A 115,343-nucleotide genomic window follows, 5' to 3' on the forward strand; every position below is an offset into this window, starting at 1 on the left:
CCGCTAATGCCCTACATCCGGAACAACGGTATCGAGTGCGTTCCCCAAAATCGGTCGTGAACGAGATCCGAGAATTGGTCGAACGCTTTGGTGTTGATGAATACTTTATTGCTGATGACGCTTTTACTTCTCAACCGCAGCGTGCAGCCGAAATCTGCGATTTGATTGTCGCAAATGGGATAAAGGCGCGCTGGACTTGTGAAGCACGCGTCAATTCAATGACTTCAGAACTAGTTGGCAAGATGCGTCAGGCAGGTTGTTATTTGGTGCAATACGGCGTCGAGACTGGCAACCCCGAAATTATGAAATTGATCCGCAAAGGTATTTCTCTCGAGATGGTCGAACACGTGGTGGACTTGACTCAAGCTGCCGGTATGGATGTGATCTGCTCATTCATCATTGGATTTCCATGGGATACGGCGGAAACTGTCAAGCAGAGTATTGCATTCGCTAACAAGTTGCGGAGAATGGGCGCAAGAGAACCCAATATGGGAGGGTCAGGACGTGGGTTGGTTAATGCGATGTTTGCCTATCTGACACCTCTACCCGGGACATATCTGTATGAGCATTCGGACGAACTAGGCATACGCTTTCTCTCTCGCGACTGGGATCGATTTACGATGAGCTCTCCAATTATCTCAACAGGGTATCTAAGTTCCGAGGAGATGCGAAGTCTCTATGTGGAAGCCACTCGATCAGCAATTGCGCATTCTAGGTAAGTGGAGACAATGTGACTGAGAAATGCGACGTGTTGCTGCTCGTCCCACCAAATGCCTCGTTGGTGCGTAATGTTTCGAGTATCAGGGGAACCGGTTTTATACCCCCACTCGGCCTAGGTTATCTTGGGGCTGTCCTGGAAAGGGCGGGATACCAAGTGAAACTCGTCGATATGGATGCATTTGGGTGGGGTGGGGTGGACCTAATACAACACGTTCTTCAGTGCCAGCCACGGATAGTGGGTATTGGCGCCATGGTTGGAAGCTATAACAACGGTCTGAGAGTGGCACAGCTGATCCGTCAGACGGTTCCTCATATCAAGATAGTTATGGGTGGACCTCATGTAACCTTTTTGCCTGAGGATACGTTGGATTGTGAAGCTATTGATGTTGTGGTGCGCCATGAAGGAGAAGAAACTCTTCTTGAGCTTATGCGCTACTTCGATGGCGAAGGGCCTGGGCTAGATAAGATTTCAGGAATAGCCTTCCGTGATGGTACACGTATCTATCAGACGAAACCTCGCCGACCGATTAAGGATTTGGATCAACTGCCTTTACCTGCTCGTCATTTATTCAAGATGGAGTGCTATAGCAAACCTGGAGTGCTAATTACTGCACGTGGTTGTTCTGGACAATGTGTTTTTTGTGCCGCAAGGGCATTGTATCCCGAGCAGGTCTATCGAGCTCGTTCTCCGCAAGCCGTCGTTGAAGAGATCTGCAATCTTGTCGAACATTTTGGTATCCGGGAGTTCTTCATCGCTGATGATGCGTTTACGCTGCAGGCAAAGAGAGCGCTGAAGATTTGTGATCTCTTGATTGCCAGCGGGATAAGGGCTCGTTGGACATGTGAGGCGCGGGTGAATTCCATGAGTCCTGAACTCGTTGAACAGATGCGGGCGGCTGGCTGCTGCCAGGTGTTCTATGGAGTTGAGAGTGGCCATCCTGAGATCCTGAGGCGGATCCGCAAGGGAATTACGTTGGAGCAGGTGGAGGAAGTAGTGAACTTTAGCCAAGCGGCTGGTTTAAATGTAATGTGCTCCTTCATCCTGGGCTTTCCTTGGGATACCAGGCAAACCATCCAGCAGTCGATTGAGTTTGCAAATAAGCTTCGACATCTAGGTGCAAGTGGCCCGAATTGCAAGCCAATTGGAGGTCGAGGATGGGTTACTGCTGCTTACTATCATCTCACGCCACTTCCGGGAACCTTTGTCTATGAGCACGCATCTGAGCTTGGAATACGGTTTGTCTCAAAGAATTGGGACCATTACTCAATGGCAGCCCCGATCATAGAAACAGAACATCTAAGCGTCGCAGAGTTGCGCGATTTACGGCTATGCGCTACCTGCGCGGATAATGGCACTCCAAGAGCTGTGCGTTCTGGAAAATCGGAAGCATGTTAGTACGCGGTATGCTGGGAAAGATGAGAGTCATACCAGAAGATAGGAGTTGCATGGCTATTCCTCCGCTGTCCGAGTACATTTCTCCCCCTATGCCAAAGGCGCGAAAGGGGGTGTTTGGATTCCAAGAGATTCTGGCATTATGGGGTACAACGCTCTGTCCGCTGCATTGTCCACATTGTATGTTTGGATATCAATTGGATCGCCATGATCTTCCTGATCAAGAGTGCCTTCTGGATTGGATCTCGCAGGCAGCGCGCTTGGGTCATATTCAGCTGATTAGCCTTACCGGAGGAGAGGTTTTTTGTAGTTTCGAAAAATTACGGTCCGCTGTTGCCCAGGCGGCGATGTTCGGTTTACAAGTCAATATCGTAACAAATGCATACTGGGCCAGTCGTCGAGAAGATGCTCGGAAGCTCTTGGAAAAACTACCAGGCCTAACAGATCTGGCTGTCAGCGTTGACGAGTTCCATTCTGCGCAAATCCCGGTGAGCTACGCTCTCAATGCTGTACAGGAGGCTTATGCTCTGGGAATTCGAGCTGTTCTCGTTGTTGCTCATTGTCGTACAGAGGATTTTTCAAATTTTAAGCTTGGGGTGGAATCTCAACTGGATGTTCCAGTACCGATCGTTCCGACTCAAATAGTTCGACAAGGCTTTGCCGAACACTTGAATGCGCAGCGGTTCGATTGGGAGAATCGTATACCGCACGGCTCATGTTATCGAGCAAATGTGCCTTTGGTTGACAAGAACGGCACGGTATACGCTTGCTGCGCACCTCCGCTCGACTGTGCTCGCGGCAAGCACCCATTGCGGTTGGGTAATCTGAAGGAGGAAACTCTGGCGGAGATCTTAGCTAGGGCGGAAAAAAGCGCATATGTTCAGGCCCTACGCCTCTGGGGGCCAAGTTACTTGGCTCAACTTGCTATTGAAAGAGGGTTTAGTCAAAAGTTACAGCTACACTATCCTCGAAACGGGTTATGTGAGCTTTGTTGTGACTTGCTGAGGGAATCAGAAGTTGTTATGGCAATAACCAAGGCTTTGGAGGAACCGCACCTCCTCCATGAAATTGCCGTACGTCGGGCCTGCTTTTTCAAGGAGATAGCGGCAGTGGCCGAGTGGCGGGAGTATCACTAAAAGGGAATCAAAATGGAAGTAGATGTTATGTTGCTCAATCCTCCTTTGAGCACGAGCGTGTTGAAATTTGGGAAAGGTACATTCCTGGCGCCGTTGGGACTAGGCTACTTGGCAGCGGTGCTTGAGCGAGCTGGTTACCGAGTACAGGTAACGGACATGCAAGCCGAGATGCTACGAGAAACCGATTTGAGGCGATTGATTCTGGAATGTCGCCCGAGGGTAGTAGGTATCGGCGCAATGGTTAACACCTACAAAAATGGCCTCCGCGCAGCACGAATTATCAAAGAGGTATCGCCTAAAACGCCAATTGTAATGGGGGGCCCCCAAACCACATTTTTGGTGGAAGAGACGCTTGCTTGTTCGGCAATTGATGTAGTCGTACGCTACGAAGGCGAAGAAACCCTAGTTGAATTGATGCGACATTATGACGGCCAAGGACCGACGATTGACTCGATACGGGGATTGGCTTTTCGCGATGGCGACCAGATTGTGCAGACCGAACCACGACCCCTCATCGAAAATCTGGACAGTTTACCTTTTCCTGCACGCCATCTATTCAAAATGGATCATTATGCGTTAGCGGTTCTGATTACCGCTCGCGGCTGTCCGTCCCATTGTGTGTTTTGCGCTGCCAGGTCTCTCTACTCGAATCCGCCTTACCGAGCACGTTCTCCGCAGCTAGTGGTCGATGAAATCGAAGAAATGGTGAAAGAATATCACTTGAATTCTTTCGTCGTTGCTGATGATACTTTCACACTCCACCCACATCGTGCACTGGAGATCTGTGAGCACATTATTGACAGGGGTTTGAATAATACTAGGTGGATTTGCGAAGCAAGGGTGGACAGCATGACACCCGAATTGGCATGCAGATTGCTTGAGGCAGGTTGCGTCGAAGTGCAGTTTGGAGTTGAAACAGGAAATTCCGAAATCATGAAACTCATACGCAAGGGAATAAAATTGGAACAAGTTGAAGAGGTTGTCAATTATTCTCAAGCGATCGGATTGAACGTAGTATGTTCATTCATCCTCGGCTTCCCTTGGGATAGACCAGAGACAATCCAAGAGACGATTGAATTCGGGCATAGATTGTCAAAACTAGGTAGCGTAAACGCATCCGCCGGTCGCCCCGTGCGTGGTCGGGTGGGCGTGGGTTTCGCACCTCTAACGCCACTGCCTGGAACTTATCTCTACGAACACGCCGCGGAACTCGGGATCTGTTTTTTGCATAGAGATTGGGATCGGTATACTTTTGCGGAACCGGTTATAGAAACACCCTACTTAAGTGCCGCTGAGATCCGAAATTTTCACATGTCGGGTTTCCGATAAGGGTAGGTATGGTCTGTATATGTAGATCGTTTCCGAGCAGAGTGGAGGGGACATGGCTTTGGATGTGCTGCTAATCGCCCCCCCTAGCATCGCTTTCCGTTCACAGGAAGGTGAAAGGGGGTTGAGTCCCCCTCTGGGTCTAGGGTATTTGGCGGCGGTTTTGGAGCATGCCGGCTATACCGTTGACATAGTGGACATGCAGGTCGATGGTTTGCGCGGCCTCGAATTGGGACAACTAGTGAGAGAACGACAACCTCGTGTTGTGGGCCTCAGTGCTATGGTTGTTACCTACAAGAATGCATTGCGGTCGGCACAAATTATCAAAAGAGTTTCGCCTACAACAAAAATAGTCATAGGTGGCCCTCAAGCTACTTTTCTAGTTGAAGAAACACTGGCGTGCCCGATGGTGGATGTTGTAGTTCGACAGGAAGGGGAGGAAACCCTGATCGACTTGATGCGCTATTTTGACGGGGACGTTTTATCTCTTGAGGCCGTACGTGGCATCGCTTTCCGGGATGGCTCAGGCATCAGTCAGACTGAACCGCGTCCGTTGATCGCAAATCTAGATAGTTTGCCCTTTCCGGCACGACACCTATTCAAATTGGATCGATATGCAAAGCCTGGGGTTTTGATCACAGCTCGTGGTTGTCCATCTAGCTGTGTGTTCTGCGCGGCTCGGACGTTGTATCCCAATCCTCCTTATCGTGCGCGTTCTCCAAGGACAGTGGTAAGCGAAATTGAAGAAATGGTTACGCAGTACGGACTGGATTCATTTTTCATTGCAGATGATACTTTCACGTTATGGCCCAAGCGAGCTATCGAGATTTGTGACCTGATTATTGGCCGAGGTCTACGGGTCCAATGGGTATGTGAAGCGCGAGTCAACACCATGACCCCAGAGCTGGCACGGAAGCTCTTTGAAGCCGGTTGCGTAGAGGTGCAGTATGGAGTTGAAACAGGCAATTCTGAAATAATGAAACTGATCCGCAAGGGAATTAGCCTCGACCAAGTTGAACGGGTAGTTGAATTCTCGCAGGCTGCTGGCCTTGACATCATTTGTTCTTTCATAATCGGCTATCCATGGGACACATGGGAGACTGTGAGCCAAACCATGGCCTTTGGCCGACGGCTATCTCAGTTGGGTAGTTCCATTCCAAATCGTGGCGGAAGCAAACGTGGGAGGGTAATCAGCAACTATGCTCCGCTTACACCATTACCAGGGACCAGCATCTACCAGGATGCCGAGTCCTTGGGGATCCGGTTTCTAACTCGGGATTGGGATCAATACTCGTTCAACGCGCCTGTTACCGAAACTGCGCACCTGTCAGCTGCTGAAGTGAGGAAGGCACTCTATGGTGCAATGGGCAAGCTCTAGAGGACTCGACCATCGATGAAGATGAATTGCCTTTTCTCAAAGTAGCCGCACATGCAGAATACAAGCCTAGGCCGATGGCACTTACGCTGGTTTCGGAGTTTGCATCCACGCTTGCACCAGTGGACGGAAATCCTGAGGCAAGTAGATGGAGATGGCGCTAGATTCCATGATTCCATAATGGCTACGAATCTGCGTCTGAATTCCACGGCCCTCGCCATTGTTGAGCGAATGAAGATAGGTCAACAGACCTTGGGTGAAATTGCTGCTGAGCTTTCCTTGCTCTATAGCGTTCCGGAGGAGCAAATGATATTCGACGTAGTTCGCGTTTACAAGCGGCTGGAAAGCTGTGATGCAACGGTTCATCCCTGGTGGCGGTATGGTCCCCTTTATGTTCAGCATCTTGAACGGCTCATTGAGCTTAGCCGTACTGTCTTTATCAATGCATTTGCGCGTGGAATGGGATGGTGAGACTCTTATGCAATTATCTGATGTATTGAGTGTGTCTTCCAATGTTACTTGGAAGCAACGATCTTTCGGATCTGTTTTCTTTAGAGCAGGTTACAAGCAGAAGGTACTGCTGAATTTGACTGCTACCAAATTCGTTGCGGAGCTGAATGGATTCCGCACCATAGGACAAGTCGCCTCAATCCAGGCAGCACGCTATTCCATCTCAGCGGAAAGGGCTCAATATGATGTGGCAAAGTTATTCGAACGTCTGCTAGAGGGTGGCTGACTCACGGCGAGTCCGATTTGCGGAAAACCCGCCGATATGGACGAAGTCTCTCCACCTGTAGATTACTTTTCCTTCGCGCTAACTCATCGCTGCAACTTACGCTGCAAACACTGCTACATTCCATTGACCGATAGCCCTGAGGAGGAAATGAGTAGGACTCAATGGCTAGAGACGATTCGGCAATTGAAGCCTCTAAAGTTGGTAAGTGTGATCATAACTGGTGGCGAGCCCTTGCTGCGAAGGGATTTGTGGGATCTGGTCACGGAAATCAATTCAATCAACGTTGGCGTAATTCTTTGCACTAATGGCGCGCTCATTGATCAGTCCTTTGTTGAACAAGCCCAAAATGCCAAACTCTCCAAGATTCAGATTAGTTTCGATGGCTCGGGACCGGAGACTCATGATGGGTTGCGTGGCGAGGGCGCTTTTGTTTCTACCTTGCGTGGTGTTGAGCTAGCCCAGGCATCCGGCTTGCCTCTTGAGCTGACGTGTACGGTTACTCGCCCGACGGCTACCGAATATCTGAACGTCATAAAGTTTGCGCGTCAGCGCAAACTGCCGGTGTCAATTAGCGAGTTTTTACCTCTTGGCGCAGCACGCGCAAAGCGCGCTGAGATGGAACTCGACATTAAGCAATTGTTCCAGTTACGGTCTATGATTGCTACGCTCTCCTTGGCTGGTGTACTTCACCAGAAGGCGCATGAGGGAGAAACCTTTAGGAAGGTAACCTCACATAACTCGGATGGAGCCAGGACCAAATGGAACAAGGTTCAGAGTTGCTTGGGACGCGACTCAGGCGGGCATATCTTGCCAAATGGTGATGTTTTGATCTGCCCGCTGCTTAACGGGTCCGATTGGGTTGGCGGTAATGTGCGATACAAGGAATTACGCGACATATGGGAACATTCCCCGGTTTTCCAGCAGGCTCGACAGTGTACCAATGGATGCTTTGTGAGGTGCCGCGAATGTGCGAATAGAAGTCTGTGTGGTGGTACTTGTCGCGCTTTAGCTCTGGCTGAAACTGGCAGCTTCGTGGGTAGTCCCAACATCGCCAGATGTTTCTGGGAGCAGCTCTACTATCAACGTATGTCGCGTGTAATGTTCAATAGCACTGACCCGTTACAGACTTTGCTGGAAAGAGAGGATCTATTGCATTGAATGAGGGAGAGATATGCCTACTAGATGCAAATGTCACATGGAAAGGTCGTGCGTTTGGTTCGGTTTTGTGGGTACCTAGGGCTCACAAGAAAATATATCTCAATCCGTCAGCTACGGCTGCAGTAAAGAGCCTGGATGGACGCATGACTGTCGCGCAGATCATCACTGCTCAATCTCAGAATTACAGAATTCCACGAGAACGGGCTGCACATGACACACTGACCCTATTCGACAAACTCGCTAGGAGTGAGATCATAACAACTAACCCCTCAGAGGGCTCACCGATTCGGCCAGACGAAATCTCACCCGCACTTGATTATGTCACTTTGGCTCTAAGTAGTCGCTGCAATTTACGTTGCAAACATTGCTTCGTCTCTGCGGGTGATGCTTTGAAAGACGAACTTCAGATTGATGATTGGTTGAATTTAGTGAAGCAGCTACCAGTATTCAAATTATTCGACGTGATCCTTACCGGAGGGGAGCCGCTCCTTCATCCTCATTTATGGACTCTCATCGATGCCCTGAATGCTGCACAGATTGCGGTCTCTATATTCACCAATGGTCTGCTCGTTGACGAAGCATTTGTTGAGCGCGCAAAGCATGCGTTGATCAACAGCCTTCAGATCAGTTTGGATGGTGTCACTGCAGAAACACATGAACTGCTGCGTAGGGCACCGGGTTCGTTTGCTCACGCCGCGCGTGCGATTGAGTTACTTAGTAGTGCCGGGATTCCTGTGCATGTGGCGGTAACCGTGACACGGATCAACTATGCAGAGCATCATCGGTTTTTTGAGCTGTGTAAAAAATTGGGCGCCCGCTCGGTAAACTTCTCGGAGATCGTTCTTAACGGGAGAGCACGAACCTTTTCACACGAACTTGCGCTTACTCCTGCACAGATCGCATGTATGAGACTCTACCACGCGTGCAAGCGTGTAACTGAGCGAGGCATCCAGGTGGGGGAGGGTCTTCGTCCGCCTGATTATGCCTGGGATCCCTTTCACTCCCAGGAAAATGGATTCAAGCGGAAGATGTGCAGCGCCGCGAAAGATAGCTGTGATATCAATTCGCAAGGCGAGGTGCTAGCCTGTCAAGCGCTATGGTGGGATGAATTCATTGCAGGAAATATTCGCCAGAAACCGCTAAAAGAGATTTGGGAACACTCCCCCACGATGAGTATGTTTCGCGAAATGACAGTGGATCAATTTCGAGAATGCAACACGTGTAGGTTCAAATACGATTGCGGCGGCGGGTGTCGTTCGCTTGCGTATTCGGCATATCACGATATTTATGCCCCATCCGACGAAGTGTCGTGCGCTTGGAAGAAGATCTTCTTCCAGCGATTCTATGACGAAGTACGCCCGTGCACCACTGTCGAAGCGCTGCTAGATTGTGAGCATAATCTGGAGTCCGAATCGCGTGAACTCGAAGGTTAGGTTTCTTAGCAAGTGTGCAGCGTGGAAATCGGCTCCAGACGGTTCGCGTCTTTATCTTCCTGTCGAGCGTCGTTCAATCTCGCTAAACAAAACCGAGACTCAGCAACTGCAGGAGATGGTTCTAGCACCAAATGCTGGGAATTGGCCGGACTCGTTGGCTTGGTTACTCCAGGAACACGTGTTAACGTCCCAAGGCGAGGGGGAACGATCTCTGGCGTTCAATTCTATTGAGCCACGCCTAGACTATGTCGTTCTACGTATCACCAACGCGTGTAACTTGCGTTGCCGCCACTGTTTTGTGACGAGTGGTCAGGCTGAACGTGATGAGTTGTCATATGCGGAATTGGCTCAACTGTTCGCGTCGTTGGAAACGTTCAACCCTCTAGTAGTGGTGCTCACAGGCGGTGAACCACATCTACGTCCAGATCTATTTGAGATTGCCACTATGGCGGCAGACCATAACATTGCTGTTGATATTTCCACCAATGGTGTTTCATGGCAGGAATCCGATTGGGATAACCTTACTCGCTTATCCAACTTGCGCTACGTTATTGTTAGCTTGGAGGGCCCCTCTGCAGAGATTCATGACTACATCCGCGGCCCAGGAAATTTCGAGGTGATTCAGGCTTTCGTGTCTTCTTTGGTGAATCGAAAGCTGGCTGTTTCGGTGAATCATTGTGTGACGGCTTTCAATCTACCTTACTTGTCCCAAACAATTGATCTAGCTTTGGGTTGGGGTGCAGAAAGTGTCCATCTAGCAGTCGTATCCGAATCCGGTCGGGCAAAGAATCACTGGACAGAGCTGTCGTTGTCCTCGAAACAACGACAAGAGGTTAGCCTAGTGGGATTGCGTAAATATCTGAAAACCGGAGGCCGAGTGTTGGCCGGTGAAGCTGAACGTGAGGTGGGTGGTTTTAGTAACATAATTTCTGAGGCTCATAATTGCGGAGTCGGGCAGAAATGGTGCATGATCTATGCCAATGGCGATGTGACCCCCTGCCGGCCAGTTTATTCCGCAATAGGTGCAGCGGGCAATTTGCACCAACAATCCTTCGAGACTATTTGGAGGGATTCGCCGCTCTTGAATAGGCTTCGGGCTATTCGCGATGACGAGCTTTCTAGTTGTTGCACCTGTCGATGGAGACCCCGATGTCATGGCGGTTGCCGAGCTCGTGCGTACTTGATTACCGGCAGCTGGAGCGGTCCTGACGCCGAGGAGTATTGTGCTGCATATGGACAACTGAATGCTCAAGTCGATCAGTTAATGAGGTTGGAGACTCTAGCCTTACGCGGGAATGGAAGATAAGATTTCGAACAGCGATGGGTGAATGATGCCACTCAGGCTTCAGGTTGGTAAGCCTGATCGTGGTATGTCCTACTGGACCTGGAATTCTTTACGTTGCGCTGGATTAGGGATTTTGTCAGCGAGGATACGATAAAACGTCCATCTGTGTAGAAACATTCCGCCAACTTCAATGTGTGGCGCTTTAGCGCAGATGGCTTCGTCCTTGCTGGAGATGAACAGCAGATTAACCTTGGGACTTGGCCGGCGGAAGAGAAGTACGTCCTCAAAACACATCTGGTCGCTGTTTGAATTGTAGCCTCTAATTCTGCGGAGAGGCAGGAAGACGGAAGGTTACATCGATATCATGGATATAATCATCTCGTCTGTGGGAGGAGGTCTTTGGGGGAAATATCTACAATCCGTCAAATCCTAACTTGAGGTGCGAAATGAAATTGAGCGTGGCTACTATCTGGGATAATGCATATTTAGACTGGTTACACGAGCTGAATAAAAGAACCCACAACATAGGAGAGCTGTTTGGTGCGGGCGCATCGTTCTTGGTCGGGCAAGGACGCCCGTCAATTGCCTTACCGAAGGTTACGTCAACCCAGCAGAAAGAACATATTGCCCGAGCACATGAGTACGGGTTTGCTTTCACCTACACGGCCAATGCGCCCTGCATGGGCAATGCTGAATACACTCCTGCTGGACAGAAAGGTATACTACGATTCTTCGAAGAACTGTGCAATCTCGGCGTGGATCAAGTAGTCGTTACTAACCCCTATTTGATTGAAGTGGTGAAGCGTAATTTCCCTCAGTTGAAGGTAAAGATCTCAGTGATGAGCCACGTCAATTCAATGCCAGGTTTGCGGTATTTCGCTGATATGGGTGCGGACGTTGTCACACTAGACTTTAATGCTAATCGTGATTTTCGTTTTCTGAAGAAAGCCGTGGCCTACGGCCGGGTGGAATTGGAATTATTGGCCACCGAGTATTGTCTTTATAAATGTCCTTATCGTTCGTATCACCACAGCATGGTTGGTCATGCCTCGCAGCCGATCAGCCCGGCAAGCGGTCTGTATGTCGATTTTCCCGTAGTTCGTTGCAGCCTATTGAAATATACACAACCTGTCGAATTGATTCGCAGTCGCTGGATTCGCCCGGAGGATATAGTCTCTTATGAAGCATTGGGCATTCATCGCTTCAAGGTTGGTTATCGTACCGGCAGTAAGGAGTGGAATATGGCAGTTGCGCTCGCATACTCGAACCGTCAATTTGACGGCAATTTACTAGAGTTGCTTTTTCCGCCATCGAACAAAATGCCCTTTATGATCGATAACAACAAGCTCGGCGGTTTTCTGGATTTCTTTCACGAGCAGAATTGCGAATTAAATTGTGATGTTTGTGATTATTGTCAAAAGGTGGCAGACAAGGCGCTGGCCGTAGCTAACTCTGAAGCCTTAGCGGAGGAAATCATTCAGTATAGAGAGCTGTCTAGTAGGATGTTGAGCTGCAAGTTATTTGAGGAGTGATCTTTCGGGTACAGGCTCGAAAGGGGGCGCAATGAGTTCGACCAGCACTGATGTTGCGATTCGGGTTGAGGGACTGTCCCGAATGTTTAATAGTACGAATGCCGTATCAAATGTATCCTTTACCGTGGGGCGAGGCGAGATTTTCGGTTTCCTAGGGCCGAACGGGACGGGCAAAACAACTACTATTCGAATGCTGACAGGTCAACTAACACCTACGAGCGGCACTGCTCATGTAGCTGGATGTGATGTCATTTCACAGCGCCAAATGCTGAGATCTCGAGTCGGCGTCGTATTTGAATCCCAAAACCTTTATGATCGAATGTCTGCATATAATAACCTCTCCTTTTTCGCGAGTTTGTACAGAGTGCCGCGCGCACGAGTGGTGACAATATTAGCTCAACTGCAATTGCAGGATCGTCAACACGAGATCGTGAGTCATTTTTCGAATGGGATGAGGCAACGGCTGCTCATTGCACGAGCATTGCTCCATGAACCCCAGGTACTTTTTCTTGATGAACCGACGCGTGGTCTAGATCCAGCGGTTGCTCGTGGTTTGCGTGCGCTAATCGCCGACCTTGCTCAACGCGGGATCACGGTGTTTTTGACAACACACTATATGGAAGAAGCCGATCAACTTTGCGATAGAGTGGCAATCATAGATCAAGGAAGGGTTGTTGCATTGGATACGCCGGCTCATCTCAAGCAACAGTGTTCGCCTAAGCAAAAGCAAGTCAGGGTGACATTGCAAAATGAGCAGGAAATCACATTGTACTTGGACATTTCGGCTGAAAGGCAGCATCTCGCTGAGCTGGTTCAAAGCGGTAAGGTGTTTAGTATTCATTCTCAAGAAGCAACCTTGGAAGAGGTGTTTCTTCAACTTACCGGAAGGCAACTGACGCAATGAACTGGTACATTATTGCTGCAATAGCTGCGAAGGATATCCGCGATGCTATCAAAAACCTCTATGTCCTATTTGCAATTGTATTGCCTATCGGCCTTTCATTTCTGCTGGGAATCATTTTCTCCCCTGCTTCAAGTCGAATGAGTGTGACCATTTGTGTTTACGATTCTGGTCAATCCAAATTGACTACTCTATTGAAGGAGCAAAAGAATCTTCGCATACTCAAAGCTGAGACGCCTGAACAGGTTCCTCTGCAAGTGGCGAAAGAAGCCGTAGGCGGTATTGTTGTTCCAGACAATTTTGACTACCAACTTGAAAGAGGCGAGCGGCCGCAGGTTAAGGTATTTGTCAATGGCAGCAGCGGAGGAGGCGGTGTTGCGAGCTTTCATCAGCTTGTGCAGGAGCAATCATGGAAACTTGTTGAGCGGAGCATGCCGGTTCGGCTCATGTTCATCAATGTCTCGCAACTAGGTGGTTGGTCGGCTGGCGATTATGATCCGCGAGCTAACTTTCTTGTGTTTCTATTGGTAATGTCTCTCGCCATGGTGGGAACGTTTGTGGTGCCCACATTACTGGTCGAGGAGAGAGAAAGAGGAACGCTACTAGCCTTGCAGTGTTCTCCTGCTACTACTGCAGATCTGGTCATCGGAAAGGTTCTGGTGGGCCTCTTTTATGCATTATTGTTGACGTTGATCTTGCTTACTCTCAACAACGGGTGGCACGGTAATTGGATTTTAGATCTGTTCGGCATCATTCTTGGCGCTTTGTTTTTTATTCTTGTTGGATTGCTCTTGGGTGGAATTCTATCTACAACCAATCAAGTCAACACTTGGAGCAGCATTGTCATGCTCGCACTCATGTTGCCAAGCTGGACCGTGATGATGCCATTTCCGCGGAAAGTCGAGATGATCCTGCATGTTGTTCCTACCTACAGCATTGGACAACTCATTGACTTGGCATCCCGAGGGAAAACAACTATCGACCAGTGGTTGGCTCCACTAAGCGTAACGTTAGGTGGGATTGCTGCTATGTTTGTGATTGTAGTGTGGAGATTGCAACATGAGAGATCGCGTTAATCGTGAAAACTCCCGGATGGCAGAGATAGAGCTATGTTAGATATTCTCCTCATCCTTCCGCCCCCAATCTGCGTCAGCCCGATCGATCCACCCGGTGGAATTTCGCCACCCTTGGGCCTAGCTTATCTAGCTGCTGTTCTAGAACGGGCGGGCTACAGCGTTGAGATATTGGACATGCAGATCGAGCATATGCGTGGTGCCGAGTTGGCATGCTATCTGAGAGAACATAAGCCGCGCGTTGTCGGCTTGAGTACTGTAGTTAAGACCTACAAAAATGCTCTGCGCGTCGCCGGGTCGATCAAGGCAGTTGCCCCAGATACCTATGTGATCATCGGTGGCCCACAGGCAACCTTCCTGCTGGAAGAAACTCTTGCTTGTACTGCGGTCGATGTCGTTGTGCGTCACGAAGGTGAAGAGACCATTCTGGAGTTAATGCAATATTTCAATAGCCCTAAATTATCGCTCGATCAGATTCGAGGAATAGCCTTTCGTAGTCAAGACGGCACTGGAAACATTTGTCTAACTCCGTTGAGGCCTTTGATTGCTGATCTAGATCGTCTGCCCCTACCAGCCCGGCATCTTCTAAGACTTGAGCGATATGCGAAACCAGGCGTGTTGATCACGGCACGAGGTTGTCCCTCCCACTGCATCTTTTGCGCAGCCAACTCGCTGTATCGTCATCCTCAATATCGAGCGCGAGCGGCGAGGTATGTTGTCGATGAGATCGAAGAACTGGTCGATCGCTATGGGTTAAAGTCGTTGTTCATTGCCGATGACACGTTCACTCTGTGGCCCAATCGAGCTATGGAAATCTGCGATCTCATTGTGGATCGTAGGCTTAAGCTCGAATGGACATGTGAGGCGCGAATCAATACGATGAGCTTGGATTTGGCGACTAAGCTAGTCGAAGCGGGGTGTGTCGGCGTCAACTATGGGGTGGAAACAGGCAATCCAGATATCATGCGTCAGATTCACAAAGGGATTCACCTGGAGTACGTCGAAGAAGTTGTCGATCTGAGCCAATCCGTGGGCCTAGATGTGGTCTGTTCGTTTATCATCGGGTTTCCTCAAGATACATTCAGCACGGTGTCCGAGACAATTGCCTACGCAAATCGGCTCAAGCGCTTGGGTGCTGGAACGGAACAAGAGCGCCATAAGGGTCGCGGGCGTGTCACTTACGCATTTACTCTACTGACGCCTCTGCCAGGTACATATATTTATGATCATGCCGCTGAACTGGGCATCCGCTTTGTAACACAAGATTGGGATCACTACACATTTACTGAGCCTGTAATCGAAACGAATTATTTGAGCGCCGGCGACATGCGACAGCTATATTTCGAGGCAAATCTGGGGAGATGGACGTCGTTGTTTGATGCTCAAGGACTGAGGCCCAGACCAGGGGGCTACCAAACGCCCCACTGTTAGGGTAAAAGGACAAATATGGTCCGAAAGAGGAACCGATTCTTTGGGAGAGCTAATGAAGTGGCGTACGTGTCAAGGCCAACTGCTCTAGCAAATCGGCTGTGTACTCAGGAGCATGAAGCCGCCGGTTCTCCTCCGCTATTGCCAAAGTGCTGGTTCGATAACTAGGCTGATTGAGCACGTCCTGTAAAGAATGGCGCACACGTTCAGCTGTAAGGTCCTCAAAAGGTATAGAGATTCCAATCCCTGCATTCTGACACCGCTGAGCCTGCATGGGCTGATCACGACACATGGGCACCGCTACAACTGGAACGCCATTTGAAATGGCACAGGTTAGGGTTCCAAGTCCTGCATTGGTGATAACAGCCGATACTTGTGGCATTAACGAGGCGTACGCAATGAAGTTAGTGAAGTGTGCATTATCAGGCCAGGGTGCATGTTCCGCCGGATCACTGCCATCCGAAAGCGCGACTATCACCGTTACGTCTTCTTGAGCCAACCCATCCAATACTGCACGCAAATAGCGTTTGTGAGGTGTTGGACCTTTGTGCGGGTCTCTTAGACTCGTTACACCTACGAGAACAAGAGGACGCTCAGATGATTGTTTTTGTATCCACGAAGGAAGCGATCCGAAGCTTCCTTGCCACACAGACATCCCGACGTAGCGTACTTGCGGTCGAGCTTTTACATTGGGCATCTCAAAGGATTTCGGGATTGGTACTACATGTAAAAATCGAGAAATCAGCGGGGTATCCGCCATTCCGGCAGTAGAAAAAGAGGCCCATGGAACATTGACTCGATGCATGATGGTTAATGCTCCCACGGCCAGACAATCCACTACCAAAACGTCAGGTTTGGACTTACGGAGGAAGAGCCCTAAGTCTTCTGCGATGTGGGAACCTGAATTCTGAAAGTGAGTACGGAGTGTGGCGTCATCTATGTGATTGTCAGAAGACGTAAAAGGTAAGAACCGCGCACCTTTTTGTGCTGGGCACACGGAGAATCCTAGTGCTGCCAAGAGTGCATGAATGTCTGGGCCTGGATACCCTTCATGATCGCCGACGTAAAAATTAATTTGGTGGCCTCGCTTCTGAAGCGCAAGGGCCGAAGGTAACGATATATATAGATGACTAACAAGTGGAGGCGAGCAGTATAGAAAGTGGGACATGAGATCCTTCTTGTGGCCAGCGGTTGAGGTAAAGATACCACTAAATAGGCGTTTGACATAATAGTTTCATCAGCCAGAAGTATATTATGAAGAAATAGACTGTATAGTCAGAGTGGTTTTCTGTCAAAGGCGAAGAAGAAGCAGGTTAATGGAATGGATAGGTCCATGCTCGAACATGTGATGCTTGTGGCCACTCGTAGCGAGATTCAGGGTACCATAAATGCTACTCACATTCTCTCGCGTGACGTACGCTGTACATCCTGGACTTCCATTTGTTGGAGAAGAAAGTGATCAACATGAAAGCTAAAAACTGCGTTGTTGTAAGCTTCAACAACCTAGAGCTATTGAAAGAATCAGTAGAACTGCTTCTTGCAGATAATGTGAGAGTTGTCGTTGTCGATAACGGAAGTAATGACGGTACGGTTGACTATCTTAATAGTCAACCGAAGATTCGTTCCATTCTAAATGCCGGTAATATGGGTGCCGCTGTGGCAAGAAACCAAGGGATCCAGGTCTGCCAGGGGGACGTGCTTTTGCTAGATGGCGACATAATATATATCCCTGGAAGTTACGAATATCTCTCAAGTGTAATGTGCGATCTGAATGTCGGATGTGTCGGTTTGGATCCTGATTATTGCACACGGAATCGGGAGGAGGTTGAGTGCTCCCCATTAGGCAAGGCCGCAGAAATTCGAGATGGCTGGATTGCGTATACTCAGTATGGTCTTTTTTCGGATGAAGTTTTCAAGAAGTGTCGGTTTGATCCAGAATTCGGTCCTGGCTGGGGGTGGGAAGACAATGATTTGTTTATGCAGATGTGTAAGTGCGGTTTGTCAGTTAAAGAAATCCGTTGGAAATACTACCATCAGAGACATAGCTCGATACGCGCACTTGCAGAGCGTGGTGCCGATGCGATGCACGGTAGCAGAGGTGCTTACTATAGAAAAAAGTGGGGCCAAAGTGCAGATCTAACGGTCGCCCTGTACTGCAAACACCATAGTCTTTTGAAAATTCTTGTTCCTATTGATCTTTCAGGTCGGGCGATAAAGGCGCTAGAGTGTGTCGTCGAATTAACGAACTTCTGCCGAGCGACCTATTATCTTGCATATGTTATTCCTTATAAGCGTTCAGCATATGTTGGCACGAGCAATGGTGTGTTGGTGCGCGAGGCACGAAACGAATTGCAGATTCTTCAACATGAACTGACTAGTAAAGGAATAGTGGCATCTCGCTCTTGCGAAACATTAGTGAGACTGGGAGAGGTGTGGACGGAACTGGACCAAGAAATTCTACAGAACGACATCGGATTGATTGCGGTTGGTATTCACGATAATCGCGGATATAGCAATGGTCTAGGATCAACAGCAAGAGAAATCTTCAACAAGGCGATGTGCTCGGTTCTCACAGTAAATCCAGCCATTGAAACCCGAAAACGATCGTGTAAAGAGCGAGGAAACGTGTTGTTTGTGTCAGGCTGGCAGAGGGATTCAATGCGTGCTGCACTCAGTGCTGCGTGGTTTGCAAAGTGGAGCGCAGCAGAGCTGACGATTATTTGTGTCATCGACCAAGTGACAGTGAATGCATCAGAGCGTGTGGAGGATGCCTCACTAACATGCATGGAGAATTTCCGAGAGGTTCTTGCCTCGATAGATCACCTGCCTTCTCAACCACGTCTACAGATTCAGATAGGTTGGGATCCTGTCAAAGTTCTCGAACTAGCCAATCAGATTTGTGCCGATCTGATTGTTCAGGTATTGCGATCTCCCGATCAGATCTCAGGTCATTTAGATTGTCGTGTTGCCGAACAGATCGTGACCAAGGCATGTTGCCCCGTCATGACCGTTCGGATTCCGTGAACGAGTACTAATCGCTGAGCTAGACCAGAAATAGATACCGGTACTGTGACCCCAGTGGAGGGTAATGGGAGTGGGGGCGTGCCTATGGCCATTATGGCTTATGAGAATGTTTATCCCCAAATGCGTCGTGTTCATATGTCAGAGATAGGATAACGTACGATATTTTTCGCACATTTAGGTCAAAGATGTAGGCTTGAGGGGCTGGTACAAGCAGGAGGAGCAAGACCTCCGAGGCGAGGACGATGGAGCCAACCGAGCAAGAAGGAGTTGGACCTGGTGGAAGTGCGAAGTCGGCAATAGGGCCGGTAATACAGATCGACGAGCAGCGGATACAGTCGCATCTGGACGAAGTGGTGCGAACGACGGTCGAAGAGACCTTGAACGGTCTGCTGGATGCAGAAGCGGATCAGCTGTGCGCAGCCCGGAAGTACGAACGGGCGGAGAGGCGCAGGGATACCCGAGCAGGAAGCTATGAGCGGCGGTTGCAGAGCAAGGCCGGCGAAGTGAGACTCACGGTACCGAAGCTGCGGAGCCTGACGTTTGAGACGGCTATCATCGAGCGCTATCGACGACGAGAGTCCTCCGTCGAAGAGGCACTGATCGAGATGTATCTGGCAGGAGTGAGCGTGCGGCGGGTGGAAGACATAACGCAAGCACTGTGGGGTACACGGGTATCAGCGTCGACGGTGAGCGAGCTGGACCAAAAGATCTACGGCAAGATCGATGAGTGGCGGCAACGGCCACTAGTTGGTGATTTCCCATATGTTTTTCTAGATGGAATCTGGTTGAAGCGCAGCTGGGGCGGAGAGGTAAAGAACGTCTCTGTACTGGTAGCGATTGGGGTAGCACAGAGTGGCTATCGGGAGATCCTGGGTGTCAGCGAAGGGGCCAAGGAGGATGGCCCGAGTTGGACGGCGTTTCTGCGGGAGTTAAAGCAGCGCGGACTAAAAGGTGTGCAACTGTTTGTTTCTGACAAGTGCCTGGGCTTGGTCGAGAACTTGGCTGAGTTCTATCCGGAAGCAAGCTGGCAACGCTGCGTAGTTCATTTCTATCGCAACGTGTGGACCGCAGTGCCCAACGGGCAAGGTGAAGGAAGTGGCCGCGATGCTCAAGGCGATCCATGCGCAGGAAGATGCCGCAGCTGCCAGAGAAAAGGCTCGTCAAGTAATAGAAAAGCTGCGTGGGATGCGTCTATCTAAGGCTGCCGAGATCGTGGAAAATGGCGTTGAAGAAACGTTGAGTTACTACAAAATGCCGCCTGAACACTGGCGCTGTATCCGAACCAATAACCCACTGGAACGACTGAATCGTGAGATACGACGACGAACACGAGTAGTAGGAGCGTTTCCGGACGGACATTCGGCACTGATGTTGGTTGCAGCCCGTCTACGTCATGTCGCTGCCACCAAGTGGGGCACGAAACGGTATCTGCAGATGAACAGGCTGGCCGAAGTGGTGGCCATCGCCTGAGCCGTTTAGCCACTATGCCCCATGCGGCATAGTGGCTAAACAACTTCAACCAACAACCTCCTAAGCACTACAGGAGATCGAAAGTGCGAAAGATCCTGGACACTACCCTAGTCCGTCTTTTGGTTGCGAAGATGATATTTGGGGTTCATCGATACCCGCGGCCTACTTTCAACGTTGGAGGTAGGAGCGCGGTAAAAATCCCTCATTCCCAAAGTCCGATAATAATAATTCTGTATAGCTAAACATGTAGAAGCCCGTTAAAAATGTCATGTTCCTGCCCATTAGAAATGTCAATTTCATGGGATGGACCTGATACGGATGAGCGAACGCGACCTAAAGCGGATTGAAGTCCTCAGCGAAGTGCTAGTGGGCCAATGGACGATGGCCAAAGGCGGCCGAAATGCTACATGTGACCGAAAGGCATGCCTACCGGCTCCTCCAGAAGTATCAAGATGAAGGCGGCACTGCCCTTGCGCACAAGGCCCGAGGGCGTAAGTCGAACAGAAGTATCAACCCAGGGATACGGAAGCATGCCGTTGAGCTTGTTCAGAACCAGTACTCGGACTTCGGTCCAGCTTTCGCCGCCGAGGTTCTCGCCGAGAAGCATGGCATTCGAGTCGGACGCGAAACGCTGAGACGCTGGCTCCTGGCTGAGGGACTCTGGCTCTCCCGCAAGCAGCGCAAGACATTCCATCAACCGCGTCTCCGTCGTGAGAGCTACGGCGAGCTGATTCAGATCGACGGCAGTGAACACCGCTGGTTTGAAGACCGTGGCGATCCGTGTACACTACCGGTCTTTATCGATGACGCGACGAGCAAGCTGATGCAACTACGCTTCGTGCCCAGTGAGTCCACTGACACCTATTTCGAGGCGCTTCGCGGCTACCTGCAAGATCACGGACGACCGATCGCTTTTTACTCAGACAAGCACACGGTCTTCCGCGTGAACCGTGACGCGAAAGGTGGGCCTGGCGTCACGCAATAAAGAACTGCGGCTGGCTGGCATCAGCGACATCGAAAACGCGAATAGGTTTCTTCCCTCTTTCATCGCTCAGTTCACACGGTTAACATGAATGGCTATTCTGATACGCACTTCCAAAATCAACTTAACCGCCACGCAGATCATGTGTTCAGTTCGGTTATGAAGGCAGTTAGAAAACGTGGAAATCGAGGAACTGTGGTAATAGAAGATTGCAATATCACTCGATGTATAGGTAGAGATCTCATTGCATTCATACCTATTCTGACCCCTGATGGATGATACTTGTAAACCTGGCAGGAATCGATCACGCTGGAATCGGGGTAGGAGGAAAAGATTTGAGCGATTGGATCAAAAAGAAATACTCACTGCCCGATGCTCCGAATGACGTTGCAATGTTTATTCCATTCGCTCAAATCAACTTTCTCATAATTGGAGTGCAAATCTCTTGTGGTCCCAAAGTATTAGGCTTTCCTGCAAGAGAAAATGGTTCCACTTAATCCAACCCAAGTTTCAACTGAAATTTCCTTTTAATTTTGTACATTTTAGTATTAATCGAGCCTGAAAAAGCAGCGATATAGAATTCTCCGTTTGGGGCCGCTGCCTTCACCTCTTTCATATCATCAAGCGAAAATTTCGAATGAAGATTTTGACATTGATTAGTTGCACCAAAATTGTTCCCCCATGTTTCTATGTTCGTAGAATTACTTCGTGCTTCTTTAACGACATGTCCAGAAGGGTCAGAAAGCAGTACAACTCGGGTGATTGAATTGCAGCCATCTGTAACCTTTTCACCGACGAATCCGTGGGCCTCTACATCGACTAGGCGCTGTCTGTCCTCTTCGGTCGGCTCATATTTCAGGAACTGCCGTTGGGCTGATGCAGCTCGTATTGCAATGATGGAGTCTGGCATTCGAATTACTAGATAGGGAAACATTGCACCTTGAGATGCCATGAAGCTTTGATCTGCGATCATAACCCAATGATCCCGGCCCTTGCCCGATAAAGCAGCTTTAACCTCTTCATCGTTGAGCAGGTCTTTTCCTGAATTAGTTGTTACAAGATCTCCGGAAGCCGAGTTGGCAGTCATCGCTCCTGGTGCAGCGCCGACCCGCTCAATACTCTCTCCTGGGGCTATTTCGAGGTAATTAGGCAACCGACTCGGACCTACAGGCGCACACGTATCAAGCTTTGTACCGTCCTCAAATTGAAGCAAAATCGTAGCACTTTTCTGCGCATCTTGAATGAGCGCCCTTCCTTCTGGAGGAGTCAATTTCATCGCTCTGGGCGACAAGGCGGGGAAGTCAAAAGGCTTAATGGAAATCACCTTTGCTTGCTTACCGGCGTAGGCGAGCTCGTAGTTATATGTTCCTGGCTTGCAGAGAGGCATGCGCTGAACAACAACCTGTTTGCCGATCAATTGATTCAGGTCTTCTATCTTGGGTTGATCTTCATACGCGCGGCATAGGATGGCAGACAAGGACAAGAGCAAAACGAGCAAAACTTTCTTCATGACCGCTCCATTGTAAGGATATCGGCGGAACACTAGTAAACCTTTACTAACCCCGAGAGGCTTATTCATGCATTCAAACCTAGTCTTCACGCCTCCATTCGTGAAAAACTTCAGTTTCCCTACCAAGAGGCCGAGCCTCAAGACCATCGTGCAGCAGACTGCATCTCTTCGCGGGGAAAATACGTATCAGCCTGACCGGCTTACTTCGGTTCGGGTACTGGGAGCATGAATAATTACCAGTTAGTTCGGCCTATTGGAATAGGGAACGACATTGTCCAGAACCTGAATGGGTAGCCGAAGGTCTATATCAACGGCACCCACACGACTGACTTGACGATGGACACAACTGGCGTAGTCACCTTCAAATCACCTCCGGCGAACGGCACAATTCTGACCTGGAGCGGCAGCTTCTATTACCGCGTCCGCTTCGATTCCGATTCCCAGGACTACATGCAGATCATGGACAGGCTATGGTCGATGGACAGTCTTAAGCTTCGTAGCGTAATTCTGTAGTTACTTTGATCCCTCCGATTCACCGTTAGCCTTGATATTTATATCGATACTAACGAGAGGGTCGAACTCAACGTTACATTTGCTGCTTGCCCATTGCCGATAGTTCTTGTATTTGTGACGATCCCATGACCCAGCCTTCGGCTTTTTGCAAGTTGGTGAATTTGTTCCATACATCAACTTCTCTGGCCACATATCGGTCCAGCTTCCCTTTTGGTCTAGGCTCTTCCATAGAAGCTTATGGTCCGGCGTGTAGAGATAGACATCTGATTCATACCACCGCGTGCTTACCCATGCGCTAAAGACACCTGAGATAGCGCTGAATGCGCTGGGTCCATAACTGGAATAGCATCCACCCGAACCGCAGGATGTGTACAGCACATTCCCTGTCGAATCAGTGCAACTAGTACTGTTCCTGTCAGATGTGCAGCTTACTGTGATAGGACTATCGTTTGCCGAAGTGCCTGGAGTCCAAATTCGACGCACCTCGAGAATTGCGTCAGCTTTGGAGATCTCAGTTGTAGGAGTTAGGCAAGTTTCTTCTCCGAGATGCTTGTACGCCCAAACAACACCGTTGTACTGATCTCCCATGATGTAGACCGTTTTGATCGGTTTCCCATCAACACTGGCCTCACACTTGCCGCCTTTGACGTTTTCAGCGAGACCGCCAATGGCGCAAAAGAACAGAACAACTAACCAGACCCTTTTCATACACACTCCTACTTCGCAGGATCGGCACACATCAAGGATTCTTTACATGAAGACATCTAGCAAGATGCTCTTAGTCTTTCTCTTGCACGATCAAGTGGAATCATTTTACATAGCTGATCTGTTCGAAATTGAAACACCCCTTGACCTGAGCTTCTACCCAACAGACGGACCGATGCCCATCGCCTACAACGGGCATAGATACGAACCCGTAAAATATGGCAACTGGCATCGAGGATCTATCGATACACTGTGGATGTTTAGAGGCGCACCAGCAACGGCCACCCTAATGAACGTCTAGTTGGCGATGAGACACGTGGCCGGGTTCTATCCGCGATCCTGGGTCTTCCAGAGCGAGAGTGCAGGTGTCCTCACAATGCACGTTGTCGCATCGATGGATACACGTGAAATTGCAGGGGAACTGCAAACGTCGGACACTGCGGTACTCGTGTCTCTTCCGCGCGTGCAGAAGGTCGGTAATGGCCCGAGGTTACAATCCACGTTGGAGAGGTTACGAATCGGGGAAATTGTCTCGCGCACGTTTACCTTGGAGCCTCTGGAGCAATCAGTTCCAGTGTTGAAGATGCGGAGGCCACCGCACATTTTATCGCTAAAGCCGTTGATTGTTACGAAGAACTCCTGGACGCTTTGAAAGGCGTGTTGCCTTATATGGAGGAAGCGGAGCGGGCCGGACTTATTGGCGACGAAGGCTGCCACCGGCCCGCTGAGTTGGTCCGCGCAGCCATAGCAGAAGCGGAAAGTCGTTAGTACCGTCACCATTCGGAACTCGGGTACCGGGAGGTGCTCTTTATATGATCGAAAGAAGGCCGTCTCCGCTTCCGGATAAGTAACAATGCTGTTACTGAAATCGAATGCTAAATAGCATAGCGTGGAACGATAAATCTTGCATTAGTGCACTGAACTCTCCAAGCATTAATCCTGCACTAGATCCGCAATTCCCGCATGCCTAGTGGCCGCCAATGTGCGGCCTTTTTTTGTCGCCCTTGCACGCATGGGCAGAATCTTCTCACGGCAACAACTAATTCTTCTCAGGACGGGCAACATGGCGACAGCCGAATTGAAAACGATCTTCGACTACCTAAAAGTTTATTCGCGAGAGATAGGCGAAAGAATTATTGGGTCCTATCCAGCACTCCATGCGCCTGGTGACCCTGGTTCTCCATTTATCAAGTTTCTCAAACGCAAGCCTCTAGCTGCCCAGGAACTCGCAATCATGGGCGCGGTAAAGTTTCTCCGGACAAACGACTCAGGCAAATTTGTGGCTGAGATGGGCACCGGGAAAACTCTGATGGGATTGGCCACTTGCTACGTACACGCAGAAGGGAAGCCATTCTCCGCAATTGTGCAATGTCCTCCACATATAACGAAGAAATGGGCTCGCGAAGTGTTCCTCACGCTTCCCAATACCCGTGTGTACCTCGTAGAGAACATGCGCAATCAGCCCCGTCCAAAACCTAATACAGGCAATCTACACAGCCACGTAACTCGGCAGTCATCGGCCAAGGCGCCTGCTAAACCTAGCGGGATCATGGAGGTTCAGTTCGTCGGCGGCAAAATCATTCGTCGAGGTGCTAAGTTCTCCGTTGCTAACCTGCGCCTGATGGGACGGAAGAATTTTCTCAAGGGCCTAAACGGTCAGAATGCTGTGTTTGTTGTCTCCAAAGAAAAAGGCAAACTCGGCTACTTCTGGCGTCACAGCTATACGACACTAGTGTCTGGTGCGCGAAAATTCTTGGGTGCACTCGTCAACCCGGATACTCACCTTCCGATCGAATTGTCCGATGGCGGTCACCTCTCATTTTCGGATCTGGACATCAAGCGCAAACACGAAGAGACAGTGCAACGCCCCAACCGCGGGACGAGGTTCTTCTCGCCGTTGTGGACGGCTGACAATAGGAAAATTCACAGAATGGCCCCGCTCGAATACATGGGGCGATACATGCTTAATTTCTTCGACTACGCGATCGCAGACGAGCTTCACCAGCTCGGCGGCGATACCGCACAGGGCAATGGGCTGGCGGTGCTCGGGCGTATTGGCCGTAAACTGATTGGGTTAACGGGAACCTTCAATGGTGGGCATGCCTCAGATTCCTACAGATTGCTATATCGTATGGACGCTCCGCAAATGGTCCGTGAAGGCTATCAGTGGGGGGCCGAAGGTGAACGGCAGTTCCAAGACACCTACGGCGTTAGTGAGGAGATCAAGCGGATCGACAAGTCAACCGACAATGCCATGACGCGAAATAAGAAAGAGAATGTTGAGCAGAACACCAGGGGTGCTAAATACTGTCCCTCTTAACGCAGGACATCTATGAGATCGTTCGGTATTGTGAGGCCTTCATGTCTTGTTATGTCGTTAGCAACGCGCACATCGAGTCACTTCTTACTACGGCGATCTATGGTCCTACGGACACAGAGGAATCCAACAACATGGGCCTCTTCCATCCGCTTCATCTACTCAGGCCAGGGGGGTGCGTATACGGCTCGTGACCGAGCTTGCAGTTGAAACCGGTCAGCGCCTGCTGAGGGCCAACCTAGCTGCATGGGAGCTACACCGAGAAGGGAGCCATACCCGATTCCTTTGATGAAGAGGTATACGAGTTCACCTTTTGCAGCCAAGGCCAGCTAACCGTGGTCCAGGCCTTAAAGGCTCTCCAAGCCTTCGAGTACAACTGTGATCCGCTGTTTGATCAACCTAACGTGTTGTCTGAGCTACAGACGGAAATCAAGGAGTTCATTAACGATCTTCGACAGCATCTGATTCAGGTATTGCCTGGTTACGAGGAGGCGCTGTGGCGCATTGGCGGATAGAGAACTAGCACATTCACAATAATGTGGAGTGGGCCAACCGGTCCACTCCTAACCTGATGTTGCTTTTGTTACTTCTGTTCTCGATGTATCGGGCGATGATATTCAGAATGTTTTTGAACAAGAAAGGCAACACTTGGGCATTTCGTGCAGACCCTAAGCCCGACACCGTTCATAATCTGAGGTGCATTGGTCGGCCATTTGACGTGAACGGCGCATTTGTCATAGCAGAGGTAGGCTCTGCCAAATCGGTCTCTTTCCATCCAACAGAAGCTTCGGCGTAAGCTGTCCGGATCAAAGGCATCAATATATCCCCACCTGACAGCTTTAGCCCCGGGGGCTTTGATCGGCTCTGCTTTCCAACTCGGCGGCATTCTTGTGTCGAGAGGAATAATCGGGAAAGTGGATCCTCCCCCGGAGAGTCGAGCCCAGCCGTATTACCTCGCGGACCTACTTCGGTTCTCTGGGGTCAACTACAAAGGCTAATCTAGTCGGTCGTGTTTTTATGCTGATGCTTCCACACCAGCTCACTATCTATATTATAACTCCCTGCATAAGCTGTTCACCATATCGTCCTTCTTGAATGAAAGTCATGCAGAAGTCAATATTGAAAATTGTAACAATGACAGGCGCATGATAACGAGTATTGGCTTACGCCTTGCCAAAGGGTCGATATCGCGATACACGGCCCAGGTGCAGCGGACACATACCCCCAAGGCTGTATCTGTTGTGCCCGCGCTCTACGCGAATGCAACACAAGGAGATGCTATGAACGGATTTGCGTGGATCGGCATATAGGCAATTTCAATCACGATTGCTGCTTCCCTGGAAGACGCGACTCAGTATCTAGGATCTGCCGGAAAAACAAGCAGCCAATCTTAGCTCCAGCAATGACGTCCTAGGGCCTTTCGTTGTGCGCCCAGCATCGGCGCATACTTTCGGTTGAAAGCCCCGAATAATTGAGGATGGCAAAGTCGATTGCGTGTGGTGAAAACTGTGCCACGAATCCCCTTCTGAATTCCCAGGAACCATTCGGTTTGGATTAGCCGTCATTGCAACGAGGAAAGTGGCGGCGTGCGTGTCGAATGAGTAAATGACGTCACTCATTGCGTGCACGTTCCATGAGGGAGTCCTCGGGAGGAAGCGATCCCAATTGAGCTGGCCGAGGTATACTCCCTTGTCACATTGGACAAAACCTTTTGCCTAACATTTTTCAAACATGTGCAGGTCCTTCATGGCAGAACTGCATTTCCTGTGATATAAATAATTATTTCGGATTGAAGTTTTGAGTGGCTATCTCCAGTGAGCCATTGTGACGTCAGTCTGCGTCCTATCGACGCAGCACACAATTGGTTAACTCAATAGAGACAGCTTCGAATGAATGGAAGCGCAGTAGTACTACGATGATGCCTGGAAGTGGAGTCCAGCGCTAGCAATGATCTTGAAGACTATAGGTAAGTTACATAGGGCTTACCTTTAGGTGGCAAACATCTAGCGTACAACTTAACTAAGAAAACCTATGATTCTTCTTAGGACTGATATTTGATGGATATGACGTGGATGATGCAAGCCAATCATCGATCACGCTAGGAATCTTAGCGCCGAAAACTCTCGTCTGCTTATCCGCCCTGCTTTTGTGTTGTCTGCTTCCTCTATCAACATTCATGCTGGCGCTTAGCCTCTGGCCGTGTGATCCTCACTCGATAAGCTTAAGCTTCATTGTTAGTGTGTTCTGCTTTCTTATTGACCTTCCATGGCTTGTTCTGGCCAAGAAATACAACCGTCTCGCTGCTATAGGGTTCGGCCTTAACTCTATTTTCCTGATCACTTCGATGATTCGCGAGAACACGTTTGCAGTTCAAGTGGGTGTTATGTCACCTTTCGTCAATATTCCGTTAATGTTAGTGCTCGTTTTCGACACAGGAATCGTTATGCACCGCAGTCTCTGCTGTGGCCTGTTACTGATTAACTCGATTATGGCGCGCTCCAGACCGTTAATGAAAGACAACCCGAATGCTCACCCCATAAATAATGCATAGGAAAGCATCGACTATCGCCTTGGACGTTGCGAAACCTGCTGGTTTGCGAAGGCATCAAAACCAGCAAGTCAGGTAGCAGAATGAAAGTCACCTTTCTATTTCTACAGTATAGATGTCTGACTCACTGTGATAACTCCTTTGTCAAAGGCCGGACATCGAAGTTGTGGGCCATTACAATTTAGTACTACTCAGATTGTATCGCCTACCAACAGATGAGTATCAATGCGGATTTGTCTATGTCAAACGTCACGTGAATCCGAGTGGCTGTAGGGCTGAGTTTCCCAATATGTCGAAATTCTGATTGGGGTAGCGAAACCGGACGTGCTGTGTCTCTTGCGCTAGGGTTTTCACCAGGAAACACACATTCAATATGGCAGAAAAATTCAAAAAGGACTCGGGATGATCTCTTTGAATCTTCGCAATGGAATTCACATGGCGCTGGATACTATGCGGGAAAATAAACTCCGTTCTGGTCTCACCATTCTGGGGATTGTGGTTGGAATTTCCACCGTTGTTATAATATCTGCGATCATCAATGGTCTGAATACCCGTGTATCTGATCTGGTCAACTCCATGGGTTCCAACATACTTTGGGTCTACCATGTTCCCGTAGTGGACGTAAAAACAACATCGGATATTGTGACCCGAAAACCGATCAGTGATGATGATGCCGCAGCGATTCGCGACCTAGCTCATGTAGTTGCTGTTGACGCAGAAGCAAGATACGTAAATCCTATCTTCAACTCTGGCGTCATTGGTGTAAAATATGGGAAGAAAAAGATTACTGGCACGATTCTTCAGGGCAATACTTCTTCCGTTGGAGATGTGCATAACTGGGATCTTATAGAAGGACGACTATTTTCCCCAGATGAAGACCAGAGGCGCGCCAATGTTGTTGTCCTGGGACATGATGCTGCTGAAGATCTTTTCGAGATCATCGACCCTCTCGGTCAAGAGGTCCAGATCGAGGGAGGGCTCTTTACAGTTATTGGCATCCTAGATAGGCAAAAGCGCGTAGTGGGTACCGGCCGCAATCCCAACGATAATATGGTGATGTTTCCATTGAGGACCTTTAAGAAACTGCATCCAGAGCAAAGAAATCTGTGGGTTAGCGTAAAGTATGACGAAGCCAATAATAAGTTACTGGTTGAGGATGAATTACGTGAACTCTTGCGCCGCCGCCGAAAGGTTCGTATTGATCAAGAAGATAATTTCGTTTTGTTCAGTCCGGATGCACTCATGAGGCTGTGGACCGAAATCACTGGGGGGCTAGAGATCTTCATGATTGCGCTATCTACAGTAGGCCTTGCTGTTGGCGGTGTAGGTGTAATGAACATCATGCTTGTTAGTGTGACTGAGCGAACTCGGGAGATTGGCCTTAGAAAGGCGGTGGGTGCAACGGTAACATCCATTTTGCTTCAGTTCACTCTGGAGGCTATCATTCTGTGCGCGGTGGGAGGGGTAATTGGTATTGTTTTAGGAGAGAGTGTCAGCCTCATGTTGCAGGTACTAATACCGATTAAGGTATCTATATTGTGGACAATCATTGCATTCACAACGTCGTGTACTGTCGGCTTTGTATTTGGAATTTATCCAGCTTGGAAGGCTGCGCATCTCAATCCTATCGATGCTTTGCGTTATGAGTAGCAATCTCCGCTATCGTGGGAAACTCGAGAGACAACACGCTCGGAACTGAGCTGGGTGCAAGGAGTCGAAGCAACTGGTAGCCTATCCCGGCTAAACCGAGCATTAATCCGGGTGTTTCGATTCCAGAAGGCGTGGAGAGATTCCAGAACTTACTGCTCCTATTCTTGAACATCGCTGCTGCTATTTGTCGAGCCTTGCATAAATATCTTTCCTCTCCGAGGTAAAGGGCGGCCTGAAGAAGAAGGTCCAAGTTTCCAAAGTCACCATGGCAGATACAGCTGTAATGCCCGAAACCGTCCAATACGGTTGTGTCGATAGCTATATGAAGATCCTCTAGAACGCTGTTCTCGCTGATTAAGTCGAGCATAGTGGCTCGTGCTATGCCGATTCCGGGTGCACCGTGACACCATCCTGTGCAGGAGGAGTGATGTAAGATAGTATTGGTTTCTCGTCTAAGATCTAGCCAGTTTCTGCGTTTCGGGTCGAACTGACTCCGTTCATATTGAAGTCCGAGAATAATCGCGTCATGATATTCTGGTATACCAGTGATCTCCCACAATCGAACCAGTGAGAATAAGCACCCTGACACGCCATGTGCCATACCCGTTAATGGTAGAGTGGATTCGTTTTGAAGGGTGATCCATCCAATTCCTGATTCTAAAGAAGTCGAGTGTTCCAGCAGATGATTGCCGGCACGTAAAGCAATGCTCCGAAGGAATTCCTCCGGACGGTTCTTGTACATTTCACAGAGAACCGCGATAAGGCCAGCAGATCCAGAGAGCAAATCATAGGTCTGATCGTATTCAATATGCTGTTCAAGTCTTTGAGATAGGTTGATCGCATCGTTCTGAAGTGTTTCGTCGTTCCAAATAACACCCAAGAAATACAGAGCGTAGGCTATTCCCGCTTCTCCACTAAATGCTCCAACGGCTTTCTGCGCTGACGCAATACCGGGTATTAGGTCTTCTTCCTCGAGCCGTTTTCTCGCTGTGCAAATTGTTTGACGTGCGAGCTCTGTGTAGTGTGCTGATCTTAAAATGTTTCCTGCCATTCCAAAGAACAGAGCAATGCCCGTCAGGCCGCTATATAGATCAATACTGAGAGGTTCTACGGACCAGGAACCCCGAGTGGTCATACTCATTCCGAGCCACCCAATGTTTGTCCCGTCGGTATATGCGAGTGTTTCAAGTCGTTCTGCGACACTTTCAATTTCAGAGATCAAGTCTGTAGTTGAAATTTCGCACGCATCCTCCTTCGTAGTCGACGTCAGTTGCTCGGATGGCCTTTCTAAAGGAGCCTTCGCGGCAAATGTTGCATCAATCGCCCACACCTGGCGTTCTAGATCTTTTTCGCTGAGCGATTCTACTCTCCGGCGCACCCTCTGAATATTCGGTTCTGGGAAGAAATCGCGAATCAAATCTCCTTTGCTTGAGCGGAGGTGTCGAGAGTTAACCCATGTTCTAAAAATCGGTATATCGAGGTTCTGTAGATCTCGTTGCTCGTAATCAATGAGCTCCGTTAGCTTATGTTGCAAACCCCATGTACCCCAGAGTCGATCATGCAGTTGATCTCTATCCAATGCATCACGTAAATAATTAGGGTGAGAGCTAGCTCGAATCAGTTCATCGTATATTCTGGTTGCTCTCGGAACAACACGAGCTTCATCGTTTTCAAAGGACGGAAGCATGTCGTATCTGGACAGAACTTCCGAACGGTGAGCAATGAGTAGTCGATAAATTTTCTCAAATCCCATTACAAAGGAGTGCACTTGAGTCGTTGTATCGCTTTTTGTATTGTCCCCGTAGGGAAGATTCAATGCAGAGTCCATTGAAACCATGTTGCTAACGAAGCGCATTTTGTCTGAGCCGGGATTCGTTAAGGTTAATATCGGCCGTGGAAACACCTGTCCTGGTTCTCCGCCAGTGGCACTTATATCCACACCATCGTGATCTGCAGTTCCCCAGATTCTGTGAGGTAGAATGCCTACTCCTATCACGGACATCCTCCTCATCCCAAACGTGAAAGATGTGGCGGCTGCATTGCTGATTGAGACTAAATCTGGATGAAATAGCGTCTCCAGATCAACCAAGACAGGATAGTCGCCGGCGGCGATGACGTTTTCGAAGTGAATGTCAGCTGCATCGAACGCGTAGAGTACCGCAAGGCATCCTCCTAGACGTTGATAGAAGTGTTCGAGGTCAATAGCTGAATCGCAAGTAGATCTCTGTACGAATTCCATCCACCCGTGAGTTTGCCTTGTGAGCACTTTCGGAATATAGAAAAAGGGTTCTCCAAGCCAATCATTCATCGATAGAAGAAGATGGTAGAAATGAAGATCTATTGCTAGTGATCTGGGCTTATACACGAGGGTCTTTTCAGGACCAAAGCTGATCATAAGGACCGATCTTCCCGAGCAATGCGGATCGCTTACCCCTGCCCTGACAGCAGTGAAGTGGAGGGGGCATCTATCAAGGTCGAGGGTCTTGCAGAGATCTCTCCTATCTTCCGAGAGGTGCCTGATGAAGTCGATTGTCGCAGATAACCATTGATCGGATAAGAGCAGAACGTTCCGTGCAAGTACTGGATATTCGTTGAAGATCTGCCAGCGATATTGTTCGGTATTTAATAACGAGAGAAAACTTTTGTATCTTTCGTGCTCAGTATCTCCAAGTAATTGGCCTTCCAGTCGTGCAACATTCATTTCGAGTGTCAAGGTTTGAGCAGAATATGAAAGTAGACGATCGCAAAGAAGCGGCAGAAGACAGCCTATTATATGCTGGATGGAATCCTCCTGGATTTCTCCAGCTTTTTCCATACGGAAGAGGATCCCTCTTAGGAGCGAAGCAGAATTGTCTAGCAGAGGTATGAATAGATCGAGAAAACTATGATTGGGCAGTGTATTACGAGATGCACCGTCTTCGGTATCGTCGAAGCTTATTTGCTGGAATACCTGATTCAGGCGCTTTACCCAACTTGGCTCACACTTAATGCGGTTACGAAGAGACGTAACAGTCTCTCCGAGCAGCATCCGGTATTCCTCTCTTGAAAGGTGCCATTTATCTAGACGGGCGTCTATGGCTGCATCGACATGAAAGGGAGGGTGCGCCTTCCATCGGTGAAGTCTGTAGTCTGCAATCTGTAAATCTCCTTGCCAGGAATCACGTAAAGATGAACTACCCTCAGCTCGGTTAATTCTTTCTGCTAGTGTAAGTGCTCTACACCAGTCATGCATGATCATGATACTGCTCCTTTCTGTGCAGCTCTATGGTCGATGCCGAATCCTGATTCAGGAGCTGAACGACCTATTACATATCTCATACCGTTTTATCCATGATGAATTTGCCTATGATTCCGTTAGGGAGGATAAGGAGTAAAGCTCCGATAACGCTGGCGGTAGCGTTACTCCTTAGGGAAAAAGGGCTTTGTAGTAGGGTGTTTCTAACGGAAACAGAGGTTGAACAGCCTTCAGGAAGCGAAACACGCGAACTATCGTTGTCGGTGCAGGGAAACGTTCATCTTGTTAGCAAATTGGGCAAGAACGTCCCATCAACGCACTGAGGGTTTGGCAAACAGATCCATGTGTAAATGTGCATGTAGTATATGAATTGACCGTGCCCCCCGCGATTCCAGAGAGGTCTTCGTCGCTCAATTCAATGGGGCCAGCGGGGTTGTCAGGAATTGATGCGCGCTCAACATCTGAAAGAGATGCGGCGTATTGCTCATTCTTCCAGCACTTCACAATTTCTTTGGGTTCCATCTACGTATTCTCCTTTTTTGGTGATTAGTTTCAGAGCACCTGCCCCCCTAGAATTTGACTCATGAGAGTGACACGTTTCAAACGCCCAGAGGGCAGGCAAGGTCAAGGTGTGAGAAGTTTATTGACTCCCTTTGCCTCTCAATCGAGGAGATTAGTGTTCGTCTACGCTCGTTGATCGTAGTGGGCATCGAGTCGATGTGAAGACAATGTGCACGAGAGTGTGGCATATGGTAAACAGGACGATTCAGAGAGTGAATTAGGTCCGTACGTAAGCTGCAGTGCAACGGCTTCGTTTAGGTGCTAACGAAGGTGTTGCTGGAAATACTTAGCGATCGGCAGCATTTGAAGTAATCTGGGGTATCTCCAATTTGGATTCCTTGCGAAAAAGGAGCTCGATATGATGTTGCAGCCTTCTTGTGGTATTCCGCAGCCCGTCAATATTCATCGTTCTTGTAGATTGTTGTGAAGGTGTTGAGAGCAAAGTTAGCATAAGATTGCGAAGTAGGTCGTCTGTGAGTGTCTCTGCAGAGAGCCAGTGGTTTGAAGGAAAGCGAGCAGCGTGAATGTCATCGACCCAATTTGCGCCATGGGATATAGAAATTGACGGAATACCCAAAGAAGTCAATTCGAGTAATGTGTTAGTGGTAGCCTTGGTGAGGGCAAGATCTGCTGCCACCATCCAACGCTCTATTTCTGGATCTGAATTAAGGAAGGTAATGTTGGACTCCCTTGAATACCTGGACCTCAATTCTGTGCTATCCTCTCCAGCCACCCAAGTCATCCGCTTGGAAGGATGGGGTAGTTTGTTAAACGCCGAAATTATAACTTCTGCCGTGGGGGTGCTATGTTCATAAGTTGTCCCCGACAGACATAGGATCAGTGTGATGCCGGAGTCGATTTGAAGCTCTGCGCGTGCCTTCTCTCGATCTGCAGCTGAATATCTCAATGGCCGCACTAGGTATCCAGCATAATAGATTCGACCTTCCAAGAAGGGGGGTGGCGTAAACAATCCTGGGTCCCCAAGGAATATAACTTCCTCCGTTCCATGTAATGCATCCATCCAGATGGTGGAGGGATCGGAGAACCATGCCGTGAGGTAGATCGTAGGGCACTTGAATACTCGGGCGGCTAAAATTGCAGCTGGTTCCTCATGTGCCAAAATGAGGTTCGGCCGAAAATGACCTATGATGCGAACTGCTCGCACGACAGTCTCAAGGAACGGATTGTCGTCTGGCAAATCCAAGTTGATCACGTTATGACCTCGCTCCGCAATGGTGTGTGCCCCCGTTCCGTAGGAGACAAACTGTACGTATATTCCGGGCATGGCCTTGTTCAGCTCATTATTGATGGCTAGATCCGGAAGCGCGTGTCCCCGACCTCTTCCTCGGGAAAAGAAAAGGATTCGATGGCTGACTTCAGATATCCGCCTGCCAGGTTGTTGCTTAGTTAATGGGTCTGCCATATTCCTATCCTGAGATCCATAAAGGCTAGAACGCAGTAAGAATTAGCGTAGCTGATCGTAGAGGTGGCGAGTCATAGTCCAATGCTGTGAGCGTAAGCAAAACCATAGTTGGTTGGAGCTCAGACACGCAGCTGCGAGGAGAACTCTGCGCGGAACTGCCTTCCAGGTTGTACCGAGAACTAGCACAGAGGGGTTGTGAATATTTGTGCTAAATCGGACCTGCAGTCCGACACTTTAGCTACTAAGCAGGCATTCGAGTTTACGTGAGTGAAAGTAGCTGCTCACACCTTTAGATAAGCTGCCGCCGTTGGGTGCGGGTTGAGGCGATCACTTGGGCATCCACAATAGATTACAACTGTAGTATCACCCAACGGCTCGCCAGTCAAATGGAAAATAGGAGGGCAAGATGTTTCCTGTTTGAGACACGAGAGCCTTACCTTCTCCGCTTGTGCATGACAGCCTATTGGGGAAGCCTTTTTATCGGGACCATTCCTTGACAAAGATGAGGCGTCTTGAAGCCAAAAGGGAGTTGGGAGATATTGCGTTGACCCCGCCGATCCGCAGCCCCGATTCTGTTGGCATAGTACCGCTCTCCGACTCGCCTGTTTTCGGGGGGAGCAGAACCAATAGCGTGAATGTAATCTGTGTAACCCCTCGGAACTGCTTTAGTGGAACAAGATTGCGGTTCTTGAAGAGCCGTTGGTAAAGGTTGCTGAATTGTATGAGGATCTTGGATTCTACTGGGCTGCCCGCCTAAAACCGTACACAACGGGATACGGTTTTCATATTCATATTCAGAGTCGGAGCGGATCTATGAGTCGGAGCAAGCATAGCGAAACGCAGATCATCACGGCATTGAAGCAGGCAGAAGCGGACCGGGTAGCCGAGGATGTGGGCCGCGAGTACGGGGTAGGCAAGCACACCATCTATGCCTGGAAGGAAAGGTTCAGTGGGATGGATGCGACCGAGGCACAGAGGCTGCGCGGGCTTTCGCGGATGAAAACAACCGGCTGAAGCACGTGACCGCAGATCCAGGTCTGGTTCGAGAGATGCTGATGGCACTGATCGCAAAAAACTGCATAAGCTCGTAAACCAAAGGATGGATGCTCGCTGGGTGAGAGAGCAGTTCTCGGTTAGCGAGTGCCGGGTTGCCGAGTCGAAACCGAATGGTGTCGTGGAGATTGCGGCGAAGGAGGATACACCGCAAGACATGTGTTTTGCGTGTTTCAATCTAGGGAAGAACTCTTTCTATGTTGACAGGATGCTGGTAGTTGCATCGGATGGAACTAGAAGTATGTCCGATCTCACCCCTCAAGTTGTCACCCCTGGAACCTGGGTGCTCATTGACTACAATCCGGCCGAACTTCTGGGGATGTTTGGAGAAAACACCCAGTACAAAGAGGCTTATTGTGTCCTGACGCTAAGAGGCGCGGTAGGCTTGGTTGATACTAATCCTGAATGGTTTTATGTCGGCTACGGGAATGGAAGGGCTGAATGGTACAAAGGCCGGCTTGCAGACCGGCAACCTGGAGCAATACCTCGGCAACATAAGATCATCCGAAATCCAACACGATAGATATTGACCTTGGTGTTTGACTCCTCTCGAGAGGAGTCACCGAAGTCTGGATAAAAACATGGACCGGGAGAGTACATTTCCTCTTGGCGTACTCCCCGATCCGTTTCCTGAAATGAACCCGATATAAACTGGCAATTCGCGATAAGTCGCTAGTTTGCGTGATTCAGCCAATGATTGCATGGGAGGAGGCACACTAAGTGAACGCTGGGTACATCGGAAGCGACCGCCCATACCTTGACGGCGAGCACGAGATGGAGTTGCGTTGCGTCGGTCTCTTTCCCTATCTGAGTCTAAAGGGAAAGGGAATTTGTTTCCACTTCTCGGACCCGCACGGCCGGCTTGTGGTGTACTTCTCCCGAGGAAAAACCACGCTTCAAGTTGGGTCAATCGTCCGTGCAAGATTCGTGATAAAAACGCACCGCGAATTTGACGGCCAGCCACAGAACATAGCAAAGAGATTTCGCATCATTGAAGGGAACGTTTGAGAAAACGAATCGCAAAAATACATTTTGCTGACACGCAGTTAATAAAATCAGGAACCTGCAAAGCTGCGGGATGCGAATAACAAGCACGCGACGCTTACCCTCGTAATTTCTTTATATTCAGCGTCATTTGTCTCTTTCCGGGCTTTTGTTTCCGTTTTCTGAAAGGACTCCATTCTCGACCAAGGGGTGTGGTGAACATCACGTTGAAGAATCCAATTTCGCTTAACTCGTTGGCTCTCCATGCGACTGATCAGTTAGGCATCCCTAATCCCTCAGACGGGCTCTTCCAGGGGAACCAAATGCAGCATTCGTTATCGACGCGTCATTGGACTCGACTGCTGTGACCTGAATCGAGGATGAAGGCTGAAAGGCTTAGGTATCGAAGTGATTTATTTTGAGTGGTCGACGCGATTTGTTCAGTTGTTTCCGGTGGTGGACGAGCAATGCCGCCAATCGACTGTCAACGAGTTGATCAGGCTAACTTTGCTGCGTATCACGAGCCTTCAAGCTGAGCAGGCCATGCACAACATGACAGTCCTGACATCACGCACATACGATCATACAATTGCAGCCTTTCAGTAGCCTTACGGAGATCCACGTTACAATGGCGCCCAGTTAAGGAACAGCGATTCCGATTCGTGAAATTTGCATGAGCGACATTCCGGCTCGGAGGTTGGTAATGAATGAACGCAGTGAGATGGTAAGGGTGCTACTGCCCAACGGAATTGAGATGTGGGCAGAGGCCCAAGCGGTAGGGTCGAAAGAAGTTGAAGTCTCCGCCTTGGGTGACTTGCGAACTGCGCTGTCGCTCGATTCCTTGCGAGGGGCGATTGAAGGCATGGGGACTCTGGCTCTGGATGCGCTGGCGAAGGTGAAACCCGACGAGATTGCGGTGGAGTTTGGGCTGGAGTTAGGCGTTGAACATGGTCAAATCACGGCCTTATGGGTGAAAGGCTCTGGGAAAGCAAGTCTAAAGATCACCCTCTGCTGGAAAGGAGAAAAGGCGAATAACGCCTGAAACTCCGGATGGAAGAAGAGGATTTAAAAAGGATCACAGTCCGGGTGTTAGCTGGTTCGGATCAGGGAACTGGCTTTTTTGTTGCGAAGGACAAAGTTCTAACTTGCGCCCATGTAATTGCGAATTTGCCGACTGGAACTCGCCCCATCATAGAGTGGAACGGCGAACGATACGATGCTGAGGTCATCCGTCAGGAGCGAACCGACGAACAGAATGGAGCCGGAATAGTTCAGGACGCTGCGCTATTGCGTATCGATTTTGTCGAGCATTCCTATGCCGAGGTCGATAGCCAGTGCAAAAGCAACGACCCGCTACTGGCATTTGGTTATCCAAGGGAGAAGCCACAGGGAGATCCAGCACTGGGCCATTGCGAAGGGATCGATGGCCGCAGCCTGATCAAATTTCGCGATACGCTTATCGACTACGGCATGAGCGGTGCTCCCCTTTTGAATCAGAGGACTAACAAAGTTTGTGGAATGGTCAGAGTAAGCCGGGACCCACACTCTCCTTCCGGCGGCTATGCAATTCACGGTGCGAAATTGCAGCGAATCCTGATGCCGGAGCCCGAGGGGCAGAATATTTTCCAAGGACTGCCGGATAGCTGGGCGAGGCAAGTGGAAGGCTTTCTGGTTCAATATCTTGGAACGAGGGAAAGCGCGGTACCGTTCGGCGGCCGTGGAGAACAACTGGAAGCTCTCGATGTCTGGTTGGAAAACGAGTCGAGCCCACAATACGGCTTAATTGCCGTTCGTGCTGGCCTTGGGAAATCGGCATTGCTTGCCCACTGGGTGGACCGCTTGCGGAGTAAATCGTGTGATTACGATTTGATCTATTTCCCAATCAGCGCTCGCTACCAAACAAACTCCAAGACAGCGTTGTACCAGTCGCTGGCTTTTCGGTTGGCAAATCTGTTTCGGGAACAGGGACCGCACAGCGAGGATATAGGCCAGCTAATCGAAGTTACCAACAAATATCTTCATCGAGCCAGCGAGGAATGGAGACATCTTCTGCTGGTCATCGATGGACTGGATGAAGCAGCCGGTTGGGAAGTGGGCACAGAGTTCCTCCCACCACAGAGGAAGGGAAATGTTCGTGCGCTGGTAGCAGCACGTCCAATGGGCTCGCTGGATTGGCTGGACCGACTGGGATGGAAGCCGCGTGGAGTAGCAGCAGCTTTTCAGATGGGGGAATTGGATAAGGATGGAGTGACGGAATGTTTGCGGCAGATGGGAAATCCGCTGGCACCGCTGGCAGAACAATTCGATGTTACAGAGACGTTGTATGAGAAATGCGGGGGAGATCCACTGGTTGTAAGCCTATATGTGCAGCAACTGCAGACGTATCTCGACAGTTCGATCGATGTCGACGAACGTGCACTGAAAGAAATCGAGCCGGGCCTGGGTGGTTTTTTTAAGTTATGGCTGCGAGATCAGGCAAATCTCTGGGGAGAGGAGAAAACTGAGCGAGAGCCTCATGTGCGAACGCTGATGGCTTTGTGCGCAGTGGCGTCTGGTCCACTACACCAGCAGGATATTCAAAAGATCGCGCCAGGGGTATTGGCTGAGCGTAGCGCAGTCGCGCGCGCAGGGGAGGATCTCCGCCGTCTGCTGGTCGGAGACGGAAGAGGTACAGGATATGTGTTCAGTCATCCGAGGCTTGCCGACTACGTGCGTGAAGACTTGCTCGATGAGGACGAGCGTCAGAGGTACGAAAACCTATTGTTGGAGTATTGCAGACGGTCGGTACGGCAGTTGCAGGACTGCCCGGAAGCGAAAGTATCCGAATATGCGGTGCGGTGGTATTCGACCCATCTGGAAAAAGCCAACGCCTCTTGTACAGAGTTTTTGTTGCTGTTAAATCGGCGTTGGTGCGAAGAGTGGGAACGAGTCGACGGAACGCCGGCTGGATTCCTGAATGATCTGGAGAAAGTTTGGTTACAAGCCAATGCTCCTGAATTACTAGGAGTACGTATTCGTGTCGTACTAATGCGATCAAGCATTCTGACCACGGGCCGGAACATAGGGGGGAAGCTATTCGCGCAATGTATTGAAGCAGGCTTGATTAGTCCCACGCTTGCAGAAGTAATAGCCGCGCAACAATCTGACATAAGAAGAAAAGTCGCGTATCTTCTTCTGATTGCGGGGGCTGTGAATCGGCACAGATCACGGTTGTTGCAGGAAACGCTGCAGGTGGTCCGGCAGATCGGGGATGAGAAATCCCGAGCCCAGGTGTTGAGTGCGGTGGCGGAGCGTCTGGGAACGGAGGATCGCGAGTTGTTGCAGGAAGCGCTGCAGGCGGCCCGGCAGATCGGGGATGAGAAATCCCGAGCCGAGGTGTTGAGTGCGGTGGCGGAGCGTCTGGGAGCGGAGGATCGCCAGAGTGTGTTGCAGGAAGCGCTGCAGGCGGTCCGGCAGATCGGGAATGAGAAATTCCGAGCCGAGGCGTTGAGTGCGGTGGCGGAGCGTCTGGGAGCGGAGGATCGCGAGTTGTTGCAGGAAGCGCTGCAGGCGGCCTGGCAGATCGAGAATGAGTATGCCCGAGCCTACGCGTTGAGTGTGGTGGCGAAGCGTCTGGGAGCGGAGGATCGCCAGAGTGCATTGCAGGAAGCGCTGCAGGCGGCCCGGCAGATCGGGGATGAGAAATCCCGAGCCTACGCGTTGAGTGTGGTGGCGAAGCGTCTGGGAGCGGAGGATCGCCAGAGTGCATTGCAGGAAGCGCTGCAGGCGGCCCGGCAGATCGGGGATGAGAAATCCCGAGCCGAGGTGTTGAGTGCGGTGGCGGGGCGTCTGGGAGCGGAGGATCGCCAGAGTGTATTGCAGGAAGCGCTGCAGGCGGCCCGGCAGATCGGGAATGAGAAATTCCGAGCCGAGGCGTTGAGTGCGGTGGCGGAGCGTCTGGGAGCGGAGGATCGCGAGTTGTTGCAGGAAGCGCTGCAGGCGGCACGGCAGATCGAGAATGAGTATGCCCGAGCCTACGCGTTGAGTGCGGTGGCGAAGCGTCTGGAAGCGGAGGATCGCCAGAGTGCATTGCAGGAAGCGCTGCTGGCGGCCCGGCAGATTGGGAATGAGAAATACCGAGCCCAGGTGTTGAGTGCGGTGGCGGAGCGTCTGGGAGCGGAGGATTGCGAGTTGTTGCAGGAAGCGTTGCAGGAGGCCCGGCAGATCGGGGACGAGAACTCCCGAGCCGAGGCGTTGAGTGCAGTGGCGAAGCGTCTGGGAGCGGAGGATCGGGAGTTGTTGCAGGAAGCGCTGCAGGCGGCACGGCAGATCGGGGATGAGGATTTCCGAGCCCAGGTGTTGAGTGCGGTGGCGGAGCGTCTGGGAGCGGAGGATCGCCAGAGTGCATTGCAGGAAGCGCTGCAGGCGGTCCGGCAGATCGGGGATGAGGATTCCCGGGCCGAGGCGTTGAGTGCGGTGGCGGAGCGTCTGGGAACAGAGGATCGCCAGAGTGCGCTGCAGGAAGCGCTGCAGGCGGTCCGGCAGATCGGGAATGAGAAATCCCGAGCCGAGGCGTTGAGTGCGGTGGCGGAGCGTCTGAGAACGGAGGATCGGGAGTTGTTGCAGGAAGCGCTACAGGCGGTCCGGCAGATCGGGGATGAGAAATCCCGAGCCGAGGTGTTGAGTGCAGTGGCGGAGCGTCTGGGAGCGGAGGATCGCCAGAGTGCATTGCAGGAAGCGCTGCAGGCGGTCCGGCAGATCGGGAATGAGAAATCCCGAGCCGAGGTGTTGAGTGCGGTGGCGGAGCGTCTGGGAGCGGAGGATCGGGAGTTGTTGCAGGAAGCGCTGCAGGCGGCCCGGCAGATCGGGAATGAGAAATCCCGAGCCGAGGTGTTGAGTGCGGTTGCGGAGCGTTTGAGAGCGGAGGATCGCCAGAGTGCGTTGCAGGAAGCGCTGCAGGCGGCCCGGCAGATCGGGGACGAGAATTTCCGAGCCGAGGCGTTGAGTGCAGTGGCGAAGCGTCTGGGAGCGGAGGATCGGGAGTTGTTGCAGGAAGCGCTGCAGGCGGCCCGGCAGATCGGGGACGAGAATTTCCGAGCCGAGGCGTTGAGTGCAGTGGCGGAGCGTCTGGGAGCGGAGGATCGGGAGTTGTTGCAGGAAGCGCTGCAGGCGGCTCGGCAGATCGGGAATGAGAATTTCCGAGCCAAGGCGTTGAGTGCGGTGGCGGAGCGTCTGAGAACGGAGGATCGGGAGTTGTTGCAGGAAGCGCTGCAGGCGGCTCGGCAGATCGGGAATGAGAATTTCCGAGCCAAGGCGTTGAGTGCGATGGCGGAGCGTCTGGGAGCGGAGGATCGCCAGAGTGCGTTGCAGGAAGCGCTGCAGGCGGCCCGGCAGATCGGGAATGAGTATTCCCGGGTCGAGGCGTTGAGTGCGGTTGCGGAGCGTCTGGGAACGGAGGATCGCCAGAGTGCGTTGCAGGAAGCGCTACAGGCGGCCCGGCAGATCGGGGATGACTATTTCCGAGCCCACGCGTTGAGTGCGGTGGCAAAAAGATGTAGTGAACACACAAAGGTTAGTCTAGCTAAGGACTTACTCGCAGTCGTCAATCAAGATGCAGCTTTGGAAGGTATCTCAGCCCTTTCGGCGCAGTGGCTTGCTTTTTGTCAACTCAGGAAGTCCTCTGCCAATGTCGAGCTGGATCTCTGGCTTCGGCTTCTCAGCCGTTGCAACCGCGGCCACGTGACAAAAGCACTAGCCGTGTTAGTGCCTGCAATTGAAGCCACTGGTGGCCAAAATGCTCTCAAGGAAATGGCCACAGCAATAGTAGAAGTTGGTAAATCCTGGCGATAATCCTGGTCGCGATCCTCTGAAAAGAGGGCTTCTGCGCTTCGATGCGATCAAAGAGAGCATGCAAACTTGTAGGTAGGGTAGATGATACTGCGGCGACTCAGTCACCTGAAAAAGGTGGGTTCCGATGCTAAAAAAGCAGGAGCCAATTTCGCCATTTCTTATGCAAACTGATACACAAATGATTCAGTAAGCTACACAATACAGGAGGGATATGTTTCAAAATGTTACTTCGGATAATAGAAGTTTATCCCGAGTAACCGTGCTGTAGTGCTGGAAATCGGGTTTTTGCCGTTCTCCTTGGGATCACCACACCAAACGTCAAAAATCGTACGCTAAGCAATGGAAGATATTTCTCTGAACCAGACTGCGAATCGTTCCACGCCCGTTGCCCTTGTGACCGGCTCGACCTCCGACATCGGTGCTGCGATTGCCCGCCGGTTGTCCAGCGAGGGTTATTCCGTGGTCCTGCACTCGCGTGATTCAACTGATAAGGGGCGTGCGCTAGCCGCTGAACTTGGAAACGCTATCTACTTCCAAGCTGATTTGGCGGAGGATCCCGATAGAATCAGGCTCGTAAGGGAGGCGGTGTCTCGTTGGGGCCGCCTCGATGTCCTAGTCAACAACGCCGGAATCAGCAGCGTTATTCCCCCATGCCGATCTTATGGCGGCTTTGCCCGCCGTCTGGCAAGAGATGTACGAAATTAACGTCGTGGCCCCGTTTCGCCTTGTGGCAGAGGCAGAAATAGCTCTTAGAGATGCGGCTGGGCGCGGTCGACCGGCGTGTGTTGTCAATATCAGCTCACACGCTGGCGTGCGGCCTAAGGGCGAATCCATCCCTTACGCCGCGTCCCAAGCAGCGCTCAAACCACTCTCACAAACGGTCGTTTGTGACTGGGCTGAATTCCCCTGCGAGAGGCCACTGATCCGTACCGATGAGTGATATGGCGATTTGCACTAGAGATTTGGCGTTGGTCTAGGAGCCTTCCAGGTGGGAAGGCCGTCGTCTATCAAGATTTGCATACGAGAGACGACACAGTTACCAGTCTTCATCTTCCACATCGTGAACGGAGACGATATCCCGTGATTCTGTCTGTTGCGATGTGAATCCGAGCTTGTTGTATGCGCGGAGAATTCGAACCGTTTCGGCCCCATTCAGCAAGCAGAACGGCTTGAGCTGCGCAGGACGCATCGCGTACGCGCGCATGAGTTCTCGCACAGCTGAAGTGATCTGATCGCAATGCTGAACAATGACGAGGTCTGCAGGCTCCGAAAAGAGGCGGCCTCCTTGGTCGCCGTTGTCTCCCATATCTTTGATTCGTAGGGGACGCGGTACAGACTTGCCCTTGAATGCGAAAGCAGCGACCACTCGCACACCTTCGATGGACAGATTCGACGTGACCAGATCAGATCGTTCTCCGCCCCAGTCCCGCGGAACGAAAGGTTCCCCCAAAATCTCTGCAAACGCATTTTTCACGTCTTCTTCGCGGGTCGACTTCAGCAATTTCAATTCGGCCGGGGTCGGCATCGTCTCCTTGGAGCCGAGTGCGAATTCATTGATCTGATTTGTAAAGATCTCCATGTTCCAAAGCAGTCGGTTGAATCGATCAATGACAGGAATCCCTCTCCGTGGCTCTTCATGTAGTCGACCGACGATATAGGCTTGCGCTTGAATATCCGCGTCAGTAACTTCGGTAATGCGGCCAACAGCAAAAAGATGTTTTTTGCCAGCCATCTCTCCAGGGGCAGAACCGGTCGTGTAGTTGTCAGGATGGGCTTGGAACGTAAGCTTCACGCCTCCGTGAAGGCCATCAAGCTTTGTCCACAGAACGGGCTTCTTCGACATGTAACCCTCAGCAGCAAATTGGATCGCAGCGTCTTCGATCTCACGCCCGAAGAAGGAACCATCGTGAGTGAAAAACGCTCCAGGGGCGACACGCCCCTCCGCGATCAATTGTCCGAGCGAGGGAAACTTCCTTTCATTGAGCCAGGCGATGGTGGCAGTCTCATAAGCATTGATCACCGCGGTTCTAGAAAGCCCCGCATTACTTGGTCCTGAGATGTCGAAGAAATGAGGGGCCGCGAGAAGACTCTCTGAGGATAAAACTTCGCTAAGTCGCTTCTGGCTCAGGAAGTAAGCAGTGATGTTCAGCAATCCATTGTCTCCCGTCATGGTTCGATTGATTCGATGCTAATCGAAAATGCCTCGACGATTCGAGTTCGGACAAAGCGATTTATGAAAACTGATTATTCCGCAAGACCGGTCGGCATGGCGGACCAGCGCGGACGCCTATCTAGAAGAAGTAGATTTAATCAACCATTGGTGCTGAGGCTGCTAGCTAGGGTGGGTGTGGGTGTGATCTGCAGCTTTGCTGTAATGGTATTAGCTAAGCTCCAAACGCCGATCCTTTCTGTGACAAACATCAGCTCCATTGCGGCTCCTTTGCTGAAATCTCTCGAAGGCAGCCTGTACGTCTGAAGCTCTTGGACAAACATCGCGAATATGTCCAAGCCAAAAACGATATGGAGGACTTCCGGAGCAGGGCGGCACAAGAGCACTGCGATGTCTTAACAATCACTCAAACAAGGAGTGGGCCAGGGCCGACCAGAAGCGATATCCGGATGCCTGGGTTCTGATTCGACGGCACCATACTCATCCCGCAACTCGTCGATGTGAGTCAGGCACCTCCAAGCCAGTTGAGATGCGGGCGAATCGCCATCGACCATTCTGAACAGCTCTTGGCGCAGGGATGGAACCGCAATACCAAAAAGATCTCTTGCGCCTGCCCATTCCTGGGAGGGCTCTTCTCCGACAACAGCGTGACGGATCGCGGCATCAATGGTGCCGGAGTAAAGCTCGCCCCGACGCGCATAACTGTGAACAAGAACCAGCACGCCCACCTCGTCGGCACCCTCCGCTATCGATGCCTCCAACAGATCCCTCTCGTTCTCCGTAGAGGATGAATCGTACTGGCGATATGCCGCTGCGCGGAGTTCGGCGTTCTCTTGAATCGCGTTGCCGATTTTTTTGGATAACCACCATCTATCTCGTATCTCGACAGCTGACAGGGTACCTTCTGAAATGAACTCAAGGAGAGTGCGCGCCGCGTTCACTGGAGAACGCCTTTCCATACAGCCAACCCAGTGGTGATCGTTCAGATATTGCTTGTCTCTCCTGGGCAATTCTCGAAGCACATCGTCAGCTTCGGGTGACGGCGCATAGGACAAGGCGGTCAGCACACCGCGGAGTCGCCAAGGTTGCCGCCAATTAGGCTCCAGCAAATCGAGTCCATCCAATGTGGCCATCGGGTGATCGGTGAACGGCAAGAGTTCCAGCCAACCCCCAAGTTCCCACCAGGCTTGTTCGAGGTCGAACCAGCGTTTCGCCTTCAATTCGGCCACTGAAGCTCGTAGAGCGTCGAGGACGATATCGGCCTGAACTACCTCACCGCTCAGCACCAGTGCGGTGACTAACGCCTGCTTTTCGCGCGTCGATTGATCCAGTCGAAGCAGAGTATCCAGCGTCGAAGTCCGATCGCCATGGGGCATCTGAAGCGCGACTGTAGCCAACTGCAATGCGTGGCTATGTTCCTGATCGCTCGTTCCCGGCTTGATCAGACGATCAACAATCTCGAAGATTGCGTCCGCATATGGTGAGCTCGGCGAAGTGCCGTCTGCCGACACACGTTCAGATCTCCTTGCACTGATCTGAGAAAAGTCCTTGCCGAATACAAGCTTCTTTGGGTCGGATGGATGGTGCTCTTTCTCCCAAAGATCACGTAAAACGTGTGCGGCGTCGACGCCAAATCCGTCATAACCGAGGTCTGGGAGATACGACTTCATCAGTTCGACGACCTCGTCGCCGCCCATGCTGACAAATGCTCGCCTGTATTGCAGCGTGTAAGCCATCATGGCAGAAGATCGGAGCGCAATGTCGACTGCCTCTCGTCTCTCCCGGGCGGTATTCATTTTCTCTTGAGCTTCACGCCGGAGCGCCAAATCTGTCGCGAGCATCCGGCCCAGAATCATCTCCAACTCCGGCTGTGACACTCGGCTGATCGCCTGTGCGAGGTTTGCGAGATGAGACCGATTGGGGACGTCTGATGCTAGAAGGACATCCCCCCATGCAATAAGTGCTACATTCAAGTCCGCTCGAAGATCGTCTGGAACTTGGAACGGTTCACGTTCCATGCTCTCACCATGTCGGCTGATAAGATCCGTCAAAAGGGCGATCACACTCGGCACGGTCGTCGAGGCCCGCTGAAGGATCGCGCGCACGAAAGAGCTTGGCTGCGTTGCAACAATCCAGTCACGCAAATCGTCAGCTGATTTTCTGTCGGAGGCAACAGCGCTCTCCGGGCTTGCTCTCATCGCGATCAGCCTATCGATTAGCCTGCCGACGGCCTCCGGCCCCAGAACACCGAGAGAACCGGGAATGATGGAAATCGGTTGGCCTTCGTCCGCAACAAAGGCTGCGGCGGGGCCATCTTCGATCCCAACATCTTCCGTGCGTAATAATTCTTCTGCCGCATGCGGAATGGAGAGTCCGGCTTTGATCCGTCCGAGCAGTGCTGCTTTCAATTCTCTCGGAAAGACCCTATAGGCGTCATTGATGGCCCACGTAGCATGTTGATCCATCGCTGGAAACTCTGCAGACTCAATCAGCGCACCAATCGAATCGGCTACATGTTGTCCTTGACGCCCGGATTCCACAAGCGCATTGAGCTTCCGCAGCGGATCCGTTTCAGCGTCGATAAACTGCGTACGCTCGTGTTCCAGCCGTTCTGCAATTTCGCTATCGCGCACTCGGATCGGATAGCTATTGCGTGCAATCGTGGTCCACACTTCATCTGGAGCCGAACGGAGAATATCAGCAGCGAAGAGGTCAGCTCGCCGGAAGTCGAGTGCCTCAATCACGTCGATCTTGACCTTCGAGCTATCATCCTTGACGGCGATGCCGGTGGCGAGTTCCATCTCGTCGAAGCCGCCTTCAAAAGCAATCTGCGAAATGACCCTGGCTCGTTGGCTTTCTGGCAGAGACGTTACCTGCCGTTCCACATCGGTGCCGAGTACAGAAGCCCGGAAACGATACGTCGCGCGAAATGCGCTAAGGTAAATCTGATCATTTTCGTGCGTAATCAAAGGCCAAAGCATGGTCGCGAACTCTGGTTTGCCGGTGGTAATCATGAACTTCACCGCGCGATCCACAGTGTCGGGCTTGTGCCACCGTTCAGCAAATTCGACGACCTGTGCCTTCACCATCTCCCACACAGATGGAGCCGACCGGTTGATCATCTCAGCCGCTAACATCGGATCAATCTGGATGGTTTCGAGAACAGCTGCGCCGACCGCAAGGGAGCCATTCTCATCGGCTCTTGACGCGCGCTCGCATGCGAACAAGACGGATTCCTCCCAGGCACGGGTATTCAACGGTCCCAGCTTCAAGTTCAGCTTGCTCTCGTTATCACTCGCCGCCGCCTTCCTCATGAGATCTTCCACCTCGACAGACGCGTACCATTCCTGAAATTGCTGATGCTGGAACGACAGTCCTCCTGCCCGAACTAATAGATGATGGCTAACCAGCAATTCCAGAACAGCCGTTGGTTGCGGTAACCCGTTGACCTGCCCCTCTGCAATCAAGCGATCTTCAACGCGCTTGGTTGCCGCCCGTGCCTGTGAGTCGGCCAGTGTCGTCGTTCCCAACCGAGTTGCTCCAACGGCAAGTTCTCTTAGGATTTCTGCGTGAAAGCCCAACAGTTCGCGGCGCAACACTTCTGCTGTATCGCTGTCCTGCTCATGCTCCGTCACGAATAAACGTAGAACCTCTTCCTTGCTGGTAGGCAGTCTTTCGCCTCTGGTATGCGCCAACAAGGCAGTTAAGTACAGTGGGATCGAAACCAACTCCCTAATTCCCGGCGTTCGCCAGGCATGTTCAAGAATAGCTTCGCCCTCAGAGCCGCGAAGCGAACGAGCGATCTCCAGTTGTTGGTAGTCACTCAAAGGCTCAATCTGGGCCACTGGGCCTGAGATTGGAACATCCAGCGCTTGGCGTCGCGCACTAATAATGAGGCCGATGCCGGGAAAATCCCTTTTCAGCTTTTGGATTTCACTCTTGGCGCGCTGACGGGCTGTCGATTCGAGTTCGTTCCATCCGTCCAGTAGCAGAACCAGCTGGCCCTGGCGGGCTTGCTCCACGAGCTGAGCTTCACCACCGTCGAGAAACGCATTGCGATGGGCGATGGAGGCCAGAAACGAATGGGGCTCCAAGGACCATTCATTCAGCGGTATGAATACGGCAACTGACTTCCCGAGAGAAAGAATTGCCTCTGCTATCTGGAGAAGTGTCGTTGTCTTACCAGTGCCAGGGGCCGCAATCAGGACGATCTCGTTGAAGGCGTCAATTGCGTTGGCGAGTAACGAGGCATGGAAGGTCTGAGAATTCTCTCCGTATGTGAGTTTCAAACCCAGTTCAATAGGATTCGCCAGCCATCCTTGAATCCGCTTGAATGCGGAAATATCCTCTGTTGCAGCCGCAATCAATGCCTCCGCGGCAGACGCATGATCGTTATCTTCTAGCAGAGAGGCCGAGGCAACCCCTTCCCGTGTTTCGCCCGGCCGTGATACCGCATAAAACGATTTCTCTTCTGCACGACGCTTCCATTCACGAAGCGTCGCGACGGTGAAGTGACCCTCATCAGAATCGACGACTTTCCCGTCTGTCTGGCAAAGCCAGATTCCGTTTGAATAGTTCTTCCGTTGCGCGCTGGTGAGACTCGAATCGTATCGAGGCCCGCCGGGTGCAGCCGCCGTGATGTGGGCGGCCACGCCAATATTAATAACGCCATCATGGCTCGCGGCAGCGCCTTCCGTAGACCGGCCACAGTCGGGGTTCGAACAAACGTTCCCGGCACGCTTGGCAAGCAGCTTGACTGTTCGTTGGCTGAAGTCGTCTCTCACGAAATCGTTCTCGCAGAATCAACAGTTATAGCGATTCTACCTTTGTCTTCACAAACGCGGCCTCGTCTAGACCGCGGAAGGATCATAATAGACCAAACCACTCTTACATACGGTCGTTTGTGACGGGATGGATTCCCCTGCGAGAACCCGCTGATCCACCTCGATGCGTCACTTCTGTGAAACGTTAGGTTCCTATCGAAACTGCCCCGGTTCAAATAATCGGGCTCAATCCCGCCTCGTCTGCCGAGGCAGTCCCGATAGGAACCTAACGTTTATGAGGAGTTGAAAAACCAAGGCTATTCATCGAGGTAATGCAGCGAGCTTTGTAGCCTGCCGAATGGATTAATCTATTGAGATGTCCGAGTTTGAGTACGACGTCTTTCTTTCGCATGCTTCAGAAGACAAATCGACCTTTGTTGAGCCGCTGGCACTTGAACTGATCCAGCTGGGCCTCAAAGTTTGGTACGACAGATTCAGCCTACGCGTAGGCGACAGCTTGCACAATTCCATCGAACTCGGCTTATCAAAATCCTGCTACGGCGTCGTTGTCTTCAGTCCTGCGTTCTTCGTAAAGAATTGGACGAAAGCAGAATTGAATGGCCTGTTCGCACGCGAAATGGATGGGCACAAGGTAATCCTCCCAATCTGGCATCAACTCTCGCGGGCGGATATGCTTAAGGATCTGCCGATCATGGCAGACAAAGTTGCTCTTCAGAGCAGCGCCGGTATCGCATCGGTCGCGAAGTCGTTGGTTGAAGTCATTCGTCCGGAGCTGTTGGCTGTTCAGACCAGTTCGGACGCCGCAGTGATAGCTGGGAAAAGGCTGGCTGAGGCGGTGAACCGAGACCATCCAGGTTACGAAGTACGGGTCACAACTGGGCCATCCTTATCCATTGCGAATCCGGAACCGAAGCCGCAGGGTGTCATTGCTTCGTTTTTCCAGGATGGCGCACGTACCGACATCCTAGTGAGCGATCCGGGAAAATTGGATCAGCCGCCACAAATGAATCTCAGCTTCTCAAGGACTGGCTTGGAAAAACTGAAAGAGGCAGTCAGGACTGGAAAGGCACAGCGCCTGATCACGGGCGAATTCCGGTTCGGCGGCAGCTCGATTCCCCTGATGCCGCCAGCGGAAATCATTGATGGTGGACTTCTCGATGTGATTCCCAATGTCACGCAGGTGCCGGAGCAAGACGTTCGGCTTGAGGTTGATACTCCAGCGGGAGTGCTTCGCATTCCTGTGATGAAGCTCAAGGTTCTGCGGGCTGGCAGGGAAGAGATCGAATTTCGACTACACCATCCTGCGCAGCCATTTGAGATTGGCTTCGTCCTAAACCTCAGACCGGGAGCGAAGCTTCAGAACTTCAACTTTTCGACTTCGTTTTCGACCTTTGATTTCTCACGCATCGACAACTGCGTGAAATTTATAGATGGTCTGATGAGGGGTGGTGAGTTCCGCATCTTCAACCTGACGACGGATCGCATCTTCTTACGAGCGGGCCTATCCGCGGAGCCTGATTGGATGCCACGCGGACTGGCTACGCTCATCGGAATGGTCGCCTCCATTGAGCGTTATTTCAGCGTCTCGATTCCATGGCCGTCCCGAATCTCCGACGAGGAGATAGAAAAAGCTCACATCTTGGACTGCTTGATCTCGGGTGAAGAATTCGGAACTAATCTGAGTCTCACGGCCATGTGCCCTAAAAACGCGGATTTAATCCAATACGCGAAGCGTGGCCCGGCCATTCTGTTCTTCGAGGCAGAAGATCCCAATACAGTGTCGCCTCTGTTCGGAGTTCCGATCTCTGTACCGGCCTGGGGTATGTATACGGAGGAAACCGCTCCGGTCGATATTGATGAAGTGGTAAAGGCTATGGAGGCGGATCCCGAGGGCAGTCTCATTCCAATCCCGATGCGCGGCTTGACGCCGACATTCGTTCGATTCAAATCATCACTAGGTGCGAACGCGTTAGCAGCGTGCTCGCACACCCATCCCAGAGCCCTGTTCCTGCCGCAACGCGACCCCAACGGTATGGCTTAGCCTATCTAGTAGGGGTCACTATACCAAACGTCAAAAATCGTACAACTCTAGGGCGCGTAGTAGAAGATAAAAACCAGCTGCAACGAAGCCTCTAAAAGTTATTTGCACATTGCAACGTACAGGATTGTGTGAGGGGCATCGTATCAACATTTGGGGGTCAGGGGAAAGAAAGAGTTGAAAGGGGATTGAAGTTCCGGGTTATCCGGCATTATCTCAACTATCTGATAGTTTGTTATCTGCTAATTTCTGTTTAATCTGCTCAACTCGGAACTCGAGATAAGACCCTCGGCATATGTTTTACCGAAGCAATTTTCGATATTGCTTCTCTGTCAGAGACAAACTAATAGAACCGGTGCCCTGTCGAATACCCTGTTCAAATGCCTGGCGCTCCTCTAACCTCATTTGAGTACCAGTTCGCTCTACTATCGCTCTGACCTTTGACACATCTGCAAAAGTCAGTTCTCGAAACGCTCTATCCATGTGATTGAAATCCCTGAATGAGATACGCCAACCATGACACTGTTCGAAGCGCATATTTTAAGCAGTGTGTCCCAGTCCCTTCTTTACATCGCGCACAAGAACGTTCCCGACCAGGGAATGGTTCAGGAAGTGATCCGCGAAACTTGCTACGGTTCCACTTTCAGAGTACGGATCAACCCAGATAGAGGACTCGTTTCCCGTCTCCATAAAAGGGAGAACACTTCTGGCACAGGCGGCAACCGCGACGGCGACGCGATCCTCCTCTTGTGAGGATGAAACCAGAGCATCGAGGATGATAGCTCGAAGAACCTGGATTGGTGTGCTAGCAAACGTATTGACGTAGATGGGCCAAGCTTTCTTCAGGATCTCGAGAACTTCAAGCGTTACCGGGTCATCCGGCGGTGCTTCGGGATCAAAAGCAATCAAAGAGTAGTTGGGAACTTTAGAGGGATGTTTCTTTAATATTCCCGCAACGCCTTGCGAGGTCGCCTGCAATTTTTCCAGCTTAGTGTCATCGCCGCCGACATTGATCAAGCCCTCACGCTTCTCTTTTGAGGAAGGGCATAGTAGCAACTACACATAAGCTAAGTGTTCCAAAAAGAAAATTCTCTTTGTTTTCAGCACAATAGCCAAGGAAGGTCGCAAAAAGGGTGCAAATCGGAGTTGCATCCTTTGGCCATAAAGGCGAATATATGGCGAATATCATAATGACCACAGCAGCCACAATTCGCCGCCAAATTGAGTCCAGTTTGGCCCACAGAATTCCTTCAGCACTGACGCCGCGGGCGCATGTGATCCGGCCGGTGTGGGCTACGGGCGTGTCCACAGTGGACGCGTTGTTAGGCGGTGGACTACCTGTGGGTGCACTTACCGAGATGGCGGGACCCGAGTGCTCGGGCCGCACCTCGCTGGCGCTCTCGTTTGTGGCGGCATGTACGCGTGCGGGCCGCGTCTGCGCATGGGTCGATGTATTGGACACGCTTTCTCCGGAGTCTGCCGCAGCGGCGGGCATACGCCTTGGTCGATTGCTATGGGTACGCTGCGGCGTATCTCCGAAGGGGGAACAGCTGCAAAGACCATCATTCCATTTGCCCGCAAAATGCTTCACGCCACCTGTGCCCACCAAGGGCCTTTATCCCGGTGGCTGGGGCGGGCATCCGCGTACAGAAGCGAACGGGTTGGCCGGAGCCATTGGAGAGCTGTTCGATGCTCCTGCACTTGGCCCGCGCGATGCCGAGTCGGAGCATCGTGTGAAACTGCCACAGGAAGAGCTGCCACACGTGACCACCCCTCAGCCGGAAACGCATATACGCAAGCCCCAGTTACACAAGCCATGGCCGCGTATAGAGCAAGCTATGCGTGTCACTGACCTTTTGTTACAGATGGGAGGTTTTGCCGTAGTTGTGCTCGACATGGCGGGCTTAGCACCGGAAGCAGTATTGCGTGTGCCGTTGGCAACGTGGTTTCGTTATCGCGCTGCCGCCGTGCGCACACAGGCCAGCGTAGTTCTACTAACACAAAGCACGTGCGCCAAAAGCAGCGCCGGTCTCGTGATGTGCATGGGGAAGGCTGCAGAGGTTGGCGGTGAGTCGACAGTATTTACTGGTCTCGCATGCAATATTGAGATTGCTCGCGAGCGATTCAAGACTCCAGACGAGGTCGTGCCGTTACGCAAACCGCCTTCACGCGCTAATACCGCTGCCTGGCAGGCACGCAGCACGTGGGCAGGTGGACGATGAAAACGCCACGTGAGCTTTACGCATGTATTGCCATCCGCGAGTTTGCCGCACAAGCTATGCTGCGTCTGCGTCCAGAGGTGAATACTGAGGCTTGCGTTGTTTTAGAAGGTGTGCCGCCGCTCGAAGCCGTATGTGCAATGAACATGCGCGCTCGAAAGTTAGGGTTGGCAGTCGGTATGACACGCGCAGAAGCAGAGACATTTCCTGCAACGTTACTAGTGCGCTCCACGAGTGAAGAGCAGACTGCACGCAGTGCATTATTGAGTTGTGCGGCACACTTTACGCCGCGGGTGGAGGAGTGCAGACGCGGCGGCACGTACCTGTGCGTATTGGATATTGCTGGAACCGGCCAGCTTTTCGGCCCTCCTAAAAAACTCGCCGCCGATCTGATCGAGAGACTGCGTGCCGTTGGTCTCGCGGGAACCGTTGCCGTTGCAGTCAACTACAATACCGCACTCTGCCTTGCACTCGCACTCAACTCCGGCTTTTGCATGATTCCTGCGGGGCAGGAACGCGCAGCATTGGCGCCGTTACCGCTGGCTGTGCTCGATCTCACAGAGCAGCAGGCTGTGACCTTTACGGGATGGGGCATTCGTACCTTGGGCGAACTGTCTGCATTGCCTGAAGCGCAATTGGTAGCTCGTATGGGGCAGACAGCCAAACATCTACGCCAGCTCGCATTAGGCACAGCACCGCATTTATTTGTTCCGCTCGAAGAGACGCTTGCTCTAGAAGAAAGGATTGAGTTGGATGCGCCTGTCGATCTGCTGGACTCGTTATTGTTCGTGCTGCGCGTAATGCTGGAACGTTTACTGGCACGGGCGGGAAACGATCTGGTAGCGTTGGCCACGGTCACAATAACGCTCAAACTGGAGAGCGGCCGAGAGCATGTGCGCACAGTCAGACCCGCGCTGCCGGGAAACGACCTGCAGCTATGGATGAAGCTGGTGCAGCTCGATCTGGCAGCGCATCCACCGCATGCAGAGATTCTGGAACTCACAGTGTCGGCGGAGACGGGAAGTCGTCGCAAAGTGCAGCTCGGTCTCTTCACGCCCCAGGCTCCGGAGCCGGATCGGCTCGACGTCACGCTGGCGCGCTTGCGGTCACTGGTTGGCGATGACTGCGTGGGTATGCCGGTTCTGCAAGATGCACATAGACCGGATGCTTTCAAGATCGAACCGTTTCGAGTCTCTGCGGAAGGCAGTGATGTCACCCAGGTTAATGCGACCGATATCGTGCGCGGTGCTCTGCGTGCACTGCGTCCACCCGAGCCTCTGCATATTACCTTGCGTGGCAAGACTCCCGATGCCTTCACGTTTCGTGCCACCCGTTATTGTGTGGAGCGCGCATACGGGCCATGGGTCGCAAGCGGAGATTGGTCGAATCCTACGCTGTGGGCCGTGCAGCAATGGGATGTCATTGCACGCAATAGCGCCGGAGAACTGCTCTACTGCTGCATCACGTTCGAGCCTATCGAAAGAAATTGGCTGATGATCGGGCTCTATGACTGACGAGTACGTGGAGTTGCATGCAGCTAGTGCTTTCAGCTTTCTTGATGGCGCATCGCAGCCGGAAGACATGATCGAGCGCGCCGCAGAGTTACATATACCAGCCATGGCTCTGCTTGACCGCAACGGAGTGTACGGCGTAGCGCGCTTCCACAGCAGCGCCGTGCGTGCTGGAATAGTCGCCCATATTGGTGCTGAAATTGCGGTGCCGGATTTCGGCACGCGACTGGTTGCCCCCGAGTGGCTGCCGATGCAGCGCGTACCTGAACCAACGCGTCTCCCTCTGCTATGTACCTCGCAGGTTGGCTATCAAAATCTCTGCCAACTCATCACGTCATTCAAGTTGCGCGAACCGGAGAAGGGTGAGGGCTCAGCCACGTTGGAAGAGCTTGCGCAATATGCAGAAGGCCTGGTCTGTCTTACGGGTGGTGATGAAGGTCCGCTGGCTGCTGCGTTGGTGCATGGTGGCGAACGGGCAGGCCATAAACTCATCGGAAGACTGGTTGAGATTTACGGCCGAGGCAATGTCTATGTGGAGTTGCAGCGTCATCGCGAGCGCGAAGAGGAGTGGCGCAATCAATCGGCGCTGCGCATTGCGCGTTCGCTCCATCTTCCAGTGCTTGCTACCAATGGCGTACGTTACGCCAAGGCATACGACCGTGAGATTCTCGACGTGTTCACGGCGATTCGCCATCATACGCAACTGGATCGTGCCGGTCGCTTGCTTACCTTGAACAGCCAGCGATATTTACGACCAGCGAGCGAGATGTTGCGTCTCTTTGCAGATATTCCTGATGCCATTGCGAATACTCGCGAGCTCTCGTCGCGACTGACATTTCGTCTGAACGATCTTGGTTACGAGTTTCCCCATTATCCGGTGCCAGTCGGTGAAACACTGGACAGCTATCTCGCCCAACTCGTAGCTAAGGGCGTTGTCTACCGTTATGCGCCAAAGAACGATGCTTCTCTCATGCGTCGCGCGCGGGCGCAGGTCGAGCACGAACTCAAGCTGATTGCCAAGCTTGGCTTTGCCGGATATTTCCTGATCGTGTGGGACATTGTGCAGTTTGCCAAGGGCAACGGCATCCTGATTCAGGGACGTGGCAGTGCTGCAAACTCTGCGGTCTGCTATGCACTGGAAATTACGGCGGTGGACCCAGTAGGCATGGATCTACTCTTCGAGCGATTTTTGAGCGAGAGCCGTGGAGAATGGCCCGACATTGATCTCGATCTGCCATCAGAGGGAATGCGCGAACAGGTGATTCAGCACGTGTACCAGCGCTACGGCGAGCTGGGTTCGGCAATGACCGCCAATGTGATCACCTATCGTAGCCGCTCCGCCGCGCGCGAAACAGGTAAGGCGATGGGCTTCGATGAACAAACACTCGCCCGCCTCGCTGGCTTGGCTGGCAACTGGGAGTGGCGTAGCCCTACAGATACGATGGCCAGTGCATTTCAGCAGGCAGGTCTCGACATCGAGCACCCACGAATAGCCAAATATATCGAGCTGGCGATGCGCTTGCGCGGACTGCCTCGGCATCTGGGCCAGCATTCGGGTGGAATGGTGATCTGCAAAGGACTCTTGAATCACGTTGTGCCGCTCGAACGCGCGTCAATGGCGGGCCGCACCGTGATTCAGTGGGACAAGGAGGATTGCGCCGACTTGGGGCTCATCAAGGTGGATCTGCTGGGCCTGGGCATGATGGCCGTGCTCAAGGATTGTATTGAGCTGATTCCTCAACATTATGGCGATCCCATCGACTTGGCGCAACTTCCCGAAGACCCGGAGGTGTATCGGACACTGCAACACGCCGACACAGTCGGCATGTTCCAAGTGGAAAGCCGAGCACAGATGGCCGCACTGCCGCAGAACTATCCCGAGCGCTTCTATGACGTCGTGGTGCAGGTGGCAATCATCCGCCCTGGTCCCATAGTCGGCAAGATGATGCATCCTTATATGCGCCGCCGGCAGCGGCTGGAGCCTGTGACCTATCCGCATCCACTGCTCGAGCCGGTTCTCAAGCGAACGCTGGGAGTACCGCTGTTTCAGGAACAGCTTTTGCGCATTGCGATGACGGTAGCTAACTTCTCCGGTGCAGAAGCCGAGGAACTGCGCCGCGCTGTGGGTATGCGCCGTTCATGGGAGCGCATGAAGAATCTAGAAGGTCGCCTGCGTGCGGGCATGACAGCCAATGGTATCGATGAAGAGACGCAGGCGCGCATCGTCGACAACATCAGCTCGTTTGCGCTCTATGGATTCCCGGAGTCGCATGCGGCGAGCTTTGCATTGATTGCGTATGCCTCGGCCTATCTCAAAGTGAAATATCTGGCCGCGTTTACCTGCGCACTGCTCAACAATCAGCCAATGGGCTTTTACTCGCCTGCGGTGCTTGTAAGTGACGCGCGTCGTCACGGATTGCGGGCAAGACCGATCGATGTACAAGTCTCCCAGTGGCCCTGCACTCTGGAACATGAAGAGAATGGAAGTCTGTCGTTACGCCTGGGTATGGGCTATGCGCGCGGCCTCCGCCGCCAAGTTGCGGAGGCGATTGTGGCCACACGCAACAGCGCAGGAACCTTCTCCTCTGCCGAAGATCTGATACAGCGTGTGCCTCTCATAAATCGAAAGGAGATTACATTGTTGGCACGCATCGGAGCATTGAACAGTATCGGTGGTGTCGAACATCGCCGTGATGCATTGTGGCAGGTCGAGCGTGCCGGCAAACCTGAAGGACCACTGCTGCGCCAGCAAAGCGACTGGCTGCGCGAGCCTTCGCATAAGCTACCGCTCGCAACAATGACAGACACCGAGCGACTAATTGCCGACTACGGTGGAACGAGCCTGACCGTGGGGCGGCATCCGATGCAGTATCGACGCGAAGCTCTCAGCAGGTACGGGGCCCTGTCGGCTGCCGCGTTACAACAACAACCGAATAGGGCATGGGTGCGCTCGGCAGGTTGTGTAATCGCGAGGCAAAGGCCCGGCACTGCAAAGGGATTTGTATTTTTGTCAATGGAAGACGAGTCAGGAATCACAAATGTGATCGTCTCACCTGATCTCTTCGAACAGAACCGCATGGTCGTAACGCGCGCGCGCTTCCTGTTGGTAGAAGGACCACTGCAAAACCAAAACGGTGTCATTCACATCCGTGCAAAGCACCTGCACGCCCTGGCAGATCATTCAATCAATGTCAATTCGCATGACTTTCATTGACGCTGGTTTCGAAGCACATTTCTGATGCGAGACGTGAGTTAGCGATAGTGGCGTCATTCCGACGAGGTTTCCGAGTGGCATTTCGGAAACTTCGCAAGGATTGATTAAGGACGTGAACGTGAACCTTTGCCTAATTTGGCTCTGAGTAGGAATTCGACGGCATAGGCTATTTATGCGGCTTTTTGAAATCAAAGAAAAATATTCAACTCCGCCGCCGTCGCTGTGGGAATGTGGAAACCCGCGTTTTGTGCGGGTTTCCAAGTATTGAGGACGGCAACAGAAAACCTGAATAAAACCGCATATGATCCGTCCTCAATGCGACATTTCCATAGCGAACAACATCGATTGGCCTAGTATTTGTAGAATTAGCTCACTTTGTTGCTCAAAACTGTTTTTTGCTGTTTTCAACAAAGACCCCGTAATTTGAGTGTTTTGTCGAATTCCTGCTCAGAGCCCCTAATTTAGATCTGATTGGGTATACATCCCACAAAGGGTAGAACGTCTCCATCCAGAGCATTTCCATCAGTAGTAGTTGTCCCGATCTATGCCTATTGAAATGATATGCAGGTTTTAGTAACTTGCTTTCAGTTTTAGGCATATAGGAAATTTTTGCAGTCTAGTTATTTATTTGTTTGACATGACCATTACATATACAGTAAATACTTTCTAGTACAACTCTTCTAGAGTTCCCCGGCCTGTGTACGCGGTACTTATGAGGAGTACCAGCGCCAATCAAACTCATAAAACAAGCACCAATTGAAGATTTGCTCAGGAGAACGTCATGCGAATCGCCAGTTTTCTGCTTTGCGCCCTCATGCTTCTGCAACTTAGTTATATTGAGGAAGCTTCCGCCAGCTCGGCAGACACGAGCGCGATCATTTCCCAAGCTCACCACGCATTTTCTCAAGGTAGGCGGATCAATTCCGTTCAGCTGACAGGCACAGCTCACTGGTCTGCAGGAGGCAGCAGCGATGAAGGTCCAGCTACTCTCACGGCTAAGTCCACGGGCGAGAACGTAGCAGAATTCAACCTTTCGAATGGCAAACGCATCGAACAACAATCTGCGGCAAGCGATGACCGAAGTTGCAGTTGGACTAGCACGGATGGAGTCCCTCACGAAGGAGCTTTCTCCAATTGTTGGACTGCGACTATCTGGTTTATTCCGCAATTAATGCTGCAATCTGTAGGGATGCCATCTCAGCTTGAGACGCGAGATATGGGCACAACAGACGATCAGAAGCGACAGATTCGTCAACAAATCATAGCAGCTCCGGGAAATACGAAGCCGGAGGTTACAGAGCAAATCCGTAAATTGAGCATGACCGATCTCCACCTAGATCCCACTACACTGCTCCCTTCCACGTTGAAATACACGATCCATCCGGACGACAACTCTAATGTAGATCTTCTCGTCGAGGTGCGATTCAGCAGTTATCGCCAGATATCCGGAATTGAGCTTCCTTTTCATATTGAACGATATGTGAACGGGAATCTCCAAGTCTCTATCGATATTGATACAGCAGTCGTGAACTAACTCAAAACTTCCAATTCGGGGATGGCGATGATCCGTATTCGTCTTGTTATTCTGCTGCTGTTGGCTTGTGCTGCCTCTCAACTGAACGCTCAGGCACCCGGAACGGGTTTATATACCCTTGGCTCGTTCGACAATCGTGGCTTTGACAGCATCAATCTAGGTAATCTCAACACACACTTTTCCATTCCTGTGGTGTCGAAACCAGGTAGGGGACCATCTTTCGATTACCGGTTGGTATACGACAGCCTACTGTGGTCTGCAACCGGATCCTCCGGAAACCAATTCTGGTCACCCGATCCCGGGTGGGGATTGCATGGGCAACTCAATGAAGGATTCCAAGGGTACCTCAGCTATACAACTATCCAATCAAAGTGTTTTGATGGCAGCGGCTCATGGTATTGGGCTCCAAAGTTCTCCAACTACGTCTATCATGACGCTTTTGGAGTGCAGCATCGGTTTAACCGAACAGAGAATACGTGCACTGATGCCATAACAGGAGATGGCTCTACCTCGGATGGATCAGGCTTTAGTTTGCTAGGAGTAAGAATTCTGGCCAGGGATGGCACAATAATCGATCCACCGCGGGATTCTTCTGTTTCTGGAAAAGCCACGCTCACGGATACAAATGGAAATACTATTACGAACAACGGCGACGGAACCTTCGTAGACACGCTAGGTACCACAGCCTTGAGAATAGCAGGAGGCGGGACTCCTAGCAGCCCGCGTACTTTCACGTACAACATTCCAGCTCAAGCTGATGGAAGCACCTCTGCGACGGTTACTGTTTCCTATCAAACCTACACGGTACAAACCAGCTTCGGGTGTAGTGGTATTTCTGAATATGGACCTACGGCTGTCAATTTGCCTTCCAGTATCGCTCTTGCCGATGGCAGTACCTATCAGTTGAGCTACGAAGCAACTCCCGGTATTGCTAATACCGTGACCGGACGTTTAGCAACCATTACACTTCCTACCGGTGGCACGATACGTTATGCCTATTCTGGAGGCTGCAACGGCAATGGAATGAATGCTGACGGCACTACAGGTGGATTGAGCAGAACAACGTCTGATAGCAGCACGCCAATTACCTATACGCGAACTGCTGCCAATACAAGCGCGCCCGGGACCACGATGACGGACGCCATGAACAGGCAAACAAACCTCACGTTCGCTGTTTTGAATGGGCTGTTCTATGAAACCGGAAGACAAATTTACTCCAGATCGGCCTCGGGGACTCCGCTACTGAACCGCTCAATATGCTATAACGGCGCGACTTCAGGTTGCGCCTCTGCAGTAATCACGCCGCCGGTCACACAGATTGATATTGACGAAATTTACGACGGTCAATCACATCAGGGAACCACACAGAAGTACAACGCCTACGGCCTGCTGACTGAGCAAGACTACTACGATTTCGGCAGCTCTGGTCGAGGCCCCTTGCTCAAACGAGAGGTCCTGAGCTATCCAACCTCAGGTATCGTTAACCTCATCAGCTCAGACGTAGTGTATGACGCCAGTGGGCATATATTGAGTTCTACAAGTTATTTCTATGACGGCGACACGGTAAAGGCAACCTCGGGTCTTCCCCAGCACGGTGCGGCAGGTAGCCAACGGGGGAACCCAACTCAAATACAGAGATCAACGGGAACATCACAGTTTTCTACAACCTACTCCTATGACGATGCAGGACAGATTGTAGGGATAACAAGCAATAATGGACAGGTTACAAAATACTCCCGTGACACTACAGATAGCTACGTCACACAGACGACGTACCCCACTATCAACGGAGTGACACTCCAAACGTCAGCCACTTATGACCAAAACTCTGGCGTCCTGTTAACATCCACGGATGCAAATGGCAATGTGGCAAAATATACATACGACAAGTTGCTTCGGCAAACGGCAGCAAGTTACCCGGATGGGGGGAGCACGACCATCAACTACAACTTGTCGTCCTCTCCGGCAACTATCAACATGGGCGTACTACAGTCGGTCGGAGGCAATACCATTACCTCAACTGCAACGCTTGATGGTTATGGAAGGCTGAGCCAAACATCCCTAACTGATCCGAAGGGCAATGACCTGATTCAATATGGCTATGATGCCAATGGGACACTATATTGGGTGACAAACCCTTATCGCTCGTCAAGCGATCCCACCTATGGTCTGACATACTACTCCTACGACACTTTAGGTCGTACGACCACAATCAAGCAGCCGGATAATAGTTTGGTTGGATACAGCTACGCCGGAAATGCCGTCACAGTTTCGGATGAGACTAATCATAAGCGCAAAATTGTCCAAGACGGTTTGGGTCGAACCAGCCAAGTATGGGAGCCTGATGGATCTGGGAACTTGAGCTCTCTGACCCAATACCTCTACGATCAGAATTACTCATCTGGCCGCTATCAAACGATCATTCAACAGAAGGGTGGATCCCCAAATTCGGCTCTGTGGCGCCAAAGAACTTTTGTTTACGATCTCGTTGGCCGAGTGGTACAGGAGATTACGCCGGAAGCTGGTTCTGTAAGCTATACGTATCCAGGCGACGATGCAAACTGCGCCGGGGACATCACCGCAGTTTGCAGCAAGACAGACAATCGCGGCGTCTCTATTACCTACTCTTACGATGCGCTCAATCGTCTGACAGCAAAGACATATAGTTCGACGACACCGGCCACACCAAACGTGAGCTATTTTTACGACCAGACTGTCTCCAATGGATTGACAATTTCCAATGGTAAAGGGCGAAGAACTGGGATGAGCGATGGTTCCGGGCAAACGGCATGGACATTCGATGCCATGGGACGAATCGCGAATGTGAGAAAAACCATCAATAACGCCACCAAGACCGCCGGCGTCACCTATAACCTTGATGGCTCCGTATCAGATATGCAGTATTTCAGCGGCGCCCATGTGTCTTACACCTATAACAGTGCAGGAATCGTCACCTCTGCGATCGACCCAAACGGAAGCTACAAGTTTGTAACCAATACTGACTATAATGCTGCAGGAGCGTTTACAGCTTTCACGCAAGGCAATTCTAGTAGCTTTGCCGGGATAACCAACATCAAGAGCTACAACAATCGGCTAGAACCCTCATTGATAGCGGCTAATATTCCTTCTGGCACAGTGCTCAGTCTCTCTTATCAATATGGCGCTGCAGGAACAAACAACGGGAACATCTCTCAAATCACTAATAACCTGGATAATAGTCGTTCGCAGAGCTATACCTACGATCAGTTAAATCGCGTGCAAACAGCGCAGGCCGGATCGAAATGGGGGAACTCTTACGTGTATGATGCCTGGGGAAATCTATTGCAAATGAACCAGGTCTCAGGAACGCAGGCTGGCCAATACTTGCAAATCCAGGTTGACGGCTCGAATCATATTTCCTCGCTGCAGTACGATGCTGCGGGAAATACAACCTCGGACAACGCCGGAAACTGCTGGACCTACGATGCAGAAGAGAGGGCCTCTTCGGTAGGGTGTTTTACCTCAGCCCATACCTACACGTATGACGGAGACGGGAATCGGGTTATGAAGAACGGTGGCTCGAATCCTCGCATGTTTTGGCCAGGGCCGGGTGGAAAGGTAATTGATGAGTCGGATCTTTCTGGAAATATCCTACTCCGCAATGTGTACTTGGGTGGCCAAGTGATTGCTCGCAGAGAAACTAATGGAAATACCCATCACCTCTTGCGCGATCATCTTGGATCAGAAAGGAAGTCGCTCAGCGCAGTTGGTGCCGTTGAAGATGATTTTGACTTTTATCCATATGGCGAACCAGAATCTGTTAAATACAACTCCAACAATCTTTATGTCTTTGGCGGATATGAAATCGATTTCGAGACTGACACCTATCACACCCCAGCCAGACAACTGAATCTGGCATTGGGACGATGGAACAGGCCAGATCCATTTTCAGGCTCCTATGATCTTTCCAATCCACAGAGCTTGAACCGATACACCTATGCTCTAAATAATCCATTGAGCTTCGTTGATTCGAATGGCATGATGCCATGTATCATCGGAATATTTGGCACCTGTGGCGGTGGTGGTTGGGGATCCGGTGGTGATGGTGGCTGCGGCGGTGACCCAGAATGTAACCGTGGTTATGATGATGGCTACTGCCCTCCGTCGCGTGCGTCATGCGGGGGATGGCCTGATGGTGGTGGCGATGGCGGCGGCGGTGGATCAGATGGATATCCCTCTTCCTCAAGAGGACATGGATCGCCACATCGGGAGCCGCATTGGGGAAATGACCCAGGGAGTTTGGGTGAGAGTTTGGGCTTACCAGCACGGAATTGGGGTATCTCTGGAGCGCTCGGTCTTCCTACTGACCCGGGATGTGAATTTGGCCCCTGCGGTGCAATACCTGGGGGCTTCCAGGAAGGATCCGTGGTGACCTTTGGGGATCTTTTTGATGAACTCTCTCGCCATTGGCCTGCCAATGGCAATTTATGGCCGGGATTTACAAAACAAGATGGGGTCTGCTCAACAGGACCCTTTGCGGCAAAGATGAATAGCAATCCGAATATCTTGGCTTGCTGCCAATTGCACGATAAGTGCTATGAAAAATATCATTGTAACGCCAGCTCATGGGTCGGAACGCCCTACCCAGGACCATGCAGGACAACTTGTAACAGTAGAGTAATAAAATGTGTTGAAGGCGGAAGGTGGTAACATTTGCCTGCGGAGCACGGAGGAAAATGGTCAGGTCTTTTCAGCGGATCAACAGGTTTACGATCATTTGGGTAGGATTAACATTTTTAGTTTACTCGATGCTTGGCGGATGTGAATACTTCCCTGAATCAACATTCAAATTGGCCGATGAGTCAAGATTGCCAAAGTGGATTACGCTCCCTCCGGGACTTACACGCGCCGACGTTTCGATCACGATGAACTATTATGTGAAGCCATGGGGTCGATATGCGAGCTTTATATTACAGGATACGAAGATGCAAGAACTTAAAAGGGTTTATGGCAAGGTGAAATGTAAAGAACCTTTTGAACTCCCCAATCCTCCACAGGGATCTGAGCATGGTTATCCAGCTTATGAAGAAATCACTGTCCAAGATATGACCGAAATTATCGAGCATAGGAAAATGGAACCGGTAGTTTACGTAACTGATAACCCAGCTGTTTGGAAACATTTTTCAGCCAATGGTTGTAGTTAGCCACACCGTACAGATATTATAATGGCCCCGCTTAAAGATTGAGGATTAATGAACAACCAACTTGCCAAACTCCAAGCGGATTCAGTTGACTACCGGAAATCGTTAGATCAGACCCTCTCCCTCGCCCTTACCACTCCCAAGAGCTGGCGGGAATGCTTTTCGGATATCTTGATCTGTGCAACACAGCTTTATCTGGACTACCTACTTGGCATGAAAAATTCGCCGACAATGGAGGTTATTTCATCAAGGGACGACGGTAACCGTATTCGCTTGGATACGCTTCGGGAGAAACTCCTTCGAGAGAGGCTCCAGCAAAAGCTGGAGTCTTCCACCTGTTGGGGTCTCCACATCAAGCCGGAGAACGCATTGTCGGAGTTGACTGGCCTTCGGAGCCGTCGGGATTACACAGACAGGCTTACGTTGCATCTTCCAGAAATATACGAGGAGTCGTTTCGAATTGAAGCTTGTGCACAAAGTAGAATTTCCCCGCTCGCGAGATGCGCATCGCGAACTTGCCTATTGCTACTACCAGAAGGAAGAATTTGACCTCGCACGTGACGAGTACCAGAAACTACAAAGCATCGATCCCGATGACCTTTCAGCCCATTACAATTTGTCGATCCTCTATCGTCGCGCTGGCTGGTACGACAAAGCCGTCGAGCAAGCTAGTTATTTCACTGACCAGAGGGACGATCCCTCAGCAAGCACCTACGCTCTCGAATATCTGAGTCAGCATCCCGAAGTAGCGCAGGAGAGTATCTCGATGCACGTCCACGATCTTGGGAACCTCAATCGACCGACGGTTTCTGGGATCAATGATGTAGACACCAGGAAGGGCGAAAGAACTAGCGCTGTGTCTTCGTCAATCGCTGGAATGGCCTCCCATTAGGCTCGCGATATTGTGTAAAAACGTAAAAAACAGTGACAAGTTTTTTCATTGCGCCGCGATGGCTCGTGCGTCATCGTTAGGAGTCAGAGGACAAGCCGCAGCTGAAACAGCGAGTTGGGGAAGAGAGATCACCGATACGGTCAAGTACCGCTGGTATCTCATTATTGGCAACAAGCATGGGCTGAATTTCAGAGATTCAATCGCCGACAGTAGAGAGGACTTGAAGGCTGATTATGCAGGAATCAATGGTGGAATGAGTGCGTGCGCCCAATACTGGGTAAGGGGGCTGCCATGACTTCCTTCACTAGAAGCATGCTGCTCTTCGGAATCGTCGCTTTGGGGCTGATTGGCTGTAAGGAGTCGTGGACCAAGCATTTCGAGAACGTTGAGGATGTCAGAAGGACAGGCCTAATCGATAAAGGATGGGTTCCAAAGTTCATTCCTCCAGATGCGAGCAGTTTAACTGTATCAGGTGATCTCGACTCAGGTATCGTACTCGGCTCATTCTTGTCGACGAGATCAGGTATCGTCGGAGAAAACTGCTCAAATGCACCAGATGCTTACTCCATGCCAGACTATGCGTTACGTTGGCTCAAAGAAGACGGTGTTGCTGCTGAAAACGCAGCAGCACTCAGGGGCAAGGGATATGAGGTCTTCGAGTGTGCTGACAATTTCGATTTAGCGCATTCAACCGCTATGCACCGGTTCTACTATTGGACGCGAAAAAAATAGTCCGTGCGAGTTCGGCGCGTGCGGCGCAGAAGCGATGGCCCTCGGCGAGGGGCACCCCATCTCCCTTTCTACCTCTTTACGTAGGATAGAAGTATCGACAGAGAACGACTTGGCTAATTGCTCTAAACGAGCTGGTTTCGCTGAGTAGTATTCGGAGACAGTCAGATCTCCCGAAACAGACGCCATCAATGCAAGTACAATCGCTTTCTCTTGGCCAAGCTCTCTAAGCTTCGCACTTATACCCTTTCTTCCGTCCCAAGAAAATAGCTCTTTAGGCCATCCGATTAGTTTGGCAAGCCGCATCAGTCCGTTGTGATCCGCACGCGACAAAGCATATTCTGCAGGACCCAGATAGTCTTCCGTAATACCGCAAGCACAGATTTTATTGGCGCTGCGGCAGACCCTTTGGAACTGGCGGCGCCGGCTGTCGACTGGAATGCTTACATTACGCTCAGTGCTCCTTCACCCACTAACATCAATGTGACGGGTGCAATAACCCACGACTGTTCCCCCTCACATGAAAATTGCGAGTGTATTGCGGATGATCTTTACCATAGAATTTCCTTTTATGCGCTATGCGCATGCTATGAGCCTATGGGAGCCGATTATGGGATTCAATCCTTAGGTTTGAATCGGAGGTTATCCTTGCAAATTTCGTGTCTCATTGTGACGGGTGCGTTGAGTTGAAAGAAGCCTGTAGGAAGAAAGAAAATTCGGGCTTTTGATGGTATGGAAAACCTCTGGACGAGTGAAGAGTAGGGTATGGCGTAGTTGGACCTGACTCTACTGGATCAGTGGCAATGAAAGAATCACGCTGAAGGTCTAGGCAACTCCGACGTAGGGCTGGCATAGTTCAGCCGTGATCGAAGTCGAGGAGTGCGTGCCAACTTCAGGCGATATGCTGCTCAACCTCAAGTGCAGCGTATGCCGCTAGGGGGCAGGGAAGACCTGTGGGTATTCATCGCGGGAAGGAAGAGGTGGCTTAGTCACATCAGCAGGAATAGCTGAAGGTCATTTCTGCTAAAGATGCTCCTGTTTACGATTGCTAGTCTCCGGATCGAGTTCTAGGCTCGTGAGCGGCAGAAATGGGCATATCGATTCCATCACTCACGATTCTCTACCTCCAGGATGAGAAGGTGTTGACAGAGGTCTCCGGCCAGATGCAACAGAGCTTGATCGAATGTGGCCAGGCTCATACCGTTGTGGACGGCCAGCCCCAGAAGATAGGCATCCGTAACCTGCTTGTAACCGTGCAAACGCCGGGAGAAAGGTTTGGTCAGCGTTTGCCAGTCGAGATCGGACGGCACGTAGGAGTATCCCGCCTTTCGCTTCAATCTCGCTAACAGTGCCGTAGCTTCTTCCATTGTGAATCCCTTGCCCTTTAAGTTTGTCATGTATCGCATAACACCCAGTTCTGTCAGGTTTGAGACTGCCCATTGGAGTCCACGGGTATTGAACCAAACCGTTGCAGGTTCATGGTGAACGTGGTCCATATCGAGAATGGCGACAAGGACGTTCACGCCGAGCAAATGCCGGATCTTCTTAGCCAAGTTCATCCTCCGAGAGTTCCTTATTAACTATCTCGGGAGTGATTTCCCTGCCTGTGCGGGCTGCTACCAAGTAGCCATGAGGACTTTCTTTCAACCTGGGGAGACTGCTGCGCGGATAGCTCTTCGGTACGTCGCAAGAGTTTGCTAACAGCTGCACCCAAGGCGAGGTCGTTAGCCTGAGCGTAGGAGGTGGCGATTCGATAGGCGTCGTCATCAAGGTGAAGATTGGCTCGTATCGTCATAATTTCATTATGCACCATAATGAAATTATGGTGCAAACATATGTGATCGGTGCAAAATAAGGACAATTGAGCTCATGGGCAATTTCCCCGTCATTCGGTATATCTTCCGCTTTTAAGAATCTCCATACTCTGTGGGTAGAAGGGAATAGCATTGGGGGGGATTTGGAAGAGATCACTCTCTTGCTATCCCTTATGGACGTTTGAATTACGCAATACGGAGATGATGTCCACGGTAAACATGCGCTCCTGGAACGATCTCGTTTCGGCTCGCGGCATTCTTGATACCATCGGAATTCGGCAGTATTTCCTGAATGCTGGCTGTCAAAGCTTCCTTCAAATCGCACGCAAGAGCCTCTAGAATCTTTCTCCAAAGGACCCCGTCGATGCGTGCTTCCACCCTCTGGAATGCAATCGGGAGTAGACTCGGATCTGCGACGCGAACTGTCCCTTGACTATTTTTCTGCTTCTGGAGAGTGAACTCCCTCATCCTGCTGCTTGAGCGTATAGCAGGTTCCGCATAGTCCAAGGGCATTGAAATCGTATTTGTGAGCGAGGCCCACGCAGAAGCCTTGGTGACGGCCAACCTAATAGTAACAAGGCTCGGACCAATGTTGGCTGCTCCCCTGGTGCTTGCATTTCTTCGTCATCCGACAACCCTGCAATAGTGCTTATCCGACGTGGGACAATACAGTTCAGTAAGAATAGCATTTGATGGAATTTCGTATTTTCAGGTGACAATAATGAAGATGAAATCGAAGATTTTTGTAACTCTAGTGACTCTACTGATCGCGGTTCCTATCAATTGTTTTTGTCATAACAGTAATCAAAAACTGCCATTCGCAATTCAAATTCGGCTACGCGAATCTAAAGTCAAGCTCGGTACCCCTGTAACGTTGGATGTTGCGGTCATTAACAATACGGTAGAAACAAAACAAATAGTTGTTAGCCCAGGCATTACATTTGCTGATAGGTACTACACGGCGATCATTTTGGATGAGACAGGACATTCAATACCTGAAACTGCTTATGGAGAACGCATACACGGACATGGAGACGATCCGAGAGCCATAGGTGGAGGTAGTCATTTTACGGTCCAAGTTGAGGCGGGAGGTCATATTGATCAAGAATTTAAGATGAGTTATTTGTATAAGTTGACAAGACCGGGAGTCTATTCGATTCAGCTTTTACGCGACGACCTGATGGAAGAAGGGAAAATAATCAAATCTAATACAGTTGTCTTGACAATTACACCCTAAAGGCCACGGGCAGGGATTCATTTGAGTTATTGAGCAATTCACCTGTATATTGTTGTCAACCTGTTCGACCGGCCAGCGAGGATTGAGATGCGCTTCTCCCCCAAACGCACCCAGTCTTTAGCCGTCATTGTCGTGTGTCTAGTAGTCATCGCGACGTTTGTGCTCGTTGTCGGCTATAGAACTCACCGGTATAACCACCCTGGCAGTGCAGATGAACTTCTGCAAAATGCCGACGATCTCTCTTGGAACAATCGGCTCTGAGCAGGAATTCGACAGAGTAGGCCATTTATGCGGCTTTCCGAAAAGCGAGAGCTTGCTATTTTAGAGAGATGCAAGAGCAGGCATGGACGAAAGTATTGAAATGGCCAGGGTATTACGTATATCGGGTGGAGATAGACGAAGAGCGGGAACGATTGCGTTTGTGGGTAAGGCGGAAGAGGGCCAAGCTCCAGTTAACCTGTGGAGGGTGTGGACGAGTCTTGGGCCATCGGACTATTCAGGAGATACAGTACCGAGAAGTGCGTGATCTGCCTTGTTTTGAGTACACGACCACAGTGGTAGTGGAAACGTATCGGGTGCGCTGTCCAGACTGCGGAGTGAAGGCCGAGCGGCTAGCACAGTTGCCCACGAAAGCTCCGTTCAGTAAACGATTTGAGGACATCGTGGGGAGAGCTTGCGAGTCTGCCTCAGCGCGCCAAGTGGCTCGGCAGTTTGGTTTAGCCGAGAGTACGGTACGTGCCATAGATCTGCGCTATCTGCAGCGCTGGCTAGGAGCCGAACCCAGCCCGTTCTACGTCAGATGGGCGTTGACGAAATCTACCTGGGCAAGAAGAGGAAATTTATTACAGTGGTTAGCAATTTAGAGACCGGAGAACCACTCTGGTTTGGCGAGGATGGAAAGAAAGAAACGTTAGATAGCTTCTTCCATCAGCAACTGAGTTTTTCCCGGAGAGAGAGAATCCAAGTGGCCTGTGTCGATATGTGGAGACCCTTTCGTTTGAGCATAGAGGAGAACGCACCAGACTGCGCCATCGTTTATGACAAATTCCATATTCTGCAACACGCCAATAAGGCAATCGACGAGGTACGGCGGGCCGAGTTTTTCCGGCAAGGTCAGCAAGTGCGGGATTTGGTGAAGGGCAAGCGTTGGTTACTGCTTACACGTTGGCAAAATCTGGACAGAGAAAAACGACAAAGCCTGGAGGCACTCTTCCGTATCAATGAGAAGCTTCTAAAGGCCTATCTGCTGAAAGAGAGTTTGGACCGACTTTGGCTTTATCGCTATGAAGGAGCAATGCTCAATTACCTGAAGAGTTGGATGGATCAACTCGAGGAGCAAGAACTGGCCCCATTTGAAAAGCTAGCCTACATGCTCTTAGAACATGTATATGGGATCCTAAACCACTGCCGTGTTCAACCTCCAATGGGAGTCGTTGAGGCAATTAACGGCAATATCAAGACCCTGATCCGACGCGGCAGAGGCTTCAAAAACCTGAACTACCTCTTGCTCAAGGCGCAACGTGTTGCTTATACCAGCACCAAGTTCATCGCTTTTCGGAAAGCCGCATAAATGGCCTACTCTGTCGAATTCCTGCTCAGAGCCCCAATTCTTAAGTTCTCCCCCGACAAAGGACACGAGTGTGACCCCAGGGCTAGACAATTGGTATACTTATCCGACATATCTAGATGAGAGAAACAAAACCAGCGACAGTCCTGGCACTGAGCTTTATCTTCCCAATAAGACAGCATTGGGAGAGGGTGCGGAGCAATTCAATGCCACCATGTACTTGATGTGGGATCCGTCATTAAATGCTGATGGAACACCCTCGCCCGATTGTGCTGCAACGTCAACATGGACTAAAGATGGCAAGGCAGCCAACTCGACAGTCAGTAAATGCACAGGATCGATTCCAATTCCTCTAGGGAAGGTAGATTGGGCATTCAGGTCCTGCGCTATAAATACTCTCGTAGACCAAGAGTCAACAATAACAACCTGGATTCTTCAGTGTCCTACTGATGCGGCAAAGAAACCTGTTGTTCAACCAACCAATACTCATCCTACGTGGGACAGTGCCGTTCGAAATACGAACTAGGAGATTATGTTGCGAAAGATCAAGGTTGTACTCCGTTTTCTGGTGGTATTCTGCTGTGTCTCGACGAGTCTTTACACAATGGCGCAACCATCTGCCATGTTCATCCTGCAGCTAAGTGCTTCTGCTTCAGAAATAAGGATAGGTGAGGACACCAAAGTGACGGTTACGTTGCGCAACATTTCGGATCACAATATCAAATATGCCGCCGGAATACCATGGCCGTTTTACCAACTTCAAGTGCTGGACGCACAGGGTAATAAAGTGAAGGAAACTTCATACGGAATGAAAGTTCACGGAACTGATCCGAACCGTCAGCCGTTCTTTGGAAGCGTAGGTACTGGTATTGTAGAGCCCGGCTCAACAATGGAGGGCGAAATCGATCTGGCAAAAGAATATGATCTTTCTGTTCCAGGCGAGTATATCGTTTCGGCCTCTCGTGTTGACCCGGAAACGCACATACTTGTCAAGTCAAACAAAATCCAAGTCACTGTATTGCCCCCCAAATAATGTCACCCGTGGAAGACGACCAAAGCTAAGGGCCGTCTTCCACATTCGCCTCGATTTCTACAAGGGGGGATTAAGCAGATTTATGGGTAGCTAGAAATTATTTCTTGTACAGTGATCTCATCCCCCCAGTGAGAAAGCAATCACTAACGTTTCCCTTTGATCAGAGTTCTCACGGTTCCTCCCTGGCAAAAACTCTGCCAGATGGACTTCATTGAGTTTAATAGTTTACCTACTCTCCAGATGTAATGCCTGATATTGATGGGCAAACTAATTCACGGCAGTATGAATGGCTGGGAATAACCGGAGTTCTCGATAGTAACAAAGAGACTGTGGGGATCGCCTTTCAGGGTAAGGCAACGGGATTCCCTGCGGACACCAACCCACTCATGACTTGGGTTCAACTGATATCCAATTCACAAATGGAATATCTGAATGACAAGGGTGATGTACTAGAACCTGCTACTATGGGGCTAGATCTCATTTTCCCGTTTGACCTTGGCAGCTACGCGCACGATTACCCAGCGATTGAATTGAATGAGGAGGGAGAAGCGTGGCGGACTTTTACTGCAACAACATATCTGATGTGGGATCCAGGCCTTCCCAAGGGTTGCCAGGTGGCTTGGAGTGAGCAAACAAAACATTCTGATGGTGATATTACCGGTGTATCACATCGGAGCGAATGCCAATCAATTCCCATTCCCTTACGCTCCGTGACTTGGCATTGGTCTGGGTGCGCAATCAATGCGCTTGCTAAACGGACAGAGCCAGATGGATCAACATCAAAATCAACATGGTTACTAAGCACGTCAAATGGATGCCCAAAACAAACACGCGAACCACCAGCGCGGGCGACGTTTCCGACGTGGACAACCCTAGGAACTGATACTCCCAAATAATGTGAGTGTAAGGAGCGAATATGAGAACACGAAATATGATTTCTGCCGCACTGGCACTGTTTTTGGGATTGTCCTGTTCAGGGCAATCCGATCTAGACCACGCGCTGCCTGCAGTCAACGGGCAAAATGCAAACTACACGCTCACCATAACCCCTCCTGGTGGCACTTTGTCTCTGAAATCACCACTGCTAGTTGAAATATATTATACGAATATAACTAATTCCTATATATACCTGAATATTATGTTGTGCAAGATTTGTACGACAGAACAGGTCTTGTTAACGAAGGATGGCAAAGAGGTTGAGACTACGGCATTTCAGAGATTGACTACGGGGCGAGGGTTACCTTCGGACTTTAAGGATATTCATGGGATTGCGGGGAGCGGCCGTACTGCCCGTTTCCCCCCAGGAGTCTTTTGGAGGTTCAACTTAGATCTGCGAAAGTTATACAATATTACGGAGCCTGGTCAATATATATTAACTGCAAGTCGAACAGAAGAGACTAAGGATGGGAAGACTGTAGTTAAGTCCAATACTGTTACATTGAACATTGTTGAGTAGTTGCGTTTTGTCGAGTTACCTCCATAACAAAGGAATCTCTAGTCGCTGCGTTAGCGAGTACAAAATTAAAACCGCGATATTGAACCTGTTCGCGATAAAGAGCGATATCGGCTATCTGCATCTGCATAAACAGCCGAAAGGAATGGAACCCTCATTGCATATTCTCGTCCATTTGTGGCGAAAATGCGTTGATAGCTTTGTATAGCTTGGATCGCCTGCTTAAGGGTGAAAAGTTATTGGCACCGCAGTTTAATATGATTTCATGTGTTGGGAAGCAGTTGCTCTGCGTGGTGGGAGATGCCACTTGGAATACAGAGCGATGGGATGGAAAGAACAAAATGCATAAGTATATAAAGCTGGTCTCGGCGGCTACGGCGCTGATAATATTCGGCTCTTCATTGAAAGCGCAGACGAATACGCTTCCCCTAGATGGTAAGGTCGGGATTGGCACCACGAATCCCAATGCTCCATTAGCGGTGGCATCCCCTGGCACCGATCAGTTCGTTTCTACAGTCATAAATAGTGCAGGCAATCAAATATTTGGTGTATGGAATCAAACCAACGGAGGAGCCACGGTTGAATTGAGGGACGGAGGCTCGAATCAAAAGATTTTCCTTAATACAACAGGAACTAGCTGGTTTAACGCAGGCAATGTAGGCATTGGTGCTACAGCTCCGAGCCAACTCTTACAGGTGGGTTCCTCTTATTCTCAGAATCCAAGTATTTTGATTGGCGGACAAGACAGTAATAATGCAAGTACGGGACACTATTTGCTCCTCTTTGGGGCATTCCGAGACGTCGAGAGCCTTGCATCGGGGATAGTGGCGACACCGGTTTGAACCTGTTGTGGTGGTTATCCTGCATCCGGCTATGCGGGAATCAGGCTGAATACGCTTGGTTTTTATACTGCATATAATACGGCAAATCCCTCGGCCCATTCTCCCAACATGCTGATCAATGAGGTTGGCAATGTGGGCATCGGCACGACATCTCCAGGCCGCAAGCTCCACATTGCCGGCGACGTGCAGATCGACGGCAGCATTTATTTCGGAAATAACCAAACCGCGCAAAGCTTTCCATACTCGGGGAACTGCGGTGGCGATTATGCGGAATCGATGGATGTGACCGGAGACCGCACAAAATACGCTCCAGGCGATCTGCTGATCCTTGATCCGGATAATCCCGGCAGAATTCTCAAGTCCATTGAGCCATATTCCACTGCGGTCGCGGGAATTTATTCGACAAAGCCAGGACCAATAGGCCGTCGCCAGACGGGACCCCAGAGTGATAGCGAAGTTCCGATGGCTATGGTTGGCGTTCTACCCGCTCGGGTGACTGCTGAGAATGGCGCAATCAAAGTCGGAGATCTGCTCGTTTCATCCTCAAAGCCAGGCTACGCAATGAAGGGCACGGATCGAAATCGGATGCTGGGCGCTGTGGTCGGCAAGGCGATGGGCAATCTGGATTCTGGTAACGGGGTGATCGAGGTATTGGTCACGCTGCAATAACGAATCAACAGATTTTGCGGAAGGGCGAAATACTCTGTAGCTCGCACAAGATGATTTGAATGCATGTGGTCCTGTTTTCCTTTAGCTAGAGGATCGGTCTCCGCCTCTCTATTTTGAAGTCTAGTCGTCAATTTTGTTGTCGAAGTCATCGTCTTGTTTTCCTGAGGGTTGCGTCGTTTCTTTGTGTTCGATATTTGCATAGGCTAGTCTCTCCTTTTTGTCGGAACGCACCTCTAGAAGTTGGTCGCCAACGGTATGCTTGGGAGAATAGCAGTAGAGATAGAAGGCCTCGAAGTAGGAATAGTTGAACCTGCGTCTGGCAAGAATATCTCTTTGATGCGTTTTCCAGAATTGCACAAAAGCATCAGAAGTAATGTACCGTACAATACGTTTCCCGATTTGAGTTGAGTGTTGGACAAGCCAACCATTGCGAATCCAAGTCTGGACTTCTTCTTTACGGACATGTAGAACCTTCGCCAGTGATGTAACTGTGTGTAGATCGCACTGCATGTCTCGCACGCTCAGATTGAAGCGCCAAAGCATATTCCTTACCGCCGGTACAGTTCTTCCGAGCCTTTTGGCAACTTCGTGAATGGGTAATTCGGCAAGTAACTCTCGGGCTCTTTCCATATCTTCCTCTCGCCAGGAAGATATAGAACTGCTTCTCCTGAAGATCTTCTGGCTCAGGTAGTTCCAGCATTCTCGGCGGCTTCTTCCCGAGAGACGCTGCAGTTCATCTGCTAATTGATCTAGCCTGCGGGATAGAATCGAGCTGGCACGTTCAACAAAGCTATCTGCTTCATCTGTCCATTTCAATTTCTGTTTCATATTCCTTCCTGAAGATTTGGTCCGTCATAGTCTGTGTTGTCCCTATAGCTAGAAGCAGTTCAGAAACGGCAACTGTGATAAGGCATGTAGTCAAAAATTGCTCCGAGCCGCTGATCGTCCAATTCCGTCCGGAGGAACGCTGCTTGCCAGGAGATTCAGATGTCGAAGCATGTCGGTCCATGCTTAACATAAGGTTAGGGGTGTCGTGCGTTCCTGGCTGCTTTGACATCGGCCGTGAGATGTGCCCTGAAAGGCTTCATTGACACCTCGATATCTCTATCAAGTGATCTCGCATCTATCCGCCTAGGCGGTTGGAGAACTAGCTTCTACAGCACGCCTGGCCACTCATTTCGGCGTATACAGCAGCAGGACGCATAATGCCCACAAGGTTCTGCTTCATCATTAGGCGTTTAAGATCTCATTATCGGAAACCTGCTTGCCTATGGCCCCGCTTAGGCTTAGCTATCTCGCCAGGAGCCTACAAATGAATAAGGCATTTGAAACTCAGATTTGGGGCAGCGATTACGAAGATATTTTCGTGGGTGGTTTGCGGATTTGTTTAGCTTAGTAGTGCAGGTGTGCCGTGATCCAAAATTGCATTTGAGCACGAGGAAGTGGGGTTCGGGCTGAATTCATATGGAATGCGTAATGGAGGGGCTAGGATGTTTCTAGCAGCGAATGCGTGGAATATTTCTCCCAAAACGCGCGAGAAAGCGAAGACGACTAGTCTACTTCGAGCTGCCAATCGGTTAGTGGCTTGAGATGGTTGAATCTGGAAAGAAAGAAATGTACAGTAGTCGAACAATTCGCGTATGTCGATTTTGAGACGCGTAACTATTTGATTCAATTTCGAGATCCAACAACGCGATTCCGTAAGCGTATCGATGTAAAGGGAATCGAGAGATGATACCGATCGTTAAGACCTATTTGGAGAGCTATCAGGCATCAGCACAACGCTTCAGAACCTACCCGGCGGCCTTTCGGTACTTTTGTTACTTTCTGTTCTTTCCTATCATCTTCATTCAATTGTTGTTATCGGTAGCTGAATGGCTGGCCGATATGGGTATGTTGCTAATAGTCCAGAGACGGCTGTCCCTCGGTTCACAAAGAGAACAGAAGGAATATTGGAAGCAATACGAATCATCTTTGTTGCGTGCGATGGATCGTCAGAGGCAAGTTGTAGAAGCTTTTACTGAAAAACAGCCAAGCGAGGAAACGGTCGCTTTTGCTAAAGAGGTTAATGCTCGCTATGCCGAACTTCGGCGACGGCTTGGTGAGGATTACGACAGGTCAGCATAAGGATCAGTTACTTTTGCGGGAGAGAAATAGTTCTCAAAGTGCCTCACGCAGGCGAGATAAACGTCCAATAGAGGTTGAGGCATAGAGAGCTAGGAGCCTCTGCATCATCAGATAATAAGCGGCAGCAGCGTCATGAACATGGAAAAGAACCTGGGGGCTTTTTCGGAAGAATAGCCCGGTCTGCACATGTACGATTGCACTCTTCAGCCGAATCGCGTCCATGTGCATGCATTCGGTAGTAATGATAGATTGCGCAAAGTTCCACTGTTGAACGTGGACAGCCAAGGCAATCAAAATATCCGCATTCCGTTTCATTCTCTTTAATCCCTGGATTCCTCCTAGCAATTGCCACATTTCGGAGGGGGCAATTGTTAGCTGGGCGTTGTGCGGTTTTAGATTATCAAACACTACCGTTTCCAGGTCATTCCACGGAACACTCTGCAACTGAGCCAGTAGTGCTTCCCAGGGGGTGGAACGGAGTCGATGAGAGAAGAGTAGGTACCGGATTGCAGGTATAAGAACCAGAGATACGGCGATCAGTACGATCCAGAAAATGGCTATCATTCTTTCGTCACCCTATGGCCGCCGACTATGAATTATAACTTTGAACAAATAACGTTCGCCTTTTCGGGTTTTGCAAAAACGCCTCTGAAGTACGATAACCGTATCATCTCTCTGTTGTCGACTGGTTAGTACATTGAGCGGGGAAGAGGAGTTGAGGAAAGTGACGATATCTGGTTAGAATGTGCCCTATTAAGTGCAGTCCTGTGCTGTAATTTCCATTTCGACGATCTAGAGTCTAGAGAGGTGTAGTGATGTCTTCAGATGAATCTCACAGGCGCGTCGAATATAGATACTTCAATCCGAATCGGGATGATGTAGATGGTCGTTTTTCACAAGCCTGCGCTTGGGCCTGGCCGTATGCACGTTACTGTGCCCGCAATTATCTCCACGACGAAGATGCCGCGTATGATCTGATGGATGCTGCGGTAGAGAACGCGGAATGGTATGATCTTCGTTTTAAAGGAGATAGGACTTCAAAACAGCTGTTTTACCGCATGCTTAGTATGCTAAAGCGTATATCGAAGCGGGCTGCCAGGAACAGTAGAGAACTGGCCTGTGGTCTGCTGGTCGACTTGGATTCCCTTTCGTATCGGACGTTTGAGAAACCGGATATCGAACAACAGGTGCACTGCGATCGAATCTTTTCCCGGTTAACGGAACGTGCACAAGAAATAACGATGTTACGCAGCGGTGGGCATTCCTGGAGAGAGATCGCCAAGTCTATAGGCTCTGATCACACGACTGTACGGCGTACATATTTGAGAGAACTGCGCGAGTTATTCAACCTTCTCTATAGCCATTCGCAGAAGCTTTGAGGGGCAGGAGATTATGAAGTGCTATCTCAGTCTTTGTGCCGTCAATGACGTTGTATGAGCTGATTGGTGCAGTTCATAATGCACTAGCCAAGCGGGGATAGAGAACAAATTGGTTGTTCTCATAAAGAGTAAGTAACCTTTGATTCATTAGGTAGTATTGGGCTGCAGCTTGTTGTAAATAAAAGGGAAAACGAACTCGGTGCTTACGTGACAGGAACCGCATTTCAATATGTGCTAAGGCACGCTTCAATATGATTGAATCTTGTCGGATCTTTTCCGCGACGATCATTGCTTCCGTAAAATTCCACGATCTCACATATAAGGCAAGGTCCAGCATAACATTGGCGTTATGACGCATGTGGGCAAGACCGCGAAAGCCACCCAGTGCGGAGAGTATCTCTTCAGGCTCCATACCGATCTGGTGTCCGCACGGATTCAGCTGTTCAAGAGCAATCGCTTTTAGTCCCTCAAAAGGTACCGGCTGGATCTTGGCGACCAGCGTCTCCCAGTCTTCGGACACAAGTTCCTTGTTCTTCAGCGTGATGTAAACAAGTCCAACTGTAGCAATCAGAGCGAGTGCTACAAACGCAATAATTCCCATCGCGGTCTCATCGTATTTTGAGCTTTTTTGCGCTCTTCACGGCATGCTCAAGGGTGTATTGGACCTGGGTAAGGTAACTCAGCATTTCTGGCGTGATTTTACGCTTTCCCGGTTCTGGCAACCACAGAATTATCGTCCAGTAGATTGTTGCAAATTGATAGGCAACAATCCGTACCTGATCGATTACTAACCCATGCCACCATTTCCCGAAATAGCTGTAAGCTGCTTCAGTGAAGAGGCCCACTAGTGCCCAAAATGCCCAGCCGGTGGCAATCCCCATGACGTAATGCCGCCAGGCTAGGCCAAGACGCGTAGATGTAAACCCCATCGCAAGATAGAGCTGTACATTGAGCATAGCGGCGAATAAATTCCCTCTTTCAATCCAGTTATCCAGGTTACTGGATAACTGTGGGGTAACGGCAAAAGACGCTGCCGCTGCGAGCACGGTTCCAGCGAGTGCGAGGATGTAGAACAATTTCTTCGCATCCTGGATCCATGTCCCTGTGGGCCGAAGCACAACCCGTGCCAATTCGAATACCACCGAAATCTGCAGCACAAGGTCGACGGTTGCGCTAGACCAATATGCCCAGAAGTAGAAGGATTGCTTTCCGATGTGATGGATTGAATAGAGACCGATGGTCTCTACGAGCTGAAAACCGATATATAGAGTAAAAGCAGGAAAGCTTCTCCAGCGTCGCTTTAGCAACAGAACGAGCATCAGGGCGGCAAGTTCGGCAAAACCGGCCGCCCACAAAACCATCGCTAAGACGGAGAGCTGCATGCCGCTTTATCCTACAATGCAGCGATCTTGTTTAGTAGCCGAGAAGTCCCATTAATATAGAAATGACTACAGCCGCCCGCGGCGAATCGGGTCTTGGATTGCTCCCAGATATTGTTGCATTTGCCGGAATAGCACTAAGTAGGAGTCCGGTCAGGGAAATTGCGAGTGTATTGCGGATGATTTTTACCATAGAATCTCCTTTTATGCGCTATGCGCATGCTATGAGCCTATGGGAGCCGATTTTGGGATTCAATCCTTAGGTTTGAATCGGTGTTATCCTTACAAATTTCGTGTCTCATTGTGATGGGTGCGTTGAGTTGGAAGAGGCCTGTAGGAAGAAAGAAAATTCTGGCTTTTTGATGGTATGGAAAACTCTGGACGAGTGAAGAGCAGGTACGGCGTAATTGGACCTGATTCTACTGGATCGGTGGCAATGAAAAAATCGCGCTGAAGGTGTCGGCAACTCCGACGTCGGGCTGGGATAGTCCAGCCGTGATCGAAGTCGAGGACAGCGTGCCAACTTCAGGCGATATGCTGCTCAATCTCAAGTGCAGCATATGCCGCTAGGGGGCAGGGAAGACCTGTTGGGTATTCATCGCGGGAAGGAAGAGGACAACTGTCCCGGCACGAGCTCTAGAAGATTGACCCCTGAAGGGAAGATATTGAGCCGGGCCTGCCATTTCGGGTGATGAATTTGCCTCCAGCCAAGAATTTGCCCAGCGGGTGGTTGGAGGAGCCGTGGCCACAGGAATCAAAAGATACATGTATTGGCCGGGCTGCGTTGTCGAGGATTTCGGGGTATTGTCTACCAAGTGGCTTAGCCACATCAGCAGGAGTAGCTGAAGGTCATTTCTGCTAAAGATGCTCCTGTTTACGATTGCTAGTCTCCGGATCGAGTTCTAGGCTCGTGAGCGGCAGAAATGGGCATATCGTTTTCATCACTCATCGATTCTTCACCTCCAGGATGAGAAGGTGTTGACGGAGGTCTCCGGCCAGATGCAACAGCGCTTGATCGAATGTAGCCAAGCTCATACCGTTGTGGATGGCCAGCCCTAGAAGATAGGCATCCGTAACCTGCTTGTAACCGTGTAAACGCCGGGCGAAAGGGCGGGTCAGCGTTTGCCAGTCGAGATCGGACGACAGGTAGGAGTATCCCGTTTTTCGTTTCAATCCCGCCAATAGTGCCGTAGCTTCTTCCATTGTGAATCCTTTGCCCTTTGGGTTCGTCATGTATCGCATAACGCCCAGTTCTGTCAGGTTTGAGACTGCCCATTGGAGGCCACGGGTATTGAACCACGCCGTTGCAGGTTCATGGTGAACATGGTCCATATCGAGAATGGCGACAAGGACGTTCACGTCGAGCAAATGTCGAATCTTCTTAGCCAAGTTCATCCTCCGAGAGTTCCTTAACCATCTCGGGAGTGACTTTCCTGCCTGTGCGGGCTGCTATCAAGTAGCCATGAGGACTTTCTTTCAACCTGGGAGACTGCTGCGCAGATAGCTCTTCGGTACGTCGCAGGAGTTGGCTGACAGCTGCACCCAAGGCTAGGTCGTTAGCCTGGGCGTATGAGGTGGCGATTCGATAGGCGTCTTCGTCAAGGTGAAGATTGGCTCGTATCGTCATAGTTTTATTATGCACCAAAATGATCTTGTGGTGCATGAATGAGGTAACAGTGCAAAATGAAGGCAAATAAGAAGAGGGGAAGAAGGAGGATGAGAGGGGATGTGTCCGTTTCCCCCTGCCAGTTTGGCGAAGGTGTCCGGCAGCCCTGTGAAAAGAACAGTACGCAAACGATAACAAACCAAAGCCATGCGTTCTTCATTGCTCTTCCCGCAGCTCAGTTCAGTGTCTCAAAACCTTCGACAAGAGGGATTTGATGAAGAAAATACCCGGGAGAAAACAGCCCTCAACCTCCCCAAAAAAACTCCTCGGTTCCTTGTCCCGAAAGCCCAACCACGAAAACGAATCCACACTTTGCCTTTTTTAGGAACGTTCTGCTGTTGGGCCTACAACGACTATGGTTTAGGCGAGGAAACACGTTCTCTTTGCAATTTCGCTCCTTCTAAATCGAACTTTCATCGAAGCGATACTCGCCTTCAGCCGAAATCGAAATGGTTAATACCTATCCTTGATAGATGCTCTTGTTGAGGTTCAACTTCCATGTGCCGTTCCAGTTTGGCGATTGTGACGAGGTGCACTCCACCTGTTGACGAGAAGTTCTGTAAACAAGCTACTGTTGATACTTGCCTAGCAGCCGTAAACCGTATTACAGAGTACTTCACTAATGGGTTCTCATTGAGAGGGGATCTCCTCATTGGGAACTGTATTCGGAGGAGATCCCTTTCTGATCTATTCCTTATGGACGTTTGTATTACGCGATACGAAGATGATGTCCACGGTAGACATGCGCCCCGGGAACGATCTCGTTTCGGCTCGCGGCATTCTTGATACCATCGGAATTCGGCAGTATTTCCTGAATGCTGCCTGTCAAAGCTTCCTTCAAATCGCACGGAAGAGCCTCTAGAATCTTCCTCCAAAGGACCCCGTCGATACGTGCTTCCACCTTCTGGAATGCAATCGGGAGCAGATCTGGATCTACGACGCGGACCGTGTCTTGACTGTTTTTCTGCTTCCGGAGAGTGAACTCCCTCCCCTCAATCTTGCGGAGGGCTCTACTCTCGAGGTAGTACAGAACCATACTCTTGGTCTGATTGATCTTCTGATTGGTTGTCCGTGCGCGGTCCTGCAATCTGGCGGCTTCGTTACTGCAGTGTGCGACGCGTGCCTCCATCAGACGCAGAAAGCGGCCGACCCGATCTACCTTTTCTCCAAATCCTTCGCAGAAGAGTTGAAAACGCTCCAACGATGCTGGGGAGGCTTCGCCTTGTGTCTCAACCTCTTCCTGCATCGTTTCAAGAAGTAGATCGAGTTCCTGATCGATTTCAAATAGGGAGTGTTGTTCGGCTATTGAAGACATAACTGTTTTCCTTTTCTATACCTCTAGAAAAACCGCAGGGTACGGAGAGGCGTCGGCTACCCCTTCCTCTCCGCCGCTATGCAGCTTTACGCAACTGATGGAAGTACCTCGCCGGCAACCTTCATCAACTCCAGCTTCCTTTCAGCATCATCGGTCTGTCCTGCGATCCAGGAAATGGCATTCGATAGACGCCAAGTGGTGTTTCCGGCTGGAAGGTTGTAGGTATCGGGCGAGTTGTAGGCTTCAATCACCGCGTCGGTTTCGGACTTCAGCAGAAATTTCTTGAGAGCTTCTTTCGCCGTGTGTGGGTCCAGTTGGCTTTCGTTGGCACGCCGGATAGAATCCATCCGCTGATGTAAGGCTTCGGCATTTAGTTGTGCGGCAATTACATCTCGTAGAGCGCTGATCGTGGTCTCAGCGTCGAGTTCATAGGTACGGTGAGAATAGAGGAGTGAATCATCCAGTCTCTTGCCTAGATGAACCTGGCGCATCTCCTCGTGAGTAATAGCCAGGTTTGCACACCAGATCCGTAGCAGATAAGCCCGGACCGATAGCGCACCATTGCCGAAATCGGAGTTTTCGAGGCTCAAGCCGTAAGCAACCATCTCGCCAGGGATTGGCTCGTAAACTTCCGGCATAATCGCCTGGATGGCAATCTTCGTATCGGTGACATAGCCATCGTAGGGCAACGCGCCCTTCGCCTGTACCGCTGTTGCAAAGGCCTCGATGATCGGCCTGGAATCGAGGCGCCGGTAGCGGTCGGAAAGAAAACCACGAACTTCTCCCATCACGGAACGCAAGAGATATCGGTTACCTGCGAAACGGTTGGAGAAGATCTCTCGGAGATTGTGAGCAAGCAGCTCACGCGCCCAGGCTTCCTTCGACAGTTGCAAGCTGTCGATGAATTTGACGGGCAACTCCAGAGTCTGCGCCATCTGCTGGATTGCATGCCGATGCAGACGCTGATGAACAGCTCCTACTGCCGGATCGGGAAAACCTACTTGAATGCCGTTGTTCTCCCCCTCTGGCGAAAATTCGAGAGCAGAGCCGACTGCCAGCCGGTCGCTTGGTTGATGGTTCATGACATAGTCGACAACATCGCTTGCCTTGCTGCGTCCTCGCTGGATAAGTTCTTCCAGCTTGTGGGAAGCAGCGGTTTTTGACTCCATGGTAAGGAGCATAGTGATTTCTCCTGGAATTGATTTAGCGGAAAGGTTTGTTGGTGCTTAGGGAAAGGTCTTTCGAAAGATTCTTAAATGAATTAAGAGAAGTTGGGACCAGCTCCGGCCTGAAGAGCAGAAATTTCTATCAGTTCTATTCTGATGTTGAGCTGAAATGAGCGCTTTGGGCGGCGTCCTGATGCTAGCGAGCTTATTTTGCTGTTACCTTGATAAGCCGGCCAGCCATTGTTTGATCTGATTTTGTCCCTTGATGGAAACGACGGCAGTCCTGCTACCCTCGTCTTTGAAGCATGGGTAGGAGATCTTCTTCACAAAGAAGTAGATGAAATCTACAGCTTCCTTCCAAGGATGTCAGGCTATAGCCCTTCTTCAATTTGTTTCCAAAATTCCTCGAAGGAACACTGCGGGTACAAGATCTGGCCGTTTCGAGAATGAAACACGAGCTGGTCGCCAACATCCGTAATGCGAACTTCAAGCTGTTGTTTCATCGCCTTTCTGGTAAGTTCTTTTGCCTGCCCGGTGTTTAGCTTTTCTTCTGGAAGTTTTGGTTTTCGTCGAAACCATTGAGGTCCCCGATGGTGTCCGTTGGCTGCGAAGAGATAGAGAGCCATCGGCTCGGAAGGAGAAGCGTAGACAAACTCTGTAAGGATTGGCACTCGTGCCTCCTAACTTATTTTTGTTTTGCACGGAAAGGCCTTTTTCGTCGACAAGCCCACCGAGGGTCCAATAACCGCTGATTTCGGTTAAGAAATAAATCTGCAACAATTTGTAATGCCCAGGTCAGAACCGGCAGGGCATCAGTACATAAAGGAACTTATAGTCAATGGTATCGCTCTCGGGTTGAAGTACAGCGCTGCTCATACTTTCTTTCAATGCCATTCGCACTTCGCCTTTACCCTCGATTGCCTGAAAGAAATCGAGCAGATAGAGAGAATTGAAACCAATTGCCAGCTCGTCACCGTTATAAGGTGTTTCAATCGTCTCCTCCGACTCACCGGATTCATCGGATTTCGAGAAAATGGATAGCAGATTCTTTGCGATGGCGAGCTTGATCGTATGTGACCGCTCGTCTGCAAATTGAGCTACCCTTCTCACAGCGTCCTCGACCTCCGCGGTGGAGACTATGACCACCTTCCGGTTGTCTGTAGGAATAACAGCCTGATAATTTGGGAAACTCCCTTTTGGCTTTAGGCTTGTGTAACGCCTTCCCTCAAAATTGAAGAACAGGGTATTTGCATCGTGGGCAAAATCGACAAACTCTTGTTGTGTCAATCCAAGCAAGGTGAGCAGGTGTTTGAGTGCCGGGCAAGGAATCAGCAGATCGAGCTTCTGGCTCTCGATCTCGTTGATTGTCTCCTGCCTCTCAACAAGAGCCAGTCGGCGTCCATCGGTGGCGACCATGGTCATAGTCTCGGAAGTAAGGCGCAGGAGCGCTGCCGCGATGGTGTGCCGCGATTCTTCCGTACTCACAACGAAGCTGGTCTTCCGGATAAGCAGGTTCAGGGCAGAGGCCGGGATCTTTATGACAGGAGTAGAGCCTCTGGTCGGGATTTTGGGGAAATTCGTTTGTGCCATCCCCACCATCCTGGTCTTTGATTTTCCGCAGCATATTTGCAACCAGGAATTCGGAAGCTCGCTGAGGCTTACATCTTCTTTGGGGAGTAAGCGCAGATAGTCGAGAAACCTCCGGGCCGGAATTGCGACCGAGCCCTCTGCCCTTACCCGGGCGGGAATCGCGGATACAACGCTTTGTTCGAGGTTGGTAGCCGCAATAATTAACCTATTGTTGCGGGCAGTTAGGAGGAAATTGGACAGAATTGGAAGCGTGATCTTCGCTCCGGTAATGCGTTCGGCAAAGATCATCTCTCCGAGAAGCGCATCCCGATCAACAACGATGTCCATGCGTGCAGTCTGCTCGGCGCTAGGGGAAGCGCTGGCGGGAGCCATGGATGCCATGGGAGTTCCATCTCCTTTCCGTAACAGGTTGAATAAACATGGTCGAGGACAACAATTACGGGCACCTACTGGTATTTCCGCACTGCGCGCACTTGTAGCAGATTCCATTACGAATCATGAGTGCGCCGCAAGTCGGACAGGGTGGAGCATCTGCTATTTCATAGAGGGACAGCATCGCGGCGGTAACGCTTTCTTCTCCGGTCTTTTGCTGTTCTGCATCCGGTGTTACGGAAGTTGTTTGTCCGGGCTCGACGGGTTCCGGCTGCCTTGGGACAAAGAGCGTCAGCTGCGTGCCGGATAGAAACCTTGCCGATATCCACCTGAAGATGTAATCCATGATTGACGTTGCGTAACCAAAATCGGGATTGCCTGTCCAACCGGATGGCTCGAAGCGGGTGTGAGCATATTTGTCACAAAAAACCTTGAGCGGAACACCATGTTGCAGGCCGACAGAAACAGCGGTGCCAAAGCACTCCATGAAGCCGGCCACCGTAGAGCCCTCTTTGGCCATGCGAATAAAGATCTCTCCCGGCTGGCCGTTCGGATAAAGACCAATCGTCAAGTAGCCTTCGTGACCACCAATCTTGAAGTGATGGGTAACAGCGCTTCTTTCGTCTGGCAGCCGATTTCGATTCGCGGCCGGCGGACCGGTGCGATCCTCAACCATGCTCGATTCCGTCTTGCCCTTGTTGACTGCCAGCGCTCCTGCCTTTAAATCGTGTTCAGGATGAATATTCGTCTGAGCCAAAGTTGCCATAGATATGCCCCATTTATTGCTCTGGTTGTTGTCCTTGATCCGGAAAGATCTTGTTCCATTCCAGCCGCTCGCCAAAGAGATTTGCCTGCATTTCCTCCCTGGTCATTTCTTCTTGGCTTACAATCTGGGCGGTATCGAGCCGGACTACCTGCTTGACGCCCACGACCGGCGAATGAAAACGGACCTCACAGGAAATGCTCCGGACTTCGCTGCGTTCCCGAATTATGCGGGATAGAGAACGCATTTTCCCGCGGAGGGTCTTAAGCGTGCCGGAGTACTGCTTGGTTGCTGCCTTCTTTTCTTCCTCGACTTCGTCGTATTGGACCATCAAGGCGCTTAGCTCTTCGGCTTTCTTGCTTATTTCCTGGTCACTCAGAGAAGTAGGAAGATCTAAATTGAGATGTTCCATGGGCATCTGTTCCTTAGCATTTGCTTGCCGGTCAGCAATGTGAACTACCGCTTCAACTACTAAGCTTGTTGAAGTGCAACCTATTGGCTAATGGAGGCTTCGTTCCTCGGGAGAACTATCGGAACTGTTTTTGACGAAGATGTGTTTGCCAACAGTGATTCCGATACTCTTTCCGGAGTTAGTACGCATCGTAGGATCAAATGTGGCGATCGCTTCAACTTCTTCTTCCGAGGCCTGAAGCAGATAGCCATCTGAGACTTTTTGTACAACCAGCATTGTTCAGCCGCCTCCTCTGCGGCTTTGATTTGGGAGAGGTCCAGAGACCCTTGTTGAGCCGAAACGACGGCAATACCACGGTGGAGGATCTTCTCCGAAGAGCGAAACTCGGTCAAATCAGGGCTGAACTGGAGATTTGCTAAGGACTGGTTTCCAGAGGAAACAGGAAAAAGATAACAAAATGAAGTGTTTGCTGAGGCTTTTAGTCCGGTGATTCCTAGAAGAGTGTCTTCTGTTGTGATGCTCTATGCGTTAGCGATATCGGTAAGCCGGGGGCTCGATGATCAGCCGGCAGTGAAGTGTTTTTATATTCAGGAGCGGGATCGGAATCACAGAACAGACGCGCTATCTACTTAACGATAGTCGAGTTTTTGCTGGCGGGGAAAGCTGCGGCAGGAAGCCTTTGGTTGTCGGGAAGAATCAGCAACGATAACCAGCGGCTTTCGCCGAAAGAAGAGAATTGTTCCTTGGCATCACGGCAAAACCAGAGCATGTGTTGGATAAGAACTCCACGGGAGACGCTATCCATTTCGCGACCGGCGTTGGTCTCAAGGAAACTATTTAGGCGATTGGCTAAGGCCATGAAATTGTTGTTTGTCATACTATCTCGTAATCCTCTTCTGCTTCTTCGTCGGCCTCGTTCAGTTCAGCCAGGATTTCATCCTCTATCTCTTGCTCTGAGATCTGCACAGGTTGAGGTCGAGAGGTTTCCTCAGGAACCGCCTTTTCATTCGGGGAAACGTCGAATAAGCTTGCAGGCTTCGATGGCTCCGGCAAGTCCTTCGGCTTCCTCGGCTCTTTCTCAGGAATCACTCCTGATTTCTTTGTTTGCAACTTCGCCTTCTTGGCTGCGGCATCGTCTTTGGCCTCTTTTTCGGCTGCTTCCATTTCGGCTTTGATCCGATCGAGAGACTGGCGAATAGTGAGGTGAGTGGCGACATACTCGACAAGGGCGGACGGCAATTCTGCATCAAGCTGCTCCGCTGTGCCTTCCACGCTAAGCGGCTCGCTCAGCGCACGATTTTCCTCCTTCCCGAGCTTGGTTGGAAATATGTTGATGCGGATCAGATTGTCGCCAATACTGGCAAGCGTAAAAGTCAGAGCGCGGCTGGAGAGCAGCGGTTTCAGTTCACGAATCACAATTACTTACCTCATCTTTGGAAGTGTTTGGAATGGAATCGAATGGGATAGAGCAAAGCCTGCCAAGGAATAACCACGACTGAGATTAACGTCTTCGTTTCTAGACCCGGTTCTTCGACGTTTTCTTCCTTCGCCCGCCGCAGTCCGGATCAACGATTACGGTTGCCATGAAACCTGTAGCGGCATTAAAGGACCCTCCGTGATGGTCCAGGCTTCCATAGCGGAAGAGTCGTGCCAACATCGCAAGCGCTGCAGCGGCCAGAGTCTGATTGATGAAAGGCTCCTGCTGTTCGAGAGCTTCGAGAGCAGAGCAACTCGGCAACGAATCTTCTCCAAGACTCGTGTCAATGATTTCGGGATAGCGTTCGGCGACAGTTGGAAGCCGGTCGGATATCTTCCTGTTTCCCGTGTTCAGAGGTTGCCCCAGTATGAATTGTCCGCTTGCGGCACTGTTTCCGATATCGAGCCAGTAGGATGTGCGGTCACCAATCGTCGTTATCGCCTGATGGATATTCTTTCTGGCACGCCTGCTGTCGACACAGCCTATGACAATATCCGGTTTCCAATTCCTTGCATTACGCAAACTGACCCCGGTGAAGCGATGATTCGATGCCGTCCAGTTCTTTCCCCAGAACATATTGATCCGGTTGATAAGGACAAGAGACTTGTATTGACCGATGTCGGAGACGGCGAATGGCTGCCGGACACAATTGGTTTCAGAGACCAGATCCGGGTCGATGAGTACCACATCGAGTCCGGCTTTCCTTCCCCAGACGCGCATGGCCTGGTCCAGGTAAGGAAGTTGCATCGCTACCGCACTGCCAGTTCCTCCAGCGCCGACTACCATCACCCGAACGGGCTCAGTGGACGAGATAAGCCACGGAGGCAAACGATGTTCCGCTCTCATCTTGGATTCCCTTCTATAAAATTGGCCAGCGTCTCAGGCAGAGGAATTAAGGTTTCCATAGGAAACGAACGCTTTGTATCTGCAAGGGATTGCCAAAGACCTCGGAAACCTGCCTTATGTCGAGTAGCTCGACCGACATTGGCGTGAGTGAAGTTGCTCTCGAAGAAACTCTTCTCCCAATCCTCTATGGAACCCACCGATGTGCTGTGTGGAGTCCTGGCATTCCCGAGACAAACCAGCCCTGTTTCCGAGACGTTCCAGTAAGGGGCAACAGCTAGTGTTGTTGTTCGATCCGGACGCCCTGTTTCCATAAGTGCACGGAGACTGATACAACTATCCTTCACCAGCCAAACGAGCGGAGGATGCGGAAAGATCTTGCCGCTCAGCTTTTCTATCCCCATATCGCGGGAAGTGAAAAACATCTGCCGGTATCCAGGTGGGGTCCACCAGGCAACCATCCTATTGCCCTTGGCCAGAATATTTGCGGGAAGGATTTCATCGCTTTGTCCTCCTCCTAGAGATTCGACCAGGTTCTCAAGAAACGCTTTCGTCAGTGGCTGGGCGGGTAGCAGTACGGGTGAACTTGCGGTATTGCTGGGTTGTGAGACGGAGTGCCTCGAAACAAAGCATCCGCCATGTGAACCTCGGTATATCAGCAAAGCTTCCTTTAGCTGATAGCTTCTTGTCTCTCCGACCTCGATGTCGACAAACATTTCTTTGTCTCCCATCCCCGAATAGCTTCCGCTAAACGGCTAAGCTCGCAGTTGAATTCAATAAACCGCCAGGCGACCTGTATGGTTTTGGCCATCTCGTCCTGGTTCACAGGCGAAAAATGGAGACACAAAGCGGGTTGTGGCGTGCCTTGAGCCCAGTATTCGGATTCATCATCGAAACAGCGAACAATTCCGTCGTGTTCACGAAAGGCTACTAACATCGAAGGAACAGGCGGATCGTCGGAGTAGTTATCGTCGATGAAGTTGTCGCTCTTGTTTCGCCGATAGCGCGATATCACCATCAGGCGCCGCACGAACTCGCAGAGCAGATGGCATCGCGACCACAAAACCAAGGGCCTGACTCGTCGGCTTCGCACACGGGCGTATGCTTCGTCGATCTCAGTGAGGAGGCGTTGGACTGCCTATACCGCGCCATGCGGATGCTCTATACTCCAGATGTCATCCTGCTTCTCTATCCTGGGCTGTACCGTGAACTGCTTTACTGGCTGCTCATGGGATCTGGCAGGGGACAGATATTACAGCGTTCAGCCGCGAGTATGCACGGATGTTTGGCCGCCCGCCACGCCGTGATGTACGCGCGTTGGGTGGGCTGGTAACCGAGTCTTTCTAGCAGCGGCCACGTAAGTCCCGAAAAACGCACATCTAGCCAAGGTGGGAGTCTTTTATCTGCAAATTATTGATTTCAGTTAATAGAGTATTCACCAACTCGAAACCCTGGTCCATTCTCTTCTTGATGTGGTCATAGAGTTGCTCCAGGCTAGAGTTGCTCCCACGCGCGTTTATCTCGGTTTGCGCATATCGATTTAGGTCAACCTCCACTTCTCGCAGCTCTCGACCAGCTTGATAGGCTTTTAGTGCTAGTTCGGGTGCTCGCCGAGAGAGGAACGAGATTACGACGTTCCAATTCTCCGGAAGTATATCTATACGGCTATCTGGTGCTCGATACTCCATTCGCAACTGTCTTTCCCATAGAACAAGTTCATCAAGAATTTCACCGAGGATTGCGATCGATGTATGTCTTTCTCGCTCTTCCTGATCGGATATCTGCTTCTTTAGTGTTTCGAGACTTCTTGTCGTTAGCGCCAGGCTCTCACTCATAAGGTCAACTTGTTTCATCGCGGCATCGCTCTGTTGATGTACAAGCCGTAGGTATCGCCAGTTGAAAATGATGAGACAGAGTGTGGTCGCGGCGGCAATTATCGAAGAGATCGCAGTCCACGCCGTGCTGGTGATCCACCAGAACTTATCTGCAGGCGTCGAAATGGTGACATGAATCGGTTCTGTGAACATTGAGGTTCTGTATAGCACGGTTCCTTCCTCACCGGAAAGATGGTAGAAGCAAGACGATAATCATAGAAAAGATGTGCAACGAACTTTGTCTGCCACTAGCCTATGTGAACCACCTGGTGCTGACCGCTTCGTATCAGTACAAGCGATACGAGATTCCGAAAAAGCCGGGGGGCACTAGGACCATCCTGCACCCTTCAAAGCGTTTGAAAGCTTTGCAGCGGTGGCTACTCGCGAACATCATTGAAGTTTGGCCTGTTCATCCTGCAGCTATGGCTTATCGCATAGGACAAACAATTCTAGTAAACGCGAAGGTGCACGCGAAAAGCAAATACCTGCTTCGCATGGATCTGCAAAACTTCTTTCCATCCTTGAAGGTTCGGGACATACGCGAGCATTCGAAGAAGCGGCCTGGTCTGTTCGAGGGTTGGACAAGTGAAGACTAAGAGAGCTTCTGCCGTCTCGTTTTCAAGGAAGGACAGCTTACGATTGGAGCGGCAACGTCACCCGCGACATGGCCGTTCTACGTCAACTTGACGGGACACAAATCGATGGATCCTGGCCGACATGACCTGCGATTGGCGTCGCTGCGGTTCTTCTACATTCACGTGTTGAAGCGCAACTGGAGCATCGCCGAGACGCCCTATCCGAAGAAGTTGCGCCACCTCCCCGCGTACTCAGCCAGGAAGAAGTTGCGCGGCTGATCGACGGTGCGGATATGTCATCTCGCGGGTGGAGAACTGGAGCAGATCCAATTTCTTCTGGGACATGCTTCAGTCCCAAACCACCGAACGTTATCTCGGGTGTAAACAGAAGCTGCGCCATGCAGTTAACGATGCTATTGGATTGGAGGAGGTCTAGCTAGCGGGAGTCCCCGATGGGGACTTCTGGCCAAATTCGGTGGGTTTTACTTCCGCGACATGGCCGTTCTACGGCCATGTGGACCGGATTTGTAAACACTCGCCGACTTACGTGGACCTAACTTCTTACCGTGTTGGCTGCCACCGTCCGAGTGCGAACCTTTTCTCCCAACGTCCATCGCGCCCAAATCCTCAACGCCGCCCCATTTCTCTTTAGTGATGCAGTACTCCAATTCCTCTCGCCGAACTCCTTCGCAACGGACTTGCCAATCTCCAGACCGCCTAGGGATGGAAGCGCAGCAAGTAGCTTGACCACATGTTGGATCGTGGACTGGGCTGCAGCCTTGTTACGTAGCGCCTCCTCCGCATCTGCTAATTCCTTACTCACCAAGCTCCCCTCCCTGGATAACAATCCGAGGGAAATCAGCACAGAAATACTGTTTCGACCGTATGTGGACTCCAGCTCGGACCTTTCGTTGGGGGATTCATGGATGCCGCAGAGGGCTTTGAGCGCCACGTGCGGCGGCGCTTCGCCCAAGAAAATGTCTTGGCCCGCTCTGCGTTTTTGAAGGTTCCCTGGATGCAAAACCGCCGTGTAAGGAACTCGTGCCTGGAGTCTAAAGTTCCCCTGGTCTTCAATAATTAAACCCGCTGCCAGGAACCAGCGTTGGAGCCGTCTCCTATACTCCTCTAGTAATTTGTCGGAAGCACTGGGTAAGCGAAGATGCCGCTTTGCGATAGTTCGCATCTCCTGAATCGTGAAATATCCGCCATCACCTTTTTCCCTTAGGAGTTCGCGATAGACCACATGAGAAGTGCAGAAATTGATTACTTGGCGTGACGCCGCTTCTTCGCTGCTGACATCCAATTGAACCACTTCCGTCTTTCTATTTGACTCGGCATTGCCTACCATCACTAAATCGCGCACGACATTTTCGGCCGTGGCTTTTACGATTCCGAGTTCTTTAGCGAAATCGTCATAGGACAAGCTCCGATTTTCTAGAAGGTATTTCAGCCCGGTTGCGAAGGAAGAAAATGGGGTCTGCGGAACGTAGGTGACCGGAATATACGGAACGCGTTCCGTAAGAAGATAATCTTTGAAAATATCCCAATATATGCTTAGGCGAGTCCCACTCCGTATAATAATTCGCTTGTCGAGCAGCTGGTTAACGATTCCATCTCCGTAAGTTTCTACGATTCTGAAAAAATCTGCCGGCGCAGTCATTGCAATTTCTTTGGTGCATGCGAATTCGTCCTTCGCCATACGCTCTATGTCTTTCTTGAAGAGCTCATGGATACTCAAGGACCTCACCAATATGTCGTTCTGATCCAAGCCCCCTTTAACCAGATCTAAAATGTGTATGCAAAGTTTCTTGAGTAGCCAGGGATAGCCTTGACAGTGGTCTTCAAGCAGCCGTCTCAGCTGCGGGGCGAGCGGCTGTCCCATTTCTTTTGAAAATCGAGTGAGTGCGTTGCTCACCTCACGTGCGGAAAATGGCGAAAGTTCGGTTTCATTACGTCGATCTGCAAGGCTCTGCCAAAGATAATAGGCCTTATGTTCTGTCGGAATTGTGCCGTCGGTTTTCCATGAAAAGCCGACGACGACATTTTCTTGAGCCTCATCAACTGAATTGCACAATGCTCTGATTTCGTCGAACACGGATTCCAGTTCTGTCTTATAAAGCAGCTCTTCGAATTGATCGAAGATGAGACAAAGAACCTTGCCGCTCTCGCGAAGCTCGTCAAGAGCCAGCCTGAGAGTTTGGTTCCCGAACGGATTGGCGGTTCCGCCAAACTCCAATTGCCAAGCGGTTGTAATGAACCCTTCCTTCTGCGCCGCCATGAAGGCAAACGCCATCGCTAACTCACCGAAGCGCTTTGAATTGGCAGCGCGTGAGTCGACTGCATAAACGAAACACTTCTTTCGATTTCGGATATTCTTCGCTGTATTTGCAATCTTCAGGACAAACGAACTCTTCCCCCATCCTGAAGGCGCTTTTATTGCCAAAATTCGGGTTCGGGTCCTGCCGTTCCTAATGCTCTCAAATAGATCGAATACATGACGCAGATGTTCATCGCGTCCGACAAAATCTTGTGGCCTTGCAGGGCGATAGTCGGCCCAGTTGTCTGCTATTGGGACTTGAACGATACTTTGATATTCATTCGCTATTTGCTCCCGGCTACCGGGACTCGTGCCCGACTCCTCCAGGTCCCACCTGAGTCCTGCCAGAGAACAATCGGTCTCAGAGATTCTTTCGGCAATCCCCTTTTTAGTTATTCTCTGGCCCGATTTGGCGTCGTAGAGTATTGCTGATTCTCGTATTCCTGACCCTTGGTCGAATACTACAACTGCCCAGAACTCGCCGAAGCTAGTCAGTAACAATAAGCGCTCTTCTGCGACGCGAACATCCGACGGCACCTCGAGGCTGGCGGGATTGATAATGAGGTTTGCCCCGACTAGCCGTTCGAGGAGCGCCTCGGGATCGTATATCTGGAGCCGGCGACGTTCTGGGAGCCGCTTTTGAGACCATTTGTCGCGGAATCCCTTTGCGTCTTTTCCTAGGGCAAACGTTGATACTAGCCATCCCGCCGTGAGGTCATCGTCCGCGACTACATTTCCAAGCAACTTGGTCAGCACATCCGCAGCAATAGTTGATCGATAAGCCTTACATTCGACAAAGACCCTCTCGCCAGTGGTCTTCTCCTGAGCAAGAAGGTCTACCTCCATTGCCGTGAGGCGAACTTGCTGAACGACCCGAAAGTTCTGACTCTCGAGAAGACGCGTAGCGAACTTCTCAAGAACCGTCCCCTTCTCCGTGGTGCTGGCGCTCTTAGGGAGCGCAACCTCGATGCCTATCTCCACATTGAATCCTCGGAAGAGAACATTCTAACCGCGTTGGCATCCCCTAGGTGAGATTCGGGCAGATGAATTCTCATTCTGCGCACGACTTGCCGAGAAGAACTCCGTCTTCCGTTGGGAGTTTTCGCAATATGCAACGGGGGTAGATTAATACACGCAAACGTTAGGTTCCTATCGGGACTGCCCCGGCAGACGAGGCGGGATTGAGCCCGATTATTTGAACCGGGGCAGTTTCGATAGGATCGTTTGTACTGAGCCGCTGGCGTTTGCGGCGGACGCGGTGATCTACCTATGGATTTTCAATAGCGTCAGTTCGCCGATCAAGGCCATTGTGTGCACGGAAGTGAACTTGTGGAGTGGGGAGATCTCCCCTAAGTGAGCAGAGCTGAGTGCCGCAAGATTTGAGCGAGTGCCGTTTGGAGGGTGCTTGGACAGCGGTTGAGCACAGGACGGCACTGCATGTGCGAGCATGGCATCGGGCGACAGTGGTAGAGCGGCCGTAATCGATAGCTGTTTTAAGAGCTGTCAACGCTGTACCTCTGAGGGGTAGGGAGTCTTAGGTCTGGCCGGAAGTAAAGTTGGGCGCCGCTGAGCCTTTCGACAACCAGCATGCTACCAGAGCAGGCGGGACAACGCAGGTGATTTGCTACCTCGGGACGATCCGCGATGGCAGTTTCGCCCAGCAACTGGCGGCAACGTTGGAGTGCAGCATCTCGATTGCGATTGGCGAAGAAGCCGAAGTGGCGGATGCGGACCAGGCCTTTGGGCAGAACATGAAGAAGAAATCTGCGCAGAAACTCATCTGCTGAAATGGTCATGACCTTCTTCTTTCCGCCGTGGGCGTAGTCTCTCCAGAGGAAGGAGACGCGATCGTTCTCGAAGGCAACGAGACGATGGTTGGAGATGGCGACGCGATGGGTGTAGCGGGCCAGGTAGTTGAGAACATGTTCGGCGCCGCCGAAAGGTGGCTTAGCGTAGACGACCCAGTCCTGCCGGAACAGTTGCCGCAGGAAAGTGGCGAAGCAGCCTGGAGCGGCCAGATACTGTTGCGAGCCGTGGAACTGTAACTTGTTTTGCGAGACGAGTTGCTTCAGTTCAGCGACGAACTTGCCGCGGAAGACGCGGCTCAGTGCGTGGACAGGGAGGAAGAATCGGCTCGACGAGTCAATCCAGCTGGAACCATCGAGGGCAAGGCCGCCAGCGGGAACGATATAGTGTACGTGGGGATGAACCTGGAGGTTCTGTCCCCAGGTATGGAGCACGCCGAGAAATCCAATGTCAGCTCCAAGATGTCTGGGATTGCGGGCAAGTTCGAGCAGCGAAGCGGCGCTCGTGCGGAAGCGCAGATCGTAGAGTAACCGCTTGTTCTGTAATGCAAGAGCGGAGAGTTCATGCGGCAGCGTAAAGACGATGTGGAAGTATGGGACAGGCAACAGTTCAGCCGAGCGCGCTGCCAGCCATTTTGCGCGTGCGTTGCCCTGGCACTTCGGGCAGTGCCGATTTCGGCATGAGTTATAAGAGGCGGTTAGATGGCCGCAGCGAACGCACTTATCCAGATGACCGCCCAGGGCCGCGGTGCGGCACCGAACAATCGCATCGAGCACCTTGCGATGCACCCATGCAAAGTGAGACTTGTGCTTTTTCCAGAATCTGTTGCCCACTGCGCGGACGATGTCGGCCACCTCGAGGGTGGGCCGGCTCATCGCTTCATCAACCTCCTGGACCGCTTCACTTCATCGGGGCTGGAAACCTCGATTTCTTCCAGCGGACTGGCAACTGCCTGCAGATGGCGCCGGGACAGATGCAGGTAGAGTGCCGTATCGCCGATCTTGGCATGGCCGAGCAATACCTGGATGGTGCGCAGGTCAGCACCGGCTTCCAGCATGTGAGTCGCGAAGCTGTGTCGAAGCAAATGAGGCGCAACTTGCTTGCCGATGTCGGCGCGCTTACCGGCCTCGTTCACAGCCTTCCACACGACCTTCGGCGTAATGGGTACATCCGCGCGCCAGTTGTTTACCGTGCCTGGGAACAGGTAGGTCCTGGGCTTCATCCAGCGCCAGTACTCACGCAGAGTGTCCAACAGCTTAGGGCTCAATAGAACATCGCGGTCCCGGCCGCCCTTGCCCTTGTGGATATGAATAACCATGCGTTCGCTGTCGATGTCGGAGACCTTGAGATGACAAAGCTCCGAGCAGCGAATGCCGGTTGAATACAGTGTCATCACTATGGTGCGGCGCATCAGGTTCTCTGCTGAATCGATCACCCGCTCAACTTCTTTTGGACTGAGAATGACGGGCAGTTGCCTGGGACGCTTGGGAAATGGGATGTGCTCGGGAAGATATGGGCGCCGCAGCGTCTTGACGTAGAGAAAACGTAGAGCCGCAGTACAGCACGCAACCGTCCCTGCTTGGAGCTTGCGTTCTCGAAATAGATAGGCCTGATACTGCCGGATATGATCCGGTCCCAACCGGTCTGGCGAGCGATGAAAATACCTGGAAAACTCTTCTACCGCATGCATGTAGGTGCAGATCGTGTTCTGTGAGTAGTTGCGACGCTGGAGCTCATCCAGCATCTTCTGCCGAAGATGGGTCACAAAAGCCTCCTTGTGACCCAAGCCTTACACGGCCAACAAAGCTGAGGGACGCCCTACGCCGCAGCGTCCGCCGCGCCAGCGGCTTAGTACAAACGCGTTTATAGGGACGGATTCAGGCTGGCAGCAATCCGGCTGTACGATAGCTGTCGATCAGACTGTCATAGAGTGCGATATCTGCTCTGCTTCTAGCCATAAGCTGTGCTCCAGCGATTGCGGAGTAGATAGCACGGGCTCTCTTCTCAGCCTCTTTGGGGCTCGCTATCCTCGCAGCGATCAACACCTTCTTCAGCCACGCGACATTGACATCTGTGAAGGCTTGAACTTCCTTTCTCACCTCGTCAGGCACATCATCGAACTGCGCCGACATAAAGCTGCATAGGCAGATACGGTTATCGTTCGCCAGCGCCCAGCGAAACGTTTCCGGATAACGGCGCAGCGCGTCGAGCGGCTTTGCTGAATCCTTTAGCAGAGACTCCAGATAGACCGCAGCGTCTTCCCAGTAGCGCTTTGCTACTGCCGTCGCCAGTTCGGCCTTGCTCGGGAAGTAGTAGTAGATGCTCGCCGCCTTGATACCAACCTGCTGGGCAAGATCACGAAAGTTCAGTCCGGCATACCCGTGGGCTTGAGCCACGAGCTTCGCCGCCGCAAGAATCTCTTCACGGGCATTTTCACTCACCGCGCACCTCCACAACTTTCGTAAAAATACTCAACTTCTTGAATCTACCATGTGGCAGGTAGAATCTCAATAATCAAACCTGTCAAGTGGCAGGTAGGGAGGCAAAAGATGAATACTGAACTGGTTTATTCCGACGCAACAAGGCTGGCCGAGCTGATCCGCACACGCGAAGTCTCACCGGTCGAAGTGGTTAAGGCACACCTCGACCGCATCGAGGCAATCAACCCGAAGGTGAACGCGATCGTGACGATTGCCGAAGATGCATGGAACACCGCCAAGCGGGCGGAAGCGGCAGTGCAGCGCGGGGAAGAACTTGGGCCTCTGCATGGTGTGCCGTTCACGGTAAAGGATTCGATCGATACCGCCGGCGTGCTGACCCAGCGAGGAACACCCATCTTCAAGGGCCGAACTCCCGATACGGATGCAACCAGCGTCGCCCGGCTGAAGAAAGCAGGAGGCATCCTCCTCGCGAAGACCAATCTTCCCGAGTTCTCTTACGGAATCGAAAGCAACAACCTGCTGACTGGAAGAACGAACAATCCCTGGAACCTGGATCTCACTCCGGGCGGTTCAAGCGGGGGTGAATCGGCAGCAATCGCAGCGGGTATGTCTCCGCTTGGACTTGGCACGGATCTTGCAATTTCCGTGCGAGGTCCCGCAGCACATACTGGTATCGTCTCGCTGAAAGCGACACACGGACGTGTCCCCATGACAGGCATCTGGCCGCGTGAGCCACGGCGGTTCTGGCATGTGGGACCGATGGCGCGGAGCATCCGTGATCTATCGTTGGCCTTCTCGCAGCTCGCCGGAGCAGACGGGCAGGACGGCTACTCCAGCAGCTCCATTCCATTCGATAACGGCATCGGCAACTCCAACAAGCGTTCCCTCCGCGTCGGCTGGCTGGTGGAACCAGGATTCGGGCCGATCGATCCCGAGGTCGCTGCAACAGTGCAGGCTGCCGCAGAAGCCCTCAAAGATTTCGGGCACACCGTCGAGCCTGTGCGTATCCCTGCGCTGGAACGCGATTATGCCCTCGACGTATTCACTCGTCTGCACATACTTGAGATGAAGCCAGGATTTGTAAAAACGACGGCAGGCCGCCGTGAAGACGAGATCGGGGATATGGCCCGGCTCATGCTCTCCTTGCCCGATACGCCAGCACAGGACTACATCCATGCCGCGCAGGCTGCGGAGCGTCTGAAGGATGGCTACGCACAGTACTTCCAGCAATACGATGCATTGCTGACACCTGTTCTACCAACTCCCTCGTTCAAACACGGTCAGCAGGAGCTACGGATCAACGGTAAAACGGTGAACATCCTGGGCATCATGTCCGCGACCACACCGTTGAATGTCACCGGCCTTCCCGGGATTTCGATGCGTTTCGGTACCAGTCATGACGGCATGCCGATTGGTGTGCAGATCGTGGGGAACTGGCAGGCAGAGTCTACGATCCTTCACCTAGCCTCTCTCCTTGAGCAGGTAAGCCCAACACGAGACCTGCACCCGAATCTGTAAAGAACACCTTCAAAACTGGACACTGTGGCAGGCGTGCGGTGATCGCGAGCAGACGAGCACCGCACGCAACGCCCCTCGCTAAGCGAGGATCAGTACCGCGATGTCAGCATATCGTCAGTAATCTGCCCAGCCGCTCTCAATTGGCGACTACAGGGCAAACCACTCATCGACAACTGGCTTGGAAGGCAACATAGGAAATTCTCTAGAAACCGGATTCGTGGACTCGAACAGGACTTCTGGATGATCAATGAGTGATGGCGATAATGCGTTTACTTATAGCAGCTTGTGGATCTTCGAACTTCGCCACTTACTTCAATTCGCAGCAAAGCTACGATCAGTCTTTCGCCAAACATAAATGGCAACAACATCATGGATGCACTGAAGAATCACTGTCCGCAGCATTTCTTGTACTTTAGACCAGAGTTGCAAGGACAGGGATCGTTTCGACCGACTTTCACTGGAGCTCGATAGGGTTTTCTCGCGGTCCGCGTCTCCGAGAAGGCACGTTGATTCTTCGGCAAGCGGACCTCTCCCCTCCTTATCTGTTCTACGAGTTTCACATTATTCTCGTACCGAGTGGCACCATCTGTCCCTTCCACGATGTAAGGGAACATCTCCTGCAAGGTTTTGACTGCAGAGTCAAAAGCTCCACAATAAGCAAGAATGACAGCATATTGGCAACTGACCGGGACGAGTTCACCGATCATCTTCCTGTCATTGATGAGTGGCAGGAGGAAGTTCTCCATGAAGTCTCGCGCAGCTTCTGCGTCGCTGTGCACGGCAATGCACTCATCAACAAAATCCAGGCCGACCCTGACCGCTGATGTGAAAGAACTGCTTAGGATAAAGAATTTGTGCGCATGAAGTTTTGCAAACGGTTGGAATAGGCCGATCTCGTGCGCCGCTGAACCCTGAAGATCAAGACTGTCGGCGAGGCGCTTAACCTCGTCTCCATTCTCGTCAAAGTCCTTAATTTTGGCCATCGTCTCGTTTAGCTTGTGGAGAAAGACATCAGCTGGAGTAATCCCGAGCACACGGTAATACTCCTCTACGAGGTCCGTTACGATCTCCAAAGCAAGGTCTGAACGCCCGCAAGTCCTCAGTCCGTGTGCATAGTTGTAGCTAATGATCCTCCGGACTTGATCATCCGGACTGGAGTCGATCGCGGAACGGTAGACTCGCCGGAGCTTCACCAGATCTGCTTCCAGTCCAGCGATCAGAAGCTCCTTTGTGAGGACCGACAACCGAATCGTCTCGGATGGAGTGAACCCCTTCACGATGGTTTGAATCTTTTCAAAACGAGTGCGGCCTTCCTCAAGATCTTTGCGATTGAGGGCCCAGAACGTGAGTGTGTCCTCGGCCCAAAAGCGGTCCTCGGGAGACAAGGATGCGTCCTCGGCAGCCTTGACGAGCAAAGCAGAGATTTCCTCTTCGAGACCGTACTCGGTGACGATCTCCGCCGTGTTCGTGATCAAATCGACCAGCGGCTTGATGCGGCGCGTCTCAAACATGAGCCGCGCTAGCAGTCGGAATTTGTCAGGGCCTCCACCCTCCCGGTTTGCCCAAACGACTTGATAAAGCTCCTCGCGGGCATTGAGCACGACGACATCTGAAAGCTCAGATATCCGCTCACTCGCCAGCAGCCGAAAACTGTCATGCAGTGATACATCGCCTCCGGCAGATGATCGGATGATTCCCCAGGAATATAGAGTTCGGAGCTGGAGGCCGGCTTGAGTGCGGGTCAATCTGAGGGCAGGTGCGATTACCCGGATTACAACATCGCGGCTAAACGGTACCGTAAAAACCGAAAGCAGTGCAGCAAAGGCTCTTGCTTCCTCCGAAAGTCTTCCCAGAACCTGAGAGACGATGACTTCCTGACTGGTCGTTTGAAACGACACATGATCTAAAAGGTCTTTATCATATCGAGCTATGTCCCCGTTATAGCCTTCTTTGCAAATCCGAAGTGCATCTCGAACGAAGAGAGGCAGACCGCCGGTAAGATCGTGCAGGCTTTGAAAGTTCTCGATGGATCCGAAGCAACCGCTATCGGTTGCTTCGCGGGCTATCGTGTCTCTTGACCATCCTGAGAGTGTTTGGTTCCTGGCTTCAGTCCTAGTCACGAATAGTTGGTGTCCTGGCCATTCCTGCGCAAGCACGACCCACTTGGCGGCTGCCATCGAACAAACAGTCTCGGCGAGGATGTCGTCACTGATGCGATGGGCATTGTCCAGCACAATCGTCATATCATGAACGTGCTCGGAGATGAAGCGGTTTATTACGTGCAGGCTTTGAAGACCCGAAACTCCCGGCAACAAAATTTGCCGCCGCTCGGGACTGTCTTCGGGGAGGACGAAAGCTGCCATTTCTCGGGCCAAGGCTGCGGGCAGTCCTGCACTTGGCATCTCGGCGACGTCGAAATAGAGCAGAGGTGACGCGTTATGGGTTCCTAATTCGCCGACCCAAGAAGTCTTCCCTGAGCCCGAGAAACCTGTGATCAGGCGAACCCTGTCCCCTGACTGATAGGCCGGTTCGTTCTCTTGCGGACGATAGTCTTCCAATGGTTCAGGCAGACTATGCAGCTGAGCTACCAACTGTTCCAGGAGTGGCTGCAGAGCTTCGGAATCCAGAACATGGTCGGCCCGCATCGCGCCCGCCGCCAGGTACTGAACGAGAGCCGCCAGCTTCCATACGAGGGTTTCGGGATGTAATGTCGAGTGAGGTACACTCCGCGCGAGTCGAACGCATGCTTCCCACATCGACTCCAGCGTCAACCCAGGAATTGGCAGGGTGTCGCTTTTACCAGTGCCGGTTTGGGGCGTGAGCAGGTATACATCGGGTGTCCAGTCCGTCCGAATCCTTCTATGCAAGTCGGGGCCAGGTTCAGCGTTCGAAATGATCCAACAGGTCGGAATTCCTGACCTGCGCCCCGCCTCATGCTCTTGGGCGATCTCTTGGAACCGATCAAGCACATCCGAGATATCACCAAAGGTAAGATTCCTGCCCCGCTTTTTGACTTGGAGGTAGAGACGACGATCCCCAAGTTCCACCTCTATGTCTTCATCTCGTTCGACGGCTATCTCTGTCCAAGCAATGCTCGGCCAGCTCAATAGAAGCGCGACTGTGTAGAGATGCTGGTACAAAAAGCCACCGTGAACATTCTCGATACGTTGCAATTGTGCTTCGTTGAGGACGAAAGTCATGGCAGCTTTCTACTCCGAGTTTGAGGATCAGTACCAGTATCTCGCGGCTGTAGGAGAATTTGTACTCCGCAGATCCCGTCACAGACAGACGGAATCGTGAAGGCCGATCGCCTTCGAGATCTTCTATCAGCGACATCCAAAACGCGAGCGCCGGTACATTTTGCAAATTCCTCCATGAAATTCTCAGGATAGGGTCCCTTGCATGACATGCGGCGAACCATCAATAACCCTCGGCGCTTCTGGGAGATAGATCGTTCAACTGTCGTGAACAAGGAGATAACCGGCCAATAACCTGAGCCATACGATCTACGCAAGCTCCAAATCAACTGAATGAAAATGAGCAGCGATTGGCCGGTTAACAGACCAAACCACTCATCGACAACTGGCTTGGTAGGAAACATAGGAAATGCCCCAAAAACCGGCATCCTGGACTCGAAGCGGACTTATGGCCCATTGAGTGGACCAGCAGACATTTCAGCATTGATCCATGTCGATCAGCGACCGGGCGATGATGCACTCAAGTGTCGGCGGCAATACGGCCTCGGAGGTTTTAGCTTTGCTAATGATTTGTTATTCCGGTTGGCCGCGAGAAGTCACTTGGCCACAATGCTACACGGACAACTGAATACGCGTACAGCGCTCCTGATCATCGTGATGGTACAGCGAATGTGAATAACGCGTCGTCTGCTAAGACGTAGAGGAATTCCCCTCGCCCTAAGACTTGCGCTTTTCGAAGATTCACTGATTCAGGAAGCCGAAGAACTACCTTCGCGACGATGTCAGCACGTCCACTGCCCAGTCGCAGTAGAACGCACTCGTCAGCATTTTCTGCGTATCCACCAAAAGCAAGGACTGACGAGCCTGAAACAGCGAGGTTTCGCGGACCCCTCAAGTTCGTCTGCCATGCATCCACTTTCCCTTGACTGTCGATTCGAACGATTGGGAACTCCGTGTAGTAGCAGGCCCAGACATAATCTGGAGCAACATTCAGCGCATAACAGTCAGCGATGGAGTCTAGCCCCTCTGGGGGGCTGAAGCTCCAAAGCACCCGACCAGAGCGGTCATAGCAAACGAGTCCAGCCGCGCCTATTGGTTCCGAGCCATCTAACGCTCCCCAACCGAAATTGCCGAATACTCCTTCATCGAAATAGGCGACCCAAATTCGTCCTTGTCTATCGACTTGGACATGCTGTACGCCGTCTCCGAGGCAAAACTCTTGGACAAATCCTTTCGAATCGTATGTTCGGGCGTTAAATTCGTGGGTGCCGTCCGTGTAGCGCTGACATCTGGAGGCTACTACAAGTAACTCGCCGTTGGGAAAGGTCTGCACCAGGGGAAACGTCAGCGCCAGAAGTGGCAACTTTCTCTTGGCCTCGCCTGTCGGCCCTTCAGTTACAACGATCGCTGAATAGGTTTCGTCCGTGTGCGTCTTCGGAAATGAGGCACCACCAATGTCCTGTACTGTTGCGAATAGCGAATCAGCAACATCGTCAGGTGCAAACATTCGGATTATGTCACTATTCACTCCTACATCAGTCGATACAGCTCGGTAGCCGTTCAACGACGGCAATTGGACAGGCTTGGCAATTGGGTCTAGTTCAATCCTTGTGTGCACAAGGATATTCTACTTCTGACGGAACGGCTGCAGAATCCGTTTGGGCCAGAAACCGGCTTGGCGGAAATAAGAACTTATCTGGAATGGCTCCATGAGTGCTTTGGCCTGTTGCATCAGTAGCAGTCCCAGAACATCTATGGCGTTGCATTTCATAGCCCGTCCGGCAAGGGATAGCAGGCCAAGTCAGACGCAATCGCAAGGGGACCGTGGTATCTTGCGGGATAATTCGGGGACATCTAGCCTATTTGCTGATCATGCTAGCCTTCAAAAATGGGCGTACGGTCGATGGGATTTCGAAAAGGTCTTCTGGGCGCTTTACTGCCCGCTCCTTTCCCCCTACCTGTTGTCGCCTTCTAGCCGGAAGGCGCTGAGCCTTGATGAGGCCCTACTTGTTGCTGTGGGAGGCGCATTGCTTCTGCTTGGAGTATTCCTTTTACTCTGGAGACTTAGGGTGCGGGGTAAGAGACGAGTTGGCGACAACCTGCTCGGAACAGAACCGTTGACGCGGTATGATTGCTGCGTCAAGGTCAAACATGCTTCGTTTGCAAGTAATTTTGCTCTCCGTAACGCTGTGGTTCTCTGGTTCGCTTCTAGCCCAATCAGATGCAGTTTCGGATCACTCCCCAAATCTGCAGAAGCTCTCTTCGGCTGAATTGACCGCGTGTTACGATGCCCCTAAAACTTGCGGGGCGAAGGATGTTTGGGCAATTTCGGATGAATTTGAACGCAGATTGCCGGACCTACCTACTGATCGCCTTATTGCCTGCTCCGACAATTGGAAGCTCTGCGGAATAGCGGAAGGCAGAACAACAGGATGGCCGATTTCGGACGAACTCGCACGGCGTGGCCGCATCCACGATTTGTTGCTCCTGTATTGGAAGGACCACCGTTGGGCAATTCGTAATGGCATTGAACATGTCGCGTACCACTTTGACACACCAGAAGTCACAGCATTCATGCGACGAGTCCTCAAGGAGCAAGAAAACGATGGTGAGGAGCTTTACTGGCCCGTAAATTATCTTGCCAAGAAGTGTGATCCAGCAGCTCTGCACGACCTAGCCACAGGACGCTATCGCAATCAAGGCAGCCTTCAGTACCAGACGAGCTTGAAACTATTCGGTAAATGCAAGTACCGGGCGGCGATTCCATATCTTGTTGACGCGTGTCTCTTCGACGTTTCTCTAAACATCGTGGACGCAGCCGATGATAGTCTGCACGCTCTCTACCCGGATTCTCCTCGGGATTTCGATTCTCTACAGGAGGCACAGAAATACTACTGCGCTCGCGCGCGTAGCGAAGGCTTCAAGCTATCGTGCAAGACACGTTGAGTATTCCCGCTTCTCCTGCCCGGTAATTAGGGCAGTCTCGGGCGAGTGACCGCTTGTTCGTCAGCTATTGAATGATCAACATTCTCCGGCGAGTTGGTTGGCCTCAGCGGGAACCGAGCGCCCGGCAGGTCAAGCGCAAGCAATAGGTTCGAGGGAACTCGTCGTTTGGAGGAAGCATCGGGTCTGGCTCTCGGAACCCTCCCTGAAGTGATGGTGTCTAATGCAATAAGGAAAGCAATCCATGGGACGATTCCATCATCTTGTTCACCGTGCAGCGATTTTGTCGGTCCTACTGGTCTGTGGAACGCCATCAATTCTCGCTATCAAGGTGCCTCATGGGTTCGACCAATGCAGAACGCTTGAATCCTGTATGGCCCTACTCGATGGTGTCGTACCCGCCAAGGACACTGGGGACTGGGAGAACGGAGACGTCATTGCCCGCAAGTTGCAGCGCTTTGGTGCTCAGGCAAAGCAGGAGCTGATGAAAAGGGCAACAGGCTCCCATCCAGGATGGCGCAGAAGCGCCGGGCTGATCCTGGAGAATTGGAAAGGATGGGATACAACGGATATTCCTGCTTTGCAGAGAGCGCTGCAAGCCGATCCAGGAGGCTGGGCGGCTTGTGCTCTTGAAGGGGTTGCAACGCCTGAAGCTATACGCATCCTAGTCAGCAACATTCCCAATGGAGAAGGAAACTGCACAGAAGCAGGGCTCGAGCGTTTGAGTCTAAAGGCAGCACCATACATGCTCGTAGCCTTTGAAGATGACGCATCCGCCGTAGAGGCCGCGAGAATTGTGAAAGGAATGCTTCATCCTCCGATTGCGTTTGCCAGTCAATGGGTCGTGATTGCCCTTGACGAACAGAAGTCAACACGCCAAAGGATCAGCGCGCTCAGAGCCATTGCCGCACTTGGGATTGCTGCCAAGCCAGCCGGGGCCCAACTCCATGGCCTGCTTGCCAATGAAGCTCTGAAGGCCGAAGCCGGAGAAACACTAAAGGCGTTACGCGACCCTATTGTGCTGGTTGATACAGCAAAAGCCTGCCAACCATCCGCAGAGGAGTTCGATTTTCTCGCGTTGAAATCGTCATTGTGCCTGCGAGAGATTGTTGAGTTTGGTCCGGATGGTAAGGCAGCCGGAGAGTATCTCACTCCATTCTTGACCTCGGCTAATCGCACGGAACAGGCATACGGCATCCTGACTCTTGGCTTTTTGGGATACGGCCCGGCAACATCGCGAATTGAAGATGCGCTTTCATCGAAGGACTGGCGAATTGTCTACGCAGCCATTTCAAGTGTTGGCTGGATGGGCGACAAGAATGCAATCCCGGTCCTGAATAAATTGTCCTCTGATTTCTGGATGGCAGAGATCAGGAAACAGGCTGCACAGACGGCGTCTGCGCTTCAGTCCCCCCAAGGTAGTGTCAAGCGCGGTTCATGGATTACCCCTGACCGAGGATTGTGGCGGGACCCAACATGGGTAATCACCGAAGGAGAGCGCGGTGTTCAATCGACCTGCCGAAGCAATCGGTGGCAATGGCATGGCCATACTTTTGGTCTACGCCCTGCTTCTGAAGTTGAGGCTCATGTTTTACACTACAGGACTGAAAGTATCGCAGGAGAACTTATCGGGACTGATCACGGGGAATGGGGCGGCTCATTAACCTGGGCCCCTTACAAAGGCACGCCTGTCGTTCTTGCTCGCGACAATGTTCACGGCCTCGAATACTCGAACAATGGCGCGATTGTTCTGTTCGGCCTTGCGCATCTCGGATTCAACTATGGCTATGCGCTCAGAGTTTCCCTCAGAGTCGATGGAACCTGGGAACAAACCGAAATCGCCCGCCTCCCCGGTCAACCAGAAGGGCATCTCCGCATAGAGAATGGTGATGTTGCTGTGATCTCTGGAGGTAGAGTCGTTGTTTTATCCCAGAAGGATGGCATTCTTGGAACGGCAGCCTGCTCGCGTAATTAGCGGCCCTTTGCAACTAACAATATCCTTGCTGAAGCTGCAATTTGTCCACAAAAGCGGCATTAATTCAAAAATTGCAGTCCGCACTAACAAGTCGATTGATGCTAACAGGGCAAAGCCACTCATCGCCAACTGGCTTGGGGACGACATAGGAAACGCCTCAGAACCGGCTTCGTGGAAGTATGTCAAGTTCTTCCACCGCATCGGCAGTAGAGCAACCGCTGTATTTCCAAGGTTGGGTGGAATCTCCAAGATCAGGAAACTATCGTTGGACAGAATGAAGGTAGGAGCATTGCGAGATATTCTTTCTTTCTGGCTTCTATAGACAGACATGTAGTCTTGGCTTCAAGGAGAGGAGATGGAGCAGAATAACACAGGGCTGTGAAAGAAACGTCAGTACTAGGCGAGGGGAAGCGAACCAAGTGAGTCGGCTGCTCTACGTAGAATGGAGTGCCTCTGCGCTAGAGAGTCTGAGGAAGATTCGAGTGCAAGGATGAGAATCAGGACTGTTTCCGGTTCAATAGAATTGCGCATTTCTTCAATCTTCGCAACGAGATCGCGCGAGGAGATCTCGCCTTCTTTCGCCATTCTCCTCGCGCGATATGCTGCAAGAGCCAATGCTGCAAGCTGATCAATATTACTGAAATCGTAGATCATAACTGTTCCGATATCCGTTACATATAAGATGAATTTTATACGTTGAACATAGCTAAATATTCTCCAAAGGCCTATCGATGGCAGGTCTTTGGTTCCTATTGTGAGAACTGCCAAGTTCGGCGCCAGATCCAATGTTGACGCGGTTGCTGTCAGCGTTATGAGTTCGGGTGCTTGCACTGGAGGTCACCTAATCTCATCGGCCATTCCCTCTCGCAGCTAGCGCAGAGATCTGTACTGATTGCGTCGTTGATGTTGTCCCTCAGTACAGAATCAGCGTTCTATTCGTGGGATTGATGCGAAGCAGAATCGAATCATATAAATGCAAAATGAGAAAGGCTATGAATCCAACGGCAAAGAGACAACCGGCCAGCAGCCACAATTTGTATGGTCCAAGGATGGATAGAAGGAGAGCAATAGCGGCGCCAATTCCTGCTACGAAACTCAAGAAACGGCTAAGTACAACGACTACTGCTCTCAACCATAGCATGGGATAGAACACCGTGCTCGCGATGATTCGCACAAACGCACCTCCTCTAAAATCTCTGTAAGAACGATCAGCACAATAGGGCAATTTCGAAGCTCGTGCAAATGGGATAGGCTGGCGTGCGGCTGCTATGCGTGGGTACGATTTGCCGCGCTCTCCTCCATGCTCTCCACCAGGTTCATAAGCGCCTCTCGGTCGGGAATACTTTTGAGATCGCGTATTCTGCACCGATCTAGAATTCCATAGAACTCGGATTTTGGAATCTCTGTGACAATACTTCTGATCCTCTTAACGCGGGCGAACGCAAATTCCATCCATTTGAAGGTCCGCTCACGCAGTTCTTTGTTTGGAATTTCTTTTGCCGTCTTGACTCCCGATACTCCGGAAAGGAAGTGGAGGTATAAGGGGTCACCCAGTTCCGTACGCAGGTTTTCGATGGCGGTCACCAGTGGATCTGTACTAGTTACAGTTCCTTGTAAATTTGAAGATGAATTGTTGGGATTCCTAGAGTTCGCCGCAGGCTTGGAGTATCCGGACGGCAGCGCCCAACTCGGTAAGTTCGGGATATGTTTCGGTTCCCCGTTGCGGTCAAGATCGACCCAGGTTTTTTCAAAATCATAGAAATAGCGTCCAAGCCCAAAACATGCGCAAGCTCTCTTGAAGCTCTGAGCCTCGGCACTTGTGCTTGCATTCGGGTTATCAGCCCACTCCTCTCCGGTAGCTTCATGGGTCCCGATGCCCAGGACGGTGACCTGGCATGTAACGAAGATCTTTCCAGTCTGAATTGTTTTGTCTTTTATCATCTTGGGAATTGGAGAAACGGTTTCGATCTTGTAGCTGCGGGTCCAGCCAGCCGGTGTGCAACATTCGTTCAGCCTGTCCGTATAAGCGCGCGGATCGGCATATGGAGCGATACAGCCTCTGGCACCGTCTCTGCTCTTATTGGTAACTCGCCACAACACTTCTTCTGGAAGGAAGGGCATCTTCAGTTTCTCCAGAAGAGCACTTTGGTCTATGGAAATGTCAGCTTGCAAATTATCTGTCTGCATTGGGTCTCCTCTATGGGCGGATTTGTGAAATTGCAGGGTAACACTGGGTATTATTTGACGGCTCTAGCACGGATCGAATTCGGAGGCTGGATACGACAGCGGGCGTGTATGACGAACTGCCTTTACAGAATGCTTGAGAGAGCCGGGAGTTCAATTCCGAAATGACGGTAATGGACAGATAGTTTAGGTGCCCTGCGGGTATGCAACAACTGACCTCTGAAAGGACCTCGCAATCTGAACTTTCCTGCGAAGTTCACTGGCCTGTTCAATCAGGCTCTGGCCAGTATCAAAATTATCCCAGCTGATTTCGACGGCCCCCTCAGATTCAAGAGCGAGTGCTTTCTCTTCAATTGCAGCCCACTCTGATTCGGCAGGCAGTTCGTCACACCATGCTTCCCCATATTGACCGTCGCGGAGGTGCCGCGCACGAAATTCTTGAACGGCATTTCCTAATTCGTCTAAGAGAATGATCGAAGAAGCTATGAACAAGCCGTCGTACTCAACTTCTGACTCGGTTTCCTTCTGCATCTTCCGCAGCAACTCGATCGACATTTCCATGGCCCGGGAAAGTGGGCAGTTTGGGGGTGCAGGGAAAGATTTCCGGTGATCGGTGTAGAAATAGGCGAAACCAGGATGTTCATCGTACATGTTCCGACACAGCTGTCCGTGAAGGACCACAGTTTTGACGTAGAGCTGTATATTCTCGGGTATCTGCATTGTATCCACCTAATTGTCTGAGACCACGTTATCTGGCGTTATCTCCGCATTTCCGTCACCATCCATACGCTCGCTATACAGGTAACGAGCCGACTCCTGGGGGGGGACTTTCACCTGCAAGTGACTGAGCAGCAGTTGCGTTGACCCCGTTGGGGCAGCGCAACTGCCCGCTCAAAACGGTATATCGTCATCCGTGATTTCCGTTCCTTGACTATAGACATAATCTTCCGGTGGATTCTGGCTGTATTCGGAGTTACGCGCTGGCTCATTTTCATATTGGCGGTGTGATTGGTTGTTATTTCCTTTCGAACCTGCGGCCGCGGAACGGTTGCTCTGATCGCCGTATGAGCCGAGGAGGGTCAGGTCGTTCACCACAATCTCAGTGCGATATACCTTCTTGCCGGTTTCTCTGTCGTCCCAGGAACGTGTTGTCAACCTGCCTTCAATAAAGAGCCTATTCCCCCTCTTCACATAATCTCTGATAACATTTGCGGTCTTGCCGTAAGCTACGACGTTATGCCATTCAGTCTGTTCTTGCCGTTCTCCCGTTCGATCCTTATACCGTTGAGTTGTGGCCATACTGAAGGTTACAGCGGAGGTACCTGTGGATAGAACTTTGAACTCGGGATCCTTACCTACATTCCCAAGCAGTATCGTCTTGTTTACACTTTTGCCCATTTTATTGATCCTCCTTCTTTGTCACGTATTCCTCGAACCCACGTGAGTTCTATTTTGCTGATTAAAGAACCAGTCGTATTTCGACGAAAAACAATGAATTCATAACGGGACGTTTCCACTTTTACTATTTTGTGAGTCTCATTCCTTATCCAAAGTGCCCCGTTACTGCGTTTCCTCGAAGAGAAAGATAGCTGTAAGTGGCCTCATATTTCTTTTCTTTGTCACCCGGCTCAGCCGAAGACATACCCGAGAGCCGTGCCCCTGCTAATCTGAACGAACCGATTGTTTAATTGGAGATAGAAAGCACCGGAGACGGAATCGATATTGAGATAGCATCTGGTGTCGCGGTGCTTGTATTGTTCTATTGTTTCGACACAACCCATATACATGAATTCTCTACATACTTCCTTGGAGAAGAGCTGTTCGAGCGGTTTCCAGTTGGGAGTAGTGCCTTCGGGCATTTCTTAACTCCTTTCTCGGATGTATTAACAATGCCTGGAATAATTCGCATGTTTGTTGGAGGCATTCATCGTTATCAAGATTGTTTGTAACAATATTCGACCGGTTCGAATTGACATCCTCCCTGCCTAAAGACAGAGAAGTCCAACAGCATTGGAACAAGATGTAGACTCTTATCTAGCCGTCGTTGTGTCTTGCCATCAGTCTCGCTAACTGACTCTTCCGCGAGATGTATATTGGTGACAAGCTTGCCAAAGTTATTTTTGTGGTGGTCCAGATAAATGATTATGTTTGCATCCCACGCAGCATGCCGCTCCGGCAATTACGTGGACTGCAGGAAGAAGATAAAGAGGTATTGGACATTCCTCCCCACTCTTGTCATAGAAGGTCGGAGCTATCTTACCTCGCAGTATGCGGTTTTCGTCCTGGGAGAGATCGACGGAATGAAAACCATTCTGCCCAAGATATAGAAGCGTAGAAACAACGGCAGGTCGCTTTTGATCGGGCCTCTGCTTCAAGGTATGCTGCGTGATTGCCAGTTGGTAGGTTCTGCCGAAGCGAAACATCTCAATGCGCACCAATTCTTCCGCAATGATTACTGCATGTCTGCCGTTCAATGCAAAGCTGTCGATCGGATGCAGCCAGGGAATGGGGGCGCCCTCTTTATTGACATATCCACAATAGCGCCCCATATCCGGAGCCGATCCGCCGGACTCGATGGCCCTCAATACGTATCGCTTCGCCAGGTGCTGATGTTCGAGAGATATAGCGGTGTAGCAAGAGACTCCACGTTTCCGAAGTTCTGCCAATGTTTCCGCAGGCAGAGACAACCCGTGCTGAGCATAGATGGTTTCTTTCATGATTGGACGTTCTGCCGGTTTCATCGACTGGTTTGAAATTACTTCGATCATGATTGTGGCTCCTCTAGAGGCTGGTAAGGGTTCTCCGGATTGGTTGGCCGAGAGCCGCGCGGATCTCATACTTCGTACAGCCCGCCCAGCACTTGTAGAAACGTGGATTTTGAATCTTGATTGCGAGATTGTCTCCTGACCGGTCGTTGCCGGCCTGTGCACAGGAGGGGCATCTGGCCCAGTAGTTTCTCCGATCTTTTCGTTTAGGCCGAATGAAATCGAGAATCCGGAATTCGTTTGCAGACGACTCGTGCACACCTGCTGTCTGTAACGTCTTCATAGGAGGCTCAAACGTAGGTTTGTACGAGTCCGGAAGGCTCATGCCCAACGTGAATTCATTGAGTTGGGATTCGGTTAGCCGCTTTATGCTTTTCAAATATGCCAACTGTGCCGCCGGATTCACATTGGCTTCGTAAAACCAGTAGCGGCGGTTTGTCCTGCGATGTATCCCAAGAGGACCACGAATTGCGTTTCCTAACTCCCCGTTGCTGACCGTGTCCTGTCGGGGGAAAACTTCGATTCCATCTTTTAACCCTCCGCCTTTTACTGGAACTCCCAGTCTCAGAGCCAGGTTGTAAATGTAGATTCTGCACTTGGCCGCAAGGAGTGGAGCCTCTGCAAAGATCCAGAGATGGCCGCCGCGCCGGGATTGTTCGAGAGCCGCTTCAACTCCATCCTGCTTCAGTTGCCACTGCAGCTCAAACAGGGATTTGATTGCTCCGTCAAAATCTGCATCGATGGCTACCCATTTGGATCGCTGGGTATTTGGATTGATGGCATAAAGATTGATCGTAATATCTCCGTTCAGGTGTTTCTGAACGACAGTCGGATCTAGGGCTTTCCGTTTGAAGAGCTGTCCCTGATTCCCATCACGGGATCTGGCAAGAAACCAGGGGTGTGTTCCATTTGGCAGAGGCTTTGTGCTTTGAATGCTGTAGGAAAGCCGATTGACGAACAGTTCGAAGTACTCTTTAGCCGTTTCGAGGCTTATATTGAGACGCTCATACATAATGGGGAAGCACCTCCTTTCTTGAGCTTTTGCTTGTATCGCACCTTCCAAACTCGGTCAA

The 115,343-nt window shown here is 51.1% G+C and carries 98 protein-coding genes and 2 pseudogenes (1 of these 100 running past the window's edge); 55 read left to right on the forward strand and 45 right to left on the reverse strand.

Annotated elements, in window-relative coordinates:
* From AC6I7T_RS23540 to AC6I7T_RS23605, 14 genes are all read left to right on the forward strand, one after another.
* A protein-coding gene (locus AC6I7T_RS23540; RefSeq protein WP_497790207.1) for a B12-binding domain-containing radical SAM protein crosses the window boundary here: on the forward strand, positions 1–719 show its 3' portion. It extends 640 nt beyond the left edge of the window; only the last 719 of its 1,359 coding nucleotides appear in the window; the start codon falls outside the window, past its left edge; the stop codon is at positions 717–719.
* 11 nt (positions 720–730) lie between these two features.
* Positions 731–2,116 carry a B12-binding domain-containing radical SAM protein gene (locus AC6I7T_RS23545; RefSeq protein WP_497790208.1) on the forward strand — a complete coding sequence of 462 codons (1,386 nt, stop codon included), beginning with the start codon at positions 731–733 and terminating at the stop codon, positions 2,114–2,116.
* An 89-nt stretch (positions 2,117–2,205) separates the two neighbouring features.
* Positions 2,206–3,249 (forward strand): radical SAM/SPASM domain-containing protein, encoded by a 1,044-nt coding sequence (locus tag AC6I7T_RS23550; protein WP_497794644.1) that lies wholly within the window; start codon positions 2,206–2,208, stop codon positions 3,247–3,249.
* Between the two features lie 12 nt (positions 3,250–3,261).
* Complete coding sequence (locus AC6I7T_RS23555; RefSeq protein ID WP_497790209.1) at positions 3,262–4,578, forward strand: B12-binding domain-containing radical SAM protein; 1,317 nt, start codon at positions 3,262–3,264, stop codon at positions 4,576–4,578.
* Between the two features lie 121 nt (positions 4,579–4,699).
* Positions 4,700–5,953 (forward strand): B12-binding domain-containing radical SAM protein, encoded by a 1,254-nt coding sequence (locus tag AC6I7T_RS23560; protein WP_497790210.1) that lies wholly within the window; start codon positions 4,700–4,702, stop codon positions 5,951–5,953.
* 51 nt (positions 5,954–6,004) lie between these two features.
* The gene (locus AC6I7T_RS23565) at positions 6,005–6,421 is read left to right on the forward strand and encodes a PqqD family protein (protein WP_497790211.1); all 417 of its coding nucleotides are present in this window, start codon (positions 6,005–6,007) and stop codon (positions 6,419–6,421) included.
* Positions 6,422–6,428: 7 nt separating this feature from the next.
* Positions 6,429–6,686 (forward strand): PqqD family protein, encoded by a 258-nt coding sequence (locus AC6I7T_RS23570; protein ID WP_497790212.1) that lies wholly within the window; start codon positions 6,429–6,431, stop codon positions 6,684–6,686.
* A gap of 36 nt (positions 6,687–6,722) precedes the next feature.
* Positions 6,723–7,844: a radical SAM protein gene (locus AC6I7T_RS23575; protein WP_497790213.1), complete on the forward strand. Its 1,122-nt coding sequence runs from the start codon at positions 6,723–6,725 to the stop codon at positions 7,842–7,844.
* Positions 7,845–7,909: 65 nt separating this feature from the next.
* Complete coding sequence (locus tag AC6I7T_RS23580; RefSeq protein ID WP_497794645.1) at positions 7,910–9,277, forward strand: PqqD family peptide modification chaperone; 1,368 nt, start codon at positions 7,910–7,912, stop codon at positions 9,275–9,277.
* Positions 9,261–10,583 (forward strand): radical SAM protein, encoded by a 1,323-nt coding sequence (locus AC6I7T_RS23585; protein ID WP_497790214.1) that lies wholly within the window; start codon positions 9,261–9,263, stop codon positions 10,581–10,583. Before AC6I7T_RS23580 ends, AC6I7T_RS23585 begins: the two co-directional genes overlap by 17 nt.
* 425 nt (positions 10,584–11,008) lie before the next feature.
* Complete coding sequence (locus AC6I7T_RS23590) at positions 11,009–12,094, forward strand: U32 family peptidase (protein ID WP_497790215.1); 1,086 nt, start codon at positions 11,009–11,011, stop codon at positions 12,092–12,094.
* Between the two features lie 31 nt (positions 12,095–12,125).
* Positions 12,126–12,998 (forward strand): ABC transporter ATP-binding protein, encoded by an 873-nt coding sequence (locus AC6I7T_RS23595; RefSeq protein WP_497790216.1) that lies wholly within the window; start codon positions 12,126–12,128, stop codon positions 12,996–12,998.
* Positions 12,995–14,071 (forward strand): ABC transporter permease, encoded by a 1,077-nt coding sequence (locus tag AC6I7T_RS23600; protein WP_497790217.1) that lies wholly within the window; start codon positions 12,995–12,997, stop codon positions 14,069–14,071. The genes AC6I7T_RS23595 and AC6I7T_RS23600 overlap by 4 nt, the downstream gene beginning before the upstream one ends.
* 33 nt (positions 14,072–14,104) lie before the next feature.
* Positions 14,105–15,499: a B12-binding domain-containing radical SAM protein gene (locus AC6I7T_RS23605; protein ID WP_497790218.1), complete on the forward strand. Its 1,395-nt coding sequence runs from the start codon at positions 14,105–14,107 to the stop codon at positions 15,497–15,499.
* A 49-nt stretch (positions 15,500–15,548) separates the two neighbouring features.
* Here AC6I7T_RS23605 and AC6I7T_RS23610 read toward each other — a convergent pair whose 3' ends face one another.
* Positions 15,549–16,301, reverse strand: coding sequence for a glycosyltransferase (locus tag AC6I7T_RS23610; RefSeq protein WP_497790219.1), 753 nt, complete (start codon positions 16,299–16,301; stop codon positions 15,549–15,551).
* 659 nt (positions 16,302–16,960) lie between these two features.
* Between AC6I7T_RS23610 and AC6I7T_RS23615 the strand changes: the two genes are divergently transcribed.
* From AC6I7T_RS23615 to AC6I7T_RS23625, 3 genes and pseudogenes are all read left to right on the forward strand, one after another.
* Positions 16,961–18,520: a universal stress protein gene (locus AC6I7T_RS23615; RefSeq protein ID WP_497794646.1), complete on the forward strand. Its 1,560-nt coding sequence runs from the start codon at positions 16,961–16,963 to the stop codon at positions 18,518–18,520.
* Positions 18,521–18,816: 296 nt separating this feature from the next.
* Positions 18,817–19,990 (forward strand): annotated as a pseudogene (locus tag AC6I7T_RS23620) (IS256 family transposase).
* A 303-nt stretch (positions 19,991–20,293) separates the two neighbouring features.
* A pseudogene (locus AC6I7T_RS23625) lies at positions 20,294–21,048 on the forward strand (ISNCY family transposase); the annotation flags it as partial.
* Positions 21,049–21,465: 417 nt separating this feature from the next.
* On the opposite strand, the gene AC6I7T_RS23630 reads toward AC6I7T_RS23625, so the two are convergent.
* Positions 21,466–22,482: a hypothetical protein gene (locus AC6I7T_RS23630; protein WP_497790220.1), complete on the reverse strand. Its 1,017-nt coding sequence runs from the start codon at positions 22,480–22,482 to the stop codon at positions 21,466–21,468.
* A 306-nt stretch (positions 22,483–22,788) separates the two neighbouring features.
* On the opposite strand from AC6I7T_RS23630, the gene AC6I7T_RS23635 reads away from it, so the two are divergent.
* Entirely contained in the window at positions 22,789–22,995 is a 207-nt protein-coding gene (locus AC6I7T_RS23635) for a DUF2460 domain-containing protein (RefSeq protein WP_497794647.1), read from the forward strand.
* Here AC6I7T_RS23635 and AC6I7T_RS23640 read toward each other — a convergent pair whose 3' ends face one another.
* Positions 22,996–23,703, reverse strand: a complete 708-nt coding sequence (locus AC6I7T_RS23640) for a hypothetical protein (protein ID WP_497790221.1) — start codon at positions 23,701–23,703, stop codon at positions 22,996–22,998.
* Between the two features lie 324 nt (positions 23,704–24,027).
* Entirely contained in the window at positions 24,028–24,480 is a 453-nt protein-coding gene (locus AC6I7T_RS23645) for a hypothetical protein (protein ID WP_497790222.1), read from the reverse strand.
* Between the two features lie 283 nt (positions 24,481–24,763).
* On the opposite strand from AC6I7T_RS23645, the gene AC6I7T_RS23650 reads away from it, so the two are divergent.
* From AC6I7T_RS23650 to AC6I7T_RS23665, 4 genes are all read left to right on the forward strand, one after another.
* Entirely contained in the window at positions 24,764–26,020 is a 1,257-nt protein-coding gene (locus AC6I7T_RS23650) for a hypothetical protein (protein WP_497790223.1), read from the forward strand.
* Positions 26,021–26,352: 332 nt separating this feature from the next.
* Positions 26,353–26,532: a hypothetical protein gene (locus AC6I7T_RS23655; protein WP_497790224.1), complete on the forward strand. Its 180-nt coding sequence runs from the start codon at positions 26,353–26,355 to the stop codon at positions 26,530–26,532.
* A 1,553-nt stretch (positions 26,533–28,085) separates the two neighbouring features.
* Positions 28,086–28,568 (forward strand): hypothetical protein, encoded by a 483-nt coding sequence (locus AC6I7T_RS23660; protein WP_497790225.1) that lies wholly within the window; start codon positions 28,086–28,088, stop codon positions 28,566–28,568.
* Between the two features lie 432 nt (positions 28,569–29,000).
* Positions 29,001–30,215, forward strand: coding sequence for an ABC transporter permease (locus AC6I7T_RS23665; protein ID WP_497790226.1), 1,215 nt, complete (start codon positions 29,001–29,003; stop codon positions 30,213–30,215).
* Here the strand turns inward: AC6I7T_RS23665 and AC6I7T_RS23670 are convergent.
* The gene (locus tag AC6I7T_RS23670) at positions 30,190–33,030 is read right to left on the reverse strand and encodes a type 2 lanthipeptide synthetase LanM family protein (protein ID WP_497794648.1); all 2,841 of its coding nucleotides are present in this window, start codon (positions 33,028–33,030) and stop codon (positions 30,190–30,192) included. The two genes, AC6I7T_RS23665 and AC6I7T_RS23670, sit on opposite strands and share 26 nt — an antisense overlap.
* A gap of 69 nt (positions 33,031–33,099) precedes the next feature.
* Here AC6I7T_RS23670 and AC6I7T_RS23675 point away from each other — a divergent pair, with 69 nt between their 5' ends.
* Positions 33,100–33,261, forward strand: a complete 162-nt coding sequence (locus AC6I7T_RS23675) for a hypothetical protein (protein ID WP_497794658.1) — start codon at positions 33,100–33,102, stop codon at positions 33,259–33,261.
* A 474-nt stretch (positions 33,262–33,735) separates the two neighbouring features.
* On the opposite strand, the gene AC6I7T_RS23680 is transcribed toward AC6I7T_RS23675, so the two are convergent.
* Positions 33,736–33,972: a mersacidin/lichenicidin family type 2 lantibiotic gene (locus tag AC6I7T_RS23680; protein ID WP_497790227.1), complete on the reverse strand. Its 237-nt coding sequence runs from the start codon at positions 33,970–33,972 to the stop codon at positions 33,736–33,738.
* Between the two features lie 325 nt (positions 33,973–34,297).
* Entirely contained in the window at positions 34,298–35,434 is a 1,137-nt protein-coding gene (locus tag AC6I7T_RS23685) for a glycosyltransferase family protein (RefSeq protein ID WP_497790228.1), read from the reverse strand.
* Between the two features lie 813 nt (positions 35,435–36,247).
* Here AC6I7T_RS23685 and AC6I7T_RS23690 point away from each other — a divergent pair.
* The 6 genes from AC6I7T_RS23690 to AC6I7T_RS23715 all read left to right on the forward strand — a co-directional run bounded on the left by AC6I7T_RS23690 (position 36,248) and on the right by AC6I7T_RS23715 (position 44,240).
* Entirely contained in the window at positions 36,248–36,448 is a 201-nt protein-coding gene (locus AC6I7T_RS23690; protein ID WP_497790229.1) for a transposase, read from the forward strand.
* Positions 36,449–36,548: 100 nt separating this feature from the next.
* Positions 36,549–37,010, forward strand: coding sequence for a hypothetical protein (locus AC6I7T_RS23695; protein ID WP_497790230.1), 462 nt, complete (start codon positions 36,549–36,551; stop codon positions 37,008–37,010).
* Positions 37,011–38,174: 1,164 nt separating this feature from the next.
* Positions 38,175–38,513, forward strand: coding sequence for a CU044_2847 family protein (locus AC6I7T_RS23700; RefSeq protein ID WP_497790231.1), 339 nt, complete (start codon positions 38,175–38,177; stop codon positions 38,511–38,513).
* Positions 38,514–38,521: 8 nt separating this feature from the next.
* Complete coding sequence (locus AC6I7T_RS23705) at positions 38,522–43,300, forward strand: trypsin-like peptidase domain-containing protein (protein WP_497790232.1); 4,779 nt, start codon at positions 38,522–38,524, stop codon at positions 43,298–43,300.
* 339 nt (positions 43,301–43,639) lie between these two features.
* On the forward strand, positions 43,640–44,005 hold the full coding sequence (locus AC6I7T_RS23710) for an SDR family NAD(P)-dependent oxidoreductase (RefSeq protein WP_497790233.1): 366 nt from the start codon (positions 43,640–43,642) through the stop codon (positions 44,003–44,005).
* Entirely contained in the window at positions 43,992–44,240 is a 249-nt protein-coding gene (locus AC6I7T_RS23715) for an SDR family NAD(P)-dependent oxidoreductase (RefSeq protein ID WP_497790234.1), read from the forward strand. The genes AC6I7T_RS23710 and AC6I7T_RS23715 overlap by 14 nt, the downstream gene beginning before the upstream one ends.
* A gap of 96 nt (positions 44,241–44,336) precedes the next feature.
* Here AC6I7T_RS23715 and AC6I7T_RS23720 read toward each other — a convergent pair whose 3' ends face one another.
* Both AC6I7T_RS23720 and AC6I7T_RS23725 read right to left on the reverse strand, forming a co-directional pair.
* Positions 44,337–45,452, reverse strand: a complete 1,116-nt coding sequence (locus AC6I7T_RS23720; protein WP_497790235.1) for a hypothetical protein — start codon at positions 45,450–45,452, stop codon at positions 44,337–44,339.
* 413 nt (positions 45,453–45,865) lie between these two features.
* Positions 45,866–50,254, reverse strand: a complete 4,389-nt coding sequence (locus tag AC6I7T_RS23725; protein WP_497790236.1) for an NACHT domain-containing protein — start codon at positions 50,252–50,254, stop codon at positions 45,866–45,868.
* 355 nt (positions 50,255–50,609) lie between these two features.
* Here AC6I7T_RS23725 and AC6I7T_RS23730 point away from each other — a divergent pair, with 355 nt between their 5' ends.
* Positions 50,610–52,295 (forward strand): toll/interleukin-1 receptor domain-containing protein, encoded by a 1,686-nt coding sequence (locus AC6I7T_RS23730; protein ID WP_497790237.1) that lies wholly within the window; start codon positions 50,610–50,612, stop codon positions 52,293–52,295.
* A gap of 537 nt (positions 52,296–52,832) precedes the next feature.
* Here the strand turns inward: AC6I7T_RS23730 and AC6I7T_RS23735 are convergent.
* The gene (locus AC6I7T_RS23735) at positions 52,833–53,309 is read right to left on the reverse strand and encodes a GTPase-associated system all-helical protein GASH (RefSeq protein ID WP_497790238.1); all 477 of its coding nucleotides are present in this window, start codon (positions 53,307–53,309) and stop codon (positions 52,833–52,835) included.
* 158 nt (positions 53,310–53,467) lie between these two features.
* On the opposite strand from AC6I7T_RS23735, the gene AC6I7T_RS23740 reads away from it, so the two are divergent.
* The 9 genes from AC6I7T_RS23740 (at position 53,468) to AC6I7T_RS23780 (ending at position 67,574) form a co-directional block, all read left to right on the forward strand.
* Complete coding sequence (locus tag AC6I7T_RS23740) at positions 53,468–54,514, forward strand: ImuA'/RecA-like NTPase (protein WP_497790239.1); 1,047 nt, start codon at positions 53,468–53,470, stop codon at positions 54,512–54,514.
* The gene (locus AC6I7T_RS23745; RefSeq protein WP_497790240.1) at positions 54,511–56,025 is read left to right on the forward strand and encodes a DNA polymerase Y family protein; all 1,515 of its coding nucleotides are present in this window, start codon (positions 54,511–54,513) and stop codon (positions 56,023–56,025) included. The genes AC6I7T_RS23740 and AC6I7T_RS23745 overlap by 4 nt, the downstream gene beginning before the upstream one ends.
* The gene (locus AC6I7T_RS23750) at positions 56,018–59,236 is read left to right on the forward strand and encodes a DNA polymerase III subunit alpha (protein ID WP_497790241.1); all 3,219 of its coding nucleotides are present in this window, start codon (positions 56,018–56,020) and stop codon (positions 59,234–59,236) included. The genes AC6I7T_RS23745 and AC6I7T_RS23750 overlap by 8 nt, the downstream gene beginning before the upstream one ends.
* Positions 59,237–60,017: 781 nt before the next feature.
* Positions 60,018–60,770 (forward strand): hypothetical protein, encoded by a 753-nt coding sequence (locus tag AC6I7T_RS23755; protein WP_497790242.1) that lies wholly within the window; start codon positions 60,018–60,020, stop codon positions 60,768–60,770.
* 27 nt (positions 60,771–60,797) lie between these two features.
* The gene (locus tag AC6I7T_RS23760; protein ID WP_497790243.1) at positions 60,798–65,459 is read left to right on the forward strand and encodes an RHS repeat domain-containing protein; all 4,662 of its coding nucleotides are present in this window, start codon (positions 60,798–60,800) and stop codon (positions 65,457–65,459) included.
* Positions 65,460–65,485: 26 nt separating this feature from the next.
* The gene (locus AC6I7T_RS23765; protein ID WP_497790244.1) at positions 65,486–65,953 is read left to right on the forward strand and encodes a hypothetical protein; all 468 of its coding nucleotides are present in this window, start codon (positions 65,486–65,488) and stop codon (positions 65,951–65,953) included.
* Positions 65,954–66,419: 466 nt separating this feature from the next.
* Entirely contained in the window at positions 66,420–66,842 is a 423-nt protein-coding gene (locus tag AC6I7T_RS23770) for a tetratricopeptide repeat protein (protein ID WP_497794649.1), read from the forward strand.
* Between the two features lie 10 nt (positions 66,843–66,852).
* Entirely contained in the window at positions 66,853–67,137 is a 285-nt protein-coding gene (locus AC6I7T_RS23775; RefSeq protein WP_497790245.1) for a hypothetical protein, read from the forward strand.
* The gene (locus tag AC6I7T_RS23780) at positions 67,134–67,574 is read left to right on the forward strand and encodes a YbbD-related protein (RefSeq protein WP_497790246.1); all 441 of its coding nucleotides are present in this window, start codon (positions 67,134–67,136) and stop codon (positions 67,572–67,574) included. The genes AC6I7T_RS23775 and AC6I7T_RS23780 overlap by 4 nt, the downstream gene beginning before the upstream one ends.
* A gap of 1,103 nt (positions 67,575–68,677) precedes the next feature.
* Here the strand turns inward: AC6I7T_RS23780 and AC6I7T_RS23785 are convergent.
* The 3 genes from AC6I7T_RS23785 to AC6I7T_RS23795 all read right to left on the reverse strand — a co-directional run bounded on the left by AC6I7T_RS23785 (position 68,678) and on the right by AC6I7T_RS23795 (position 69,853).
* A complete protein-coding gene (locus tag AC6I7T_RS23785; RefSeq protein ID WP_497790247.1) occupies positions 68,678–69,124 on the reverse strand; it encodes a TA system VapC family ribonuclease toxin in 447 nt (148 codons plus the stop codon).
* A 23-nt stretch (positions 69,125–69,147) separates the two neighbouring features.
* On the reverse strand, positions 69,148–69,366 hold the full coding sequence (locus tag AC6I7T_RS23790) for a hypothetical protein (protein ID WP_497790248.1): 219 nt from the start codon (positions 69,364–69,366) through the stop codon (positions 69,148–69,150).
* Between the two features lie 205 nt (positions 69,367–69,571).
* Positions 69,572–69,853, reverse strand: coding sequence for a hypothetical protein (locus AC6I7T_RS23795; protein WP_497790249.1), 282 nt, complete (start codon positions 69,851–69,853; stop codon positions 69,572–69,574).
* 253 nt (positions 69,854–70,106) lie between these two features.
* Here AC6I7T_RS23795 and AC6I7T_RS23800 point away from each other — a divergent pair, with 253 nt between their 5' ends.
* From AC6I7T_RS23800 to AC6I7T_RS23835, 8 genes are all read left to right on the forward strand, one after another.
* A complete protein-coding gene (locus AC6I7T_RS23800; RefSeq protein ID WP_497790250.1) occupies positions 70,107–70,622 on the forward strand; it encodes a hypothetical protein in 516 nt (171 codons plus the stop codon).
* A gap of 87 nt (positions 70,623–70,709) precedes the next feature.
* Positions 70,710–70,883: a hypothetical protein gene (locus AC6I7T_RS23805; protein WP_497790251.1), complete on the forward strand. Its 174-nt coding sequence runs from the start codon at positions 70,710–70,712 to the stop codon at positions 70,881–70,883.
* A gap of 68 nt (positions 70,884–70,951) precedes the next feature.
* Positions 70,952–71,485: a helix-turn-helix domain-containing protein gene (locus tag AC6I7T_RS23810; protein ID WP_497790252.1), complete on the forward strand. Its 534-nt coding sequence runs from the start codon at positions 70,952–70,954 to the stop codon at positions 71,483–71,485.
* Complete coding sequence (locus AC6I7T_RS23815) at positions 71,422–72,192, forward strand: ISL3 family transposase (RefSeq protein ID WP_497790253.1); 771 nt, start codon at positions 71,422–71,424, stop codon at positions 72,190–72,192. The genes AC6I7T_RS23810 and AC6I7T_RS23815 overlap by 64 nt, the downstream gene beginning before the upstream one ends.
* Before the next feature lie 70 nt (positions 72,193–72,262).
* Positions 72,263–72,715 (forward strand): hypothetical protein, encoded by a 453-nt coding sequence (locus AC6I7T_RS23820; protein ID WP_497790254.1) that lies wholly within the window; start codon positions 72,263–72,265, stop codon positions 72,713–72,715.
* Between the two features lie 6 nt (positions 72,716–72,721).
* The gene (locus tag AC6I7T_RS23825; protein ID WP_497790255.1) at positions 72,722–73,222 is read left to right on the forward strand and encodes a hypothetical protein; all 501 of its coding nucleotides are present in this window, start codon (positions 72,722–72,724) and stop codon (positions 73,220–73,222) included.
* Between the two features lie 1,794 nt (positions 73,223–75,016).
* Complete coding sequence (locus AC6I7T_RS23830) at positions 75,017–75,517, forward strand: hypothetical protein (protein ID WP_497790256.1); 501 nt, start codon at positions 75,017–75,019, stop codon at positions 75,515–75,517.
* Between the two features lie 132 nt (positions 75,518–75,649).
* Positions 75,650–76,186 (forward strand): hypothetical protein, encoded by a 537-nt coding sequence (locus tag AC6I7T_RS23835; RefSeq protein ID WP_497790257.1) that lies wholly within the window; start codon positions 75,650–75,652, stop codon positions 76,184–76,186.
* 120 nt (positions 76,187–76,306) lie between these two features.
* On the opposite strand, the gene AC6I7T_RS23840 is transcribed toward AC6I7T_RS23835, so the two are convergent.
* The gene (locus AC6I7T_RS23840; protein ID WP_497790258.1) at positions 76,307–77,014 is read right to left on the reverse strand and encodes a hypothetical protein; all 708 of its coding nucleotides are present in this window, start codon (positions 77,012–77,014) and stop codon (positions 76,307–76,309) included.
* A gap of 927 nt (positions 77,015–77,941) precedes the next feature.
* On the opposite strand from AC6I7T_RS23840, the gene AC6I7T_RS23845 reads away from it, so the two are divergent.
* Positions 77,942–78,313 (forward strand): hypothetical protein, encoded by a 372-nt coding sequence (locus AC6I7T_RS23845; protein WP_497790259.1) that lies wholly within the window; start codon positions 77,942–77,944, stop codon positions 78,311–78,313.
* A gap of 33 nt (positions 78,314–78,346) precedes the next feature.
* On the opposite strand, the gene AC6I7T_RS23850 is transcribed toward AC6I7T_RS23845, so the two are convergent.
* Positions 78,347–78,877 (reverse strand): hypothetical protein, encoded by a 531-nt coding sequence (locus tag AC6I7T_RS23850; protein WP_497790260.1) that lies wholly within the window; start codon positions 78,875–78,877, stop codon positions 78,347–78,349.
* 251 nt (positions 78,878–79,128) lie between these two features.
* Between AC6I7T_RS23850 and AC6I7T_RS23855 the strand changes: the two genes are divergently transcribed.
* Positions 79,129–79,692, forward strand: coding sequence for a hypothetical protein (locus AC6I7T_RS23855; RefSeq protein ID WP_497790261.1), 564 nt, complete (start codon positions 79,129–79,131; stop codon positions 79,690–79,692).
* 73 nt (positions 79,693–79,765) lie between these two features.
* On the opposite strand, the gene AC6I7T_RS23860 is transcribed toward AC6I7T_RS23855, so the two are convergent.
* The 16 genes from AC6I7T_RS23860 to AC6I7T_RS23935 all read right to left on the reverse strand — a co-directional run bounded on the left by AC6I7T_RS23860 (position 79,766) and on the right by AC6I7T_RS23935 (position 91,768).
* A complete protein-coding gene (locus AC6I7T_RS23860; protein ID WP_497790262.1) occupies positions 79,766–80,293 on the reverse strand; it encodes a hypothetical protein in 528 nt (175 codons plus the stop codon).
* Between the two features lie 7 nt (positions 80,294–80,300).
* The gene (locus AC6I7T_RS23865; protein ID WP_497790263.1) at positions 80,301–81,074 is read right to left on the reverse strand and encodes a hypothetical protein; all 774 of its coding nucleotides are present in this window, start codon (positions 81,072–81,074) and stop codon (positions 80,301–80,303) included.
* Between the two features lie 942 nt (positions 81,075–82,016).
* Complete coding sequence (locus AC6I7T_RS23870) at positions 82,017–82,460, reverse strand: TA system VapC family ribonuclease toxin (protein WP_497790264.1); 444 nt, start codon at positions 82,458–82,460, stop codon at positions 82,017–82,019.
* Complete coding sequence (locus AC6I7T_RS23875; RefSeq protein ID WP_497790265.1) at positions 82,453–82,698, reverse strand: hypothetical protein; 246 nt, start codon at positions 82,696–82,698, stop codon at positions 82,453–82,455. Before AC6I7T_RS23875 ends, AC6I7T_RS23870 begins: the two co-directional genes overlap by 8 nt.
* Positions 82,699–83,446: 748 nt before the next feature.
* On the reverse strand, positions 83,447–84,052 hold the full coding sequence (locus AC6I7T_RS23880) for a siphovirus Gp157 family protein (RefSeq protein WP_497790266.1): 606 nt from the start codon (positions 84,050–84,052) through the stop codon (positions 83,447–83,449).
* A gap of 86 nt (positions 84,053–84,138) precedes the next feature.
* On the reverse strand, positions 84,139–85,233 hold the full coding sequence (locus tag AC6I7T_RS23885) for a hypothetical protein (RefSeq protein WP_497790267.1): 1,095 nt from the start codon (positions 85,231–85,233) through the stop codon (positions 84,139–84,141).
* Positions 85,234–85,589: 356 nt separating this feature from the next.
* Positions 85,590–85,889, reverse strand: coding sequence for a hypothetical protein (locus tag AC6I7T_RS23890; protein WP_497790268.1), 300 nt, complete (start codon positions 85,887–85,889; stop codon positions 85,590–85,592).
* Between the two features lie 124 nt (positions 85,890–86,013).
* Entirely contained in the window at positions 86,014–87,189 is a 1,176-nt protein-coding gene (gene dnaN, locus AC6I7T_RS23895; protein WP_497790269.1) for a DNA polymerase III subunit beta, read from the reverse strand.
* 55 nt (positions 87,190–87,244) lie between these two features.
* The gene (locus AC6I7T_RS23900; protein WP_497790270.1) at positions 87,245–87,946 is read right to left on the reverse strand and encodes a TSCPD domain-containing protein; all 702 of its coding nucleotides are present in this window, start codon (positions 87,944–87,946) and stop codon (positions 87,245–87,247) included.
* A 13-nt stretch (positions 87,947–87,959) separates the two neighbouring features.
* The gene (locus AC6I7T_RS23905) at positions 87,960–88,355 is read right to left on the reverse strand and encodes a hypothetical protein (protein ID WP_497790271.1); all 396 of its coding nucleotides are present in this window, start codon (positions 88,353–88,355) and stop codon (positions 87,960–87,962) included.
* Positions 88,356–88,442: 87 nt separating this feature from the next.
* Positions 88,443–88,631 carry a hypothetical protein gene (locus AC6I7T_RS23910; protein WP_497790272.1) on the reverse strand — a complete coding sequence of 63 codons (189 nt, stop codon included), beginning with the start codon at positions 88,629–88,631 and terminating at the stop codon, positions 88,443–88,445.
* A 349-nt stretch (positions 88,632–88,980) separates the two neighbouring features.
* Positions 88,981–89,232, reverse strand: coding sequence for a hypothetical protein (locus AC6I7T_RS23915; RefSeq protein WP_497790273.1), 252 nt, complete (start codon positions 89,230–89,232; stop codon positions 88,981–88,983).
* Positions 89,229–89,771: a PRTRC system protein E gene (locus AC6I7T_RS23920; protein WP_497790274.1), complete on the reverse strand. Its 543-nt coding sequence runs from the start codon at positions 89,769–89,771 to the stop codon at positions 89,229–89,231. Before AC6I7T_RS23920 ends, AC6I7T_RS23915 begins: the two co-directional genes overlap by 4 nt.
* A 100-nt stretch (positions 89,772–89,871) precedes the next feature.
* Entirely contained in the window at positions 89,872–90,678 is an 807-nt protein-coding gene (locus tag AC6I7T_RS23925) for a PRTRC system ThiF family protein (protein ID WP_497790275.1), read from the reverse strand.
* The gene (locus tag AC6I7T_RS23930; protein WP_497790276.1) at positions 90,675–91,391 is read right to left on the reverse strand and encodes a PRTRC system protein B; all 717 of its coding nucleotides are present in this window, start codon (positions 91,389–91,391) and stop codon (positions 90,675–90,677) included. Before AC6I7T_RS23930 ends, AC6I7T_RS23925 begins: the two co-directional genes overlap by 4 nt.
* Positions 91,346–91,768 carry a hypothetical protein gene (locus AC6I7T_RS23935; protein WP_497794659.1) on the reverse strand — a complete coding sequence of 141 codons (423 nt, stop codon included), beginning with the start codon at positions 91,766–91,768 and terminating at the stop codon, positions 91,346–91,348. Before AC6I7T_RS23935 ends, AC6I7T_RS23930 begins: the two co-directional genes overlap by 46 nt.
* Here AC6I7T_RS23935 and AC6I7T_RS23940 point away from each other — a divergent pair.
* Positions 91,721–92,008, forward strand: a complete 288-nt coding sequence (locus AC6I7T_RS23940) for an AraC family transcriptional regulator N-terminal domain-containing protein (protein WP_497790277.1) — start codon at positions 91,721–91,723, stop codon at positions 92,006–92,008. The genes AC6I7T_RS23935 and AC6I7T_RS23940 overlap by 48 nt on opposite strands.
* A 46-nt stretch (positions 92,009–92,054) precedes the next feature.
* Here the strand turns inward: AC6I7T_RS23940 and AC6I7T_RS23945 are convergent, their stop codons facing one another.
* Positions 92,055–92,702, reverse strand: coding sequence for a hypothetical protein (locus tag AC6I7T_RS23945; protein ID WP_497790278.1), 648 nt, complete (start codon positions 92,700–92,702; stop codon positions 92,055–92,057).
* Positions 92,703–92,773: 71 nt separating this feature from the next.
* On the opposite strand from AC6I7T_RS23945, the gene AC6I7T_RS23950 reads away from it, so the two are divergent.
* Positions 92,774–93,145, forward strand: a complete 372-nt coding sequence (locus tag AC6I7T_RS23950) for a hypothetical protein (protein WP_497790279.1) — start codon at positions 92,774–92,776, stop codon at positions 93,143–93,145.
* A 532-nt stretch (positions 93,146–93,677) separates the two neighbouring features.
* Here AC6I7T_RS23950 and AC6I7T_RS23955 read toward each other — a convergent pair.
* From AC6I7T_RS23955 to AC6I7T_RS23970, 4 genes are all read right to left on the reverse strand, one after another.
* Positions 93,678–96,422: a restriction endonuclease gene (locus tag AC6I7T_RS23955; RefSeq protein ID WP_497790280.1), complete on the reverse strand. Its 2,745-nt coding sequence runs from the start codon at positions 96,420–96,422 to the stop codon at positions 93,678–93,680.
* Positions 96,423–96,934: 512 nt separating this feature from the next.
* Entirely contained in the window at positions 96,935–98,122 is a 1,188-nt protein-coding gene (locus tag AC6I7T_RS23960; protein ID WP_497790281.1) for an IS91 family transposase, read from the reverse strand.
* On the reverse strand, positions 98,119–99,012 hold the full coding sequence (locus AC6I7T_RS23965; protein WP_497790282.1) for a tyrosine-type recombinase/integrase: 894 nt from the start codon (positions 99,010–99,012) through the stop codon (positions 98,119–98,121). Before AC6I7T_RS23965 ends, AC6I7T_RS23960 begins: the two co-directional genes overlap by 4 nt.
* Positions 99,013–99,124: 112 nt before the next feature.
* Positions 99,125–99,688: a TetR/AcrR family transcriptional regulator gene (locus AC6I7T_RS23970; protein WP_497790283.1), complete on the reverse strand. Its 564-nt coding sequence runs from the start codon at positions 99,686–99,688 to the stop codon at positions 99,125–99,127.
* 108 nt (positions 99,689–99,796) lie between these two features.
* Between AC6I7T_RS23970 and AC6I7T_RS23975 the strand changes: the two genes are divergently transcribed.
* Positions 99,797–101,206 (forward strand): amidase, encoded by a 1,410-nt coding sequence (locus AC6I7T_RS23975; protein WP_497790284.1) that lies wholly within the window; start codon positions 99,797–99,799, stop codon positions 101,204–101,206.
* 386 nt (positions 101,207–101,592) lie between these two features.
* On the opposite strand, the gene AC6I7T_RS23980 is transcribed toward AC6I7T_RS23975, so the two are convergent.
* Entirely contained in the window at positions 101,593–104,406 is a 2,814-nt protein-coding gene (locus AC6I7T_RS23980; RefSeq protein WP_497790285.1) for an SEC-C metal-binding domain-containing protein, read from the reverse strand.
* A gap of 336 nt (positions 104,407–104,742) precedes the next feature.
* Here AC6I7T_RS23980 and AC6I7T_RS23985 point away from each other — a divergent pair, with 336 nt between their 5' ends.
* Positions 104,743–105,078 (forward strand): hypothetical protein, encoded by a 336-nt coding sequence (locus AC6I7T_RS23985; RefSeq protein ID WP_497790286.1) that lies wholly within the window; start codon positions 104,743–104,745, stop codon positions 105,076–105,078.
* On the opposite strand, the gene AC6I7T_RS23990 is transcribed toward AC6I7T_RS23985, so the two are convergent.
* Entirely contained in the window at positions 105,053–106,021 is a 969-nt protein-coding gene (locus tag AC6I7T_RS23990; RefSeq protein WP_497790287.1) for a YxiH-YxzG fusion protein, read from the reverse strand. The genes AC6I7T_RS23985 and AC6I7T_RS23990 overlap by 26 nt on opposite strands.
* A gap of 533 nt (positions 106,022–106,554) precedes the next feature.
* Between AC6I7T_RS23990 and AC6I7T_RS23995 the strand changes: the two genes are divergently transcribed.
* The gene (locus AC6I7T_RS23995) at positions 106,555–107,349 is read left to right on the forward strand and encodes a hypothetical protein (protein ID WP_497790288.1); all 795 of its coding nucleotides are present in this window, start codon (positions 106,555–106,557) and stop codon (positions 107,347–107,349) included.
* A 241-nt stretch (positions 107,350–107,590) separates the two neighbouring features.
* Complete coding sequence (locus AC6I7T_RS24000) at positions 107,591–109,321, forward strand: HEAT repeat domain-containing protein (RefSeq protein WP_497790289.1); 1,731 nt, start codon at positions 107,591–107,593, stop codon at positions 109,319–109,321.
* 396 nt (positions 109,322–109,717) lie between these two features.
* Here AC6I7T_RS24000 and AC6I7T_RS24005 read toward each other — a convergent pair whose 3' ends face one another.
* The 7 genes from AC6I7T_RS24005 to AC6I7T_RS24035 all read right to left on the reverse strand — a co-directional run bounded on the left by AC6I7T_RS24005 (position 109,718) and on the right by AC6I7T_RS24035 (position 115,282).
* Positions 109,718–110,152, reverse strand: coding sequence for a hypothetical protein (locus AC6I7T_RS24005; protein WP_497790290.1), 435 nt, complete (start codon positions 110,150–110,152; stop codon positions 109,718–109,720).
* An 82-nt stretch (positions 110,153–110,234) separates the two neighbouring features.
* Positions 110,235–110,495 (reverse strand): hypothetical protein, encoded by a 261-nt coding sequence (locus AC6I7T_RS24010; RefSeq protein ID WP_497790291.1) that lies wholly within the window; start codon positions 110,493–110,495, stop codon positions 110,235–110,237.
* A gap of 92 nt (positions 110,496–110,587) precedes the next feature.
* Entirely contained in the window at positions 110,588–111,508 is a 921-nt protein-coding gene (locus tag AC6I7T_RS24015) for a Rad52/Rad22 family DNA repair protein (RefSeq protein ID WP_497790292.1), read from the reverse strand.
* Positions 111,509–111,691: 183 nt separating this feature from the next.
* Positions 111,692–112,225, reverse strand: a complete 534-nt coding sequence (locus AC6I7T_RS24020; protein WP_497790293.1) for a hypothetical protein — start codon at positions 112,223–112,225, stop codon at positions 111,692–111,694.
* Between the two features lie 171 nt (positions 112,226–112,396).
* Positions 112,397–112,903, reverse strand: a complete 507-nt coding sequence (ssb, locus tag AC6I7T_RS24025) for a single-stranded DNA-binding protein (RefSeq protein WP_497790294.1) — start codon at positions 112,901–112,903, stop codon at positions 112,397–112,399.
* A 716-nt stretch (positions 112,904–113,619) separates the two neighbouring features.
* Positions 113,620–114,273, reverse strand: a complete 654-nt coding sequence (locus tag AC6I7T_RS24030) for a hypothetical protein (RefSeq protein WP_497790295.1) — start codon at positions 114,271–114,273, stop codon at positions 113,620–113,622.
* 13 nt (positions 114,274–114,286) lie between these two features.
* Positions 114,287–115,282 (reverse strand): TOTE conflict system archaeo-eukaryotic primase domain-containing protein, encoded by a 996-nt coding sequence (locus AC6I7T_RS24035; RefSeq protein WP_497790296.1) that lies wholly within the window; start codon positions 115,280–115,282, stop codon positions 114,287–114,289.
* Positions 115,283–115,343 lie beyond the last annotated feature (61 nt).

It is taken from the genome of Humiphilus diazotrophicus (assembly GCF_059726315.1).

What these genes read in the sequence shown, in the direction of transcription:
- AC6I7T_RS23550 (WP_497794644.1), top strand. Translation starts at nt 2,206, where the DNA reads ATGCCAAAGGCGCGAAAGGGGGTGTTTGGATTCCAAGAGATTCTGGCA.
- AC6I7T_RS23555 (WP_497790209.1), top strand. Translation starts at nt 3,262, where the DNA reads ATGGAAGTAGATGTTATGTTGCTCAATCCTCCTTTGAGCACGAGCGTG.
- AC6I7T_RS23565 (WP_497790211.1), top strand. Translation starts at nt 6,005, where the DNA reads ATGCAGAATACAAGCCTAGGCCGATGGCACTTACGCTGGTTTCGGAGT.
- AC6I7T_RS23570 (WP_497790212.1), top strand. Translation starts at nt 6,429, where the DNA reads ATGCAATTATCTGATGTATTGAGTGTGTCTTCCAATGTTACTTGGAAG.
- AC6I7T_RS23575 (WP_497790213.1), top strand. Translation starts at nt 6,723, where the DNA reads ATGGACGAAGTCTCTCCACCTGTAGATTACTTTTCCTTCGCGCTAACT.
- AC6I7T_RS23590 (WP_497790215.1), top strand. Translation starts at nt 11,009, where the DNA reads ATGAAATTGAGCGTGGCTACTATCTGGGATAATGCATATTTAGACTGG.
- AC6I7T_RS23595 (WP_497790216.1), top strand. Translation starts at nt 12,126, where the DNA reads ATGAGTTCGACCAGCACTGATGTTGCGATTCGGGTTGAGGGACTGTCC.
- AC6I7T_RS23600 (WP_497790217.1), top strand. Translation starts at nt 12,995, where the DNA reads ATGAACTGGTACATTATTGCTGCAATAGCTGCGAAGGATATCCGCGAT.
- AC6I7T_RS23605 (WP_497790218.1), top strand. Translation starts at nt 14,105, where the DNA reads ATGTTAGATATTCTCCTCATCCTTCCGCCCCCAATCTGCGTCAGCCCG.
- AC6I7T_RS23610 (WP_497790219.1), bottom strand. Translation starts at nt 16,301, where the DNA reads ATGCATCGAGTCAATGTTCCATGGGCCTCTTTTTCTACTGCCGGAATG.
- AC6I7T_RS23615 (WP_497794646.1), top strand. Translation starts at nt 16,961, where the DNA reads ATGAAAGCTAAAAACTGCGTTGTTGTAAGCTTCAACAACCTAGAGCTA.
- AC6I7T_RS23630 (WP_497790220.1), bottom strand. Translation starts at nt 22,482, where the DNA reads ATGAAGAAAGTTTTGCTCGTTTTGCTCTTGTCCTTGTCTGCCATCCTA.
- AC6I7T_RS23640 (WP_497790221.1), bottom strand. Translation starts at nt 23,703, where the DNA reads ATGAAAAGGGTCTGGTTAGTTGTTCTGTTCTTTTGCGCCATTGGCGGT.
- AC6I7T_RS23645 (WP_497790222.1), bottom strand. Translation starts at nt 24,480, where the DNA reads ATGGTGACGGTACTAACGACTTTCCGCTTCTGCTATGGCTGCGCGGAC.
- AC6I7T_RS23650 (WP_497790223.1), top strand. Translation starts at nt 24,764, where the DNA reads ATGGCGACAGCCGAATTGAAAACGATCTTCGACTACCTAAAAGTTTAT.
- AC6I7T_RS23665 (WP_497790226.1), top strand. Translation starts at nt 29,001, where the DNA reads ATGGCGCTGGATACTATGCGGGAAAATAAACTCCGTTCTGGTCTCACC.
- AC6I7T_RS23670 (WP_497794648.1), bottom strand. Translation starts at nt 33,030, where the DNA reads ATGGAAAAAGCTGGAGAAATCCAGGAGGATTCCATCCAGCATATAATA.
- AC6I7T_RS23675 (WP_497794658.1), top strand. Translation starts at nt 33,100, where the DNA reads ATGATTGGGCAGTGTATTACGAGATGCACCGTCTTCGGTATCGTCGAA.
- AC6I7T_RS23680 (WP_497790227.1), bottom strand. Translation starts at nt 33,972, where the DNA reads ATGGAACCCAAAGAAATTGTGAAGTGCTGGAAGAATGAGCAATACGCC.
- AC6I7T_RS23685 (WP_497790228.1), bottom strand. Translation starts at nt 35,434, where the DNA reads ATGGCAGACCCATTAACTAAGCAACAACCTGGCAGGCGGATATCTGAA.
- AC6I7T_RS23690 (WP_497790229.1), top strand. Translation starts at nt 36,248, where the DNA reads ATGAGTCGGAGCAAGCATAGCGAAACGCAGATCATCACGGCATTGAAG.
- AC6I7T_RS23700 (WP_497790231.1), top strand. Translation starts at nt 38,175, where the DNA reads ATGAATGAACGCAGTGAGATGGTAAGGGTGCTACTGCCCAACGGAATT.
- AC6I7T_RS23705 (WP_497790232.1), top strand. Translation starts at nt 38,522, where the DNA reads ATGGAAGAAGAGGATTTAAAAAGGATCACAGTCCGGGTGTTAGCTGGT.
- AC6I7T_RS23710 (WP_497790233.1), top strand. Translation starts at nt 43,640, where the DNA reads ATGGAAGATATTTCTCTGAACCAGACTGCGAATCGTTCCACGCCCGTT.
- AC6I7T_RS23715 (WP_497790234.1), top strand. Translation starts at nt 43,992, where the DNA reads ATGTACGAAATTAACGTCGTGGCCCCGTTTCGCCTTGTGGCAGAGGCA.
- AC6I7T_RS23730 (WP_497790237.1), top strand. Translation starts at nt 50,610, where the DNA reads ATGTCCGAGTTTGAGTACGACGTCTTTCTTTCGCATGCTTCAGAAGAC.
- AC6I7T_RS23740 (WP_497790239.1), top strand. Translation starts at nt 53,468, where the DNA reads ATGGCGAATATCATAATGACCACAGCAGCCACAATTCGCCGCCAAATT.
- AC6I7T_RS23745 (WP_497790240.1), top strand. Translation starts at nt 54,511, where the DNA reads ATGAAAACGCCACGTGAGCTTTACGCATGTATTGCCATCCGCGAGTTT.
- AC6I7T_RS23750 (WP_497790241.1), top strand. Translation starts at nt 56,018, where the DNA reads ATGACTGACGAGTACGTGGAGTTGCATGCAGCTAGTGCTTTCAGCTTT.
- AC6I7T_RS23755 (WP_497790242.1), top strand. Translation starts at nt 60,018, where the DNA reads ATGCGAATCGCCAGTTTTCTGCTTTGCGCCCTCATGCTTCTGCAACTT.
- AC6I7T_RS23760 (WP_497790243.1), top strand. Translation starts at nt 60,798, where the DNA reads ATGATCCGTATTCGTCTTGTTATTCTGCTGCTGTTGGCTTGTGCTGCC.
- AC6I7T_RS23765 (WP_497790244.1), top strand. Translation starts at nt 65,486, where the DNA reads ATGGTCAGGTCTTTTCAGCGGATCAACAGGTTTACGATCATTTGGGTA.
- AC6I7T_RS23780 (WP_497790246.1), top strand. Translation starts at nt 67,134, where the DNA reads ATGACTTCCTTCACTAGAAGCATGCTGCTCTTCGGAATCGTCGCTTTG.
- AC6I7T_RS23790 (WP_497790248.1), bottom strand. Translation starts at nt 69,366, where the DNA reads ATGACGATACGAGCCAATCTTCACCTTGATGACGACGCCTATCGAATC.
- AC6I7T_RS23795 (WP_497790249.1), bottom strand. Translation starts at nt 69,853, where the DNA reads ATGAGGGAGTTCACTCTCCAGAAGCAGAAAAATAGTCAAGGGACAGTT.
- AC6I7T_RS23800 (WP_497790250.1), top strand. Translation starts at nt 70,107, where the DNA reads ATGAAGATGAAATCGAAGATTTTTGTAACTCTAGTGACTCTACTGATC.
- AC6I7T_RS23805 (WP_497790251.1), top strand. Translation starts at nt 70,710, where the DNA reads ATGCGCTTCTCCCCCAAACGCACCCAGTCTTTAGCCGTCATTGTCGTG.
- AC6I7T_RS23810 (WP_497790252.1), top strand. Translation starts at nt 70,952, where the DNA reads ATGCAAGAGCAGGCATGGACGAAAGTATTGAAATGGCCAGGGTATTAC.
- AC6I7T_RS23815 (WP_497790253.1), top strand. Translation starts at nt 71,422, where the DNA reads ATGGGCGTTGACGAAATCTACCTGGGCAAGAAGAGGAAATTTATTACA.
- AC6I7T_RS23825 (WP_497790255.1), top strand. Translation starts at nt 72,722, where the DNA reads ATGTTGCGAAAGATCAAGGTTGTACTCCGTTTTCTGGTGGTATTCTGC.
- AC6I7T_RS23830 (WP_497790256.1), top strand. Translation starts at nt 75,017, where the DNA reads ATGCATAAGTATATAAAGCTGGTCTCGGCGGCTACGGCGCTGATAATA.
- AC6I7T_RS23840 (WP_497790258.1), bottom strand. Translation starts at nt 77,014, where the DNA reads ATGAAACAGAAATTGAAATGGACAGATGAAGCAGATAGCTTTGTTGAA.
- AC6I7T_RS23850 (WP_497790260.1), bottom strand. Translation starts at nt 78,877, where the DNA reads ATGATAGCCATTTTCTGGATCGTACTGATCGCCGTATCTCTGGTTCTT.
- AC6I7T_RS23855 (WP_497790261.1), top strand. Translation starts at nt 79,129, where the DNA reads ATGTCTTCAGATGAATCTCACAGGCGCGTCGAATATAGATACTTCAAT.
- AC6I7T_RS23860 (WP_497790262.1), bottom strand. Translation starts at nt 80,293, where the DNA reads ATGGGAATTATTGCGTTTGTAGCACTCGCTCTGATTGCTACAGTTGGA.
- AC6I7T_RS23865 (WP_497790263.1), bottom strand. Translation starts at nt 81,074, where the DNA reads ATGCAGCTCTCCGTCTTAGCGATGGTTTTGTGGGCGGCCGGTTTTGCC.
- AC6I7T_RS23875 (WP_497790265.1), bottom strand. Translation starts at nt 82,698, where the DNA reads ATGACGATACGAGCCAATCTTCACCTTGACGAAGACGCCTATCGAATC.
- AC6I7T_RS23880 (WP_497790266.1), bottom strand. Translation starts at nt 84,052, where the DNA reads ATGTCTTCAATAGCCGAACAACACTCCCTATTTGAAATCGATCAGGAA.
- AC6I7T_RS23885 (WP_497790267.1), bottom strand. Translation starts at nt 85,233, where the DNA reads ATGCTCCTTACCATGGAGTCAAAAACCGCTGCTTCCCACAAGCTGGAA.
- dnaN (WP_497790269.1), bottom strand. Translation starts at nt 87,189, where the DNA reads ATGGCATCCATGGCTCCCGCCAGCGCTTCCCCTAGCGCCGAGCAGACT.
- AC6I7T_RS23900 (WP_497790270.1), bottom strand. Translation starts at nt 87,946, where the DNA reads ATGGCAACTTTGGCTCAGACGAATATTCATCCTGAACACGATTTAAAG.
- AC6I7T_RS23905 (WP_497790271.1), bottom strand. Translation starts at nt 88,355, where the DNA reads ATGGAACATCTCAATTTAGATCTTCCTACTTCTCTGAGTGACCAGGAA.
- AC6I7T_RS23910 (WP_497790272.1), bottom strand. Translation starts at nt 88,631, where the DNA reads ATGCTGGTTGTACAAAAAGTCTCAGATGGCTATCTGCTTCAGGCCTCG.
- AC6I7T_RS23915 (WP_497790273.1), bottom strand. Translation starts at nt 89,232, where the DNA reads ATGACAAACAACAATTTCATGGCCTTAGCCAATCGCCTAAATAGTTTC.
- AC6I7T_RS23925 (WP_497790275.1), bottom strand. Translation starts at nt 90,678, where the DNA reads ATGAGAGCGGAACATCGTTTGCCTCCGTGGCTTATCTCGTCCACTGAG.
- AC6I7T_RS23930 (WP_497790276.1), bottom strand. Translation starts at nt 91,391, where the DNA reads ATGTTTGTCGACATCGAGGTCGGAGAGACAAGAAGCTATCAGCTAAAG.
- AC6I7T_RS23940 (WP_497790277.1), top strand. Translation starts at nt 91,721, where the DNA reads ATGGCATCGCGACCACAAAACCAAGGGCCTGACTCGTCGGCTTCGCAC.
- AC6I7T_RS23945 (WP_497790278.1), bottom strand. Translation starts at nt 92,702, where the DNA reads ATGTTCACAGAACCGATTCATGTCACCATTTCGACGCCTGCAGATAAG.
- AC6I7T_RS23950 (WP_497790279.1), top strand. Translation starts at nt 92,774, where the DNA reads ATGTGCAACGAACTTTGTCTGCCACTAGCCTATGTGAACCACCTGGTG.
- AC6I7T_RS23960 (WP_497790281.1), bottom strand. Translation starts at nt 98,122, where the DNA reads ATGAGCCGGCCCACCCTCGAGGTGGCCGACATCGTCCGCGCAGTGGGC.
- AC6I7T_RS23975 (WP_497790284.1), top strand. Translation starts at nt 99,797, where the DNA reads ATGAATACTGAACTGGTTTATTCCGACGCAACAAGGCTGGCCGAGCTG.
- AC6I7T_RS23980 (WP_497790285.1), bottom strand. Translation starts at nt 104,406, where the DNA reads ATGACTTTCGTCCTCAACGAAGCACAATTGCAACGTATCGAGAATGTT.
- AC6I7T_RS23985 (WP_497790286.1), top strand. Translation starts at nt 104,743, where the DNA reads ATGAGCAGCGATTGGCCGGTTAACAGACCAAACCACTCATCGACAACT.
- AC6I7T_RS23995 (WP_497790288.1), top strand. Translation starts at nt 106,555, where the DNA reads ATGCTTCGTTTGCAAGTAATTTTGCTCTCCGTAACGCTGTGGTTCTCT.
- AC6I7T_RS24000 (WP_497790289.1), top strand. Translation starts at nt 107,591, where the DNA reads ATGGGACGATTCCATCATCTTGTTCACCGTGCAGCGATTTTGTCGGTC.
- AC6I7T_RS24015 (WP_497790292.1), bottom strand. Translation starts at nt 111,508, where the DNA reads ATGCAGACAGATAATTTGCAAGCTGACATTTCCATAGACCAAAGTGCT.
- AC6I7T_RS24020 (WP_497790293.1), bottom strand. Translation starts at nt 112,225, where the DNA reads ATGCAGATACCCGAGAATATACAGCTCTACGTCAAAACTGTGGTCCTT.
- ssb (WP_497790294.1), bottom strand. Translation starts at nt 112,903, where the DNA reads ATGGGCAAAAGTGTAAACAAGACGATACTGCTTGGGAATGTAGGTAAG.
- AC6I7T_RS24030 (WP_497790295.1), bottom strand. Translation starts at nt 114,273, where the DNA reads ATGATCGAAGTAATTTCAAACCAGTCGATGAAACCGGCAGAACGTCCA.
- AC6I7T_RS24035 (WP_497790296.1), bottom strand. Translation starts at nt 115,282, where the DNA reads ATGTATGAGCGTCTCAATATAAGCCTCGAAACGGCTAAAGAGTACTTC.